We start from the raw sequence: 115343 nt of genomic DNA, 5'->3' as shown, positions 1-115343 counted from the left end.
CTGCTGCGACAGACTGGTGGGTAGGGAGCTGCGCGAGCGACTGACCTCTTCGCGTGTTGCGCCATCGAACAAGCGCTCGCCGGTGAAGACCTCGTAGAGAACGAGGCCGAGCGAGTAGATGTCGCTCTTGACCGAAACGCCCTGGCCGGAAAGCTGCTCGGGTGACATGTACGCCGGTGTTCCCGCCTGAATCTCCCGCCCACTGAACTCCGCGACGAACCCAGCCAAGCCGAAATCGGTGATGCGGACGCGTCCCTGCTTGTCGATCATTACGTTATGCGGCTTGAGATCGCGGTGCAGGATTCCCTTGTCATGCGCCGCGGCGAGTCCGGCGCAGAGTTGTCGGGCGATCTGAATGGCTCGTTCGGGAGAGGGCCGGCCAACGCGACGCAGAAGGATCGCAAGGTCCTCCCCATCAACGTACTCCATGCTCAGAAAAGTCTGCCCGTCGGCCTCGGCGATGTCGTAAATTCGGCAGACGTTGGGGTGCGACACTTCGCGTGCGACGCGGACTTCATGATGGAATCGCTCCAGCCGTCGACGATCCCTGGATAGCGCCTCGGGCAGAAACTTCAACGCGACCGGCTGGCGCAATTTGAGATCGTCGGCTCGATATACTTCGCCCATGCCGCCCTTGCCGAGAAGACCGACAATGCGATAGCGTTCGGCCAGGATGGTGCCGGGTGTGAATCGGGCATCGTCAATGGACACGCTGGAGGAGTCGAATTGGTCGATCGGGACCTGGGGCGATTGAACAGTTTCCGTCACACTGGGACCGGAATGTTCCACGGATTCGGGGCGCACAGAACCGCCGCAGGAGGAGCAATAGCGCGCTCCTTCCTCGACGTTCTTTCCGCAATGGTGACACTCCGGCATCGCCGGGCATCCTAGCGAACGGCCCGAGATGTGACCAGCCGTTCGTATACGACCGCGTCCCTGCCGGTACAATGGGCGCATCGCATGAAGCAACGGATGCGGCCGTTCAGGTCGGATCCAGCGGGGCGAGTGGCGGAATGGCAGACGCTGGGGATTTAAAATCCCCTGCCGCGAAAGCGGCGTGCGGGTTCGAGTCCCGCCTCGCCTATCTCCTTGGGGACCGCTTGCAGGCAGGGATGATCGGCGTCGGGAAGCGCGGCCTTGGACAATCCGTGCGCGGTTTGGGAATCAATGACGGGATGGGCATCTTCCGGCCTGTAACGGATGAGTAGGAATCTTCGCGCATGAAAACGCCCGGCGGCGATTCACGCTCACCGGGCCTTTTACCACCCCCAAGGGGACTCGAACCCCTGTCTTCAGGATGAGAACCTGATATCCTGGGCCACTAGACGATGGGGGCCTCTTACCCTGTGTTGAATCCGCACGGCACGTGCCGTCTGTCAACGCTGCCGCTATTATTACCGTCAGGGATGCGGTTTCGTCAACACGCGCAATCGGCCAGCCGTGGCAAGCATTGAGTCGCTGGGGGATCGAGGGCAACACCCCGGTCCGCTGGTGGGCAGTCGAAGCAACCATGTTCCAGCATCTCGAAAACTCGTCAGCCGGTCGATTTCCGGACCATTTCGAACTGGTCAGCCAGTACGCCCCCCGAGGCGACCAGCCCCGGGCGATCCAGCGCCTGACAGAGGCGTTCCAAGGCGGCGCAAAGCGGCAATGTCTCCTCGGTGTTACGGGGTCGGGCAAGACCTTCACCATGGCGAACCTGATCGCGGTGCTGAATCGGCCCACGCTGGTCATCTCCCACAACAAGACCCTCGCCGCGCAGCTCTATGAGGAATTCCGGGAGCTCTTTCCGAGAAACGCCGTCGAGTACTTCGTCAGCTATTACGATTACTACCAGCCCGAGGCTTACATTCCCCAGCGCGACATCTACATCGAGAAGGATGCCTCGCGCAATGATGATCTCGACCGCCTGCGATTGAGTACGACCAGCTCTCTGGCTGCACGGCGGGACGCGGTCGTCGTGGCCAGTGTGTCGTGCATTTTCGGCCTGGGCTCACCTGAGGACTACAAGGCCAGCGTCATCGTCCTGGCGCTCGGTGAGACGATTGACCGGGACGATCTTCTCCGCCGCTTTGTCGATCTCCAGTACGAGCGCAACGACCTCGACTTCAAGCGAGGGACCTTCCGCGTTCGGGGAGACGTGGTCGAGGTTCACCCCGCTTACGAGCAGATGGCTTATCGAATCGAGCTCTTCGGCGATGAAATCGAGAAACTGGAGATGCTCAACCCGCTGACGGGCGAGTCCCTCGGCCGGCTCGACAAAGTCTTCCTTTACCCCGCCGTGCACTACGTTCTACCGGCCGAGCGGATCGAGCAGGCGTGTCAGACCATTCTTGAAGAACTCGACCAGCGGGTGAAGGAATTCCGCCGTCTCGGAAAACTGCTCGAGGCCCAGCGCCTGCTCGCCCGCACCAAGTACGACGTCGAGCTGCTCCGCGAGGTCGGCTTCTGCTCCGGCATCGAGAACTACTCGCGACATCTCAACGGCACGGCGCCCGGAGCCAAGCCGTACACGCTTGTCGACTATTTTCCTGAGGACTACTTGCTGATCGTCGACGAGTCGCACGTGACCATTCCGCAGATCGGCGCCATGTATAACGGCGACCGGGCACGGAAGCAGACCCTCGTCGACCACGGGTTCCGCCTGCCGAGTTGCCTGGACAACCGCCCCATGCGCTTCGAGGAGTTCGAGGGCATGTGGAATCAGGTCCTATTCGTCAGTGCCACGCCCGGCCCGTATGAGCTGAAGACCTGCGCCGGGGAGGTGGTCGAGCAGGTGATTCGGCCCACGGGCCTGGTCGATCCGCCAATCGAGGTCGCGCCCGCGCGGGGTCAGGTACCCGATCTGCTCCAGCGCATCGGCCAGCGCGTGGCCGTCAACGAGCGCGTCCTCGTCACTACGCTCACCAAGCGGCTCGCGGAGGACCTCTCCGGCTACGTCACCAATGAGGGCTTCCGCTGCAAATACCTCCACGCCGACATCGACACGCTCGAGCGAGTATCCATCCTCAAGGAGCTGCGCGAAGGGAAATTCGACGTCCTTGTCGGCGTGAATCTCCTGCGTGAAGGGCTGGACCTACCCGAAGTCTCCCTTGTGGCCATTCTCGACGCGGACAAGGAGGGCTTCCTCCGCAGCGAGACGTCGCTCATCCAGATGATCGGGCGGACGGCGCGCAACGTGAACGCCCAGGTTGTACTCTATGCCGACACGGTCACCGGCTCGATGCAGCGGGCCATCGACGAAACCAATCGCCGCCGCGCTATCCAGCTCGATTACAACGAGAAGCACGGGATAACGCCGGAGACCATCGCCAAGGCCATTCGCAGCAGCCTGGAGACCTTGGTCCGCGCCCATAAAGTTGCGGCCGACGCCATCCGCGCTTCCGAAGACGAAATGGATCGCACCGAACTGGTTGCGATGCTGGAGCGAGAAATGCTCGAAGCGGCCGAGTCCCTGGAGTTCGAGCGCGCCGCCCGCCTCCGCGACCGCATCAAGGATCTCAAGGGACTGCCGGACTTGGTGGTATCCGGCGCCGCGAAGTCCTCCAAGCGAAAACCCCCCAAATCCGGCAAGCGGTCCGAGGCGTAATTGGCCGCGGACTTCGCGCTCTTCGAGTAGGATGACTACGCGTTGATCGCCCTCGGAAATTAACGGGAATATTTTCGGCATGCCGCGCATTAATCTTGCAGAATCCGCGTACATCGGCGCGCCGGTGCCGAGTGCGGGCTTCGCATTTTGCTCAATTGAAACGAAAGCCCGACGCGGTCTCCAGTAACTGAATAAGCGATTCCATTGACTGGCGCGTGCCGGCCGTGTGGGCGGTGCGCGCATGTTCACCGTCCCGAAAAAGGAGAATGACGATGAGGAAGATGACCAGGCTGGGGATACTGGGCGTGGTGGCTCTTGCGGCCGTCGCCTTTATGGGATCCACCGCAACCATGGGCTGGGACGAGGGCGGCGGTTTCTTCCCGCTTCCGCCGCAGCCGGACGGCGCCTGCGTGTTCGCAGATAATTCGTGCCAGGTGATCCCGGGAACATTCTGCCGGCTGGCGGGCGGGGAGTTCCTTGGCCCCGGCACCACCTGCCCCTGATTCACCGCTTTCATGTTCTGCGATGCCCGTCCGCCTGCGCCTGTCGTTTCCGGGATTCAAGTCAAACCGGCAGCCGCGGGCGGCGGGCTTCTGTCTATGACTCCCGTGTCCGATCCACCTGGGAAAACGCTGCCAAACGCGGGCCATTCTCGTCCAGCCAGCGCATCTTCCGACGCACCATCTGCAGCACGCGATATCCCGTCCAGCGACCCACCGATCCTGTCTGCTGAATGGGTGCCACGCACTCGGCAAGTAACGCCTCGGCCATCAGCGCAGGGATCACGCGCCGTTCCTCGTCTGTGATCGGCAGAAGCGACTCGTATCCCCGCAGGAAGGCATGGTAGCGCGGCTCATCAACTTCCGCCGGCCAGTCAACCGGATCATGCCCCGAGAGTATGGAAAACTGCAGCACTCCGTTGGCCACGTCGATGATCCGCTGCGAATGGCGCACGGAATCGTAGTCGATCACGGCAACCACACGCGACTTGCGAAACAGGAGGTTTCCCGGATGCCAGTCACCGTGAATAATCTGTGCGGAATAGTCTCGCAGCCCGACTGAATTGGCGGCTTCCGCGGCTTCGTTGTAGAGATTGAGCAGCTCCTCCAGCAGACGTACGAGGTCGGATTGTTCCCCCGTGAAACTGTCGTGCGCGCTGAGCGTCGACTCGATGCCCACAAGGCTCGTACGCACACCGGGGGCGTCGTGATAGTCGCCGGTAGGGGGCGTGACGCGCGGTGGAACCACGAAGTCGGACAGCGCCGCGTGGAATCGGCCCAGCACGGCACCGGCATCGGTCGCCTCCGCTTCCGTTTCCTGGTAGGGATGCCCCGGTACGTATTCGAACAACTCATGAACTTGTTCACGGAACTGGACGGCCGTGCTGCCGTCCCGCGTGGAAACCAGTCGAGCCACGGGAAATCCTGCGCCATCCAGGTGGATTTGCACGCGATGCGAGAATCGCACGCGATCGGTGCGCGCCTTGGAGGCCGCGCGACGTTTCAGCAGGAATTTCCCCCGTTCCGCGACGATGCCCAGCTTGGGGCTGCGGCGCGATCCGCGCTGGAATTCGGTCAGCGATTCGATCACACCGAGATCGTAATGGCTGAGGACCACAGCCAGTTCCTCGGCGTCGAAGGTCGCTCGTCCGCTTCCCGACAAAGCTCGTGCTCCTGCTGCGATTTCTGGACACGACGCTGACCGAGGTTACGATCTTATCGGCTTGGTTCTGCCGGTCAAAGGCGGTGGTGCCGGATGATCCTCAAGAAGGGGGGTAGATGTTATGGACCGCAAGCAAGCCTGGGACATCCTCAACGAGTATACGGAAAACCCGGCGCTGATCCGCCACGCCCTCTGTGTGGAGGCGGCCATGCGTCATTACGCTCGGAAACTCGGCGAAGATGAAGAATCGTGGGCGATCGCCGGCCTGCTCCACGACTTCGACTACGAACGCTGGCCGGACCCCGCCGATCACACCCGCGAGGGCAGCCGCATTCTCCGCGAGGCAGGCTGCGATGAGGAGATCATCACCGCAATCTGCTCCCACGTTCCCTGGAATACCGAGGCCTACCCTCGCGATCGCAACATCCGCAAGGCCCTGTTCGCCGTGGACGAACTTTGCGGATTCATTTACGCCGCCGCCTTGGTTCGGCCGGAGCGCCTGAGGGGAATGTCCGCGTCGAGCATCACCAAAAAGATGAAGCAGAAGGCCTTCGCTGCCGCCGTCTCCCGCGAAGACATCACCGCCGGCGCAGAGCTGTTGGGAATCCCCTTGGCTGAGCACATCGAAAACTGCATCGCGGCGATTCAGACCATTGAGGATGAGCTGGAACTGACCCCGCCGTCGGCGTGACCCGATTTCGGCACGTTATCGTTGGGATTACTGCGGGTGTGAGTTCGTGGGGCGAGGGCAGGGTCTGGGGCCTCCGCAGAGAGCCTCTACCGCGATCGGTATTTCGCTGTGGTCGCGGCGGGCAATTCGCGAAGTGGAGTCGGTTCCTGTGGTGTGCCTTCTTCTCCCAGCGATAACTGCCACATCCCCACGTTTATCCACCTGCCCAGCTTGAAGCCCACTCGTTCAAACGCGCCGACAAACCGGAATCCCAGGCTTTCATGCAGTGCAACGCTCGCGTCATTGGGTAACGCGATTCCAGCCACGACGCGCTGAAATCCCTGGGTGTGAAGCAAGTCGAACAGGGATGCATAGATCCGCCGCCCGATGCCTTGGCGGTGGCAGTCCGGCCGCACATACAAAGCGCTTTCCGCGCACCAGCGATACGCCGGACGCGATCGAAACGTCGTCGCGTAGGCGTAGGCGATGATCTCGCCGTTTCGCTCGGCGACCAGCCAGGGATACGTTCGCATAACCTCGCCGATGCGGCGACAGAATTCCTGCACCGCGGGCGGTTCAAGTTCGAACGACGTGTGCGTGTTGATGACGATCGGCGCGTAGATGCCGAGCATGTCCTCGGCGTCGTCGCCGGTGGCCAGGCGGATGCGCATCTCGCGGGGGATCACGTGGCCAGCGCCGGACGCGGGGCCGCCCTCGTTGCCGGGATGTATGCGGCGATGTCGGCCTCCTTCTCCTCGCCGAAGCGAACCAGGCGAGCGCTGTTGAAGATCACCACGGCCGTTGCGAAGGTGTGCGCCACCGCCGCAAGAATCGGCGTCAGCAGGCCCCAGACGGCAAAGACCATCGTCACGATGATGAACAGCACGCCGAAGATGATGTTCTGATACACCGCCGCGGTGGCCGCTCGCGAGAGGCGAATCAGGAAGGGCAGACGGCTGAGGTCGTTGTTCATGAGCGCAACCGACGCGGAGTTGATGGCTACGTCGCTGCCCGCCGCCCCCATGGCGATTCCCAGGTCGCTTGCCGCCAGCATGGGCGCGTCATTGACGCCGTCGCCCACGACGGCCACCCGGTGCCCGCGTCGACGAAGTTCGTCGACCAGCTTCAACTTCTCTTCGGGCAGCACTTCCGCCTGGACCTCCGTGCAGCCCATTTCCGCACCCACGCGCTTGGCTACCGACCACTTGTCTCCGGTAACCATCGAGACATTGTGCACGCGCAACTGGCGGAGCTCGTCGATCGCCGCCCTGGCCTCGGAGCGCGTCCGATCCTCCAGCCCCACCCAGCCGAGTGCTTGGCCGTTACGGGCAACGTAAAGCAGGCTGACACCTTCCGGCTCGGCATACTCCGCCTCGCTGGTCCAGTTCATGTCCACGCCCTGGGCTTCCAGCCAGTTACGCCGGCCGACCACGACCGTGTCCCCGTTCAGCAACGCCGAAACGCCTCGGCCCGCGGTCTCGTTGAAGGACTCCGGCGACGTCAGGTTGACCCGGGCGCGCTTTGCGACCTGCAACAGCGCCACCGCCGTGGGATGCTTGCTCATCTGCTCCGCAGACGCCGCCGCCTGAAGCAGATCGGCGCCGTCCACGCTCGGCGCCGGGCGAAGCTGAGTGACCGAGAGTTCGCCCGTGGTCAGGGTGCCCGTCTTGTCAAAGATGACGGCCGTGAGCGATCGGGCATATTCCAGATGGACCACGTTCTTGATCAGAATGCCCAACCGGGCAGCGCAGCTGAGCGCCGCCACCATGGCCGTCGGCGTTGCCAGCACCAGGGCGCATGGGCAGGCGATGATCAGCATGGTGATGGCCTTGTTTACGCCAACCGTCTTGTCCTCGGAGAAAAACAGCACGACGCCGGCGATCATCAGAATCGTCGGCGTGTACCATGCCGCGTACTTGTCGATCAGCCGCATGATGGGAATGCGGGTGTGCTCGGCGCCCAGAATCAGGTCCTGCACGCGCCCCAGGGTCGTGTCCTTGCCGGCGCGGGTCACGCGGATGTCCAGTGCCCCGGTAACGTTGCTCGTTCCACTGAACACCTCGTCGCCGACACCCTTGTCTGCCGGAAGGGACTCGCCGGTGATGTTGGCTTGATTGACCGCCGATTCTCCCTGCACCACCTGCCCGTCGGCCGGAATGTTGTCGCCTGGCCGGACGCGGATGATGTCGCCGGTCGATAGTTTGCTCGCTGCTACAACTTCCTCCGATCCATCCTCCTTGATCCGATGAGCCCGGTCGGGCGTGAGCCGCAGTAGCGATTCAATTGCCGCGCGCGCCCCAAGAGCGGTGCGCGTTTCGATCAGGTTTGAAATCACCATGAAGAAGGCGATGATTCCCGCCTCCTGGTATTCCCCGAGCGCGATCGCCGCCACGACGGCCAGCGCGACCAGTTCCTCCATGTGCGTGTGGCCTTCCATCAGGCCCTTGATGGCGTGCCAGATCAGCGGCGCGCCCAATAGCAGGGCGCCGAGAAGGGCCAGAATTTCAGCGTAAGTCGTCGACGGAGCTCCGTCTGGACCGATCTGGAGGTCGCTCTGAAAAAGCAGGCGGGCTACCGAAGGGAACTCGATAACGAACGAGCTGGCAACCAGCATCCCGCCCAGGAGGGTGGCAATAAGCAGCGTACTGGCTTTGATCGTTTCCGACTCGATATCGTGGAGATGAGCGTGTCCCATGAAGGAATCCCTGATGGCAGGGGGCGAACCCCGCGTCGACGCAACCCTGAATCGTGACGGTGGCAAGCCGCCCCCGCCGGAGCGGCTCCCGCGCATGGAGGGCCCGCTCGTCCACTGAGACTTGGATCATACGTCTTCGGGAGGGCCTTGGTTCGATTCAGCGGGGCAGTTCCCGGTTCGGCCCGAAGTTGTTGCCGTAGATGATGTACACGTCGCCGGCATTCCGGCGCCGCCCGGTATCCGCGTCCGTGGCGTCGGGACCCTGGGGGAAGTTCAGATCGATGAAGTCGGCCTGGGGGTTGCCGATGCCGATATCGCCGAACCCGTCGTTGTTGATGTCTCCCAGTGCCCGGACGCTCCGCGGGGCGGCCTCATTGGGACGTCCCTTCAGGTAGGGGCTGATGAAGACGATTCCGGGCAGCTCCGGCGTCCCGACCTGCGAGAGATTCCAGACCTTGTTCTCCAGGTGTGGGCCGCCGAAGATCAAGTACGCCACGCCGGTCCGCGCCCGGGAGGCGTTCGGATCGAGGTTGTCGCCTGTCACGACCCCCGGCGCCGAAATGAGAATGTCGCCGAAGCTGTCCTGGTTGAAATCCCCGGCCGAGCTGATGTCGTACCCCGCCAGATGACCGGCGGCTGCCCCGTAGAAGATGACGCCCGGCAGGTCTGTCGTTGCCAGTTGTGAAAGACGCCGGTCGCCGTCGATATAGACCCCGCCGAACACGATGCCGATGAATCCGTTGTCCACCATGTTCGCACAGCAATCGGATCCACCGCCCACCACGCACTGGAATACGGTCTGGTCGTCCTCGTCGATGTCGCCGTCGTTGTCATAGTCGAAGATCTTGCAGGCGTCATCGCAGAAGACTTCATCGCCGACGGTACTGCGGCACGTGTTGAAACCGGACTGGCTGAGCGAGGCTCCCGGTTCGGGATCGGGGTCGTTGAGCCCGCAGCGCTGACCATTGAACTCCTGGCAGCGACTGCACCGGCCTTCACACGCGGTGCGGCGGATACCGCCGTAATCGGCGAACGGGGAGGAAAACACGACGTCGTTGATGCGATCACCGTTGACATCGAGCGCCGACACCTGCCGCCACCCGATACCGTCTCCCGCCTTTTCGCCGCGAATACGCAGCATGGGCGGCCGGAAGATCGGGTCGTCCGCATTCTTGAGGTCGAAATCGCCGATAACGGTCCGCCCGTAGATCACGTAGACGGCGCCACTGTCGGGAAGGGACTGCGAGCGGTCGTTGCCCGGCGCACCGCAGAGGATGTCGTCGATCCCGTCCTGGTTGAAGTCGCCCGCGGAGCTCGCGCCTCCGAGATAATCGTTGGGGCTTTCGGCAAATACCTCGAACGTATCTGTAGGGGAGAAATAACTGCGCGGCTCCCGAGGATCGGTGCAGCTTCCGAACGGTTCGATATGCTGCTGGTCGAGGATGGGAAGTTCCGAGTTGCCACCGTCATTGCTGGGGATTTCTCGCCAGAAGTTGTCGTTGTAGTTGGCTCCCGGAAGAACAGCGATGCTGCCCCGAAACTGTGTTGAAACCAACTGTGTAGCCGTATTCCCGAAGTCGGCACGGACGGTCTGTTGGTACATCTCGTTGCCGGGGGCCGAAATGATGATCTCGCTCAAGCCGTCGTTGTTCACGTCTCCCATGGACGCAACCGTCGATCCGAACAGATCATTACGCGGCCCCTGGTTGAGAAGCCGGGCATCGATGTAGTCGAACCCACCGGCAACAACCCTTGCACCAGCGATGCGATTCTCTTGCGATGAGTCGTTGCCGAGTACGTCGGCATTGGAGTTGTCGCAGCGGGCGAATATCAAGCCCGCCTCGGGATAGATACTCGTGTCACTGACCCGTATCCCAGATTCCGCTCCTACGAGCTCCAGCGCAACCGAAGTTTGCTCAAGACGGGTGGCTGGTACCGCTGCGATCGGGTTGTTGTCACGATTCGAGCTGTTGAAGATAACGGCCATGCCGCCGGCGAAAGCCTCCACGTCGGGGTGATCCGGAGCAACGTCATTCTCATCGGAATCAGACCGGTTGTTCACCAGATTGTCGGGGTAGCAGTCGTCACCGCCGAGCCCCGTCCGGCGGTTGTAGTTGATGGTGAGAAGGGGACGATCGTCCGTGATGGAAAACTCGCCTGAGCGAACGGAAGATGCCAGCGTACTCTCGTCGGCCGCGGGAACAATGATGAACCGCAATTCGTTGTCGTACTGGTCAAGCAGGCCGTCGATCAATAACTGTACGAGATCGGAAACATCCACCTCGACGATGTCCGGCTGCGTGGCGTCGATGGAGCCGAGCCCTCCCGAACCGGCCGTACCCTGGATGTAGTCCGCGGTTGGGTCGCCTTGCTCTCCGCCCACCGGATCACCTCCCGCGTTGGAGAAGTCCGCGTAGGTGGTGGTCTCCGAAAAGTCGGTTACGAGTTGGTGTACGTTCCCGGTCGGACCCTGCCGAAAAACACGAACCTGAAGGCTTGCCTGTATGCTGTTCGTGTCGATGTTGGAGGCGCTGTCCGGCAACTCGGCGAGAACATCCGTGAATTTCAAAAGCGTCCATTGCCTTTCACCTCCCGTGACGTCCTGCCAACTGAGCTCGCTGGATTGCCCGAAGGCGGTGTTGGGGGCGGCCGAGGAAATCGTCGTATCCAGCGTGCCGCGGTAGTTGAAGTTGGTTACGGGGGTGTCTTCCCCAACGGTGTATTCGGCTTGGCCTTCCCGCAGGGTCAGGACAACGGGAACATTCTGGTCTCCAGCGGCAATGTCCGTGTCGTCCGGGTCGTAGTCCATCGCATCGATCGCGCAGTGCACGTGAGACAATCCGAAGATGATCTCGGGGCGGCCGTCGCCGGACATGTCGGGGAGGAAGTTCACATCGACGATGCCATTTGTAAACGCGTCACTTCGAGCGCAGGAAGCCCCCAAACGCGAGGAATTCCGAACGGGCGGGGCCTCAAATATTACGCCGGGAATAACCTGGGACACCGAGTTGACGTTGATCGTTCCACCGAACCGCACGCCATCCTGTCCGTAGATGCCGTATGCCTCTCCGATCGGCCCGAAATTCCGTGGGTTGCCGAACTGTGCGACCAGCACGAAATCGTCGACGCCGTCCGCGTCGAAGTCGCTGATGGTCGACATCGTCGAGCCCAGACTCGCCCCGGGGTTGAACCCGTAAACCTTAACACCCGCGACCGTCCGCCCGATGTCGAACAGGTCGACCGGCTGCACCTGGTTCTGTACGAATCCACCGGCCGCCAGTTCCACGACGTTGATCTGTCCCACCGCGTAGCTGTGTACGCGCGGGTTGACCAGGTCATCCAGCGTGGCCCGGATGTAGTACGGGAGCCCCCCCGGACGGGGCGGGATGGTGGTCAGGTCAACCGTGATGTCAAACGTCAATTGCTCGAACGCATCTTCGTTGATCTGCTGCGGCGTGCGCAGCAGGATGATCTGCGATGGGTCAGGATTTGCCGGGTCGTCATTGTTGGGATTCTGGTCGAGATCGAGCATCAGATACAGCGTGATCGTGCTGTCCGGATCGTATGGTCGGGTATCGGCGGGCGGCAGCGGCGTCGGCTGCAAAGCGATTCGGAGCGTATCGTCCTGTGCCACGCTCTGGTTGAACGACGGCTCGGTGATGGTAACCACCGGCGGAACGGTCTGTTGGCCTTGTCCGGGCGCTACGACGCGAACAACGACGCGCTGCGTGACGCCGCCGGAAGTCGTCTGGGCATACACGTTGACCGGCGGGTTCACGTCGTCATCAATCGTGCCCAGCAGGTTGTACGCGCCGATGGGGACCAGCGTGGTCCCCACGGTAAACTGATCCGGGCCGATGGTATCGTTCTCGGAAATATTGGTGACCAGGACGATCGCCTGGTTCGTCACCGTGTTGACCAGCGAGAAGCTGATCTGGGCGTTGTTGTCCGGATCGCTGTCCGTCCAGCGGATCAGGAAGTTGCGGCCCTGGTCGGCGGTGATGTTCTCCACGGGCTCGACGAACGTGAGTTCGGGCGGTTGATTTCCCGTCTGGCCGGGCCCCTGGATAATGAACGGCGTGGGGGCGGTCGTGCAGGAGGGCGACCAGGCGACCAGCATCCCCGTTATCACCAGCGCCAGCGCACAACACGCCGGCGTGCCGAATCTCTTCGCAACCATCATCTTCACTAACTCCCGTGTCTGGGCTGGAGATTCCCACCGAGGTATCGCGTGCGGCGGACAGGCCTGAAAAGAGGGCCCAACCGGATCTCTCGCCGACTGCCCGGCAAGGCCGTTGGGGGACCCCACCGCTCGGGCGCGGTCCACGCCAGGCGGAAGCTGCTCGGGCCGTGGGAAACTCGGGCCCGGCGACCCCCGCACGCCCCGGAGCAGGTCACCGGGGCCGGCTCGGCCGGTCCTTTCGCGCCGTCGCGCTCGCGCGTGGACCTTCGAGCCTCGACGTCCGCAATCCGCCGACCCATGCTACGGGGTGATTTGATGTCCCGTCAAGCGAACCGGGCCCTTCTTGTCGCGCCGGGACTGACCGCCGGGCGTCGCGGAATTGCATGGGGAGCGATGTGCCGACTGTTAAGAAAGCGTCCTCCCACCCACGGCGTCACTGCGGGCGGGAGGACGCGAACCATCCTGGCAGGGGGGAGCGGTTCTACCGAATGACAAACTCCTGCGGCATCATCATGACGACGCCCTCGTCCTGGATCAGGGCGATCTGCTGGAGTGCTCGCAGGAACGACCGCCATCGTGCCGGCTCCAGGCGCGAAAGCCCTCGGATTGCGCTCTCCAGGCTCGAGCCGCGCATCGCGGCGCCCAGCCGACCCAGCCCCATTTGACTCAGATCGGGCTCTTCGGTCGAGCCAAGGAGAAGTTCCATGATGCCCGGCGGCTCGGGGATCACGCGGGTCTCATAGTCACTGATACCCGCCTCTCCCGCCGCGAAGCTGATCGCTTCTTCGAGCCCACCCATGCGATCGATGAGCCCCAGTTCGAGGGCCTGCTTTCCGGTGAAGACGCGCCCGCCGGCAATCTCGTCGATCGGCTTCTTCAGCTTCTCCCCTCGGGCCTCGACGACGTGTCCCTTGAACGTCTTGTAGACGGTCTCCATGTAGTCGATGAACCGCGCCCGCTCCTTCTCCGAGAACTTCTCGGCCGTACTCATCATGTCGGCCATGTCCCCGCGCTGCTCGTTGTCCCAGGTGACGCCGATCTTCCTCCAAGCTTCGGTCGTGACCAGCTTCCCACCGACCACGCCGATCGATGCCGTGATCGTGGTCGGGTCGGCAAAAATCGTCCTGGCCGCGCAGGTCACATAGTAGCCGCCGCTGCCCGCCACGTTGCCCATGGAGACGATCAGTGGCTTCCGCGCGGCGACGCGCGTCGCGGCATCGAGGATGATTTCGCTTGCCAGGGCCGATCCGCCCGGCGAGTCGACGCGCAGCACCACCGCCTTGACCGACGAGTCCTCCCGGGCTTCATCGAGCGCCTTGCGGATCGTCGTGCTGAACGCGCCGGCCGACTGTCCAAACGGCGTCAGCTCCTGCTCGCCGGTCATGATGGCGCCTTCGACGTAGACGATGGCGACGCTCGGGCCGGTGTGCGACTTTTTCGTCGGGTTCATGATCTCCATGAAGAAATCGATCATGCCGGGGAGACTGTCCGGCATCTTGAGCTCGTCGGAGTCCGGTCCGCCAAAGGCCACGATTTCCGTGTCGCTGCCGTGCCGCCGCTCGACATACTTGGCAAAGTCCTGGCGATGCTCCACGGCGTCGATCAGTCCTGCTTCAAGCGCCTCCTCGGCCGTGTATGGCGCGCCGTTGATCAACTCGCGCACCTTATCCGGCGACATGCTTCGCCCCTCGGCGATCATGTTGATGATGCCCTCATACAGGCTGTCGAGAAGCCAGTCGCGCATATCCGAAGCCTCAGGTGACGCCGTCGTTCGCGTGAACATCTCCGCGGCCGACTTGTACGCTCCCATGTGCTCGAAGTCGGGAAAGATGCCCAGCATGTCCAGCGTTCCGCGCAGATAGGGTGCTTCCGCCCGAAGGCCCATGAGCCACAGGTCGCCGGTGGGAACCAGGCTCACCCGGGAGGCTCCGGTAGCCAGAGTGTAGCTCAGCGTGTCCATCGCGTCCGCGTTGACATAAACAGGCTTATCCACGGCCCGGAACTTCCGCATGGCGTCGTGCAATTCGGCGATCTGCCCCGCACCAAGTTGCGCGCCCTGAAGCTCAATCACCGCAGCGACGACGTTGGGATTGATCCGTGCTTCCTTCAGCCCGGCTACGACCGCCTTGAGCGACATCGGGGGTTTCTCGCCAAACAACGGCGGAAGCGCAGAGGGGGTCTCCACCATGTCTCCCTCCAGGCGGAACAGGGCGATCTCCTTGCTCGGCGCCTGACGCTGCGTGAATTTTCGAAGCGCCTCGAACTGTGCCGACGCCTGCCCGCCGAGTATCAGCAGGCACAGCGTCCCCAGGGTCCAGGATCGAATGTACGTGTTCATGATCGTCCTCTCAGGATGGCTCGGGTAATGCCGCAGCGACAAGCCGTGGCTCACCCCGCTCGTGATCAGTGTCGACGCGACGTCCATGATGTGTCGGCGGCGCGCTGCCGCAACTGCTGTTCGAAGATTTCAACGTACCAACTTCGTATCGGATTGGGAACGGTCCTCAACGTGCCTCGCACAAGTCCGTACAGCACGAGACAACCCTCTTGTCCCCTCTTGCGATGCCGGCGATCTGTCGATTTTCGTTTGACGCTCCAGAGTGCGGGCGCTACCATCCGACCGCACTCTTTCAACCGTATTTCGGGGTCTATTCCGTGAACGTTTCCATGAATCAGTCTCGTACCGTTGGGGAGCTACGCGCCTCGGGTTGGACCTACCGGCCCATCAAGGACGAACTGCGCGACAACCTCATTGCCCGCCTGCGTCACGGCGAACCGATCTTCCCGGGCATCGTGGGCTTCGATGACACCGTCATACCACAGGTCGCCAACGCACTGCTTGCCCGACACGATATTCTTTTCCTCGGGCTTCGCGGACAGGCGAAGACACGCATGATCCGCATGCTTCCGCTGCTCCTCGATGAGTGGACGCCCGTCCTCGCCGGGAGCGATCTTCCGGACAATCCGCTCGATCCTGTGTTCGCTCCCGGCCGGCGGATTATTGCGGAGGCTGGCGACGCCGCCTCCATTCGCTGGGTTTATCGCAACGATCGGTACCACGAGAAACTGGCCACCCCGGACGTGACCGTCGCCGACCTGATCGGCGAGATCGACCTCGTCAAGCACGCCGAAGGACGGCACCTGACCGACGAGGGCGTTATTCATTACGGGCTGGTTCCGCGCACGAACCGCGGTATTTTTGCCATAAACGAACTTCCCGACCTCGCGCCGCGTATCCAGGTGAGCCTGTTTAATGCGCTGGAGGAGCGGGATATTCAGATTCGCGGATTTCCGATTCGCTTGTCACTGGATATCTTCATGGCATTTTCCGCCAATCCGGAGGACTACACCAACCGGGGCCGGATTGTTACGCCGCTCAAGGATCGCATCGGCTCGGTAGTCCGCACGCACTATCCGGTGCGTGTCTCCGAGGCCGTGCAAATCACCCGGCAGAATGCCTGGCTGGAACGCGACGGCGACGGGCGCCAGATCATCGTGCCGCCGTTCATGCACGAAATCATCGAGGAAATCGCCCGCATCGCCCGGAAGAGCCCGCACGTCAACCAGCAGTCAGGTGTGAGCGTACGGGCCTCTATTTGCAACGCCGAGCTACTCGTCTCCAATGCCGAGCGCCGCTGTATCCGATTCGGGGAGACGAGCGTCGTTCCGCGCATCAGCGACCTGCACCATCTCGTGGCTGGTTGCCGTGGGAAGCTCGAGCTCATGCTGGCGGAAGACGAGCGTGCCGAAGACAAGCTTATTACCTCCATTATCGGCGAGGCCGTGAAGGAGGTCTTTGATAACCACGGGGAACTGGATCAATTGGAAGGCGTCGTCGACGCGTTCTCCGACCGATCGGTATCCTTCGAGATCGGTGACGAGATTTCCACTTCCCAACTCATCGAGGTGATAGACTCCCTGCCTGCACTGAAAAAGTCATCCGTGAAACTCTGCCTGTCGCTCGAACTTCCCTTCGAGGAACCGCAGATGCTCGCCGCCGCCGCGGAATTCATCCTTGAGTCCCTCTATGTTAACAACCGCCTGAGCAAATACGCCTACCAGGGAAAGACGGTCTTCAAGCGGTAGCTCGAGGAGGAGGGCGGTTTAGGGGCATCAAGCAACTGGCACACCTTGGGTCGTTCAGAGGGCGTGTTCATATCCGGTACGGAATCTTCAGCTGCCAGAACCCCATCGTTCCAAAACGGCCACGACACGCAAGGCGACGATTCGCACTTCATCGAACTCCGCTTCGTGTCCGCGGACGTTGAGTGACTGCTTCAGTGCCGCGTTGAATGAACCTGCATCACTCAGCCCCTCGGCCGGCACCTCCACCGTCGTTCTCACAGGGGCTGCCTCCGAGTTCGGTTCACTCGGCACCATGCCACCCGTCGCCTGACACAGTAAATGCCGCTCAATAACTGCGTCGTCCTGTTCGTAGCCGAGGACCTGCACCGCATGGGCGGCGCGATCGAATGGGGCAAGGAACGCACGCCGCAGCATCTCGAGTGGGTCCTGCCGGGGATCGAAGGACACCTCGACCGTTTCGTCAAAAACCACGCGACGGCTGATTAAGGTTCTTCGCATGCCTCAGCCGATCCCTCTTCTCTATTGCCTATTGCCTATTGCCTATTGCCTATTGCCTATTGCCTATTGCCTATTGCCTATTGCCTCTCCTCAAGCTCTCGTCTGCCTCAGAAATCCGATGCTGGAGTGGAAGAACTTCTCCGCGGAAGGGGCGGATTCCTGCTCCTGTTCGCTTTCGAGGTCCTGGAGGTTGGCGACGCAAAGCTCACAGCCCACGACATCCAGGTGAAACTGCGTGTAAGACTTCCAGGGTTCCTCAAGGACGCCGAGCAGATAGGAACCGAGTGTGCTCCGCTTCAGGCATGTCAGTCGATGCTCACGCCAAACCTTGGCTACGGTGACATCCATGGCCGCTTCATCCAGCGCCGCCTCGGCTTCCGCTTCGACGTCATCCAGGAATCGTTGCAGCTTCTGGATCGCCCGGAACTTGACACCGGCAACCGCCTTCTGATCCATCTCCAGCAGCTCGGCAACTTCGAGATTCCGCCAGCCGCCGAAGAAGATCAACTCGATTACTTGAAGATCGGTGAACGCCTGCCGATCGCGTAACTCGTGGATCAGGCGGCGGAGGAGGTCGGCGAGGAGTCGCTGGGAGCGGTCCGTGGCTTCGGCCTGCACGGCCGCGCCGCTGGGAGTCTCACCGGTAGGGGGGAGTACGGCATCCCAAAAACCGGACGCCTGCTCCGGCTCGTTGAACACCGTCGCTTTGCGCTGCCGCAGCGAGTCATATAGCTTGTATCGAAGAATGGTGAATAGGTAGGTTTCGAGCGAACGGCTGGGGTCGTAATGAGCAAGCGACTGGAGAAACCCGACGAAGGTCTCTTGGACCAGATCGTCGGCATCAGCAAGGCTCCTGGTGCGCGCCCGGGCGAACGCGAGGAGGCGCCCCTGAAAGCGCTCGATGAGCTGCCGCCAGGCGCTCTGGTCGCCGGCCTGAATCTCTTGCACCAGGAACTCGTCGGCACTTCCGGTACTCATGGGAGCGACTTGCCATCGTGCGGGTCGAGCTGCGTTCCGCGCGGCGCGAATTCAGCCGCCGCGTGAATCCATTCCATGCTGCATCTTACGGGGTCCGGCCCCGCCCGCCAGCGGCATCAGGAGAAATAGGCCTTGAGCACGTACTGGTGCATCATCCGCTGCGTATTGAAGAAGGAGCCGTTTAGCGCGATACAGTGCCGCATGACACGGATGAACCGGTCGCGGTTCTGGTAGAACTGGGGAATGATGACGTACTCCAGCTTGTCGTAGAGCATGGAGGAATCCTTGCTGTAGTCAGAGCGATCGTCGAGGTCGCTGCCGTTCTGGCCGATGGACCAGCCCGTCGTGCCCTCAATCCACCCCTCGACCCACCAGCCGTCCAGAACGCTCAGAGAAGGTACGCCGTTGAGCGCCGCCTTCATGCCGCTTGTGCCGGATGCTTCCAGCGGCGGCTCGGGGTTGTTGAGCCAGAGGTCCACCCCCGCGACCATAAGTTTGCAGAGCTTGATGTCGTAGTCGGCAAGATAGACGGCCTTGACCTGGTCGCGCATCTGACCCATGGAACGGAAGACGCGACGGATCATGTCTTTGCCGCCGCTGTCGGCCGGGTGGGCCTTTCCCGCGAAGATGATCTGGAACGGACCTGCCGATTCATGGATGCGGCGAAGCCGGCTGGCGTCATGGAAGAACAGGTCGACGCGCTTGTAGGTCGCCGCGCGGCGGGCAAAACCGATGGTGAAGACGTCCGGATCCATGCCCACGTCACTGACCATGTTGACGTGCTGAAGCAGCATGCGCTTGGCACGCATGTGTGCTTCCCAGACTTCGTGATTGGGGATCATCAGGGCGTTGCGCAAGCTGTAGCTGTCTTCGCGCCAGGCCGCAATATGGGAGTCAAACAACTCCTGAAACGGTGGCGAAGCCCAGGTTCGGGCATGCACGCCGTTGGTAATGGAGTCAATCTGGCTGGATTGGAACATTTCGCGCGAGACCTCACCATGCCGCTTGGCCACGCCGTTGACGTAGTGCGAAAGGTGCAGGGCGAGGTAGGTCATGTTGAGCTTGCCGTCCAGGCAACCCAAGCTCTTCAGAAGTTCGGTATTGGTCGGTTCGAGGACGCGATTCACGACATCGGCCGGGAACTGGTCGTGACCTGCGGGAACGGGCGTGTGCGTGGTGAACACGCAATGGCGCCGCACCGCCTCGACGTCGTCGTCAGTGAACTTGCCGTCGGGCCCCTTGGATACGCGCTCCTGGAGCAGCTCGCAGGCAAGGAGCGACGCGTGCCCCTCGTTCATGTGAAAGCGGTCAATGTTGGTATAGCCCAAGGCCCGGAGCATACGGACCCCGCCCACGCCCAGGATGACCTCCTGGCACAAGCGGTAGCGTTGATCGCCCCCGTAGAGGTGGAAGGTCAAGCCGCGGTGCGCGTCGCTGTTTTCGGGAAAATCGGTGTCGAGAAAGAGCACGGGAATGCGAAAACCGCCGTGCCCGATCACGTTCCGAACCCACGCGCCGACTGTGACGTCCGCCCCTTCGAGCTGGACTTTGACCTTGGCCGGGGTCCTTTCCAGGAAGTCCTCCACGACCCAGTTGATAGGCTCTTCCGTCTGGTTGCCTTCTGCGTCGATCTTCTGTCGACAGTAACCTTTGCTGTGAACTAAGGTTACGGCGACCATGGGTACACTCAGGTCGGCGGCAGCCCGAATGGTGTCGCCTGCCAGCACCCCCAAGCCACCGCTGTAGGTGGGCATTTCCGCGGAAATACCGACTTCCATGGAAAAATACGCTATCCGCCGCTTTTCGGTCATTTCATTCTGCCTCGGGACGACGTTTTCGCATTTATCGGGTTTCTAAGGGCTGCAATCGAGCGCACCATTCATCTGTCCGAATACGGAACAGCCTGGCTCGATGATTCGGGCCATACGCTACGTTGCTCCAAATCCCGGCGGGCGGGCGTCATGGTGGGCCCTCGTTTTCAAAGAAGCCGAGGGGCGCGCGCTCGATCCTCTCCCGACGAACGATTTGGAAGTATGGTCAAGGGGAATCCCGGGGGCAAGTACTTGGGGCGAAGTGCCGCTTCCTGGGTGATGCCGGGACGCGGGTCCACCTGAGGTCCCGTTTCAGGCGCTCCTTGAGCAATTCGCGCTCGTCGGGCACACTTCGATGCGGATTTGTCGTACCCAGGCGCTGCGAGGCCAGTGTCCTTTTCGTCTTCCTCCACGGTGCTTATGCCTTCTGCCGCCACACAATTGAACACGGTGAGTTCCAGAGCAGGCGTCCATGTCCGGCCCGGGCGCCCGTATCCGTTGGGCGCAACCCTCTGCCCCGACGGGGTCCAATTTGCCCTGTTTTCTTTTCACGCCACTGCGGTCGAGCTTTGTTTGTTCGAGGATGCCGCGGGCGGGGGATTCCGCGAAACGGGGCGAGTTCGCCTTTTCGGCCCACAGGCGGGAGTTTGGCATGCGTTCGTGGAAGGCATCAAAGCCGGGCAGCGCTACGGCTACCGGGTGCATGGTCCTTACGACCCCCTCAACGGCCATCGATTCAACCCTTCCAAGCTGTTGGTCGATCCCTACGCCAAATCGCTGGCCGGCGGGTTTTCGTGGGACGACGCAGTCTATGGATACCAGCCGGGCGCCGAAGACGCAGATCTGCTTCCGGGCAGCAGCGACAGTGCCGGTTTCGTTCCGCGCAGCGTGGTTGTGGACGACCATTTCGACTGGTCGGGTGACGCCGCGCCGGGCGTGCCCTGGGACCGGACAGTGATCTATGAGTGCCACGTCAAGGGTCTGACGGCGCTTCACCCCGGCGTTCCACCGGAGCTACGCGGTACGTACCTGGCGTTGGGCAGTCCGGTGATCGTTGAGCACCTTCAGCGGCTCGGAGTGACGGCCGTGGAATTGCTCCCTGTTCACTATACCATCGACGAGCGGGCGCTGGTGGAACGGGGACTGGTGAATTACTGGGGGTACAACCCCATCGCATTCTCCGCGCCGGCCTCGCGGTATGCCGCTGAAGGAATGGGCGATCCGGTCCTTCAGTTCAAGGGGATGGTCAAGGCCCTGCATCGAGCCGGGATCGAGGTGATCCTCGACGTGGTTTTCAATCACACGGCCGAGTCCAATCAGCTTGGTCCGACGCTGTCGCTGCGGGGGATCGACAACGCGGTCTATTACCATCACGAACCGCTCCAGCCGCGATTCTGCGCGGACTTCACCGGATGTGGAAACAGTCTGAACGTGCGCCACCCGCGGGTGCTCCAACTGGTCATGGACAGCCTGCGGTACTGGGTGGAACAGATGCACGTGGACGGGTTCCGGTTTGATCTGGCAACCGTGCTGGCACGAGGTCCGGCCGGGTTCGAACCGGACGGCTCGTTCCTGGCGGCGGCGGCGCAGGATCCGGTGCTGGCGCGGGTCAAGCTGATCGCCGAGGCCTGGGACGTGGGGGTCGAAGGCTACCAGGTCGGACGCTTTCCGCCGGGCTGGTCGGAGTGGAACGACCGCTATCGCGACGCGGTGCGTCGATTCTGGCGCGGCGATGGGGGGATGCTTGCGGAATTCGGGAAGCGGTTGTGCGCCAGCAGCGATCTGTTCGGTTCAGATCGAGGCGCGTGCACCAGCATCAATTTCATTACCGCACACGACGGCTTCACGCTGGATGACGTGGTGAGCTACGAGCGGAAGCACAACGAGGCCAACGGTGAGGAAAATCGCGACGGGAACAACGATAACCATTCATCCAACTGGGGCGTTGAAGGTCCCACAGAGGATGCGGACGTTGTCCGCGTGCGCGAGCAGATCAAGCGGGCCATGCTGGCGACGCTGGCGTTTTCGCGCGGGGTCCCGATGCTCACCGCCGGTGACGAGTTGGGCCGATCGCAGAACGGGAACAACAACGCGTACTGTCAGGACAACGAGATCTCCTGGGTACACTGGACGCCGGGCGCCCGCGGCCAGGCGTTGCTGGATTTTTCACGAGGCTTGCTTGCGTTGCGTCAGGAGTTTCCAGCCTTACGATCCTGTCATTTTTATGAAGGAAAACCGGTCGCCGGGAATGAACGCAACGATGTCACCTGGCTCCGCACTGACGGTACGGAAATGAATCACGATGACTGGCATGACGAGAAGCGCGGGTTGATCGGAATGCTCATTCATACGATGATCGGAGAGGACAAGATTGATGCGGCGGATGGCGCGGTATCCGGCGCGGGCCGACAGACGATCGTTGTGTACTACAATGCCGAATCCAGCGGGCATGATGTGGCGCTTCCCGATGTGGGGAGAGAGGGACGCTGGAACCTGAGGCTGAACACCGCCGAACGCCATCCGATAAAGCGTGAAAGGGTGGGCGCCCGATTTCAATTGCCGGCGCAGGCTGTGGTTTTGCTTGAGTTCGAGGACGACAAATGAGCACGGTGAAAAGAAAATCAACGCGTTCTGCAACGGCGGTCGCGGAAGCTCCCTCGATGTTGGCGGTTGATCCTGGAGAGTGGAGCAGGCTGCAAGCGTTTGAACATGCCGAGCCACACGCCATTCTGGGAGCGCATCCGTACAGCGCAGCCGGGGAGCACGGCGTGTTGGTGCGGGCGTTCCATCCCGATGCCGTGGCGGCGGAGATCATCGTCGATGGTCGCAAGCCGGAACGTATGGAGGTGATCGAGAAAGGGGGCTTCTTCGGCTTCGTCCTGCCGGGTCAGGCGCTCCCGTTCGACTACCACATTCGCTTCGAGTTTGCCGGCGGATCGACGTGGACGATACGTGATCCATACTGCTTCCCGCCGACGCTCGGCGACATGGATCTGCACCTCTTCAACGAGGGCCGTCACCGCCGGGTTTGGGAGAAGCTCGGGGGCCACGTGCGGACGGTCAACGGAGTTCAGGGTGTCAGCTTTGCCGTGTGGGCGCCGAACGCCCGGCGCGTGTCGGTGCTCGGAGATTTCTGCAAATGGGACGGGCGAGTCTATTCGATGCGCCGGATGGGCAGCTCGGGGGTGTTCGAGTTGTTCATTCCCGATCTTGCGCCCGGCGTCTGCTACAAGTACGAGATCAAAACCCAGGACGGTCATCTGCGCGTGAAGTCCGATCCGTATGCGAACTACATGGAGGGTTTTCCGAATCACGCGGCGATCGTTCACGAATCGTCCCATGCCTGGGCGGATCGCGATTGGATGGAGCGGCGTCGCGAGCGAGACTGGCGACGGGAACCGTTCTCAGTGTACGAAGTTCACCTGGGCTCGTGGGCGAAGGTGCCGGAAGAGGGGCATCGGTCGCTGACCTATCGCGAGATCGCGCCGCGGCTGTGCGAGCACGTCAAGCGCTTCGGATTCACGCACATCGAGCTGATGCCCGTGGCCGAGCATCCGCTGGGGGCGTCCTGGGGATATCAGGTAACGGGATACTTCGCTCCGACGCATCGCTACGGTACGCCGGATGATTTTCGCTACTTCGTCGACGTGTGCCACCAGAATGGCATTGGTGTGATTCTGGACTGGGTTCCGGCACATTTCCCCAGGGACGACTTCGCCCTTCGGCGGTTCGACGGGACGGCGCTGTATGAGCACGAAGATGCGCGCAAAGGTGAGCATCCCGACTGGGGCACGCTGATCTTCAATTACGGGCGGAACGAAGTCCGGGCCTTCCTGATCTCCAACGCGCTGTATTGGCTCGGGGAATTCCACGTGGACGGGCTCCGCGTGGATGCCGTGGCGTCCATGCTGTATTTGGACTACAGCCGGCGTGACGGAGAATGGCTGCCGAACCAGTACGGCGGCAAGGAAAACATCGAGGCCATCGATTTCCTCCGCGAAGTAAACGAAATCATCCGCGTGGAGCACCCCGGCTGCGTGACCATTGCGGAGGAATCCACGTCGTGGTCGGGCGTGACGCGCCCGATCTCGGAGTACGGCGGCTTGGGCTTCACCTTCAAGTGGAACATGGGGTGGATGCACGACAGCCTGCTGTACTTCTCCAAGGAGCCGATCCACCGCCGCTACCACCACAACGACTTCACCTTCGCCATGCTCTACGAGTTCACCGAGCGCTTCATCAACGCGTTGTCGCATGATGAGGTCGTGCACGGGAAGCGGGCGCTGCTCGACAAAATGCCCGGCGACGAGTGGCAGAAGTTCGCCAATCTGCGGAGCCTGCTGGCGTACCAGTTCACGCGGCCCGGCAAGCAGATGCTCTTCATGGGCACGGAGCTGGGCGTGTGGAACGAGTGGTTCCACGAAGTGAGCCTCGACTGGCACATGGCCGCGGACCCCATCCGCCAGGGCCTGGCCCGATTCATGGAAGACTTGGGGAGGGCGTACCACCAGAATCCAGTGCTGTGGCGGACCGATCCCGATCCGCACGCCTTCTACTGGATTGACTGCAACGACTGCGACAACTCGGTGTTTTCGTACGCTCGCCAGGAGGGGGAGGATCGGATCATCACCGTGCTCAATCTTACGCCCGTGCCGCGGAACGACTATCGCATCGGGGCGCCCGTTGGTGGACAGTACGAGTACCTGCTGTGCAGCGACCATCCGGCCTACGGCGGAAGCGGCTACCCGGTCGTGGACCATCCGTTTGCGGACGGCGTTCCGTGGCACGGTTTCCCGCAGTCACTGCGCCTGCATCTTCCGCCGCTGGCCGCGCTGATTCTCCGACCGGTACGATGAGCATGGAGGGACGTCCGAACCTTATCGCGCTCGCCGACCGCGCCGGTATTCTGCGCGGGTACCACGATATCGAGGGGAAGTACTGTCCGCTGCAGGAAGAAGCCGCCGTGGCGCTGCTCGCCGGGATGGGTCTGGATGGCTCGGGCGAGGACGTGGCCGGCGAAACGCTGAAGCAGCTTGAGCGCCAACGGCAGGCGTCGCTTCTCGATCCGGTTCGCGTCGTGCGTGTGGGGCAGCCCGCAGGAGAGGTGCTCCGCTGGGCGATTCCTTGGGAACATCCGGAGCTCATCGGGCGCGACACCTTCGGTTGGCGTCTGACGCTTCACGGGGAACGCGGCGGGGTGGCCACCACGGTTGAGGGGCGGGTCCGGCGTAGCGATGGTGACAGCGATTTGGCACCTTCATGGCCCGTGCTTCCGGAGCCGGGCTATCATACGCTGCAGCTCGAGCTTGACGCAGGAGGGAAGTTGCTCCGCGCGGAGCAATTGCTCATCGTCGCGCCGCGGCGCTGTTTCCGTCCGGAAGACGCGTGGGGGCAGTCGCGGTCGTACGGGCTGCTGGTCAATTTCTATTCCCTGCGGGACGAGCGCGACTGGGGGATTGGGGATCTGAGCACACTTCGTGCCGTCGGCGAGGCGGTGGCCTGTCACGGCGCCGCTTTCATCGGAACCAATCCGCTGCATGCCTTAAGCAACCTCGGTCACGACTACTGCCCCTACAGTCCGATGAGCCGCCTGTTTCAAAACGACATCTATCTGGATATTGAGTGCGTGCCGGAGTTTGGGGAGACGCCGGAGGCGCGAGCGATGGCGGCGTCTCCCGATGGACGCGAGCGCATCGCCGAACTTCGCGGGAAGGCATACATCGACTATGAGGGCGTGGCGAGCTTCAAGCGCGGCGTCATGCGCCGATTGTTTGAGACATTCAGACGTGACCATCTTGGGAAGCGAACGTCGCGCGGCAGCGCATTCGAACGGTTCCGCCGCGAAGGAGGGCGTCCGCTGCAAGACTTTGCGACCTTTCAGGCGCTTGCTGAATGGCTTGAGGAATCGGGGAAGGCCACGTTCGGTTTCAACTGTCGGAATTGGCCGGCAGCCTATCGCGACCCGCGGTCAAAGGAGGTCGTCCGGTTTCACCGCGAACATGCCGATGCGGTCGACTTCTGGGCGTTTGTGCAATTCGAGATCGAACGGCAACTGAAGGAGGTCTCAGCGGCGCTGCATCGATCTGGTATGCGCATAGGCCTGTACCACGATCTGGCCGTGGGGTCTTCCGGTGGCGGGGCTGACGCCTGGATGTTTCCGGGGCTCTTTGCCCAGGAGATGGAATTAGGAGCCCCGCCTGACCCCTATAGTGCCGCGGGCCAGACCTGGGGATTCCCGCCACTCGTGCCGCATCGGCTCCGTGCGGAGCGGCACGCTTACTGGATCAGCCTGATTCGCGCCTGTCTTCGACATGCGGGAATGCTGCGGATTGACCACGCCATCGGGCTGTATCGGCAATATTGGGTGCCGCGGGGTCGTCCCGGGACAGAGGGGGGCTTCGTTCGGTACCCCACGGAGGAACTGCTCGGCATCCTGGCACTGGAAAGTCAGCGCAGCCGGACCATTATCGTGGGCGAGGACCTGGGCCTGGTGCCGCCGGAAGTGCCTGCGGCCCTGGCCGAATGGGGCGCGTTCTCCATGCGGCTGGTGCATTTCGAGCGCGAGCACGACGGCAGCTACCGTCCTCCGCAGCAATACCCGACCAACGCCCTCGTCTGCGTATCCACGCACGATCATCCGCCGTTGGCGGCGATATGGAGCGGCAGCGATCTCGACCTGCGCCGGCGCATCGGGTCGATTGGCGACGACGAGGAATTGAACCGGCAGCGCGCAGAGCGCGCCCGATCCCGGGAAGCCCTCGTGCGACTACTGATCGCTCAGGGCCTGCTTACGGAAAACGAACAACCCAGCTTCGAGGCGGTGCGCCGGGCGATTCATGAACTGCTGGTTCGCTCGCCCTCACCGTTGTTGGGGATTTCACTGGACGACCTGGCCGGGGAGGAGGAGCCGGTCAACCTTCCCGGCGTTCCGCCGGAGAAGTTTGCTAGCTGGTCGCGGCGCATGTCGCAAACCGTCGAGAAACTGCTGAAAGACGACGCGATTGCATCGATTCTGGACAACGTTGCGAGCGCGATCGCTGTCGGCGGGAATGATGCCGAGAATTGAGCCTGAGTCATGCGCGCAGCAAACGCTGTGCTCATCCCCCCATCAGTGATTCCCCGCTATCACCGACTCCTTGGGCGTTTCTCTACCGCGCAAATGCCTTCTGGCTCAGCTCCCGTTCCGCCTGGAGCCAGTCGGCCATGGGGTCGCCGGGTGCACCGCCCCGGCCTAGGAAAATCTCGTACGCACGGCGGCTGATTTCCTCGAACGTTGGCTGCGGTCGAGCGATGGTGCTGCGCGGTTTCGACTTGCCGATCGCCGTGGCGGCCTTGCTCGTCAGTTCTTTGGATGGCGGCGTGGTCCCCACGGTCGTGGTCTCAGCCTCACGATTGGATGCGGCGCTCTTTCCGGATCTTGCGGCCGATTTGCCCCCGCGCGAGGATGTCATTTCCCCCGCCGAAGCTGTCGGGTTCGTCTGGTCCGGCGATTCGGCCTTCTTCGTCGTTCGGCTTGTTCGGGTGGATGTCTTTCTCGCCGCCTTGCCGGGCTTCTTCTGGTCATCATCCTGTATCACAATCCTGTCCTCCATGCGAAATCGAGTTGCCTGCGCAGCAACCCCCTCAAGGGATCACCATGGGACAATCAACGTTGCCTTGTCTGATCGATCAAGCCTCCCCGGGGCGAATGCGCGCCCGAGCTGGCGATCACGATGCCGATATGGATTGATACACCCGCTCGGTCGCAGCGGCAACGGTGTGCCAGGAAAATCGCGTTTCGGCCTCGCGCCGACCGTTGCGCCCCATTCGACGTGCGCTCTCCGGGCTCGAGAGCACGGTATCCAGACCAGTGCCAATGTCGTGCGCGTCATCGGCTACGGTCAGGCCGTTGCGCTCGTGGCGGACGAACTCGCCGGGGCCTCCGTTTCGTGTGGCCACCACCGGGCGGCGCGCGCTCCAGGCTTCGAGTATGACGATTCCGAAAGGCTCATTGCGACTGGGAACGCAGACCGTGTCCGCAGTCTTGAAAAGCTGCACAAGGCTTCGCCCACTTTGGTGGCCGAGAAACCGCGTTGATCCATCGATGTGAAGCTGGTGAGATCGCGATTCCAGGCTGTGGCGCATATCACCGTCGCCGGCGAAGACGAACTTGGTCTGCGGGTGTCTCTGGAGCACCTCGGGCAGCGCTTCCATGAGAATGTCCGGTCCCTTCTGGCGGGTCAACCGGCCGGCAAAGAGCACCATGGGATCGCTTCGCCCGACGGCATAACGATGGCGGATGGCGCCGTTGTTGATTCGTCCATCGAAACGCGTCACGTCCACGCCGTTGTAGATCACGTCGATCTTGTCAGGGGGCGTGCTGTACAGCCACTGGACCTCCCGGCGGAGGGCTCCCGATACGCAGACCATCCGGTTGGCGACGTAGGTTCCTTCCCACTCGATGTCGCGAATGGCCCGGGAGGGGCCTTCCCAGAGTTGGTTGCCGCATCGCCCGTATTCGGTGGAGTGGATGGTCAGCACCACGGGGCGCCCGTGCCGGTTCTTGAGATGCACCAATGCCCGCACGCTGAGCCAGTCGTGGCCGTGAATCACGTCGAATGGCTTGCCGAGGAAGCTCTCTGTCTCAATGACGTGCCAGGCGAAGCTCTCGCACATCCTCTGGTTTTCGTGCAGAAAGTCGTCATGCAAATCGAATGGGCAGCGGTGGATGTGTACGCCTCCGATGCAGTCGTACAGTCCCTGCCCCGGCCCCATTCGTGTGTAAACGTGTACTTCGTGCCCCCGACGGCTGAGTGCTTCAGCCAGTTCACTGACGTGTTCGGCAAGTCCGCCGACGGCGATGGCGTGTTTGGCTTCCCAGGAGAGCAGTGCGATGCGCATGGTGACCTTTCGTTAGCGGAGCGGGGCGGTCAGCGATCAAGCGCGTTGGGCGTCGCATGCTTTGAGCTGGATCCGCGAGTGCGTGCATTCCCCCACTCCCTATTTCGGCACAAAGTAGGCCCCGGGCGCGTCGAATCCGCTTAACCCAGGAATACACTGGGATCAACGTCCGCGCCGGGCGAATCCGGAAAGCGTCCAAAGAGGCGGTCCCGCAGGGCGGGGGCCAGCTCTTCAGGCGTTTTCGCCCCAAGAAGTTCAATAACTATAACGTCCGTCTCCCGCCGGGGTTCCTCCGAGCCGAGGAAGTCCCCCAGGGACCGAGCCAGGACCTCGGCCTGCTCGCGGGGTGGGAGACCGGAGGTTTCAGCCACCCAGCGGCGGAAACGGCTCGCTCCCACCGTAGGACCGCGGTGCGATCCGGTCTGTGTCGCAGCGGCCGTACCCACGACCAGCCGTCGGACCTTGTTTGCACAGAGCGTTCTGGCCGAAACGACCAGGTTCGTCGTCACGCCCAGTGCCGGTCCCTCGGGCTCCATTGCCTTGATCGAGCCGTCTTCCATTCGCAAAAACAGCGCGATCGAACCCAGACTCACCACGGTCATCGTCTCGTCGTAATGGTCCAGAACGCCCGCAAAGAGGGAACACGTTACCGAGCCCCGCCCGAGATCGGCATTCAACTGTCTGAGCAAGTCGTCCACGGCACGGACGATGGTCAACGGGCTCCGCGCCTCCGGCGCAAGGCCGCGAATCGCGCCGCAGAGGGCGGCCTTGGCCATTGCGCCGAATGCGCCGCCACCCTCGATTGTACCGACGCAAATGACCAGCTGTTCGTCGACACCGCGCACGGTTACGTGGAAGTCACCGCTGCGCGTTTCCTGTCCCACTCGTGCCGACGCGACAGACGCCCCCGGCCAACCTTGGCAACCGGATGTCGAAAAGGCCGCCTGGATATCGCGAAGGACACCGTATTCGAATGAGTCGAACGGACGTGCGGACGAGGTTTGGCGAGTACCAGCCATGCGATCCTCCTTGCAATGGCAGGCACGATGGAATTTCGGGCCTGCGCGGCCGGTCAACATGCCCGGCGCCGCTGCCATTCCGTCCAATTGGAGGGCTTTGCAAAAAGCCGTGCCGGCAGCGCTGCGCTCAAGGCATCTACAAAAACTATACCACAGGAATTATCGGACGCCAGCCACAACGACTTCGGTGACACCGGCGTGACTGACCGGGGAATTGGAACGCAATTCACAGATTGCGCGGAGCGGACAGCCTTTTGTCTCCGGGATTGGTTTCGCGGATGAACGAGCTGTCATGACAGAGCGAAGCGAAGCAGGGCCTGTTGAAAACACAATCCTCTGGATCTGCATTCCATGGCGGTCAGACTCGGCGGTTTCAGTACTGCTAATTGTCACGTTTCGTCGGGCCGTCCGCGCGGGACGAGAGCCTGCGGTGCGTTCGAGATGACCGTCTTCGGCTTGAGCCTGGACCCACCGGTGGTGGGAGGAATGGAATTGCCTGGCCGCGGGGCGGAGGATGGCCCCAAAAGAAAAAGACCCGCTCGCGATGCGTATCGCGGCGGGTCAAAGCACTGCTGAACGAGGCCGACGGGATTCGAACCCGCAACCACCGGATCGACAGTCCGGTACTCTAACCAATTGAGCTACGGCCCCAGACGGGGTTCCCGGACCTGAGACGGCCGCAAGCCGACTCAACGGTGGTCAGGGACGGGAATTCTTATCGTGGAGGACCCCCGCCGTCAAGGACCGCGAAGGAAGCAGGCGAGCCGTGAAGCTTCGCTGCATCGACCGGTTCCGGTCAGGTCCTATCCGCTGAACGCGTCGGGGTTGAGCTGGTCCTTCTTGTCCTCGATCTTGGCGTTGTCATCCGCGCCGGGCATGGGCTCCTTCTGGGCGTCGATGACCGGCCATTCCGGAGCGTACTTCTTGTTGATTTCGATGTAGTCATGCCACTTTTCGGGGAGGTCCTCTTCCGCAAAAATGGCCGTTGTGGGGCATTCCGGCGGGCACAGCCCGCAATCGATGCAGACCTCCGGGTCGATCGCCAGGAAATTCACGCCTTCGTGGAAGCAATCCACCGGGCAGACCGCTACGCAATCCGTGTACTTACAGTTGATGCAGGGTTCCGCGACAATATGAGCCATGCTGACGCTCTCCGTTTACATCCTTCGTTTCACTGTCGCTGGTAGCGTTGGTGGAACGCGTCATTTTGTCAACATGAAAAACCGAAAATCGCTGCGCCGCCGACCTGTCCGTGGCTCGCCCGTTCCCTTGCAACCGACTGGCCGCCCGGTAACGTGCCCCACATGACCGAAAGCGGCGGGCTTGCTCGATCGGCCCGGATCATCGCGCTCCTGACCATGGCCTCGCGGGTCTTCGGGCTCGTGCGCGAGTCCCTGTTCAGCTTCCTCTTCGGCACCTCCGATCTGATTTCCGCCTTTCGCATCGCGTGGATGCTGCCGAATCTCGCCCGGCGGCTCTTTGGGGAAGGGGCGCTCTCCGCCGCAACCATTCCCGTTCTGTCTGAAACCGTCCACCGGGACGGGGTGGAGGAATCCCGCCGGTTCGTCGGTTCCATTCTGGTCGGTCTGGCCCTTGCTTTGGCTGTGATCGTACTTCTGGCGGAGCTGGTGATCCTGGTCGCCCTCAATGTCGTGGACGATCCGGCGCTGCGGCTCAGTCAGATCCTCCTGCCGTACACGGTGCTTATCTGCCTGGTGGCGATCGCGGGTGGTGTGCTCAACGTCTACGGTCATTTTACGGTGCCCGCGGCCGTCCCGCTGGTCATGAACCTGGCGATCATCGTGGGAACGCTGGGGGGCGCCTTGCTTTACCCTCCGGACAGCTTGGCGTTGATGAACACAATCTGCGTGTTTGCCCTGCTGTCCGGCATCGCGCAATTCGGCCTGGTGTGGTGGATGCTGGCGCGCCTGAGGCGGAGGCCGATCCCGGCGCTTCCGTGGCATGATCCGCGGATCCGGCGGGTGCTGCTCCTGATGGGACCGATGGTGCTCGGCCTCGCGGCCGTGCCCATTAATACGCTCGTCGATTATGCCATCGCCTACGGTTTCATTGTCGAGGAGGGCAATCGTCCCGGGCCAGCCGTTCTCGGATACGCTCAGTACTTGTACCAGCTCCCGCTCGGTGTGTTTGGCATCGCCATCGCTACCGCGGCGTTCCCGGCGTTGTCTGCTCGCGCCGCCGCCGGCGACCTCACCGGCGTGGCGGGTTCATTGAATCGAGGATTACGCCTGGGTGTCTTCGTTTCGCTGCCCGCAACAGTCGGTCTCGTGCTCCTGAGCAGACCGCTGGTCGCGGCGATTTATCAGCACGGGGAATTTGACGCGACCCAGAGCGCCCGGGTCGCCCCGGTGCTCGCGCTTTACAGTTTGGCGCTGGCCGCAAATTTCGCCCAGCACGTCGTAGTCCGAACGTACTACGCCCTGAAGCGGACGGCCGATCCGGCGCGCATCGCGCTGGTCATGGTCGGATTGAATTTCGTCTTGAATCTCGCCTTGGTCTTTCCTCTGAAGGAGCGCGGACTGGCCCTGTCCAGCGCGCTATGTGCCTGGATTCAGGTCATATGGCTGGCGTTGTCGTTGGGGCGCTTTCTGCCTGCGTGGTCGATGGTCGATCTGCTGGGTCCCGCGGTTCGCGCCCTGATTGCGACCGCGGTCATGGGGCTGGTTGTCGGTCAACTTTCGCGCCTTCCGCTCCCGGAGGGCATGTTCAATCCGAAGGGCGCTGTGAGTCTGCTTGCCTATGTTCTGGCGGGTGTAGTGGCCTACCTTGCCGTCTCATGGTGGCTGGGGGCGGAGGAGTTGCGCATGCTGTTTCGCACGCGGGGATCGAGAGGTGGGGGTGACTCGGACCAGTGACACCGTAAGTGACAGGTGACTCGAAGCGGTCCGTTACGACGGCGGCTCCTTCTCTTGTTATTCGGCCACGAAAAAACGCGACGACGTGCCGCCCGGTCCAACGCGCAATCGCACGTGTTGGAGACACCGGGGGCATTGGCCTTCGTAGGCCGTGCCATCGCGATTGCGGTAGATGCGCGTGTACACCGAGCAGCAGTCGAATCGCACGCCGATCCACGGGCGGGGGCCTGCGGCGACCGGTGAACGTTCTCCCTCGGATTGTGCATCCGCCTTGTCTGCGCTCATGCCGGAATCATCGGCCCATCCGTCCGGGACTTCCTCCGGCTGTTCTTCTGCGGGCAGGCTGCGCAGTTCCAGGTAATAGGGCGGTTCGTCGCTCATAAGGATGTGCTATCGGCCGGGTCCTGAGCTGGGGTCCAATTCGCGCCTGACAGCCTGCAAGAGGGAGTCATGATGCGATGCGGCGTGCGCGCAAATTCGGTCAATCTCTTCTGTAATCCGCGCCGCCTGATCTCGATCCGCCAGATCCTGCAGGTTGATTGCAACGCTGAAACGGGCGGCACGAACCGCGGCCTCCGCCAGCGTTGCGGCCACGCCGAGGTCACTCACGATCATTCGACTCGCAAGCGGGCGCAACGCCTCGAGTGCCACCAGCGACCGCTCGGCGACGGCGGCTATTTCCATCGGCACGGAGATGGCATCCATCACGGCCCGTTGAAACTGCAACTCCGACCGGGCGGAATCTTGGCGCGCCTTGCGGACCCTCGTCAGGTTCTCATAGGCCTGGCCGTCGCGATCGATCAGGGTGCGCAGGATCTGGTCCGCACCGAGCAAGCGGTCGGCCAATTCGTCCAATTGCCCACGTGCCGATGTTTCTGTGTCCTTTCGTACGGAGTACGCAACCACCATACGCGCCAGCGCGCAGGCCAGCGCTCCGCAAGCGGCCGCTACCGCTCCGCCGCCGGGCGCCGGAGTTCTTGCGGCCACGGAGTCGAGAAACTCCCCGAGGCTGATGGAGAGACTGCTGTCATTTGCTGTGTTCACGGGGAATTTCTCCGACTTCTTCTCTTCCGACCGAGGAGACAACTGGGCATCCTAGTTCCGCCGCCCGGCCGGCACCACTCGTCAGCGGTCATGCACTCTTCTCGGCGCCGCCCACAAGCCATTCCAACAGATCGGCCATGGTGACGATGCCCAGCAATCGACCGCCCCTGTCCGTCACAATGGCCAGTTCACGCCGAGCCTGCTGGAGCGTGGTCATGGATTCGGCCAGCGTGGCATGCGGGCGAACCGTGGCCACGGGAATGACCTTATCGCCAACGGACTTCCAGTCGTGCCCGCGGAGGAGCCGGTCGACGGAAATCTGTCCGATGATGTGTCGTCGGCCGGTGTCGTGCACGGGGAGTTTGCTGAATCCGTGACGTCGCACGAGGCGGATCAGTTCGCGTCGATCGGCCCGCGCCGAAATGGATATGACGCGATTCTGCGGCACCATGACGGTGTGTACGGGCGTTTCCGACAGCTCGACGACGCGCTTGACCAATCCCGAGTGCTCGGCACCGGATTCGTCGCTCACTACCGCGTCGGAGATCAGCGCTGCGATGCGCCGCTTGGGCTTGGCGCGAGCGACGAGAATGGGATTTGATCCGCCAACGAGTCGGCTCACCACCGTGGAAAACACTCGAAACAGAGAGACCAGCCCGGTCCAGCGGCATGCGGCGCAAAATCCCGCGAGCAGCCAGCCCACGCGGAGCATCAGTCCGTCGGCGTAGACGTGGAAGATGTTCTTGGGAACGACCTCGCCAAGAACGAAGACAATGGGCGTGAGGACGGCGATCGTGTACACCTCGGACTGCCACTTGGTCAGCCCGATGCAGTCCGTGAAGAGAATCGCGACGGCGGACGTGAGCAGATAATTCGCAATGTTGTTGCCAATCAGGATGGACGCGATGGAACCGGGCTCGTCGGCCAAAAGCCGCTCGGTTACTCTCGCCAGCCGGTTGCCCTGTCGCGCGGCAACGTGCAGGCGGACGCGACTGACGCTGTAGAGCCCGGTCTCCGAACCGGAAAAAAAAGCGGAGAGGGAAAGCCCCAGAACGATCCCGACGATGACGACGACCCAGGTTGTCATCGGCCTCCCCCCTTCGAATTGCCATCGCTAAGACGAAGCAGCAGGCGCTCGATCCGGCGACGTCGCATCTTCTCCACGGTAAGGCTCAGATTTCCCAGCCGGACGCAGTCTCCTTCGCGCGGCATCCGCCCCAGTTCGGCAAGGACCAAACCGGCAACGGTATCGAACTGCTCCTCGAGTCCCACCGCAAACCGGCTGGCCCACAGTCGGGCGCTGAGATTGCCGGGGATACGGTACGTTTCCGCATCCACCTGCTCGAACTCCGGCACCGACGGCTCGGCACCCTCATCCGGAATCTCGCCGACGATCCACTCGGAGATGTCGCCCAGAGAGCAGAGCCCGGAGGTGCCCCCGTATTCGTCGACAACTACGGCGAAGTCGGCTTTCAGCTCGCGAAAATAGCGCACGACTTGCAGCAGCGTGGCCTGTTCGGGAACGAACGGCAGCGGACGGATGATCTGGCGGAGCGGCATGCGCTCATCAAGAAAGAGATCGCGCACGAAGAGTACACCGCGGATGTCATCGAGGTCCCGGCCGTACACCGGAAGCCGCCGCCGCGAGCCTGCACGCGCCTGTTCGAGCAACTGCCGCCGCGTGCTGCCGATGTACGCCGCCTTGATATCCACGCGCGGCGTCATCACTTCTCGCACCTTGATTCCGCCGGCGGCCACGGCGGCCTGGAGGAGGTCGTGCTCCCGAGTGTCGATCACCCCCTCGTGGGCGGACTGCTCGACGAGCATACGCAGCTCTTCGCTGGTCACGGGGCCAGCGTGCAGCGATGTCGGACCGAGCAGTCGGACCAGCGGCGCGACCACCCAGACACGGAGCACCCACACCGGAGGTGCAAGCGCGGTTCGCAGCGTGCCAATGAACACCGCGGCGATCGGGGCATAGAGTCTCGGATTGGAGATGGCCAGCGTCTTGGGGACGATCTCTCCGAACGCAATAAGGGAAATGAGCACCGCGGCGCTGAGCGCCAGCGAGACAATCGGGGAATCGCCATGTTGATGCTGGATGGCGATGTACGACAGGGCGAAGATGGCCACGTTGACCAGATTGTTGGCCAGGAGAACGGTCATGAGCAGGCGCTGCGGCTGTTCCATCAGGTGTGCGGCCAGGCGCCGCGCGGTGGACGCGGAACGGGCAAAGGCATGCCGCGACTCTCGGTTTAGTCCGAAGAGCGCCGTCTCCGACCCCGAGACCGCGGCGGAGCAGACCAGGAGCAGAACTAGCCAGAACCAGATCATAGGTGCGTTGGCCCGCGGGACGCCGTTCGCCGCGCCGTCGGTGACGTACCTTCCGGGGCGGATCGACGGACATACTTAGGACGAGCTGTCGGACCGGTCAACGCGCGCCAGCGACTCCTCGATCCGTGCCTGCATCGCCTTGTCATCGTCTTCGCGGGCAAGATCCATGGCCCTGGCGAGTGATTCCCGTGCCTCGAGGAATCGCGCCTGGCGCCGAAGGGCCTCACCAAGGTGGAAGTGAATGACCGCCTGACCGGCGTCAAAATGCAAGGCCCGGCGAAGCGTGACGATGGCTGAGTCGAACTGCCCCAGTTGCACCCGCGCCCATCCCAGTGTGTCGAGCGTATCCGCGGTGGGGTTGATGCGCACGGCCTGTTCCGCATAGTCAACGGCACGCTGATGCTCGCCCATGCGGTCCGAGAGGACGTAGGCCAAATTGTTGAGCACAATCCAATTGTCCGGCTGGTACTGAAGCGCTTCTTCGTACGCCTTGACGGCATCGGTCCAGCGGTCAGCGGACTGGTACAGGTCACCCCGTTCAGCCAGCAGATGGCCACGCCGGCGGTCGTCGGTGGTCTCGGCGAGAAGGCGTTCGAGCCGCTCGTCGGCTTCCTCATAGCGGCCCGCAAGATGCAGGAGCCGGCTCAGCAGGTGGTCATTGGCGCGGTCCAGATCCGCGGAGGGTGGGACCGAACTGAATTTCTCGGCGGCCCTGGCGGCATCGCCGAATGCCAGCATGCTGTCACCGGTGACAACGCGAACGCTGTCCATGGATTCGCCCACCGCGCGATCCATGGCCATGCGAAGGGCACGCACGGCGTCCTCGTTCCGTCCGGCCCCGGCAAGCAGCCTTCCCCATCGTGACAGAACTTCCGCAGAAGCGCCGTCCCGTTTGGCAAAGGCGGCGAGCCACTCTGCACCCTCGGCATTTCGTCTTGAACTCAGGTAAACGTCCGCCGCCTGGACGAGGCTTGCCGGCGCGTAATTGTTTCGCTCTGCGGCCGTGCGCGCGTCGGAAATCGCCCGGTCGATCTGGCCTCGCCGGAGGGCGACGGCGCTGCGAAGAAAGTACCAACTTCCTGAAGCAGCGGTCCCAGCGCGGTTGATCTCCGCGGTCACGAGTCGTTCCGCATCCGCCACGCGGCCCACCTGTAAGTAGGCACGGATCAAGGCTTCGGTAACCTTCGGGTGATCGCCAGGCTCGCTCGCCGTTGATTCCAGTTCTCCCAGCCATTCGGTTTCCCGTCCCGTCTGGCGGTAGAGGTCCGCAAGGCGGAGTCGCGGTGCGAGCCCGAAGGCCGTGGGATCAATGAGCTTCAGCGCCTCGAGATCATCAATCGCCGCCGGCGCCCGCCCGCGCATCTCGTAGAGGCTGGCACGAAGATAGTGGGCGTAGGGATCGCGCGGCCTGGCTTCGATGAAACTCGAAATGGCCGTCAGCGCCTCGCCGGCGCGGCCCTGACGGGATGCCACCTCAGCCAGCCAGAGCATCCCGCGCGGATCATCCGGATAGGACTGCCGATATTGATCGACGTACTCCTGCGCCTTTTCCAGGTTCTCACCGCCGGATAGCACGCATCCGATCCGCACCGCAAGCACGTCTTTCAACCCCGGATTGGCTTCCGCGCGCCCAATTTCCACCGCCCGATCCAGCCATTTGAGAGCTTCGGCGGGGCGATCCAGAGCGCGCATATACAGATCACCCAGACTGCGGCAGACCTCGAATGTTCGCTTCGTCTCCGCCGCTGCCAGAAGGACCGATTCGGCTTGGGTGGCATCACCCTCGCCAAGGTGGTGCGCAGCGACAAGCACCATGGCGTTGGCCCGTTCGGACGGGTCGGTTTGCCGGTCGACGAACGCCCGGGATACTTCGAGGGCGCGGTCGGGCCGATTCACGCGGCGGTAGAATTTTGCCGCGGCGATCACGACGTTGCGATCTTCCGGTCGCAATGACAAAAGGCGATCGTAGTACTTCGCCGCCTCATCGATCTGCCCCGCGGACTCGTGCAGCGAAGCGAGCCGCGCGATATTGGCGATGTCGTCGGGCTTATCGGCCAGGCGCGCTTCGCGCTGGGCGATGGCAGCCTTGGGGTTCTTGTCCTCCTGTTGGAGGAGCAGCTCCTCGCGCACCCAGGGATCGCCGGGCATCAGGCGGGCGCACATCTCGAGATGCCTGCGGAATGCCTCGTCGTCGCCGGCGCTCTTGGCCAGCGCGGCCAGCGCTTTGTGGGCAATGGCGGCCTGCGGATTCACCGACACGGCCTGTTCGAAATAATCGCGTGCCCGATCGGTCTGGCCGGTCCGCTGGTAGCAGATCCCCAGGTTCGTGAGGGCGTCCACATCGGTTTTCTGCGACCGCAGGGCTTCCGTGAATGCCACGATAGCGCGATCATTCTCGCTGCGCAGCATGTAATAGAGCCCCAGGAGTGTCTGTCCCTCGGCGCCGTCCGCGTTGGTCTCTTTCGCGACCTTGATGGCCTCCTTGGCCGCCTCGTCGTTGCCGATCTCCTGAGCCAGGCGCACCTCCGAAAACAAGAGCGCCCGCAGGTGGGCCGTCGTAGCCAATTGTGCCGAAGGCGTGTCCTTGGCGAGCAGGTGTTCACGAGCCGTGCGCAGCGCCTCCAGCGCCTTCTGCTTTTCGCCGGCTCGAGCGTACACGTCGCCCAGGCCCCATGCCCGCAGAAACGCGTCGGGCTCTTCTTGAAGAAGTGCCACGAACGCATCCCGGCGCTGCTCGTCCGTCAGGTCCTGCCGCACGGCGACGGCCAGACGCTGCAAGGTTCGATCGTCCGGGGCGGCTTCCAGCGCCTTCTTCACGAGAGCGGATGCTTCATTACCGCGATTGCGGGCGAGCAACTCGGACGCCGCGACGGAGAGCAACTGAACGTTCGTCGGGTAGGTTTGCGTACCTTCCAGAAGCGTTTCGATGGCTTCGTCCGGTTTCCCCTGGAGCGCGAGATCCTTGGCCTTGAGCAACACGGCCTGAGGCCCCTCGCCCGAGACCTCCATCGCCTGTGCCACACGCCCCTGGCGCTCCAACAGCGCCGCCTGGAGGGAACGCGCTTCCGTGTTTTGCGGATCGGCCAGCAGCACCTCGGAGAGTACGGAGGTCAATTCCGGGTTGTCGATGTCGTTGCTCTCGATCAGGCTGCGCGCGTACAGGAGCATCGTTCCCGATTCGCCCTGTGCCCGGGCCATGGGCATGACGTCTTCGAGAACGTCTCTCGCTGCGCCGGGTTCACGAAGGCGAAGGTGAAGCCGGGCCAGAATAATCTTGTTTTCCCAGTCCATCTGACCGGCCGCGGTGTAGCGCTGGTCGGCTTCGCGGAGGTCCGCCAGTGCCGCCCGGTCATTTCCTTCCGTCAGGAGAATTCGCCCACGTTGGCTGATCGCCCGGGGGTGGTTGGGGAACTCACCGCTCGCCCGATCGACATAGTCACGGGCGCGAGCGAGCCACGCCTGGCGATCCTCCGGACGATTGTCCGTGATGGCATCGATGGCCAGATCGACGCTGGCTTGCGATGCCAGGATCAGCAGGCTGAATGTGGCCACCCGGTTTCGGGCGCCCTCGAGCCCCTGTCGATCCAGACCTAGTGACAAGCGCGCGTCACAGGTCTTGACCACGTCGGCCGGACGCTGCGATGCACGATACAACTGGGCGAGTTGCACATAAGCGCCGTACTGCTCCGGGGCGACCGCGATCGCCTCCTGCAGTGCCTTTTCCGCTTGGGGAAACAGCTCTTCCGCCGAGCCCAGTCCCGTGTTGCCGCGGCGCGATCGCGACCACTGGCGAACGAGAAATCGACCCTGCCCGGTGAGGATCTCGGCGCGGAGCTCCCTGTCAATTCCCGCTTCTTCGAGCGCCCGGCGGAAGGCCGCGACCGCTTCCTGGCGGCGGGCGCGTGCCCGGTCCTGCGTTTCCTCATCGCCGGGCGGTGTGGCCAAGGCCTGGGCATAAGCGAGCTCGGCTCGGGCAGCGTCCTCGCCTTCGCCGGCCCGTTCAATCCGCTTTTTGAGCAACGCAAGACCTTCGTCTCGTTGACCGGCGTCGATCATGGCCTCCGCCAGATCGGACGCGTACTCGACGTTTTTCGGCGCGAGCTCCACGGCGCCCGTCAACGCAGCCAATCCGAGCTCGGTATTCCGCGGGTCGTCTCCCGCCAGCTTGACCAGCGCCTTTCCGCGGGCATTCTCGGCAAACGCCCGGTCGGCGTCGGTCAGACGTTCTCCCAGGTCGAGCAAGGCCGCTGCGCTGCGGGCGACCTCCCGCCAGTCGCCCAGGTTCTCGTAAAGATCAGCAAGCCCCAGACGCAGATCCAGCAGTTTGCGATGTGCCTCGACAAGCTCCGGTCGTTCGACCAGTGCTTCCTGCCAGGCCCCGACGGCTTCCGCCACGCTTCCCTCGTTCAGTCGCATCTCGCCCAGCGGCAGCAGGTACACCGCGTCGCCGCTCACCTTCCGGGCCCGGAGGTACCAGTCGCCCGCCTGGCGCCACTGCCCGTGGTCCGCCGCTTCGTCGGCCAGCGCCACGAAATGCGCCGGATCACGCCGGCTGAGTTCGCGAATGATGATCAGACCCGTGACCATCAATGCGCCGAAGACGATCAGCGTCAGAACCAGAACAGCCCACTTGTTGATACGCTTCGTGCTCATGACGACTTCATCCATGCAGTTCGGGCTGCTGGACCCTACCCTGCTTGTTTCTTTTCCTCGACGGCGGTGGGTTTTTCCGACTCGTTCCAGATCGGCCAGTGGTCGCGCTCGAGAACGCCCAGGACCCGCTCCAGGAGCTTGCCGCCGTTGAGCAGATGCTGCTCGCGCGTCGCCGCCGGAAAACTGAACTCCACCTTGCTGAAGTACGCGTGTTCGATCAGCGGGTTGTTGACCCGCCGGCGCACGCCCTCTCGAGTGGCCACATATTCGCCGTTGCAACGGAACGTGTACACGACGGAAACCTGCTCTCCGCCGTGAACGGCCGTTTTGACGAACGTGAGGATCCGAACGGGAACCACCGATTCTCCCGCCAGCCCATCGGGAAGGACGATTTCCTTGTTCTCGTGGGCTTGCGCAGGCTGGTAGCCGAAGCCCAGGTAACAGGCGTCCGGCGTGTGCGGTACCAGATCGCTTCCGCCCGTGTAATAGGTCACGAAGAGCGTCACAACGCGAAGTGGGCTGGCCGGGTCGACACTGGTGTCCTCCAGTACCCAGTAGATGTACTCGTCCGTGCCCAACTCCTCGATCATGGTCGGCTCGAGGCGTTCCCGCCGGACCACGCGGTACGGAAAGAGCGCGGTTTCGTCCAGCGAAGCCAGCGGCGCACGAAGCGGAATGGGCTTTTTCACCAGCGAGACGCGCAGATAGCTCGTTACCGGTCCGGCGAGGATCGCCCCGACTCCCAGCATGACAACGGCCGTCACGAACGGCCAGGTAATCAGGCGAACGCGCGGTTCAGGATCGGTGGAGGATTGACTCAAATCCATGGAACGAAAGAGGTTGGATCTCTTTGAGGCCCCGGAATCTGCCAAACAAGTATAGGACGCGCCGCGGGCCGGTCAAAAGGGAAACGCGCGCCCGGCGTCGGGGAACACCCTCCCGAGCCGGTCTGCCCACTCGTTCATCGACATCGCCCTCAAGCCCGTCGAGTCGGGGCAGGCCCTGTCTTGGGAGAACGCTCCGGGCGTCATCTGGACTCTGCCGGTCGGCCGGGCCTCCTCTACCTGCCATCGGCAGAATTTGCCGATCTCTATCGAGCCTGGTCGGCCTCGGACCGATATACAAGATTGAGCAATCGCTGAGTCGGGCGATCGCCGGGCGCCTGATTTCGGAACGTGACGATCCCGGCATTGCCGAAACGTTCAATGTCCAATTCAGCAACAGGTCCGACCGTCCAGGCATCGAGCAAGCCCCGGTGCGTCATATTCGGTGCCGGCGGCCACGGACGCGTTGTGCTCGACATCCTCGCCAACATGGGGACGTTCGAAGTCGTCGGCTTCGTGGATTCCAATCCGCGCCTGGAGGGGCGGCGCATCGACGGGTTGCCCGTTCTCGGCCGACCCGATCAGCTTGACCATCTCCGCGAGAACCACGGCCTCGAGTGCGCCATCGTTGCCATCGGCGACAACGGCGCTCGCCGCGAACTGGCCGATCGTGCCGAGAGCCTGGGGCTCACGCTGATCAACGCCATTCATCCGTCAGCCAACCTCGCCCGCAACGTCAGCCTGGGACGTAACATCGTTGTCGCAGCCGGCGCACTGGTCTGCGCGCACTGCCAGATCGGCGACTCCGCCATTCTCAACACGGGCTGCATCGTCGATCACGAATCGCTCATTGGCACGGCCACGCACATCTGCCCCGGAGCTCGACTTGCCGGCCGCGTAACCGTGGAGTCCGGCGCATTCGTAGGAATCGGGGCGACGGTGATTCAGAGCGTCCGGGTGGGCTATGAGGCGATCATCGGCGCCGGCGCGGTCGTTGTGGAGGATGTCGCGCCGATGTCCACGGTGGTCGGGGTGCCGGCCCGTCCGATTCGGATGGCCCAGTCTTCCAGGGAAGCCCATCGCTGGCTCCTGCCGGAGCTTGCCCGCGCCCAGCAGATTGCCCAGATTTCACATCCTGCGGCCGCCGACGCGCTGTCGTTCCCCGATTAGCCGGCGCATTACCCTTTCTCCGGGTATTGATGGGTTCTGAAGTGGCGGTCAATGGACCGCTGGTGGGGTGACTGAGGGAATCGCAACTCCTTCGGCTGTCCGCCGGTCGCGCCGATGTACCGAAAGGCGTGTCATAGTCTCCGGAACAGCATACGCCTCAGTAGTTACGCCAACTCCCCCAATGGGCGCTGGAACCGGCGCCGCATCGAAGAGAAGGACTATATTTCGCATTGACCTTGTGGTATGCCAATTGTTAGGATGCCTTCCGATTCAAACTGCTAAGAATTCGGAGGCCTCAACATGTCTGCTGCGCCAACCGACCGAATGGATACCTCGTGCGCATGTGGTGCCCGATTCCGCGTGCCCACGAGTGCCGTGGGGAAGAAAGCCAAGTGCCCCAAGTGCGGCGTCGTTTTCACTATTCAGGCCGGTGAAATGGCCCAGGCTCCATCGCTGAATGCCAACGTCAAGCTGCCCCCCAAGCCGAAGCCCGCGGCCCCCGCCTCCGTGGAAGCGTCGAGCGGAAGCGACGCCGATTCGCTGCTCGACGATCTTGCCCAGATGGAGAGGCAGGCTCCGGCCGTCGGCGGTTCTACTCCCGCTGCGCTGTGCGTGAAGTGCGGCCAGGCACTCGCCCCCGGTGCCAAGGCCTGCATGAACTGCGGGTATAACAGCGCAACCGGCAAGACGGTCCGCGCCGCTTCCGCACGACAGGTCAAGGTGGCCAAGGCGATGTCTGAGCGAGGGCGATTTGCCCTTGGGGTGACATTGTCCGGCGTTGCCGCGCTGGTCTCGGCGTTAATCTGGTTCACTATCGCCAAGGCAACTTTGTCGGAGTTCGGACTGCTGGCCTGGGCGGTCGGTCTGGCATGCGGCTTGGGGATGCTGAAGGGTTGGGGCAAGGAGAGTCCCATCGGCGGTCTCATTGCGGCGGCGATGTCAACGGGAGGCATCGTTCTGGCGAAGGCACTGATCTTCGGTTTGATCGTTTACGCGTCACTGACCGGAAACACCGATGACATCAAGATTCAGCGCCTCGTGGTCGCCGACCGACTGACGCAGCAGCGACTGGAAGAAGAGGGCGTATACGATGACGAAGAATGGGACAAACGCTACGACGAACTTTATCCGCAGATGGAGATCAGGGCGCAGGCGATGTCTGACGGCAAGGTCCGCGAAATGATCCAGGAGCTCCGAGACGAGAACGCCGGAGGGAAAGCGCTGGAGGGTGAGACTGGAGCGAAGCGATCGAGACTGGCATCCTTCCAGGCACAAAAATCAGCGACCTTGGCGTTGGCCATGCCGTTGGACCGAAGTTGGGCGGAAACCTATAAGAAGCAGGTCCTGGAGTTGGGGAGTCTTGCTGAAGCCGAGCTCGACACCAGAATCAGGGAGATGGAAGCCTGGGAGGCAAGTGGCAAATGGAATGACGAGGAGTACATACGCGCGGCATGTATCACAGAACTCGCTAGCAAGGAACTGAGGGAAGACACCGATCGGTTCGATTTCTCGGCGCCCGTGGAGCAGCGTAGCAAGATCTGGGCCGAGTGGGTCGAGAAAGGTACGGCCGAGTGTCAGGAAAAGTCGCACGAAGAGCGAGTAGCGTTCCTGCGAGAAATCGAGCGCAAGGATGAGCGCGACGGAAAGATCGGACATCTGGCTTTGCATCGCGCAGGGCAGCGTGCCAACCAGGCCGGTCTTCCCCCCGAATCGGACACGCGCGACGAATACTACGAGGAAGAAGAATCGAAACTGGCCGACGTGGACGACGCGACGCTCGACCGCGAGATTGCCGCGTTGGATGCCTGGGAGAAGGAGCATCGTTGGAACGACGAGCAGTATGTTCACTCGCTGGTCGCGTATCACTTCGCCCGAGTGGAGTCGTCGGAGCGGCTTGAGCCGCGCTGGGAAGACGACGATGACGAGAACGACGAACTGACGGATGAAGAGTGGGCTGAGGTCTACCAAGCAGGGGTGCGCCGCGCCGATTCGTTGGGCCCGGAAGAGCGCCTGACACTCGCTCACAAGATCGATAGCGGTGAAATCTGGCGAGAGCAGATGGAACAGGAATCCGGTGGCCAAGTTACCGCCGCCGCCGTCGGATTGTTCAGCGCGTTCTTCCAGTCGATGTTCCAGCCGATCGACCTGCTCTTTTTCGGTTTGGCTATCTTCACGGCCTACAAGATCGGGGCCAAGGGCACCGCCGAGGATAACTGACCGACAAGGCGCTACTCGACCGGACCGTCCCCCGGGCATCCAAACCGTCCCATCAGCGGGACGGCGCTTACCGCAATCTCGCCATCGCGAATCGTCGTGTAGTCGCTCGGGCCGCGCTCCTCGCGAAGCCAGTATGAGGCGCCATACGTGAATTCCAGCAGACTTCCCTCTTTGTGCTCGCGGCGATTGAACTTCATGGGCATGGCGTGTCCCGCAACGGGAACACGGCGGACGCGCTCCTGCCACGTCTCGGGAATCGGGCTCGGCATGTTGATGTTCCAGAATCCCGCGGCCGGCAACTGTTCTTCCAGCAGCCCCGGAAGCAGCTCCTTGGTAACCTCCCGGGCGCGGTGCCAGTCGATGTCCACGTCCTCCCGTACCGCCTGCGAGACGGCGATCGCCGGAATGCGGAGGATGGCCGCTTCGCGAGCACCGGCCACGGTTCCCGAGTAGTAAACGTCCACGCCCGCGTTGGCTCCGCGATTGACCCCCGATAGCACCAGGTCGATCTCCTCGCCGATCAACTCGGCAAACGCCAGCCGCACGCAGTCGGCCGGCGTACCGTCCACCGCGTACATCTCCCCGTAATGATCGTGCCGCAGGCGTTCCACGGCGATCGGCCGGCGCAGGGTGATCGTGTGGCTGCATGCGGAACGCTCGGATCGCGGCGCCACCACACGCACCTCACCAAGGCGGCGCGCGGCCTCGTACGCGGCGTGCAGACCGGGGGCTTCATATCCGTCGTCGTTGGTCAATACGATGAGCAAGGCAACGTCCTCAAAAGTGTCCTGTATTGGTTTTCGCGATGGCTCCCAGAGCGGCAGCCTAACTTGGCGAAACGCATCTGTCGCAGACGTCCCGTAACTGAGATTCTCTCGATCCTGATCCGACGGGTCCGATCGGATCCGATCCCAGAGGCCCTCGCACACCGATGTCCGATAGCGGTCTCGGAGAATCCTCGGCGAAGTTTGCCTGCCTCGCGAGAAACATCGTACGTTCAAAAGTGTGTTAATACCCCATACTGCCCAGATTCCACAAGCGCGAGGATTTCCCGCCTCGGCGGCATTGCCTCGCGCCATGAGCGAGTGTGGCGGAATCCAACGGAATTCGAACGAGTGTCGGCGAACGTCACCTCCTTATGCCGACATCAACCCGTTCCGCCGGCCGGCGGTGGAACGGCACACGCCGGACTTTCCGGTCTTTCCGGCGAACGGCATGGTCGGCGTGCCCGCAATAGTCGGGACGCCAATGGGGGGCTGCCGAGATGATCGATAACACCGCCCAGCTTGATCGCGTGGACATTGAACTGCCCGCCTCCGCTCCATCGGTCCGACTGACCGCTGGCGTGGGCTCGGCCGGGCAAAAAACCTGGAACCTGCGACGACCGGTTACGGTCATCGGTTCGAAGCGCCCGGCGCACATCGTCCTTCACGATCAGGACGTCAGCAACGCGCACTGTGTCATCGTCAATACCGGGCGGGAAGTGCTCCTCAAAGATCTCTGGACCTCCAGCGGGACGTTGTGCAACAAGCAACCGGCTAACCTCACCCTGCTCAAGGACGGCGACATTCTCACCGTGGGTGGCACCAGCATCCAGATCGCCATCCGCGTGCCCGAGAACGAGTCCGATGACTCCGGTTGCGGCCTTACCTACTCCGAACCGACGAAATTCGCAAAGCCTCTCGTTGTCCGATTGGACCACACCGACACGAAGTGGGAGGTTGATGACGCCGTCGTACTGGTTGGCCGGCACGAACGGTCCACCATTCGAATTGACCACGACGAAGTCGTGCGGCGGCATCTGATCATCTTCCGTTTTTTGGACGGTCCGGCCGTTTTCGAATTGGGCAGCAAGTCGGGAATGACGCTCAATGGAGGCACGTGCAGCATCGCGGCACTTCGACCCGGAGACCGCGTGGGCATCGGGCCGTGCACGCTGAGCTTCGAAATGGTCGGCGTGCCCAGTTGGGATGACGCTGCGAGGGAGAGCGCCGCAGGCGAAGCGGCGGAGTCCAGAACGGTTCCGGTAAGTGCCGCGCCTTCGATACCCTCCATCCCGTCGATTCCGCTGCCGCCTTCGAGAAATGACGTGGTCAGGTTGACGGAAGAGGCGGAGACGGCTGCCGGCGACGCTCAGCCGACCCTCGAGTACATCGAGGGCGAGCTCCTCAAGTTGCAGAAGAACATCTCCAACTCGTGGGAGCGGCTCAACCAGTGGCAGGAGCAGCTTCGCGAGGATGCCACGCGGATCAGCAAGCAAAGCGCCGGCTTGGAAGTCCGAGAGGCGGAGCTCGAAGCCAAGGACGCCGCCCTGCGGGGACAGCTTCACGATCTGACCCGCTACCACGAGCAGATTACGGAGCGGGAGCGGGAACTCGCCAAGAAACTCGCCGAGATTCAGTCCGAAAGGGACAAGGCCCTCCAGCAGCAGACCGACCTCGTTCGCCGTGAAGGCGACGTCGCGCGCCGTAATGACGAGCTGCAGCGCCGCGAGCACGTGTTGGCGCAACGCTGGGCCCGACTGCTTGCGGCCACCTGTCCGCACTGCGGCCGGCCCATTCGCCCCGACGGCGGCGACAACCAGAACGGCAACCGTCAAACCCTTTAGCTGAGTCGGTTCACACGGGCCATCCACCCACGCTTGCCGCGGTCATCGTGTCGGCAGGGCGTTCAGCGTCGCCGTCGCGCCGGCGAGCAGTACGATGTCCTGCGATTCGAAAGGCCGCTCCACGTCCGGCAGGTACCAGCGGTCGTTTCCCACGGACGATCTCCGGAAACCGACCACATGGACCTCCCGTTTGCGGCGAAGGTCCATCTCGGTGAGCTTCTTGCCGACCCAGTTCGGGGGAACGGGCCGCTCGACCACCGAGAAATCGTCGCTCACCGGGAAATAATCCAGCATTCCACGTCCCAGCAGGAGACCGGCCAGACGTTCCGCCGCTTCCCGCTCCGGGAAGATCACCTTCGTGGCCCCGACCATCTGGAGAATCTCGGCATGGGCCGGGCTCAGCGCCTGCACGACGATGTTGGGCACCTTCAGCTTCTGGAGACGGTTGGTGACGAGAATGCTCGGCTCCCAGTGCTCGCCGAGGTCGATGATCGCGCAGTGGAGTCCCTTGGGAAACAGCTCCGTGATCACGCCGGGATTCAGTGCGTCTGCCTTGACGACATTGGACGACAGCTCGCTTGCCCACTGCACCTTCTTGTCGTCATGGTCGATGACAACGACGTCACACTTGCGTTTCAGGAGGCTCTCCAGGATGCACTTCCCGAATTGCCCCAAGCCGATAATGGCGTAGTTCTGCATGTCGATTATCCGATGGCCAGTTCCTCTTCCGGGAATTCGTACAACGGCGGTTTCTTCGGCCGAATGACGGCAAGGGCGACAGCCAGTGGCCCGAGCCTGCCAACCAGCATGCAGACGATGATCAGCAGTTTTCCGGAAACCGACAACCCTGCCGTGATTCCCGTGCTGAGGCCTACCGTACCGAAGGCGGAGACCGCCTCGAACGCCAGAAGCATGAATCGGTCGCCGCGGATGTCGCCGACCGGCCGCTGTTCCTCGGAGATCAGCAGGCCTGCCACGACCAGGGTCAGGAAAATAAGGCTGAGAATCAGGATAAGGAAAGATCGGCGGACAACCGCGACCGGTATCGTGCGGCGGAACAGCGCCACGGTCTCCGTTCCACGGAGTCGCGCACGTACCGAGGCAAGCACCACCGCCATCGTCGTGACCTTGATTCCACCGGCGCAACCGCCGGACGCGCCTCCGATGAGCATCAGGAACATCGTGAAAAACAAGGTCGGCTCGCGCATGAGCCCGAAATCCAGCGTATTGAACCCCGCGGTTCGCGTCGTTACCGATTGAAACCACGACGCCAGCAGCCCTGTGCCCCGGCTCGTGCCGTACATCACGCCGTTCCACTCAAATCCCATGAAAAGCAGGATTCCCAGTGCCCACAGTGCGACGTTCGCCGAAAGCACCGTCCGGGCGTGAAGCGGCAGCCGGTTTCTGCGTCGACGTATCAGCATCGCCGCCCAGACGAGTAACTGGTAGATCGCGATGAACCCCAGGCCGCCGAGAATAATCAGAGAGGTGATGGTGAAGTTGACGCCGACATCGCTCTGGAATCGTTCGAGGCTGTCCGGAAAGAGGGAAAAGCCCGCATTGCAGAACGCGGAAACGCTGTGGAATATCGCATTCCACCACGTCGACGACGCTCCCAGATGCCACTTGAGGAATATCGTGCCGACCGCCTCAATCAGCACCGTCGAGAACAGCACCCAGAACAGGAGGCGAAGGGGGTTCACGCGCACCGCCGCAAGCGTGTCCTTTGCCGCAAGAACGTGCGACATCGTTGCGCGCCCTGCGGCGAGCAGCAGGAACGTGGAGAGCGTCGTGATGCCCAGTCCGCCCATTTGTATAAGTACGAGCACGACGGTCTGCCCGAACGTCGAGAGCTGCTCGCTGATGGTCACCGTGGTCAGGCCGGTCACGCACAGCGCCGAGGTCGAGGTGAACAGCGCATCGATCCAGGCCAGCGGTTCGCCCGCCGCCGCGCCCGGAAAGCGCAGGAGTATCGCCCCCACGAGCACGACCCCGATCCACGCCAGTGCGACGCGAACCGGGCCGGTGAGCCGTCGAGCGGGGCGCTCGCCCGTTGCCGAGGAGTTCGTTGCCAAGAGGATCTCCCTAGGACTTCACGCAATCTTGGATGGCCTGAGCAATGCGGTCAATGCGCGGCGCAGGGAGCGCTCCTGGCGCGGGAGCATGCGTTTCTATCCGGCCAAGCAAGGCCGTGTGGACGTGGCAAGCGCGATACCGAGCAATCGCCGGCGTGGGATCAACTGCCGTTGGATTAGTGGTTTCGATCATCAGGAGTTTCCGCACCCGAGTGCCGCGCTCGGGCAGCGCGGCCTGCCAGGGCCATGCCGCCGGCCAGGATGAGCGTCGACAGCATCCCGACGCCACACCGGGGAATTGTCGGAACCGCCGCGGGACCGTTTGCCTCATACGCCCCGAGATCACTCGCGCTGCCCGCTTGTTCTCGGTCACGGCCCGATTGATGTTTGACATACTGGCGCTCGACCCGGTGGTCGGGAAGCGCCCCGGGCGAGAGCGGTGCGGCGCCGTCGATGCAATCGGAATCTGCTGCCAGCGTGAAATCCTGTCCCGCGAAATCCGCAAACCCGGGCTCGTTCGTTTCAATGGACGTTCCGTCGTCGTGGATCATGCCCCCGAGTCCGCCGAAACTGTCCACCCATCCGGGCTTGAGCCAGTTGTGGCTGAGATCGAGCACGCCGTCGCTGTCGAGCGCTGCCAGTCCGCTCCCCGCCGTCGTCACGAAGAAGATGTTGTTGCGGGCGTCGCAGTGGTTGTCATTAGTCGAAAGGCGAAACAACGTCGTGCTGTCCGTCCGAAGCGAAACGACCGTGTTGTGATAGAAATACAGCGTGCCGTTTCGATAGGCGCTCGTGGTTCCGCTGTCGCCGCCGTAGTGGACAATCTGCTTGTTTCCTTCTCCGGCCGGCTCGATCAGGATGTTTCCATAAACGAACGTGCTCGTGTAGCCCGGGTCCGATCGGATCAGTGCGCTGTCCTCTCCGTCAACCAGGTCCAGTTGACGGTTGCCACCCTCAATCCAATTATACCGAATGACCAGACCGGCCGAACGGTCCTTGAGGTTGTTGCCGCCCGCGCCGTCCTGCAACGAGCCGAATCGATTGTACTGGAAGACCATGCCGATCCCGGCAACGTACACGTTGTGCTCATAAATGCTGCCGACGTTGCCGTTGCCGTGGATGTAATTGCCGTCGATCAGGATGTCCGACGCCGCTTCCTCATCGCTCGAGGAAACGAACAGCCCATTCCCGCTGTCACGCAGAATGCAATTGCGAATTGTGATGTGCTCACCGCGCTCAACGTGAATCGCGGCCGCATTCGCCGCGTAGTTTTGGACGCCGCCGGCGTCATCGGTGAAGGCGTTCGGTGGGCGGGCCCCTCGAATGTCGAGGTTCTCAATGACCACGTATTGGGGAAGCGTGTTGGATGGGATCGACGAGCCGCCGACTTTGATCACGGAGCGGGGTTCGTTCCAGTAGTCGAGCGCCAGTCGGGTCGTGGCGTTCTCGCCGTCAATGATGGGCAGCGCGCCGTTGGGCCCGGCGACCCCGCTGACGACAATGGGCTCGTTCGCCGTACCGGCGCGCCCGATGACCCACTTCTCGCGATAGGGCGAGGACCGCCAGTGAATCAACACCACATCACCAGCGGACACCGATTCCCAGGGAACCGCGCCGATCGTCGCATAGGGCATGCCGTCGCCCACTTCGAACGTTGTTCCAGACGCTTCTGTCGCAACCAGAGAAATCGCGATGGAGGCCGCGATAATGACAATCGTAACCACTCGCCCCATGCGTCGGCCCCAGTGATGGTTCTGTAACGCCGCCCCTAGCGCATCACCAGTCCCGTGATCGTCGCCTCGAAGACCACCCGGCCTTCCTTGATGCCCTGGGTGCGGGAAACGAACTTCCGGGGACGCTTCTCCATGGCCTCCGCCAGGACATAAAGACGATCTCCCGGGAATGCCGCCTCCCGGAACTTGCACTGATCGATCCCCCCGAAAGCCATGAATGTGCTGTCCGGCTGCGTCCACTGCGAGGCGAACGCGGCCGTTTGCGCGGCGATTTCCAGCATCAGCACGCCGGGCATGAGCGGCCGTCCGGGAACGTGCCCCTTTGCCCACCACGGGTCGTCGCCGCAATCGTGAAACGCGACCACACGCCGGCCTTCCGGGTCAATGTAGCAGGCCCCGTCGAGGAGCATGAATTCATAACGGTGGGGCAGGCGGGCGTAGATCTGCTCTCGCGTAATCTGGACGCTGTTCAGGTCCACGTCGTCCAGCTCGAAGAGCAGGGGAGGGGGCATGACGATTAACACTCCTCATCGCGTCGGACGCAATACCGAGACTGTCGGCCGTCCCTGTCCAGGCTACGGCGGGAATGCTGCCCGCGCCGCAGCGCAAACCGCCAGACCCGCGCGCCGGGCGCACGCGCCCGGTCACGCTCCGGCCTGCGGTGATCCTGTCGCCGCTCGCGGGGAGGGTCAGACGTTTGATTCGGAGCGCACTTCGAGGATTTTCTTGCGCACTTCCTGGGCGGCCTGCTTGATGTCCTGCATCGACTTGCGGACGCGGGTGCCGGCCGCTTTGTTGCCACCGGTCGCCTTGCGCACGTCTTCTGCCGCCGCCTCGACCAGTTCCCGTAGACGTTCGTATTCTTCCATGCCAACGCCTCTCCAAAGAAAGGTATGCCCGTTCATTCGGGGATCGGTCCCGCCCTGTTCGGACCGGGAGTCTATCACCGCACCAAGTCTCCGGCAAAGTAGATTAGTCGGCTGAAACGGCCCTGACGCATCAAAGAATGCGGTTTTCCGAGTCGATTGTCGCGTTGGGCTTATCCAACCGCGCCATTCTACCCAGTATCTTGCGGATCCACTGTTCATCCTCCCCCGGCCGGATTAAAGCATGTTTGATTTTTTTTGCGTTTCAGGTGATAGGCCCAATCCTTCTTGCGCGGCAAATGTTTGGAGCGGGGAAAGCGTCCGCGCCGATACAGCCACCATGCGCAGGAAGTGCGCTGGAAGGTGCGGGACGCGCCTTCGGTTCGAGCGGCGCTGCCGGCGGTTTGCGCGCGGAGGTTCGTGCATGTGGCGGCTGAATTCAGCATTTCTCGGTCAATCTGCCCGATTCGCGGCTCTTTTGGGCCTCTTGGTCGGAGGGTCGGCGTTCGGCGATTCCCAAGCCCTTCGCTCGAGACAATTCGACCTGGAGTACGTCTCGAATGAGGATGCACTGCCGCTTACCGGCGTGCGAATCTGGTACACCGTCGATGATGGCGCCACCTGGAGCTTCCTGGTGGCCGACGAGGACCGGCAGTCTCCAGCCTCGGTCGAAGCTCCACGAGAGGGGCGTATCGGTCTTTACGTTGTACTCTCCAACGCGGCCGGCGATTCCGCGCCACAACCCGAGGCTGGAACCGCGCCGCAGCAGCGCATTCTGGTTGATGCGACGCCTCCGGTTGTGCAGCTTCATCCCTTGCAGGAGGCCGAATCGCTTGGCCGCCGCGTCATTCGCATTCGCTGGACCGCCATCGACGCTTTTTTCCCCCCGCGCCCGATCGAGTTGCACTTTCGCTCCCAGGGAACCCAGGACTGGTCGGTGCTGACGCCTGACCCGCTGGCGAATACCGGGCAGTACGACTGGCTGGTTCCCGACGGTTTTGAAGGTCCTCTGGAGATTCGCGTTGCGGCCACGGATCTTGGCGGGAATCGTATCGTCAGCGAGATGAAGCGGATGGAGGTTCCGCGGGTACGTGCAACGGATATCGCTTGGCTGACGCGGGGATCCGGGGTGCCCGACCCCATAACCGAAAAACGCCCTGCGGAAATCCCCGCCGCGGCGCGGGAGCGAGCGGCCCGGCTCTTCGCGGAGGGGCTGGTCGACCGCGATCGTGGCGACTATCGTCAGGGCGTCGCCAAGCTTCGCCGTGCGGTGGAGCTCGATCCGTTCAATACCGAGGCCTTCGCCGAGCTTGGTAACCTGCTGTTCCAGATCGGCGAGGAGGAACGGGCCCTTTCGGCGTTTGACATTGCCCTGATGCAGGACCCGAAATCGCGTTCGGCGTTGCAGGGTTCGGCCCGCGTACTGGGAAAGCAGGGCAATTACCAAAGCGCAGCGCAGCGACTACGCGCCGTTCTGCGCAACGACCCCCGCGATGCCGAGGTCTGGTTGAATCTCGGGGACGTGGCCATCTACCAGGGCGATGAGGTTCTGGCGCGGGATTGCTACGATCGGGCGGCCCGAATCAATCCCCAGGCTCGGGAGACCGTCGAGCAGGCGCGGCGGCGCCTGGCGCTGATGGACAATGCGGCCGGAACGCCGCGGCAGGGCGAATCGACGGGCGATTCCGGGCCCGGTATCGCAGCCACACCCTGACGGTCGAATGATCGCGGGGATCGCGTCGCGAAAGTGGCACATCGCCGCAACTCGGCGCGGCGGCTTGGCAGAAACTATGGTAAAGGACGGCGAAGTTCATCCCGTGTACGCCATCGTCGGCGCGGAGCGTTTTCTCGTGAGGGAGGCGCTGACGGCGCTTCTTGAACGCCTGGATTCCGCCTCGGACGGCTCCGGAGCGACGGTATTCGATGGTGCCGAAGCCGGCCTTGCCGAAGTTCTGGACGAAGTCCGGACGATGTCGCTGTTGGGCGGTCGCCGCGTGGCCGTGGTGGATGATGCTGACCCGTTCATCAGCATGCACCGTGCGGCGCTGGAGCGTTACTGTCAGAATCCCTGCGACAGCGGCGTGCTGGTCTTCCTTTGCCGCACGCTTCCGCGTACGACGCGCCTGCACAAGGCGATCGCGGAAAACGGGAAATTGATCCCCTGCGAGACGCCCAAGGGGCGCGGCGTAGTCGACTGGATTGCGCGGCGGGCGTCGGCGATCCACGGCAAGCGGATGGCGTCAGCGGCGGCGGCCGCCCTGAGGGAGTATGCCGGGGACGAGCTCGGATTGCTTGACACCGAGTTGAGCAAGCTGGCGACGTTTGTGGGTGACCGCGCCGAAATCACAGCCGAGGACATCCGCTCTCTGACAGGCCGTCACCGCGAAGAGCGCGTGTTCGCCGTGACAGATGCCATGGCCTCGGGCGACGTGGAGGCGGCGCTGTGGCACTGGGAGCAGGTTCTTGCGACCGACCGGGCCGCTCCGGTTCGTGCGGTGGCGGGCCTGGCCTGGAGCGTTCGACGCCTGCTGGACGCGCGGCGCCAATGGGATTCCGGTACATCGATCGAGTCGCTCGCCCGGGGGCTCTTTACGCCGCCGGATGTGCTCGCCCGGCGGTTCAAGAGAATCTCCACGCGCGATCTGGAGGATCAACAGCGCGACCTCCTGGAGGTGGACGAATTGGTTAAGACCGGTGCGGCGACGGTGGAGACGGCGGTGGAGCGGTTCATTGTTCGGCACAGCCGACCGGTCGCGGCCGTCTCATCAGCGTAAAGCGCTGGTGGCATCGTCGATGGTGTGTTCGCTCAGGCGGGAAGAAGGGAGTCTTCCGTGACGGAAGCCAGATTGTCCTTATTGCGGCCGAAGCAGGCGATGTTGTGCGGAGTGGCGCTGCTTCTCGTTGCCTCGCATTGCAACACCGGCGGCTCACGCTCCTGGACGCTCGGCGGCGAAGAAAAAGCTACGTCGGCCGATGCGCCGGCGGGCCGGATCAATTTGCCCGACGAACAGGCAAGAGCCGAGCCGGCGGATCAGACGCTGTCGGCCGTTGCAGAATTCCTCGCACGTACGAAGGAACTCGCCGAGGAACCGCAACCAGCGATGAAGTCGCCGGTCAGCGCATCATCCGAAAGCGACCTCGCGGTCACGTCTGCAAAACGGACCGAACCAGCAATAGAAACAGAGCGAACCGGGCATCCGGCTGGTTCCGACCGCGTTGACCCCGACGTTCTCGAGGATCCTCCAAGGACAGCGAGCGCTTTGCCGCACGCTGATGCCGATCTTACCGCCCGTGCCAATGTGCAGATGGTTCTGGAAGATCAGGGACGCGCTGCTCGACATCTCGTTCCGCCGCGACTCCTTTCGCTGCACGTGCGTCAACCGGATGTTGAGCCGGCCGCGGCGCCGGGTAAATCCCCGTCTGAGGCGGAGTCCAATCGCAGGGTCGCCGTCGAATCGTCGTGCCGTGCGCCGACGCTGGACGGCTTGGCGGAATCAATGGAGCGCGAGCCGGAAAGCGAGCGCGGCGCCCGGGATGAATGGGCCTTGCGGCTCGTGCAACTGGCTGCCGATCGCCCGATTGAAATGGGCGCGGTGGGTGCTGAATTCTCGCCCGTGGAACAAGCTGTTCTGCGAGGTTACCTGCGCCTTGGGCAATCGATCGGCGGACTTCTGGCCAGAACATCTGATTCGGGTGACGAGGCGCTGGATCGTGTGGAGGAATTGCGACTGACGTTGGCCGACCGCGCCGCGCCGAGAATCAGCGGCGTTGTTCTTTGTCGAAAAGTGTTGACCTACGGCGTCTACGAGGAAATGGCCGAGTCGGAATTCGTTACCTATCAACCCGTACAGACCATCGTGTACATCGAGGTGCGAAACCTGCACTCGGAACGGACCGAAGACGGGCAGTACCGCTCGGTGGTATGGACCCGGCTGGAGTTGTTGAGCGCGGATGGGAAGTCGCTCTGGGAACGCGAGGAGCCTGAAATCGTCGATCTTTGCCGTGGCAAGCGAACGGACTTCTTCATCGCCCAACGCGTGACATTTCCGGCTAACCTTCCGGAGGGAGAGCATGTCCTCAAGGTGTCGGTGGAGGATCGACTCTCGGGCTATGTCCAGGAAGTGGTCCGCCCTGTCCGGTTTCTTTCCGCGCCTTCGGTGGCTCAAAGCCGCAGGTAACTCCCGTGTTAAAGCGCGCGGAGATGAAGCGCCCGGGTAGTTTTTGGTCCTAAGTGATTGTATTATAGGAGCTTGCTTGGCTCCGGCTCGAAATCGCTCATGGACGAGCGCCTTGAATGCCGACTATGTTCGCAGCGTGGAAATGCGGGGATTGCGCCCGGAATCGGCGTTTCCGAACGCAATTTCCGCGATTTCGTTCTTGGCGCCGAAGAAGCGGCGTATACACTACGGTCGGAAACAGGGAACAAAGCGGGCGGCGCGGCCCGCGGCGGAATCTGTTCCGTATCTCGTCAACCTACAAGCAGTTGTGTCGCGTAAACGGAGAATGCGCAATGAAGCGTGGTGTGGCTTTGGTTCTAGCGCTGGCGTGGTGTGGGATCGCGGTCGCTCAGGAGTCGGAAAAGACGACGATGACGTCTGAGACGAAGACGATGACGTCGGAATGCCCGGACCTCCTGTCGAACCTCTGGTTGTTTGAGGATGCGACGCCGGTTCCCACCGGCCAATTGGATCTGCGGTTGGGCTATCAGTGGGTTACCTCGGGTTTCCCGGCCAATCTGGGCGACTCGGATGACGATCACATCGTCACGCCCGCCCTTTACTGGGGCTTCTATGAGAATATGGAGCTCTCGGTTCAGGTTCCGGTGTGGCTCGGTGACGGTGGCGATGCCGGCGGTCTCCGGGACGGTAACTACGACACGAACGTCGGCGTCCTCTGGCGGCTGATGAATCAGGAAGGCTACTGGCCGGCCCTCGCATTGAGCGGTACAGCCCGTATTCCCACTGGCGACGGCTCGAGCGGCGTCGATGGCGAGCTTCGCCTCGTCCTCACGAACGAGTATGACAGCGGCATTCGCTCGCACTTCAACGCGTGGGCGAAGACGGTTAACGGTGACAATGACGAGAGCATCAATTCCCGTCGCTGGAACAACAACAATTGGACCAACTGGTGGAACTGGAACGGCTATCGTTATGATGGCTTCCGTGACTTCCAGTACGGCGGCATCATCGGTCTCGATGGGCCTCTGGGCGACGACGGCTCGCTTCGCTGGGTTGCCGACTACTCCTGGGACAGCGGCAAGCTGAACGGTTCGGCCGGCAGCAACCTGCTTGAGCTCGGCTGGGAGTGGGCAATGGCCGAGATGCACAAGCTGGGCATGTCGGTTCAGATCGGCCTGGACGACGAGGATTCCACGCCGAACTTCGGCGCCGGTCTCGTCTATTCATTCTCGATCGGATCGTAAGTGAACTCGGGCGCCGTGCCATGCGGCGCCGCCGGAACATAACGCAAGGGCTCGGCGGCCGGAGTTCGGTGCGCCGGGCCCTTGTCGCTTTTGCGGGTTTCCCGGTGGGAGCGGCCGGAGCTTATCCGTCGGAGCCGTGGCGCAGGAGCCATTTCTCTTCCGCCTCCGGCGGGCGAATATAGAGGGGAATGAGATCTCTGCGGCCGACCACGTCACCGCGCTGGAAGCGCTCGTAGGCGAGTCGATAGAGCGTCTCGGCGCGGGCGGGCCAGAGTTCCTCCGGGAGAACGCGCACATTCGATTCGTCGACCGGATCGCGGTGATAGGCAATGCCCTCGCCGAGAACGGCAGCATCGGCCGGGAGCGATTCGAGAAATTCGCGAGGATTCCACTCGCGCGGTTCCGTGTCTGTGACGTACGATGACTCGGTGCGGCGGAACGTCGCCGCGTAGACATGGCCCCGCTTTGCGTCGAGCATCACCCCGGCATGGAGCGGCGGGGTCGGTGCGAGGCCCGCGTTCTGGGCGATGACCTCGAGCGTGGGGACGGCGACCAGTCGGCTGCCCAGGGCCAGAGAAAACGCCCGTGCCGCCGTCACGCCGATCCGCAGGCCCGTAAAGCTGCCGGGCCCGACGGAGACGGCGACACCCGCCAACTGGCTGGGACGCACGTCGAAACTCCGGGCGAGATCGTCGATCGTCGGCAGGAACTCGACGGCGTGGCGGCGGGCGCCGCTGAATACGCGCGATTCGAGAACTTCGCCGCCGCGACCGAGACACACGCTCCCGTAAGCGCTGGACGTTTCGATGGCGAGTATGAAGTCGGCCTCTTTCGGCTGCGAACCCATGGCGATCGGATCATAGCGGTTCGGGGCGGTTGGAGGAATGCTGGGATTGACGGGCCCCTTTGGGCCTCCTACATTCGTCGGGCTCGGAGGAATTCTCGGCTCGAGTGAAGGCCCGATACGCAGGCGGCGTCTGTTTCCACGTAATGTTCGCGGTCATTTCCGACATTCACGGCAATCTCGAAGCGCTCGAGGTCGCCTTGGCTGATATTGAGCGCCGCGGGATCAAGCAGATTTTCTGTCTTGGGGACGTAGTGGGGTACGGTGCAAGTCCGCGGGAATGCCTCGATCTCGCCATCGATCGCTGCGAGGTCGTGCTCTGCGGTAACCACGACCAGGCGGTTTTTTACGAACCGCTGAACTTTCACGTGGGCGCGGAGCGGGCGGCCTACTGGACCCGGCAGACGCTGGAGGAAGAGCCCGATCGAGCCAAGCGTAATCGACGGTGGGCGGCCCTGGGGCGCCTCCCCATGATGCACGAGACCAAGGGGCTGCTGTTGGTGCATGCATCGCCGCGCCGCCCCATTAACGAATACCTGTTTGCCGACGATTGTTACACCAATCCCAGCAAGATTCTCGACAGCTTTAAGAAGCTGGGACCGAACCATATGGCGTGCATGGTCGGCCACACGCACGTCCCCGGCGTGTTCCTTGACGATCCCTGTTTCGATTCGCCCGGCGACCTGACCTACACCAACATCTATTCCATTACGTCGGACGAAAAGGCCATCATCAATGTTGGGAGCATCGGTCAGCCACGAGACCGGGACCCGCGGCTTTGTTACATCGTGGTGTACGAGAAGGGGGAAGCCCCGGAAGATTACGATCCTCCGGACGTGGATGACGACGAGTATTGCTCGACGGTCGAGTTCGTGCGCCTGGAATATGACATCGAGAAATCCGCGCGGAAGATCTACGATACGCCGGATCTTGATGATTACCTCGGGTCGCGCCTGTTCGAAGGAAAATAGCGGTCATGCCCCAGCCGAATCCTCGGCTGGGATGCTGACCGGGTTGAACGTTCCCGCATGCTGCGGCTGCCTGACCTTCGGCCGGATTCATGGAAAAAAACGACACGCTACGCAATCTGCTGATCGCTGCGGCGGTCTTCTTCGGAATCATGTCCCTGGGACGCGTCCTGCTGGGACCGCCGGCCACGCCCGTTCCGAATGAGAACGCCGCGACACTCATTCCGCGGGAATCCGGAACGGCCGCGACGCAACCGGTGCAGGAAACGGGGCAATTGCCGCCTCCGCCGCCCGGCAGCGCTCCGCCGCCGCAGGCTTCGCCTTATTCGGCGGTCGAGGCGGAAGAAGCGTTGACCGTTCCGCTGGGCGCGGGTGTGGTTGAATCGGCGGAATTCAATCCCGGCGACGAGCCCTACCGCATGCGCCTCGAGCTGAGCAATATCGGGGCCTCTATTGCCGACGCGTTTCTGACGGACCATGCCGAGGCCCTCCCCGGGCACGGACGCTATCAGCTTCTCTCTCCCGTGGAGCACGAAGACGGGCGGACCTGGCGGTCACTGGCCGTGGAGCGGCTGAACATCGACGGTGTCGATGTCGATCTGGGAAACAAGCGCTGGCATGCCCAGCCCCCGCAACCGTTCAGCGAGCAGATGCCCGACGGCGAGACTCTCGAGGGCGAAAAGGCGGAATTCTGGATCGACATCGTGTCGGAGAGTGGACCGGTCGCCCGGGTCCGCCGCGAATTCCGGCTTCCCCGACAAACGCGAAAGAGCCTTCGCCGCGATCTCTACGTCAACGCCACGGTGGAGAATCTCTCCGGTAAGCCCCACGACTTTCAGATCGTGGAAATCGGCGGCGTCGGCGTGCGCAAGACCGACCCGCGGCGCGATGACCGCTTTGTGGACGTTGGCATCGAGATGGGCGACGGGACGATCTCCGGCAAACGCGTGCAGGACGCGAGCGTGGTTCGCCAGGAAAGCCGCCAGCTTCCCCTCTATTCGCCCGATCCGGCCGTGAACACCCGGCTTTCCTGGGTGGCCAGCGACAACCAGTACTTCACGCTGACGGTAGCGCCCGTGACGCCCGGTACCTCGAAACCTTCGGACCGGATCGCGGCTTCCTCGGCGATCGACCTCGACGGCGACAAGGAGACGACGGACGACGTCACCTTCCGACTCGCGGTTGCCCCTCAGCGCGTGGAACCCGGCAGCACGTTTACGTTCGCGTCAGAGGTCTACATCGGCGGCAAGCAGCCGCGCGGCTTCCGCGACGTGCCCCGCTACAACGCCCGCGATTATTACTTCCAGATCTCACAGGGCTTCGGCTGGTGTACGTTCAACTGGCTCGTGGAACTGATGATCTGGTTGCTGGATGGCCTGCACTTCGCCGTGCGCGACTATGGTCTGGCGATCATCATTCTCGTGCTGATCGTGCGGACGCTGCTCCACCCCATCACCAAGAAGGGCCAGGTGAACATGGTCCGCATGCAGCATCGCATGCAGGAACTGGCCCCCAAGATGGAGGAGATCAAGAAAAAGTACGCCAACGACAAGGCCCGCATGCAGCAGGAGATGATGAAGCTGAACATCAACCCGGCCGGGCAGATGCTCACCTGCCTGCCGATGTTCCTGCAGATGCCCATCTGGATCGCGCTCTACCTCAGCCTGAGCAACAACATCGCCATGCGGCACGAGCCGCTGCACTTCACCTGGATCCATGATCTGACCGCGCCGGACGCCCTGATTCGTTTCAGCAGCCCGATTCACCTGCCCATTTTCGGGGCCATCGACGCGTTCAACCTGCTGCCGTTCCTGCTGGGCATCGCCATGTACACCAACCAGAAGCTCATGCCCCAGGCCAAGCCCTCGCCGAACATGACGGAGCAGCAGCGCGCCCAACAGGACATGATGAAGAAGATGGGGCCGATGATGAGCATCATGATGTGCCTCGTCCTTTACAAGGCGCCGAGCGGGCTCAACCTCTACATCATGGCCAGTTCCATCTTCGGAACCATCGAGCAGCACCTGATCCGCAAGCACATCCGGGAGCAGGAGGAGGCGGGCACGCTCCACGGCCCGAAGAAAAACGAGGACAAATCAAACAGCAAGCCGAAGAAGCTCAAGTTCCGTTGGTTGCAGCGGCTTCAGGACATGGCCGACGAGGCCCGCAAAGAGCAACTCCGCCGCGCGGGGAAGCGGCCGAAATAGCGGTGGGTACGTAACGACGCGGTCTTGCGTCGGATCCGCCCGTCGGCGTCTCTGTCATGCTTGAGTCCCATATTCTTGACTTGCTTTTTCCGATCCGCGTGAAGGACCGGCTCACGCCTGAAGAATACGCTGTCGTCGCTCCGACGGGGCGACGGATGGAGAAACGGTACACGATCGCGTTTCTTGTCCTTTGGTTTCACATCGGCGTTATCTTAGCACTGGTCCCGTTGGCGGTTGACATGGGCGTTCGCCGACCTGTTGAGCCGGTTTACGACGAAATCTCTTCAGCCGCATTGCTCTACGTTTGCGGGGGGTTCTTTGGAGGTATGGCACTCGCTCATATTGTCGCCATCCGGCTCGTGCGCCGGATGGCTGGAATGAAGTTCGACCTGTATATTCGTTACTGGAGCGAACAATCTGCTTTTGGCACTCGCTACTCTATTCGACGTGCAATGCCCCCCTTACTGATTTTCGCTGGGCTTATCGGCTTGGCGGCCCTGCTGGGCGGCGCGCATATGAGGCAATTCATCGACAGCCGAGGCATCAGCTATTCAGACAGCTTGTTCACTTTCAGGTGTCACCCCTTCAGTGAAGTTCGACGAGTCGAAATCCATGATGTCGCGCCCATAGCAAATCATGCATTCGATTTGGACTACGCCAGGTTGACGATGCGGTTGGCCGGTGGAACGGAAATTCAACTAGGCGCAGGTTCGTCGGTTGCGACCGTTCAGGAGCTCCGCCGTATTGGTGAGTACGTAGCGCGGCAATCGCGACTCCCCTTATTGGGAGGCGTGTCGGCGCCGTAGCGATTCCCTTCTGTGTAAACTCTTTGCCGCCTCGCCTCGCTCCGGAGCATCTGCAAGCAACGCTTGTTTCCTAATCCGTGCTCACTTCTGCCGCCTTACTGGAGGTCATCGGCGCGGCCGAACTCGGAGGCGGCGCCTCGAAATTCCGCGTCCACCACGCCGCGAACTGATGGTTGGCCTCTTCCAGAAGCGAATAGACCGGCTGCCCGGGCGAGACGACTTGTTGTCGCGGCCAGCGACCGAGCGTCGCGGAAACCACCTGCAGCTCATTTCGACGAACGATCGTGATGCGGATCTTCGTTCCCGGAGGGAACTTGCGAATGCACTCCCCGAAGGCCTGGGGATCGGTCAGCACCGGCAGCGGCTCGTCGTTGAAGGCGATGATCAGGTCGTCCAGCTGCAGATTGGCCACCTCGGCTGCGGTCCCGGATACCACTTCTGAGACCCGGGCGGCGTAGCGCGTCGGCCCGCCGGGGCGATCCTGAAACGGAACCGCGGCATGGCGTATCCCCAGAAAACCGTACCGGTCCCAGAAGGCATTCTCGATATAGGCTTCGAAGACCAGTTGCTCGATTCGCTGCCTGACTTCGAGATCGCCGGCGGTGCGGTATTCCTCGACGAGGAGAGGCAGGGCTTCCCGCCACAGACGCCTGAGGCTGTTCGACGCCTGTTCACGTCGATCGAAAGAGGGCGAGGCGAGTTGCTCGATCAGATTCTCCAGCGCCTGCCGCCGCCGCGGATCGGTCACCGGCCGCAGCTCGGGGTCGAGCGACGCAGGTGGCGCGTCGTCGGTTCGCAAGTTCGCACCGGCGGGATCCTGCGCCCTGGCCTCGGGAATTACGCCTTCGGCGGGCAGGCACGCGGCAAGCGCCAACCACGCCAGGGTCTGGACAGCGACGCTTTTCGAAGGCCGACGGAGCATCACTCGTCCGCCCCCAATGCCGAAGGCCTGGTGTCCGCGAAGTATTTCTGCCACCACGGGCCGAAGCGTTGCCGGGCGCCGCTGTAGGCTTCGTTCAAGCCTTGGATGCGCAGACCGCTGGCTTGATTGAGTTGCTCAACGGGCGGACGTCCGAGCACGACGCTCAATTCCAGCGTCTCATTTTCCCGCAACACGGTGAGCTTCACCGGCGTTCCCGGACCTCGGCGGCGAATCGCCGACGCGAACAGGCTGAAACCGTTGACCGGTCCGCCTTCGAGATACTCACCGTCCATGGCGATAATGACATCTCCGGCGATGAGTCCGCCACGCTCTGCGGGCGTATCCGGCATTACCTGCGTCGGCGGGAGCCCGATCTTGCCGCGCGGGATGCGCGCGTCATGTTCGTGCGTGCGGATGTTCGTCTGAATCGGGCCCTGTATCCCGAGGTAGCCCCAGTCGTTGAGCGGCACCATGTAGTTGATGAATGCCTCGAAGACGACAATCTCGATGCGCTGCTGCACCTCCAGGTCGTCGGTGTCCCGATAGGTTTCGCGCAGCAGCGGGAATGTGACTGCACCCATACCAATGAGCTGGTCCGTCGATTGCACCCGCGCCTGGTAGGAAGGCGACGCCAGCCCGCGGATCGATTCCCGGATACGTGCCTGAACCGCTGCCGGGACCTCCCGGCTGAAGACCTCGTCGCCCGGTTCGGACATCTGCAGCGCACGCGCCGCGGGATCACTGAGATCGTTCGGATCGACGACCTGCAACTGCGCACGGACCGCCCCGGCCGGTCCCAGACCCGCGATCACCGGTACAATCCAAAGTGCAGCACGACGCAATTTCATCACTCGCAATAGACCCCGCTATCGACGTGACCGGCTGCCCAAACGCCACCTGCATCATAGCAGAGAGCGCAGCGTTCGGCACACCGTGTCGATGTCGCTTTCGGTCAGTTCGTGGTGGAACGGCAGGGCGATCGTTCGCGCCGCAACGTGCTCGCAGACCGGGAAATCGCCCCACGTGCAGCCGAAGCGCTCGCCGTAGAACGGCTGGAGATGGATCGGGGCGAAGTAGTTGCTGCACCCGATCCCCCGGTCGCGTAGGCCGACGAGGATGCGGTCGCGGTCCTCGGCCGTGTACTTGTCCGCCAGGCGAACGACGAAAACGAACCAGCTCATGCCCACGTCGGGATGGATGCGCTGGAGCACGAGGCGCGGCTCGTCGCCGAGACGCTTACGATACATCTCCACGATGCTGCGGCGACCGGCGATGATCTCATCCACGCGCTCGAGCTGCGCCAGTCCCAGGGCACAGTTGATATCGCTGAGTCGATAGTTGTAACCCATTCTCGGGTGCGACAGCCAACCGCCGTGCGTATCGCGCCCCTGGTTACGCAGCGAGCGGCACATGGCCGCGAGATCGTCGTCGTCGGTGACGATCATTCCGCCCTCGCCGGTGGTGATCTGCTTGTTCGGATAGAAGCCGAACACGCCGGCATCGCCCAGCGAACCGGCCCTGCGTTCCCGCCAGGTGCTCCCCAGCGCTTCGCAGGAATCTTCAATCACCTTCAGATTGTGCCGCCGGGCGAGCGCCATGATCGCGTCCATGTCCGCCGGCTGGCCGAAAACGTCCACGGGAATCAACGCCTTCGTCTTCGACGTGATCGCCGACGCCACCTTCACCGGGTCGATGTTCCACGTGTGCGGATCAATATCGGCGAACACCGGTGTGCCGCCCACCATGAGAATGCAGTTGGCCGAGGCCACGAACGAGAACGGTGTGGTGATCACTTCGTCGCCGGGACCGATGCCCATCGACGCCACCAGCAGGTGAAGCCCCGTCGTCCCGCTGGAACAGGCAACGCCGTGTCGCGTTCCGCAGTAAGCGGCGAAGCGCTCCTCGAAGGCCCCCAGCACCGGCCCCAGGCTCAGGTTCGGCGAACGCAAGACCTCGACCACGGCATGGATTTCCGCCTCCGTGATATACGGTCTGGCCAGGGCGATGGTCGGCTGATTCATATCCGTTCCCGTCATGGAAAAAAGGGGAGTCCAAAACGGCCTGCACGGCTGGATAGTCTATCGGCAGGGATCGTCGCACGGGTCGCCGCGGGATCGACCCGCCTTCCCAGCGATAGCAAGGCCCCGGAACCCGACTGCACGTGTGTCCGTTGCCGGACGGCCCGGCTCGGCATTATAGTGACGTTTGACCGTTTCCGATAACTGTTCGAAGAACGGGCGTCCGGGGCACGATGCGCTCCCGGCGATCATACTCCCACGCGAGTCGAAATCCCCATGGCAGACCACACGCGGGCCAAATCTTCACGGACCGGAAAACAAGCGAAATCGGCCGGGCATGAGTCCCACAACGGCGCCGTTCGCCGCAAGTCGGCGGACAGACCCAAGCGGCCGCTGATGTCCGAGTCCGATTGGATCGACGCCATCAAGTCCCGCACCGCCCGCGTCGGCATCATCGGCATGGGCTACGTCGGCCTGCCGCTGATGCGCACCTTCTGCAACGCCGGATTCGCCTGCACCGGCTTCGACGCCGACCCCGCCAAGGTCGAAAAACTCAACGCCGGCCGCAGCTATATCAAGCACATTCCCTCCGCGCTCATCAAGCAGGTCCGCAAGGAGGACCGCTTCCACGCCACCGACGATCCCCGCCAGCTCCGCGACTGCGACGCCATCCTCATCTGCGTCCCCACACCCCTGACCAAGATGCGCGACCCCGACATGAGCTACGTGGAGAACACTGCCCACATCCTCGCCGACAACCTCCAGCGCGGCCAGCTCATCGTTCTGGAAAGCACCACCTATCCCGGCACCACCCGGGAACTCGTCCAGCCTATTCTCGAACAGAGCGGCCTCCGCGCCGAGCGCGACTTCTTCCTGGCCTACTCGCCTGAGCGCGAGGACCCCGGCCGCAAGGACTTCACCACCGAGACCATCCCCAAGGTCGTCGGCGGCGTCGGTCCGCACAGTGCCCGCATCGGGGAGAAGCTCTACGGCGCGGCCGTGCGCAACGTCGTCCCCGTGAGCAGTTGCGACATCGCCGAGGCAGCCAAGATTCTGGAGAACGTCTACCGCTGCGTGAACATCGCCATGATGAACGAGCTCAAGATGCTCTTCGAGCGCATGGGCATCGACGTGTGGGAGGTCATCCGCGCCGCGTCCACCAAGCCCTTCGGCTTCCAGGCGTTCTACCCCGGGCCGGGTCTCGGCGGACACTGCATCCCCATCGACCCGTTCTACCTGACGTGGAAGGCCCGGCAGTACGACATGAGCACCCGCTTCATCGAGCTCGCCGGCGAGATCAACACCTCCATGCCCGAGTACGTCATCCACAAGGTGGCCGAGGCCCTCAACGAGCACCGCAAGGCCATCAAGGGCTCGAAGATCCTCGTGCTCGGCCTGGCCTACAAGAAAGACGTCGACGACATCCGCGAGTCACCGTCCATCGAGCTGATCGAGCTGCTCCGCGAGCGCGGGGCGAAGGTCGACTACAACGATCCCTACGTGCCCCGCACCCCCAAGCAGCGCGAGCACAACCTGGGCATGGTCAGCCGCAAGCTCTCCCCGCGCATGCTCGGCTCGTACGATTGCGTGCTCATCGCCACGGACCACACGGCCTACGACTACCCCGCCATCGTCCGCAGCGCCAAGCTCGTCGTGGACACGCGCAACGCCTGCGCCGGCCTCACCGGCGCGGGCAAAAAGGTCGTCAAAGCGTAGGGCGGTAGGGCGCATCTCGATGCACCAATGGACGGGTGGCATGGCCAAGCCCGTCCGGCGAAGCCGGGACAGGGCGCCGCCATGCGCTTACCTCGAGCCGCGCGGAACGAATCTTGACGCACCAACGTGCGCCTCCTCGCCCGCAGGGCGCACGTTCGTTGCCAGTGACTTTAGTCACTGGTGTGTTTGCCCAATAGCACTCGTCCCGCCCGGAGGGCGGGCGAAGCGGCGAGGGTACCTGAGACCGTCATTCCGGCGAACGCCGGAATCCAGGGCATGGACGGGTACGACACATCTCGATGCACCAATTGACGAGGACAACCCGCCCGCTGATATTCAGGCCAGCAACATTCTGAAAGGCCCGTTACATGAAAACGCTGCATGACTCGTTGAAAACTGCGGGCACCGCTTTCTTGGCACTTGTTGCCCTCTTTGGTGCCGGGTGTTTTGTTGCCACCTATCCCGAAACCGTCGATGCATCAGATTTCGAGGAGTTCGAGTATCGAGGTGACTATCCGTTGTGTGTCGACATTCCATCGACCTCGGACCAAGGATTCGGCGGCACTTTCGTGTGTGAGGCAACCATTATTCGAGCGTCCACGGGCGAATATCTCGTGCAGTTGACAATTCCCACATACGATCCACCCGCGCTGACCGGGCTGCCACAGCGCATGATGACTTCGGAGGAAGCGGAACACTTTCTTGTCCTGTCTCGCGAGCTGCATATCAGCCGGCATCCCTGGCCGTACTGCAACATTCCCGTCCAGATTGCACCGAAATACGAGGTGTTCCTCCGCTGGGACGAACTTGAACTGGTGTTTATAAATTGCGATCGCGCGCGTCTGGACGAGGGGCAAGTGGATGCGATCGAGAGGTTTCTGAACACCCTTTTACCCGATGAAGATGCTGCATCCCCTTGAAACGGGAACGTACCGGATGTTTTCCGCCTGCGCCGCATCCTTCTGGCTGATTCCGCCGAGACCCATGACACGCCCGCACTTTCGCCACGAGTCGTGCCCCGCGGATATTCAATCGTGCATAAATTCACGTGACGCCGGCGCCTCGGAGGATCGCGATTGATGGGCATCAGCCTGCTAGTGTTATCTGTTCTCCTGCAAATGGTCCGGCTCTGCGCTGCCAGCGCCGTACGGAATGCCATCGCACGCAACGCCCCGGTGACGTGGCTCGCCTCAACGATAAACAGCGCTCCGCTCACGCCGATCGCGATCGCCGTGTGCTTGCTGGGGCTGGGCTTCGTGTACAAACATCGCGACTACCGACGTTGGCTCGGCCTGACACTTGCGGCGATCCAATTTCTCCTCGCCTTGGTTCACACATGAATCCGGCCGACGCGCGCCTCACCCCGCGCCTCGCGGTCATGTTGACCTTCTTGGAATTCACGCCCCCAGCGCCCTTCTTCGATACAATCCCCGCCACCTTGCACCAACAACGAATAGAAGCATAAAAGCATATTGGACGTTTACACTGACATTTTCAATCGAACGCTCAACTAAATCGAGCGCCCGTTAACGGGGCGCTCACTTTATCCGCCGCGCCGAGCGCGCGCCCCTGCGCGTTATTACCTATGGAGAGGCTCATCGTCCGGAGCCCGAATCCGCCGGTCCCCAGGCACCCCGTCAGATGGACATGGTACGATGGTAACGATCTGGTTCGTCAACGACCTTCAACGCCAGCCACAGCCGCACAAGCTCCGGAAACGTGCCCACGCGCCGCTGGATTCAAGCCTTCCGGGCCACGCACAACAACCGTTGCAGCGTTTCCAACTGGTACTCCAGTTCGTACACAAAAGGCTGGAGAACCGTCAATCCACTCTCGCCCGCGAACGCCTCGGCCTCGGCCGTTTCATCCGCCGAGATCCCCGCCGTCTTGAACACGACCACATGCCCCCGCTCGCAGAGAAACCGTCCTGCCTGCTCGAAACACTCGCGCAGCGATCCGACCGCCTTCAAAGTGACCAGGTCGAACCGCCGCCGCGTTTTCCAGTGTGCCGAATGCGCATGCTCGACGTGAAGATTCGTCAGCTTCGCCTCGCGGGCGAAGTCGATAAGGAACGACACTTTCTTCCCGGTCGCCTCGAGCGCCACCACGCTCCAATCCGGCCCCGCAATCGCCAGGGGAATCGCCGGAAAACCGGCGCCCGTGCCGATGTCCAGCAGATTTCGCGCGCCGACGCCGGCCTGCTCGACCCAATGCAGCACACTCAGCGAATCCGCGTAGTGCTTCACGGCCGCCTCCGCGGGATCGGTAATGCGCGTGAGATTTACACGCTGGTTGTATTCCACCATCGCCGCGTAGTGCGCCGCCAGCAGGTCGAACTGCGCGGGCGTCAGCGACAGATTCCACTTCGCCAGTGCTTCGCGGAGCGCATTATGAAACTCGGCTTGAACGTCGCTCATCGCGAAGATCATACGCGTTGGGATGCTCGGTGCGAAGACGAATCAGGTATGCGCCTCGGCGAAAGTCGCAGGTTGCACCGGCTGAACACCGGCGTTGCCCGGCCCGTTCGGGTCCGACGCGACACCTCGCGATCGGAGAATCTCCTCGTACCACTCAAGGTACGCGTTAACCTGTCGATCCCGCGGAAAGCGCCGCGCTGCGTCCTCGGCCGCATTCACCGCGAGTGCCCGGCGGAGTGGTTCATCTTCGAGCAGCTTGGCAAGCGCTTCGCACATGGCTTCCGAGTCGCCGGAGGGCACGAGCACGCCCGTCGCCCGGGATGGTCCGCACATGCCCGCTTGACCTGTCCCCGGCAGGATCAGGGCCCGCACCTGCTCGGGAATTCCGCCCACGTTGGTGGCCACGACCGGCGTGCCGCAGGCCAGGGATTCCAATACTACGTTGGGAAACGTGTCCGCCCGGGCGGGGTGCACGTACACGTCCGCCGCCTGGTAGAACCGGGCGACGTCAGCAGGGTTCCGGCGAAACGGCTCGAAACGCAGCTCGACGCGGCCAAACTGCTCCGCCGGGCTCTCGTCGCCGAGGGCCACGCAACACACCGGGCGGCGAAGGTTCCGCTCGCCCAGCAGGATGAGCGCGTCGCGGAGCATGGCGAAATCCTTCCAAGGGTTACGCCGGATGCCGCTCGCCGCGGTGACGAGGACGGCCGCGTCCTGCGGCAGTTCAAGCGCCGCGCGGGCATGCTCGCGGTCGCCCGGCCGGAAAACCGAAAGATCCACGCCATAGGGAATCACGCGCGATTCGACGATCGCCGGCGTGAGAATGGACTCCGCGAGGCGGTCGCGCAGCCAGTGACACGGTGTCGAAACGTAAAGGTGGCAGTCCGACAGAATATCGCGTTTCCGCTGCCAGTTCGCCGCGGTCTCGTCAAAGCACACGGACGGGTACAGCTCGGGATACGGGCAGTTTCCGCAGCCGGTCTTCCATCGCTCGCAGTCCAGCGAATGAGCACAGTGGCCGCTGAGCAACCAGGCGTCGTGCAGCGTGAGCATCACCGGCACGCGCTCGCACAGCGAGGGCAGCGCCCGAAGATCGAAGTAGCCTCCGTGAAGGTTGTGCAGATGGAGCACGTCCGGCGCTTCCGGAAACAGCTCGAGCAGGTGGCGCGCGCCGGGATAGTGGAAGTCCTCGAATCCCCGGGCGCGGTCCTTCCTGCCCTTCGGCTCGGCGAAGGCATGCGTCCAGCGACACAAGCGCCGCGCCCAGGCAGTGCGTTCGTAATGCGGCTGGAGGCGGCGGTGCATCCGCCACCAGAATCGCGACCAGCGGCGTCGCGAAAGTTCGTGCGGAATCTCGAAGATGTCCGGATCACTCGTGCGGCGATAGCCCACCACGAGGTTCGATTGGTGACCCCGCTCGCGATAGGCCGTGAACAGGTCGAAAGCGACCTTTTCCGCGCCGCCGAGTACGTCGCGCGTGCTGACCTGGACGATGTGCAGGGGAGAATCAGGCACCGGCGGCCACCTCCGCCAGGCGACGCATCAGCGTGTCGCCGTCCCAGTCGCGGACCAGAACACGCGGAAGCTGAAATCGGTCGCCGTAGTGCGATGTCGGTGCCACATCGTCGTCTTGCCCTTTCTTCCTCCTCGTCTTCATCTCTTCCCCTTCGTCGCTTCTTCTTCCCCCTTCGTGGCTCCGTGGCTTCGTGGCTTCGTGGCTCCTTCCTGTTGCCTTCTTCGGAACGAAATTACTGCACGCCAGTTCGTAACCCGCCTCTTGAACGAGATGCACCGTGTCGGGCGAATAATCGCGGCGTGTGCCGAAGGGATAGGAGAAAATCGTCACGGATCGTCCGAGGATGTCCTCCAGGCGGCGCTTGCTTGCGTGGATTTCAAACGCCTGCTCTTCAAGCGATTGCGCTGCGAGCAGGGGGTGCGTGACGGTATGCGAACCGATTTCGATAAGCCCACCGGAAGCGATGCCAAGCAATTCGTCCGGCGACATCGGCCGGCGAGTCGGGTCCTGGATTTCCGGCGATTCACTCGCGCACCTCGGTTTGCCGAATGCGCCCAAGTCGTCGAGCGCAGTGCGTCGCGTCGCGTCTGCCATCGGCCGCAGGCGGTCGAAGAGCGTTCGATAGAGCCGATGCCGGGGTGTGGGGTCATCCGCGGCGGTTACATCCCATGTGCGGTATCGCGTCCATTGTCCTTGCGTGTACGTCGCGGCGGAACCGGCGTCGACGAGGATCGAGTCGCCTCCCAAACGCAATTCGAATGGAGCGGGCCATTGCGACGGCGTCAGAACGAGGCGCTCCAGTTCGTCCCACCAGAATTCGTATCCGTTGTCGGTGTGGCCGCTGGCGACGAAGACGGTTGCCGGGGCCTCGGCCGCTTCCAGCAGGGGCTTGGCGTGATGCAGATTGTCTGCGTAGCCGTCGTCAAAGGTGATGGCTACGCGCGGCCGGGTGCATCGCGCCACGCACAGCGAGCCAAGGGGGACAATGTCGAACACCTCGCGCAGTGCGGACAGTTGCTCGGCAAAGTTTTGCGGAGAAACCGCCAGAAGCTGCGGGTCAGACGGGGTGTCGGCCACACGATGGTACAGAAGGATCAGGTCGATCGGCGATGCGAACACGTCCCGTCGCGGTCCGGCCAAGGCTGGCGTTCGAGAAGGACTCATGACGGCGTCTCACTCTTCGATGCCCGCGCGCAGACAATCAACTCGTAGTCCGGGTCATTGAAGCCCAGAGCATCGTGCGGGAGGTCTTCGACGACGAGCCCTTGCAGAAACGCCGTCGCGAGCAGCACGTTGCCGAATGCCTGCACCTCGACCTGCTGCGGCGCGAACGCCTCCTCCAGAAGCCGCCGCAGCGCCAGCGACGTGAAGCGCCAGTAGTCGCCCCAGCGCTGCATGTCGTAGCGACTGATCTGGCTGATGCCGGGGACGCTGACGAGCAACGTGCCGCCGGGTGCCAGGATGCGCTCGATCGTTTGCATCGCGGCGCGGGAGTCGTAGATGTGCTGAAGGGTCTGGGTGAGAATGATGCAGTCGAAAGCACCGGTCGCGAGTCCGTCGCCGCGGGTGAGGTCCGCAACGATGGTCGATTGGCGGGTGCCGGTCAGATGCAGCACGTCAGACTGCGTAACCCGATCGCCTCCGAATTGGCGGGTGTAGGTGTTCTCGGCGACTTCCAGCACGCGGCCTCGGATGTCTTCAGCGTGTGCGTTCAAGAAACGCTCGACGTAATAGCGGTCGATGCACTGCCCGCGATCGAGCCCGAACACCCGGCTGATCGGCTCGGTTTGCCCCAGCGACCCGAAGTACACGGCCGAGACGGATGGAGGCCCGTTGATGGCCGCGTCCGTGGAGCGCTGCCTGTCGAGCTTGTCGGGTGTTGCTTGGGGCACGGCGTCAGTCCCTCCGGCGGGCGTGAACGAGCAGGTAGTAACGCGTGTTCGGCCCCAGGCGGAAGGGGGGCTCGCACGCCGGGTTGGTCTCGCGGTCGAAGTCGTGAACGAGGTAATCGAAGCCCTGCTGATCGAGCAAAGCGAGAAGGCGGTGCAACGTCCGCGGCAGGCCCGGAAGATGGTGATACTCGACGGCAAGTGCCCGCACGTTGCGAAGCGCCGGACCGCAATCCTCCAGCACGTCCGTTTCGGCTCCCTCGATATTCATCTTCAGAAAGTCGACCGGTTCCCCGAGGTAGTCGCGCAGGCTTACGCAATTCACCGTGGTCGACCGGTGGCCGGGGGCGCTGGCGTCCACGGCATACGGGGACAGGGCGCTGGCGTACCGGGCATCGGCGAGGAAGTCGGCGGCTCCAGGGGAGGACGAAAGCGCCGCCCTGACAACTTCGACATCGGTGATTCGGTTGGCTTCGAGATTCTCGTGCAAGTATGGGAGAACCTCCGGGTCGGGCTCGAAGGCGGTGATTCGGGCCTGCGGGTAGACCATCTTGAAGTAGAGGACGGTCATGCCGATGTTCGACCCGCAATCGAGGATTCGCGGCGCGGGCCGGTCGGTCGCAAAGTGGTATACCCGGCGGACGAAGACGTCCTTGTGAAGCATGTAGAAATTCGGGCCGTCGTTGATGCGAACGCGGAAGGGGCCGCAATTCTCCAGATCGCCGGCTTGGGCGAGGTGGAGAAGATGCTCGCGGGCATCGGAAGAAAGTGCGGGTGTTGCATCGGCAGGGGACATGCCCAGATTATCGGCAACCGATTGTTCTCCTCAGTACGCGGACCTTGGGAACTCGTTGCACGGCCTGTGGTTGGAACGATTATGGCGTTTGTCCGAAACCGGAGCAGCGTCCGATAAGAACCGCTACGCGCAGCGCTGCTTCTCGGACGGGTGGTAACAAGGATAGGATGCGGAGCGTTATCCTTTTTCACAGAGGGACGGTGCTCACCGTTCCGACGGAACGCTGTGAGTTTCTGAGGGCTTCGTCCAGAATCCGGGCAAGCTCCTGCGTGCGGGATGAGTAAGTGTGCTCGCGCAACGTGCGTTGCTGACCGGCCTTGGCGATTCCGCGGCGGGCGGTGTCGTTTGCCAGAAGGTGTGATATCTTCCGCGCGGCCTCCTCCGGATCATCGTACGCCACGATTTCTCGTCCTATTTCAAATAGGTCTCCCAGGTTATCACGCGATTCGGTGAGGAGGCACGTGCCGACGCCTGTGGCTTCATAGAGGCGCATGTTGTTTGCGAAGCGGTGGGAAACATCTCCCCGAACGTCGATCTCCGCGTGCAGATTGATCGTAATCCGGGATGCTTCAAGGACTTCGTACATGCGCCAACCCCACGCCTGGCCACGGTAGTGAGCGTGAATCGGGGAGGATGGGGACACGGTTTCGATGCCGTAGGCAAATATGTCCACGGGGCGGATTCGAAGCAGGGCGTCGAGGAATGGAATGCGGTTGCGATGCGACGGAGCGAAGCCGCCCACAAAGGTAATGTCATACTTCTTTTCTGCGCCTCCGGTTGATCTTCGGCTCGCCAGGCCTGACAGAACGCGCTCGTCGAAGCCGAGCCGAAAGGGAACGGCGGGGGTGCCGTGCGTGCGGAAGTAATTCACGACAGGCGGCCAAGAGGAGAGCATCAGGTCGTAGGCGGCAAACGTGCGATTGGCCGGCAGGGGGGAGGCGATCTGCCCGGTCAGCAGGCGAACCCGGCCGCGCATGTCGTTCAGAAAGGCGTCACCGAGCGGCGACCACTCGAAAACGTAGAGGACATCCGGGCGGAAATGCTCGACCTGCGCGGCGATGATCTGCCGACGGCGGTCATGGATGTTGCCTTCCAGCGCCAATCCATGCTCGGTCGCCCAGCGCGCCTGGACTTCGTCGGCGTTGCAGATGACCTCGCAGGCGTCGCATCCTGCCTTCCGCAGGCCATGTGAATAGGCGTTGCCAATACCAAAAGCGGTATCGAAGAGACGCTGAAGCTGAGGCTCGAAGGGAAGCCGGGCGAGCTGGGGCTCCGCGCGGTAAAGCTCCGTGAGAAACTCCGGATACCAGGTCTGAACGAGCAGGATGCGCATACGCGGCCGTCCGGAGCATGTTCCTGGGAGGTCGGTCGTCCACCTGGTCTATCGGCGATCAGACGGCCACTTCGTTACGGCGGCGCAAGTCGCCGTCGAGTTTGCCGCGCTCCTGGAGGGCGTGGAGGCGGGGGGCGCGGCGGAAGCGGTCGCTGCGCCAATCCGCGAAGGTCAGGCCGGCGCCAATCATTGCGGCGCGCAGTTGCCGGATTCCCTGGGGCAGGGTCCAGCGGAATTTGAGGGTGGGACAGGCTTCCAGCAGTCGCGAGCCGTCGACGCGGTAGGACCGGCTGTCGAAAGACTGCCGTGCGGATCCGCGCACGCAATCGGGCACCCACTCGACAATCGCGTCGGCGATTTCCATGACGCGGTGGTTGGCACCTTGCGGGGCGACGTTGAAGACCCGGCCTCGGACGTCGTGAACATCGGCGAGCAGGGCGGCGGCGAACGCCCGGGCGACGTCCTCGACATGGACCAGGGGGCGCCAGGCCGTGCCGGACGACTTGAGGTTCACACGACCCGAGGTGACGGCCGCACCGGTCAACTCGTTGACGACGGTGTCCATGCGCAGGCGGGGGGACATTCCGTAGACGGTGGCGAGCCGAAGGGCGACAGGGCAGAAATCGCCCCCGGCCAGCATCAGCAGATCGTTTTCACAGGCGAGCTTCGATGCCGCGTAGGCGCTTCGAGGATTGGGCGGCGCGTCCTCGCTCAACAGATCCAATCCGCCCCGCCCGTACACGCTGCACGAGGATGCGAAGAGAAAGCGGGATACGCCGGCGCGGCGGCATTCCAGAGCGAAGCGGACGGCGGCGGCGTGGTTGATCGTGGTGGTGAGGTGCGCGTCGATTTCGCCGGAAGTATCGTCGGACAGCGCTGCGAGATGGACGACCGCGTCAAAAGATAGGAGATCGGCGAAGGTAACGTCCCGGAAGTCACAGACGAATTCCGGCACATCGACGCTCACGCGTCCCAGATCTGCGCCGCGGTACAGATCGGCGTCCAATCCGACGACTTCAAAGTGCGCGCTGCGCAGGTAACCCGCGAGAACGGAGCCAACATAACCGCGGTGTCCTGTAATCAGTACGCGCATGAAGCTGGTTCGCCGAATTCACAGCCGTCGTCCCAGAAAGGTGTCACATTGATGACACTATACGATGAGAGACGGTCCTTTGTTATCGGCAGTCGATAGGAAGGGGCTTCACCGGAAGCGGGCGGGAAGGGGCAGTGGGTCGGCTTGCCCGTGAATGAACTCACTCGCAACCTGCGTGTGTCTTGCGGGCGAGGAAAGGTGTGAAACAAGTTCGTTGAAACGATGAGGCGTATTCGCCGGCGATTGAAGTTACTGGTCGCTGGCAACGGTCGGACGTTTATCGGGCACCGTGGACATGAGCGAGAGCGGGCCCAGGGCAACGTCACATGACCGCTGGTTATCGTGGCGCCCTTCTGTGAATTGTGCGTGGACGGGATCTTATTGGGCGTGCGAATTTATCCGGGCGCGCTGCCGTCGTCATCAAGTCGGGAATGGGATGATAAGTCTTGGGGCGGCCTAACGCCGTCGCCGCCCGGATTCGATAAGCATACGGAGAATCAATTTCACCCGGTGCGAAGAGACGTCCGTGAACGTGAGTGCGCGCGGATTATGGGATGAGTTCAAGGCCTTCTGGACGGCGGAGGAGATTCCGCGCTGGTTCGGACTAACCCTTGTATTGGTGTATCTCGCGGGGCTTGGGGCGATCGTACACGTGGGCATGCGCGAGCTTCGGCGGCATGCGCAGGATCGCGTGGACGAGCTGGTCCTGGCGGCCGTGGACCGGACGGTCGAGGAGCTGCGTGCTTCCGGGCAGAAGCTCGACGCGCGTGACGATATTGCGCGGCACTGGAACCTGGCGTTGTTCGAGCTGGCGGGCGCCATGCACGGGGCCACGGCACGCGTGCTGGATGCGCGGCACAAGGTGATCGCGTCTACCGATCCGCTTGAAATCGGGATGACGATTCCCGATCCGGTCCTATCGACAGACCCTCTTTCGTCCGGTCAGGCCGGCCGGATTCATCGGGAACGAGATTCCGTTACCGCGTGGCGGGCGCTGGAGGGCGTTCGGTGGGAAGCGAAGACGAAGGCCGGGTCCGACGGGGAAGGATCGGTGGGCACGGCCACGGGGGTCGGCGCCACACCGCTGGTGCTGATGGTGCGGTACCCGGCGATCGGATCCAACGGCGGGAGTCTCGCGGGACAGGCGGAAGCGGCGGCGATCGTCCTGCTGGCGTTCGGTGTATTGCTGGTGGCGTATCGTTGCGTTCGCGGGCAGCTTCGCGGTCCGGTGAAGATCGCGGAACGGCTGCGTCTGCACGGCAACCGGTTGCGGTCTGACACCGAGCAGGTGGTCGGCGAACTTGCGATGCTGCGCTTGAGTGAGGCGGAGGATACGGCAACGGGTGCCTGGAACGCGCTGGTCGATCTGGCGCAGAACCTCGCCAATGCGGTGGCGCGAAACGAGGCGAACGCGGAACTGAAGAATGCGCTGGAGCGGTCCGGCGGCGGGGCGCTGGCGGAGGCTCTCCACGCGCTGCCGGACGGGATCATGTTCCTTCGCGCGGAGGAGCAGGTGGACTATGCGAACGCGTCGGCCGCGCGACTGATGGGATGGCGGGGGGAAGACATCCGCAACATGACGCTCTCCAAGGCTCCGCGACTCAGCAAGGTCGGAGAGCGGATCGCGGAGATCGTGCGGTCCGCCCAGCAGGCGGACGGCACATGCGTGGCCATGACGGAGACGGTGGAGTCGGGTGAGGGGACCGGCGCGGACCAGAGTTCATACCGCGTGTGGGTGATACCGGTGCATCGGCCGCACGCGCTGGGCGAGTGCCTGGTCGTGATCCGCGATGTAAGCCAACAGCTACGTGCGGAGAAGGCGCGGGAGGAGTTTGTCACGCAAGTTACGCATGAACTGCGTACGCCGCTGACGAACATCCGGGCGTATGCGGAGACCCTTTCGAGCGGCATGTTCGAGGATCCCTCGGTGATCACGGAATGCTACAACGTCATCACCAAGGAGACGCGGCGCCTTTCCCGACTGATCGAGGACATTCTCAGCGTCTCGCAACTGGAGGTAGGGGGCATCGACCTCCAGGTGGACACCGTGGATCTCAGACAGGTTCTGAGCGAGGGGGTTCGTGACGTTCGCGGGCTGGCGGACGAGAAGAACATCGACATCCAGCTCGTGCTGCCGTCGAAGCTCGAACCGATCCGCGGGGATCGCGACAAGCTGGCGGTCGTGGTGAACAACCTTCTGGGCAACGCCATCAAGTATACGCCCTCCGGGGGCGACGTGCTGCTGGGATGCCAGGTGTCGTCGTCGGAAGTGATCATCACGGTCAAGGACAACGGTTTCGGGATCGATCCGGAAGATCACGCGCGGGTATTCGAGAAGTTCCAGCGGGGTCGCGACCCCGAGGTGCAGGCGGAGTCGGGAACGGGCATCGGCCTGTACACCTCGCGGGAAATCGTGCGGCGGCACGGCGGGAATATCGAGCTGATCAGCCGCAAGGGAGAGGGAAGCACGTTCCTGGTGAAGCTGCCCAATCGGGAAAGCCGGGCGACCACGCTGTCGCTGGCGTCGGCGGAGACCTAGACACATGGCTCGAGTACTGATCGTTGAGGATGAACCGCACATCGCGCGCGTCATGGCGTTGTGGCTGTCACGTCACGGCCACACCGTGCTGGAGACGACCAACGGAAAGAAGGCGCTGGAGGTTCTCGCCGGGGAGAGCGTGGACATCATCGTCACGGACATGAACATGCCGGAGATGGACGGCGTGACGCTCGTGGAGAAGGCGCGATCGGACCTGGGGCTCAAGACGCCCATCCTGCTGCTGACGGCGCGATGCGACCATGCGGCGGTACAGGCGCAACTGGATCCCTTCGGGGTCCGGCTCTACACGAAGCCGTTCGTGCCCTCGCGGCTGGTCGCGGATATCGAGGAGCAAATCGGAGCGCTCAGTGCCTGAAGAAGCTGTTCAGACCAGCGGTGCATCGGGATCGACGCCGCCTGCCGTGTCGAACGCGGGTGATCCGCGCGCCTGTCTGCAAGTGCTGCTGTCCGGGGGAGGGGCGCAGGATGGCGGTGCCACGAAGGCCGCACTCGAAGGATTGTCGGATTCGGTGGAGCGTGTGCTTCGAGAGCACGCCGGCATGACCGAAGAGCTGCTGAGCATCTACGAGCAACTCGGCATGGTCTTCGACGTTTGCGGCCGGTTGCCGTCGGCCGGCCAGGAATCGGCGGTACTGAATCTGTTTCTGGAGAGCTTGCGACAGAGCTTTCGGGGGCGCGAGGTCCTGGCGTATTTCGACCAGAGGAACGGTCGATGGAGCGTGGCCGGGCGAAGCGCGGACGAGGATGCGCCGGCGGAACTCGCGGCGATTCTGGAACGGCTGCCGGGAACGCGCGGCGCCCGTGTGGAGTCGGTCGTTCTGTCGAACAACGGCGAGGCCGTTTCCGTTGAGCTCATGGTCGGGCCGGTCTACGCGGGAGACAACTTTGTCTGCGCGATCGTGCTGATCCGTGGTGCGGGGGCGCCGGAATTCCAAGCCAGCGACATGAACCTGCTCGACGCGATGGCCACGTTCTGCGGCGACCTGATCAGTAATCGTCGCCTGGTGCGTGAGTTGCGGCAGTTGTCGGTGGCCGTGGTGCGGTCGCTGGTGAATGCGGTTGACCAGAAGGATCCGTACACGTCGGGTCACTCGATTCGGGTGGCGTACTTCGCGACGGTGCTTGGCGAGCGGCTGGGGCTGCCGGACTCGGAAGTGCAGATGCTGCAATGGGCGGGGCTGCTGCACGACGTGGGCAAGATCGGGATTCGCGACGACGTGCTCAAGAAACCGGGCAAGCTGACCAAGGAAGAATTCGACCACATGAAGGAGCACCCGGTGCGCAGCTTCCAGGTGGTTGAGGGCGTGCCGCAACTCCAGCGGGCGTTGCCCGGTGTGCTGCACCATCATGAGCGCTTCGGCGGCGGCGGATATCCCGGCGGGCTGCGCGGCGAGGAAATTCCACTGCAGGCGAGGATCATCCAGGTGGCGGACATCTTCGACGCGTTGACGTCCGATCGAGCCTACCGCGCCGCGTATGACTGGAAGGGAGCGCTCGAGATCCTGAAGCGTGAAGCGGGGACGACCGTCGATCCGCACATCCAGCAGACCTTTGACACGATGATGCATCTTCGACTGGACGGGGACGAGAACCGCTGGGCGGAGCTGATTGCCGAAGCGGAGCGTTTCACGCTTTCCAGCTCGCTGGATGGGTTTGTCGGGGAGGGTTTGTGACGTGAGCCTTGCACTCTTTCTTCCCTGGTTTCCCATCCTCCTGGCCGTGGGGCTCGGCGGTCGCCTGCTGGGGCGGTCCAAGGGGTACGCGCTCGGTCTGATGTGCGCGTTGTTCTGGATAGCACTGGTTCATCTGTCCACGGGCGGCGCCGCGTGGCAGCAGGCGGGGGCGCTGGTGACGCTGCTGTCGGGATCGGTGGCGATTATCACCATGGGCGGATGGGCGGGTGAATCCGGAGCGGCGACGGATCAGCGGCGACGAGAGCCGGCGGAAGAGACCGGGGGGCGAGCCGAAGCATCGGCCACGCCGCTCCGCGGAGCCAGCGCGCTGCCGGATGATCTTCATCGGCTGACGGAGATGATCGAGCGCTTCGACGAGTGGCTTGCGGAGAACGAGCAGACGGAGGATCTCTGGCCGGCGTTCGATGCGTACGTTCGGGGAGCGCTGCGCTTGTGCTGTGGGGCGACACGAGTTCGTCCTTATCGGGTCACGGGTGACGGCGCGTGGCTCGAGCCGCTGCGCATCGAACACGCGGCTATGGATCGCCGGCGCGTTTCGGCGGATGAGGGATTGCTGGGCGAGGTGCTTGCGGCGCGGGTGGCGTACGTCGGTGGAGCGGGTCGCCAGGCGGAGCGCGCGGCGGACGAGGGCGGGACCAAGTCGGAGGCCAAACCGGCCTGGTGTTTTCCGGTGCTGGACGGCGGGCAGGCGCTGGGCGTTGTCTGGGTCGGACAGGTGGAACTATCTCCTCTCCGGCAGCGGGCCATGCTGAGTCTGGCCGAGCGATGGATCGCGCAGTGCTGGCGGAACCTGGTGGATACGGCCCGTCGACGGTTGGCCGCCATGACCGACCCAACGTCGGCGGTGCACACGCGCGATTCATTTCTGGAGCTTGCCGGGGGGGACGTCGCCGGGGCTTATGCGCTGGGTGAACCGGTGGCGCTGGCGGTGGTGGCACTGGAAGGTCTGCGCGAGCTGAACGACAACGGCCGGTGGGAGGTGGCCGACGAGATCGTCCGTGACGTCGGGGCGATATTGCGGAGCCGGGTCCGGGCGGACGATCGCGTGGGGCGCTTCGACGGATCCCGGTTTCTGGTTCTGCTGCGGCGCGTCGATGCGGAACTGTCGCAGTTGATCGTGCGGCAGCTTTTGGAGCGGCTGGCGCGCCTCTGCGAGGGGGAAGCGCAGCGTGACGCGAAGGTAGGGGTACGACTGGGGGTTGCGGTCAGCGGCAGCGAGATGCCGGAACTGCGCGTCCTGCTGGCCCGGGCGCTGGATCATTGCCGGAAGGCGCGTCTCGAGAAGACCTCAATGTCCGGTGACTACGTGCGTGCGGCGCCGCAAGTCGAGGAGGCGGCGACATGAAAATCGAGAGCCAGCGTGTCGGAACCGTGGACCTGCTGACGCCGATTGGAGCCCTGGTGGATGAGGATGCGGAGCAGTTTCGCCGCAACCTCCTCGATCGGCTGCAATCGCCCAATCCACGTCTGGTGGTGTCGCTGGCCGAGGTGCCTTACCTGGACAGCGTGGCACTGGAGGGGTTGCTGGACGCCGCGGACGCGCTCAGCGAGCGGGCGTCGGTCCTGCGACTGGCGGAGGTTCCGCCGAATTGCCGGGAGGTGCTGGAGCTGACGGGCATGGCGGGACGTTTCCGCTTCTTCAAGTCGGGCAACGACGCGGTAAAGAGCTACTTGTAACGATCTGGGATTCGGGTCGCTCGACCCGAGGTGCGTATCCATGTCCGGGACGATGATCGAAAGCGCCGTTCGCCTGGGAGAACAGCTCGTCCGTGACGGGCTGATCTCCGAGGATCAGCTTGCGGAGGCGCTTTCGCGGCAACAGCGCAGCGGTCAGCGGATCGGCAGTGTACTCGTCGAGGCGGGGGCCATTTCCTCGACGGCGCTGGTGCAGGCGCTTTCGAAGCGGCTGGGCGTCAAGGGTAGTGTGCTGCGCCACGGCCTGATCGACCCGAAGATCGCGAAGATCATCCCGAAGGAAGAAGCGGAGCGGCTGCGCGTTCTGCCCCTGTTCAGGGTCCGGGACGAGCTGACGGTGGGGATGGTCGAGCCGCAGTCGCTGCCGGTGCAGGACCGCCTGCGGGCGATGACGGGATGCACCATACGTCCGGTCCTGGTGCTGGAAGAGAACCTCCACGAGTACCAGCGGAAATACCTCTCGGCGGACGTGAGTGTCGACACCTTCCTGGCCTCGATGGAAGAGAGCGACATCCACATCTCCGAGACGGAGGCGATCGACGAAGGTCCGGTGACCGACCTCGACAAAATGGTCGAGGGCAGTCCGATCGTCAACCTGGTGAACCTGGCCATGCTGACGGCGCTGCGTGCCGGCGCGAGCGACATCCACATTGAGCCAGATCGCGACGCGACGCACATCCGGTACCGCATCGACGGCCAACTGCGGGAGATGCTGAAGCCGCCGAAGGGTATGCACGCGGCGATCGTGTCGCGCGTGAAGGTGATCGGGCGGATGGATATCGCGGAGAAGCGCCTGCCGCAGGAGGGGCGCGTACACATCGTGGCCGATGGTCGCGAGATCGACCTGCGCGTGTCGAGCATGCCCACGATCCTGGGGGAGAAGATCGTGCTGCGCATCCTCGACAAGAGTCAACTGAGCTTCGAGCTGGAGTCGCTGGGACTGCGCGGCGTGGACCGCGAGGCGGTCGAAGCCATGATCCGGTGCCCGTACGGACTGATGCTGGTTACGGGGCCCACGGGGAGCGGAAAGACCACGACGCTCTATTCGGCTCTCGATCTGCTGCGCAGCGAGGCGACGAACATCGTGACCATCGAAGACCCAGTGGAATACCAGCTCCCGCTGATCAACCAGATCCAGGTCAACACGGGCGTGGGACTTTCGTTCGTGCGGGCGCTCCGCTCGGTGCTGCGTCAGGACCCGGACGTGATCATGGTGGGCGAGATTCGGGACGAGGACACGGCCCGCGTCGGCATTCAGGCGGCGCTGACGGGGCACCTCGTTCTTTCCACACTGCACACCAATGACTGCCCCGGGAGCATCATGCGTTTGCGCGACATGGGGATCGAATCGTACCTGATCTCGTCGTCGCTGCTCGGCGTCGTTGCCCAGCGGCTGGCCCGCAAGATCTGCCCCAGTTGTCGCACGTCGTACTACCCTCTGCCCAAGCTGCTGGAGAGCGTCGGATGGGGGCATCGGACAAACGAGCTGTTCCATCACGGGGAAGGGTGCCGGGAGTGCAACAACACCGGATTCCGCGGGCGCGTGGGCATCTACGAAGTGATGTTGATGGATGCGGAGATGAAGCGTCTGGTTCAGGAGGAAGCCAGCGAAGGGGGGATGCGTTCGTACCTTGCGGAGTCCGGCTGGCGGACCCTCCGGCAAAAGGCGCTGGACGTGGTGGAGTGCGGGGAATCGACGCTCGAAGAAGTGCTGCGGGTGACAAGATCGGACTCGGTGCCGGTGGGTGATCCGACCGGGGTGGGGGCGGCGCACTAATCATGCCTTCTGTACAGCAGACCATCTCCCAGGGTTCCACGCGCAGTGCGGGCCAGGGACTGATGCGCGGTCCGGCAGCGGATGCTCCGCTGCGGGGGAACATCCGCACCGTCGGTATTGACGACGTACATCACGCACGCGGCGCCGAGGCCATCGCAAGAGAGGGGGGAAAGGAACTACGACTGCCGCTCGGGGTATTGGTGCTGGCCACGCGGCAGATTGCCATGATGCTCCGGGCCGGGGCCGGTATCGTTCCGGCGCTGCAGGCCATTCGTCGCCAGTTTCGCAACCCGCGTCACCGGGCGCTGCTTCAGCATCTGATCGTGGACATGGAGGAGGGCACGCCGCTGGCCGAGGCCTTGCGGCGCTATCCCTCGACGTTTGATTCGGTGTATTGCGCCATCGTCGCGGCCGGTGAGGCCAGCGGCTCGCTGCCGGCGATGTTTGAACGGCTTGCCGCGATCGTGAGCAAGCGGCGGGCGATGCGCAAGAAGGTGATCGGAGCGTTCACCTACCCGGTACTGCTGACGGTGATGTGCATCAAGATCCTGCTGGTCATGCTGCTTTTCGTCGTTCCGCGATTTGCAGACATGTTCGTGCAGCTCGGCGTGGAGACGCCGGGGACGACGAAAGCACTCCTGGCCGTGGGATCCTGCGTACGGGGCTACTGGCCGGTGTTGGTCGGAGCGCTGGCAGCCCTGATCGGGGCGATCGTCTGGGTGCTGCGCGCTCCGAAAGGGAAGCTCTGGCTGGCGAATATGCAGACGGAGGTCCCGGTGATCGGACGGCTTCGCCGTCTTCTCATTCAGGCCCAGGTGCTGCGGACGATGGGCACGCTAATCGAGAGCAAGGTTAGCCTGCTCGAGGTGATCGAGCTGGTGCGGGATTCGACCACCAATCGTCGGTTCCAGCGGATGTTCAACGCGATCGACGATGCGGTGACGGGGGGCGGACGCATGAGCACGGCGTTCGAGAAGTCGCGGCTGATCGAGCCGTACATCTGCCAGGCCGTGTCCACCGGCGAAGACACGGGCAATATCGGGGGGGCGCTGACCTACTGCGCCGATTCGCTGGACGAGTCCAACACCGAGCTGATCGCGGTGGTGACGAAACTGGTGGAGCCTCTGATTCTGGTGGGGATGGGTCTGGTCGTCGGATTCGTCGCGGTTTCATTGTTCCTGCCGCTGTTCGATCTGACGTCGGCCATTCATTGATCGGTTGAGAATGGAGCGCGTGAAGTAGACATGGTGCGAATGGGGCGAAGACGGAATGGACTGACGTGTGTCGGTGCCGACACGGGAGCGACGGGTCTGCGCGCCGTGCAGTTGCGCCGAGCGGACGGTGCGGTCGAGGTTGTGCATTCGGCTCGATGGGAGGGAAGGAGAGGCGACGAAACACACGCTCCAAGCGGCGAGGAGGTTTCCGGATGCCTGGGTCACGGAGGCTTCCGGGGACGACGCGTGACGGCCGTGCTGCATCCTCCCGACGTGGACTTCTTCGCGCTGGAACTTCCCCGGACGGACGAGAGCGACGTGGAAGCGGCGGTGCGGCACGAAGTCGAGCGATTGGCGGGGCCGAAGCGTGCGGAACTGGAGACGCGGTACTGGGAACTGCCGACAACCCGGGCGTCGATTCCGAACGCGGTGGGGGCGGCCGTATCGCGTGACAAGGTGATGGAACTGGTCACGGCCTTTGAGAGCGCGGGTTGGCTCTGCATGGGCGTCGACGCGTCCGCCACGGCGCTGGCACGGTTCGGATCACTGCTGCGCGAGTGGCGGGCGGACGAGGTGTGGGGCATGCTCGATCTGGGACAGCGCCAGGCAAGAGCGGTGATTTGTCTGGGGCACGTTCCGGTGCTGGTTCGCTCGGTCGGTTCGGGCGGCGGCGAGTGGACTGACCGCATTGCCCAGTCACTGCAGGTGAGCCCGCGCGCCGCGGAGATTCATAAGCGCGAATACGGAATCCGGGGGGGCGGCACACCGACGGCGGCAGGTGAAACCACGGGGAACGAAGGTCCGGGCGGCACGGCCACCGCGGAACTCTCGGGCATCCTTTTGGGAATCCTGCGAAGCGAGCTTCGGGAACTGGCCGGAGAGATCAAGCGTTCTTTCGAGTACGTGCTGAGCTGTTACCCGGGTTCCTCGCCGACGGAACTCATTCTCGTCGGCGGCGGCGCCGCGATGCCGGGCGTTCCGCAGCATCTGGCGTCCGCGCTGGGCATTCCCGTGCAGCGCGCGTCATCGTGCCTGGAGGAGTCGGGCTGCCAATTGCGGTATTCGTCAGGGAAGCGGAGCGGGCTCGAAGAAATGGCCGCGGCAATCGGCGCTGCCCTGGAAGGATGATTCGGCGATGACGAGCGTCAACTTCATTCCCGACGACGTCGTGCTTCGCCAGCTTCGGCGCGTTCATCTGCGGCGGCTGGCGGTGATGGGAGGAATCGCCGTCGCGCTGGTCCTGGCCGCAGCGGCGTTTGACACGTGGGACAAGGCCCGGATCGGAGCGCTGAAGAGTCAGGTGGTTGAGGCGGAGTCCCTCGTCGGTGCATTGCGCGTCGAGGTACAGAAGCTGGCGGGACAGGCGGGTGATCTGCAACTGCGCATTGATCGCGCCGACGCCCTTCGTTCCAAGCGGGAGTGGTCGGGCGTATTGGCACTGCTGAGCCAGACGATGCCATCGGGATGCTGGCTGACATCGGTGGCTACCGTGCCGCCGCGTCCCGGCCGGAATCAGAACGCGGCGGTGTCGGCGCCGGCGGCGGACGAGAAGCAGGGTGCGGTGCGAACGTCGATCACGATCGACGCCCCGCGGAAGCTGACGCTGGGAGGCTATGCGGCCGAGGTGGCGGAGCCCAGTGTGTTTGTTTCGCGGTTGAAAGAGAGCGGCGCATTCCGGGATGTGAGCCTTGTGGGCACGCACCGGGAGACGCTGGCCGAAGGACCGTTCTTCCGATTCGAGGTGGTGTGCGAGTGGTAGGCGGCAGACATCGGAGTTGGATCGGATTGCTGATGATCGACGCCGTCGGCGTCATCATTCTGGCGGCCTGCGCCGGCATTGCGCTGTGGCTCACGGTCTTCCGGTTTGAAGCCCGCGCGGTGGACGGTCGACAGCTTCGCGAAGCGCTGCGCACGGCACGTTGGGACCTGTCCACTCTGGAACAGGCCAAGGCACGTCAGTCGGCGCTGGTCAAACAGCGGCACGAAGAGCTGTCGAAACGCGGTCACCCTCCGGAGTCCGCTCCGGTGGAAGGATATGTGCAGGCGCTCTCGGGATGGGCGGCGCGGCGTGACCTGTCGGCACTGGGGCAGACACCCCTGCCGTCGCGGTCCTATCCCGGATTGAATGAGCAGTTGTTAACGTACGATGTTTCGGGATCGCTTCCCGGCATCGCCCAGTTTCTCCGCGATGTGGAGCGGGCGGATTTCTGGGCGGACATCAGCCACTTGGCCATTGAGCAGGCGACGGATGCGGCGTTGCAGGGGCAGTGCGTGGCCAATCTGACGTTCAGCCTGTTCGCGGCGCCTGCGGCGGACGCGGTCCAAGCGGCGGGAGGTGGAACATGACACCCCGCCGCAAGCGCTGGTTCATGATCATGATGGGCATCAGCGTGACGGCCATGTTCGTGGACCGCTTCCTGGTCGGCTACCAAATGGCCGGACCGCAGGGAGCCTCGGCAGGTACGGTGACCGAGCATGCAGGCCAGGTGGGGGGGATTTCGGTGAGAACCGGGGATTCGGTAGCGCTCATACCCGAGGTTCCGTTTCCGAAGAACCTGCCGGAGTCGACGAGTCGCCTGATGTCCCGTGACCTGTTCCGGCGACCCGGGCGAACGACAAGCGCATCCTCGATCGGGTCTGCCCCGGCGAAACCGGATCGAACGTCCAATTCGCAGACCTCCCGGAGCGTGGCCGAGGAATTTCCAGAACGTCATCGACTCGAGGCCGTGATGCTCGACGGCGAGAGGGCGATCGCCATTGTTGACGGGCAGTGGCTTCGGGAGGGGAGCTTATGGGACGGTTGCAGACTGCATCAAATCGGGGAAACAAAAGTCCATTTCCAGTGCAATGATGGTGACACTATTCTGCAACTTGAAACCACGTTACCGCTGAGCGGGACTAAACCGGTAACGCAGCAGCGACGATAGTATGCTGGAGGTATGGAGTTTTCCGGGAATTGGGAAATACCGGCGCCGAGAAACGGGTATCAACTACGGGGGCTTGGAATGAGTATCAGCCAAAGTAAGCGATTTGCGGCATTCAGCCTGGTGGAACTGGTCATCGTCGTTGTCATCATCGGGGTGATCGCGGCCATCGCCGTGCCGCGCATCAGCCGTGGTGCGAAGGGCGCCGGCGATGCGTCGATGCGCATGAGCCTGCAAGGCATTCGTAACGCGATTGATATGTACTCCGCGGAACACGGTGGCAAGTTTCCGGACGGCAGCCAAGGGTCCGGAACGCAGGCGGATATCGAGGCGCAGCTCACCAACAAGACCGAGTTTGACGGTGCCACGACCGTCGATGACTCCGGCGACGAACTGGGGCCTTACCTGCGAACCGGCTTTCCAACAATTCCCGTCGGCGCCAAGAAGGGTGAAAACACCGTGAAGATCATCACCTCGGGGGCGATCGCGGGAACCGACATTGACGACTCCACTGCCTGGGTTTACAGCACGGTCACCGGGGAATTCAAGGCCAATTCCACGGGCACCGACGCCAGCGGAACGGTGTATTCAACCTACTAGACGCGGCACACGACGTCCTGTTCTGACGGCGCACTAATCCGGTTCTCGACTGTTTCGGAAAAAAGACGGACCTCGCGTTGCCCGGCGGGTGACGCGAGGTCCGTTTATCTTGTCGCATGATATCGTACGCTTTGCGCGTTATGCGCCAATCTCCGAGGCGGATGCAGGGACCGTGCACGTTGTATCGGACCATGCCGTTGATGTGCGGCGGGCGCCGTCGAGGGGGCGCGTTCAGTCTCGTCGAGCTGGTGATCGTGGTCACGATCATCGGGATCATTGCATCCATTGCCGTACCGCGTCTATCGTCCGTTGCGGCGGGATCCAAGGCCAACGCTCTCCAGGCTTCCGTCGCCAGTGTGCGCAAGGCCATCGACATCTACTATGCCGAACACGGGCGTTACCCGGGGTACGATCCGAGCAGCAGTCTGCCTGACGGCGCCAAGTTCGTGGATCAACTCCTCAAATACACGGACGAGGAGGGCAATCCCAGCGAATCCTACGGCGGCGAGTTCATTTATGGGCCGTATCTGCGTCCGCCGTTTCCGAAAAACCCGACGAACAATCTATCAACGGTGCATGTCAAGGCGACACCGTCAGCGGCCGACCCGGCGAACGGCTCCGCCGGCTGGGTTGCGGTCCTATCGCACGGATACTTTGGTGTGCTGGCCTCCGATGCCGACCTCGGCAGTGTCGGCGTCGTGGACGCCGTCCGTATCGATTTGGTGCGGTTGACAAGGTCAGATTGAGAGATCGGTTATCAACATGCGACAAGCGAAGAATTCAGTCCACGATCACGCTCACCGCCGGCTGACGGCGTTCTCGCTCCTGGAAGTCGTGGTGGTGATGGCGGTCATTGCGACGATTTCGGCCATTGCCGTACCCCGTTATGTCAGCTTCATCTCGCGCGAGAAGGTCGAGGGGGCGGCCCGGCGGATCGCCGCGGACCTCAACTGGGCGCGGCAACTGGCTCGCGCCAAGGGGACGAATTTCTCCGTGGTGTTCAATTCATCCCGCCAGCAGTATTACCTGTACGACGTGGCAGCCGACAAGGTCGTCGCGCATCCGGATCACACCTTGCTGCCGTACAAGATCGACCTGGCGCAGGACCTGGACAACGTCTCGCTGGTAACGGCGGCGTTTGGCGGTGACGAGACGGTCGTATTCGATGCCTACGGCGCGGCCGACACGGCCGGTTCGATCGTCATCCAACAGGGGAAGTGGCGGCAGGGCATCACGGTCAAGCAGGCGGGCGGCAGCGTTTCCATCGGCGGCGTATACACGTTCGAGCCTGTGCCGGTCGATCCGGAGCCTATTACACCTCCGACGAAGGACCCCATCATCGTGTTGCCGCCGGACATCACCTAGGGATGGGCTTTGCTGCGACCACCTCATTGACGAGTCTTTGCACGCGCGTATAACACACCCGGCGCGAGTCGGGTTGTGGACAGCGTGTGCGCGCTGCGAGGGTCATGACTGCGTTTGGTTGAAGTGCGTGCTTCCCCAAACGGCGAAGTTTGCACCTGCTTCGATTGATCCGTCCACATCCAACACCTGCCGCGGGAGATCACCAATGAACGGCCAGACTACCCCTCCCCCTTATGATCCGCCGTCTGACTACCAGGGTGCGTTTGATGGTCCTCTCCCCGAGCGACCGCGAAGCGGAATCGCGATCGCGGCGTTCGTGTGCTCCGTGCTCGGTTGTCTGGGCGTCACGGCCGTTGCGGGAATCGTCCTGGGCGTTGTGGGCATCGTGCAGACCGCCGGCGGCAAGCGGCGCGGGCTGGGTTGGGCGGTCGCGGCGTTGCCCATCTCGTGTTTGACGGGAATCATGTTCATCGTCATCGCGATCAGCAGCATCTACGGATTGGGAATATTCAAGGCCCGCCAGGTGGCGATCGACGTGCTCAAGTCCGATGCACCCGAGGCGGCGCGCATGATTCGTGAAGTCGCATCCGCGGATCTGAGCGCGGTAGCTGACGAGCGGCGCGTTGGTGCATGGCTTACCCAGATCCAGGGCGTACACGGCACGTTCGTGGGATTCGCGCGGGACAAGGCGGAATTCCCCGTTTCGGAGGACGGCCGCGTCCAGACGATCACCTACACGGGCAAGTTCGTAAACGGCAATGCCCCCGTGAGCGTTACGACGTCGCCGTCCCTGTCGCTCGAGCACTCGTACCGTCTCGAAGACCTGTCCGTAGACGGGCTGTCCTTGAAGAAGTTCGATGCCGGCGCCGCACCGCCGCCGCAGCCGGCGGACGGCGATAAGGAGACCACGCCGTCGGAGAACGCGGGAAGTCCGCCCGCGTGACCACCGTCAGCCCGTCCAGGCCGTCGGATCACGTGCTATCACCCATCCCGGGCGATCCGACCCGTCCCGGTCAGCGTATTGCCGCGATCGACGTCCTGCGGGGCGTTGTCATTCTCGGCATCCTGCCGATGAACATCCAACTCTTCGCCACGGTAGAGGCGGCTTTCCTGAACCCCCATGCCGGCCCGTGGACCGACGCCGCCAACGTTGCGCTTTGGAGCTTGATGCACGTTCTTGTCGGCCACAAGGACCTCAGCATCTTCGCCATGCTGTTTGGTGCCGGGATCATCATGATCGACGCCCGCAGCCGCGGGCGCGGTGGGACCAGACTTCATTATCGGCGGATGCTGGTGCTGCTGGCGATGGGGATGCTGCACGCGTACCTGCTCTGGCCCGGCGATATCCTGGTCACGTACGCGCTCGCGGGAATGGCGGTGTATCCCCTGCGCGTGCTTCGGCCGGTCTGGCAATTGACCCTTGGACTGGCGGCATACGCCGTGCCGATGGTCATCTGCCTGGTATTCGGGCTGATCCTTCCCGGGGCGCCGGCGGGACTTCGCGAACCGATATTCGCCATGTTCGCACCATCGGCGGAGCAGATCGCGGCGCACCACGCGACGTACGCGGCGGGATGGTGGTCCCAGTTCCCCGACCGCGCGGCGTCATCCCTTTCGATTCAACTCGTCATTATTCCCCTGGCCCTGTTCTGGGTCGCGGGGGGCATGATGCTCGTGGGGATGGCGCTGTATCGCTGGGGGGTGTTCTTCGCGACGCTTCGTCCGCGGATCTACCTGCTCATGATTGCCCTGGGATTGACGATTGGACTGCCCGTTGTCCTGTGGGGACTTTATCGCAATTTCCAGGCCGATTGGGCCCCGGCCTACTCGATGTTCCTGGGGCGACTTCCCAGTGAAACGGTTCAACCGCTGATGGCCGGGGCTTGGATTGCGTTCTGGATGCTGATATGCCGGGCAGGGGCGCTGCCGTGGCTCACCCGGCCGCTGAGTGCCGTGGGGCGCATGGCGTTGAGCAATTATCTTGCCCAGACGCTGCTGTGTTCGTTCTTGTTCTATGGGAACGGATTGGGGCTCATCGGACAGATCGACCGCTTCGGCCAGCTGGGGCTTGCCGTGGGCTTCTGGATCGTCGAGCTGGCGGTTTCCTCGATCTGGCTCAAGCGGTTTCAATACGGTCCGGCTGAATGGGTCTGGCGGGCATTGACCTATGTCCGCCCGCCGGCCATGCGCGCACGGTCCACCGATTCGACACGCGTGTCGGGGGATTCGAGTTCATTCCTTCAGCCCCCGGCTGATTCAGGTTCTCGTCGCGAAGCACTTTCTTTTGTATCGGCGCTGGGCCGCGTTGCCGCGTTCGCGGGGTTGCTGATTCCACTACTGGGAATCGCATTGATGGCCAAGTTCGCGGCGCAGGTCGCCGGCGAGTCGGCTCCTGAGGATCTGGCGCTCTATGTCGTCGCGGGGGCATCGGCGATTCTGGTGGCATGGGTCTGCCGACGGATTTTCGAACAGGAACAGCAACCGGCCACACGTGAAGGGCGACGGGTTGCCGGAGCCGGGGGGCTGGCATGGGGCGCGCTTCTGGGACTTTGTCTGCCGCTGATCTGGATGGGGGCGGTGTTCCTGCTTGGCTGGACGGCAATCAATACCACTGCGGTACAGCATCCTCTTCTCGTTGCGATTGGCGGCGCGTTTGCGTGCCTCGCACTGGCGACTTTTGAAGAGGTCGCCTTCCGCGGCTACGCCTATCAAACACTCTGTCAATGGAATCGATTCGGGGCGATTGCCTTATGCGGCATCGGATTCGTCGGCATTCATCTGCCCAATCCCGGGGGTATGGGCGCGGCCGCGATGGTCAACATGTTCCTGTTCCACTTGCTTTTGGTGGGCCTGCTGGCGAGGGCGGGTACCCTCTGGCCGCTCGTCGGGTTGCACGCCGCGTGGAATTTCGCCATCGGAACACTGCTGGGCCTGAGCGTGAGCGGCGATGCGACGGATCGTTCCCTGCTCGACGCGAGGGTCTCCGCCAACGCGTGGACGGGGAGCGCCTTCGGTCCCGAAGGGGGCTGGCTGATCACACTCGTCCTGGTCGGCGCATGTCTGTGCGTGTACCGCCTGCCGAATCAAGGGCAGGGCGCCGGGTCGTCAAACGGATACGCCGGGGACTGAAAGGCGAGGACGATACGAAGGATATCGTTGCCGTTGACCAGTTCGTTGGGGACGGCGCCGTCGATATCCACCCATACCAGCGGGGGCGCGGTGGGACGGTTCTCGAAGCGATTCACCGCCGCGAGCACGTCAATTCCATTGACGATTCCGTTGGGACCCGTCCAGGCCGAACCGTCGTACGATCCCACGACATCGCCCCATCGGAACGCGGTGTTGATCGTCGATTCGGCCCCGTATCCGTTGGGATCACCTGGGTCGAAGGTCTCGGCCAGCGGCGTGACGACGTAGGCGGAATTCGCGCGAATGTCGGCGTCGCCCACATGGATCATGGGCTCGTTCCATTCTCGATAGACCGGGGCGCACGTCAGACGCGAGACGGCGAAAGCGTCGGGCGCGTCGACCCACTTCTCCCACCCGGGGAACGCCGGATTGGTCATGCGGAATGCCTGCATCGTTCCGGCGGAGGCTCCAACCGCGCCGGGGGAGAAGGAGATGTAGCGGTTCTTTACAATCGCGTCGGGCGCTACGGGCTGAGGTTGCTGACAGGCATCGGGGAATGCATCGCCGTTGCTGTCGGATTGCGTTCCCGCACCCAACTCGCAGGCGTCCGTTGTACCGTTTCCGTCGCAGTCGGAGAGCGTCTGGCAATCGTCGGGGATTCGATCGGGACGGGCTCCGGCACCGGTGTCGGACAGGAAGGCCTCAAGGTCGGCGAAGTCCTGATCGACGAATTCCGGGAAGATTCCGCCCGGGTGCGTTGTCGGAGGCGTGAGCTTCGTCCAGATCTGATTCCGCTTCTTTCCGCGGATGTTCGGACCAAAGCCGCCCGTGCCATTCTGCCCGTGGCAGAAGACGCAAGATGATCCGAAGAGGGTAGCCCCGGCCGAGGCGTCGCCGATCGGCCCGCCGTCACAGTCCGTGCTGAGTCCTCCGGCGACGTCACACACGTCGTTGACGCCGTTGTTGTTGCAATCGGCGAATTCGCACTCGTCGGGAATGTTGTTGCCGTTGCAGTCGGGCAGTCCCTCGCAGTCGTCGCGGGCACCGTTGCTATTACAGTCGGTGCAGGACGTATCGGTGCAGGGTGCCAGCGGTCCCGGCAGGCAGACCCCACCACCGCATGTGTCACTCACCGTGCAGGCGTCGCCGTCATCGCAGGGCGCGGTGTTGTTGACGAACTCGCAGAGGTCCCCGACACAGTTATCATCGGTGCAGGGATTGCCGTCGTCGCAGACGCCCGTCTGGCTGCAGTCTATCGCGCAGGCCACTTCAATCTCGAAGGCGTCGATGGCGGCTTCAAGTACCGTGGCCGCGCCGCCGTCCGTCGCCGAGAAGCGAACCTGGACGTTCTCGGCGGCCGGAATCGCCGCGGTGAGATCAATGAGTTCCGTCTGCCAGACGTTGCTGTCGGCCGTATAGGTTGCAACGGGTACCCAGGTGGCGCCGCCGTCACCGGTGACTTCGACAATGAGGCTGTCTCCGCCGGCGGTGTCGGTCGTGCCGATCCAGTACGCGTAACGAAGCGTCGCGTTTCCGCCCGCGAGCGGATATTCCGGGCTCAGCAGCCGCGTCGTGCCGCCGTCCACATCGGAATCGCCGTCGGTGTTTCCGGTCAGGTAGCAAGCACCGTTGCCGTCGTAATCCGTCGGCGGGTCCTCGCGATCGCCGCCGCCGACCGGGATGCCCCAATCCCAGAATCCTGTGGTTGCGCCTTCGTTCACGACGGTCCAGCCTGGGTCGGTGTCGAAGTGGTCGTTGGCCGGCATCGGGTCACAATAGTCCGGGTCGCAGGCGTTTCCGACGCCGTCCATGTCGTCGTCGGCCTGTGAGGCGTTGGGCGTCGTTGGGCAGTTGTCGCATGGGGATGGGACACCGTCCCCGTCCGGATCGACGCTGTCATCGAAACCCGGGCACAGATCGCAGCCGTCGGGAACGCCGTCGCCGTCGCTGTCCACCGCGTCATCAAAACCCGGACATTGATCACATGAATCCGGCACGCCGTCGCCGTCGCTATCCGATTCACATTCGTCGGGGATGAAGTTGGCGTTGCAATCGGAGCTCTGCCCGCAGCCGGTAACCTGACAGGCGCCGCTCTGGGCGGTGCAATCCACGTCGCAGATGTCTTCGATGCTGTTGCTGTTGCAATCGAGAGGGCCGACGTCCGGGCCGACGATGTTGATGACGACGGAGGTCGGCGTGCCCGGTTTGAAGGGCGTGATGATTGCTGTCGTCGTGGTCGGCGGGAGATTGGACTCAAATCGGAAATTGTACATCGTTCCCCAGCGAAGCGCGTTGGCGTTGGGATTCGAAGCGTAGGCTTCCGTTTCCCAGGCGATAAACGCCGGGTCGACCGTAATCGTCCAATCGGCGTTCGAGTAGGGTTCACCGCTGTGCGATTCCACATCGTGGAATCCGGCGTTGCGAACCAGACCCCCTCCTCCGAGCGGGATCGAAAAGCCGCCGACCGCCCGGTCGGAATTGAGATTGAACAGGGCGTATTCATAGGACCAGTAGCCGTCCCCGACGCTGCTGGCCCGTGCCGCGATCTTCAGCAAACCGTCGCCCGCGATGAGAACGTCCTGCGCGGCCACCGAGTGATCCAGGGCCGGCCAGGCCAGGATAGCCGGTCGTTCCCGTACCGTGCTGTCCGCCAAATTCAGGCTGTACGAGCCTCCGCCTCCGGAGATGGTCACGCGGCGGTGTGAGGCGTTGTTGTCGCCGTTGCCTGCCGTCGCGTCGTCCGGGGTCACATACTGACCCTCGACGAAGTACATCGCCCCGGCATTGAGCGTGGGGTCGATGTCGTCGTTATGGACCTGAAGGCGCCGACCAATGACCGGCGGGGCGGCCGGTGCGGAAAACGGGTAGGGGTAGAACCCGGTGGATGGGTTCACCTCGGATCGCGGTCCCAGGTTGTTCTGCGTTCCGTTCAGACTCGCCGAGTAAGGATCGGAGCAACCCACTCCGAGGTGTTGTCCTGAAGGATCGCCTGCGCATCCGCCCGGGCCCGTGCAGAGATTGTCGGAGAGTGCGAAGAATCCGTGCTTGAGCCAGCTCTGTCCGATCTGCTCAAACCGGCCGTCCTTGAAGCGGTACATGTTTTGTGCGATGACGGGATGTTGATTCGTGTTGGAGAACCAGTTGAGCGGCTCGCTCCCCAGATTGCATGAAACGGTTCCAACGGAGAACGCGGAAATCCCTCCGGAGGTTCCGTAGCTCATCGTCTGGTAAAGATCACCCACGATGACGTCCGGGCCGGAACCGGCCAGGGGGGAACGAGGGGCATTCTCGCCGGAAACATCGCACGTGGCTCTCGCCTCTCCATTAAGCTCGAAGTCGATCTTTACTCTTCCGATTTCGCGTCCGCAGACACCGTTCTCGCAAAGACGCAGGCCGGCCTGGATGGTGACCGCATCCGGCCAATGGGCGAAATCGTGGAGAACGGGCAGGAGCTCGAAGCGTACGTCGTCATCACCCGCAATAGTGCTGGCGAGGCTCCAGCCCTTGTCGGTTTCATATCGGAGCAGAAAATTGCCCAGCGTCCGCCGCTCACTGCCGTCGCTGATCAGCAGTGCTCCCTTGCTGCGGACCGAGGCGTCCAGGAACGTGACGGGCCTCGCATTTTCCATCTCGAAGTGTGCCTCGCCGATGGCCAGACCGAACGTGTAGCTCGTCGGCGTTGCGTCCGGGTCCTCGACCGTTCCTGCCGAAGACATCACCTCCCAGCCGATCTGTCTCAACGCATCGGGCGAGAGTTCGATGCGCACTGTTCCGCTGAGGGACTGCGTAACGGGCGTGGCGGCTTCTTCTCGGGACTCCGCCTCGCCCGGTTGGCCCGCTCGGGCCGGATCAGGCAACACGAACGCAAGGCACAACGCGCTTACAAGCACCAGCGTTTCCGCCCGGAACTTGGGGGTCGACAAAGAGTTGGGCATGGCACACGACTCGAGAAAAAAGGAATTCTGCGGGCGCGACTATCGCGCTTCGCGCACGGGCGCCCATCGCCGGTCGTCCGGTCCGATAGTCTGGCCAAATGTAAAAGACGGGTCCCGTCCCGACAGCGATACGATACCGCTTCAGCTTATCCAGTTCAACGACATTGATGGCTTGCCTCAATTCCAGGCACACGGGTTACGGGTCCGAAGAGAAATTGGGCGCAGGCGACGCTGTCACCCCTCGGTAACGCCGGAATGCGTTTTCGTTGACCCAATAGTGCCGATCCGCAAAGATTCGGCGCTGCGGTTCGGTTTGGGAACCGGAATTGTAGAGGCCTTCCTGGCGGTTGCTTTTGCGGAAGCGTGGGGGTCTTGATGACCAGAATCCGAACGACGCTAATCGAGGTGATCGTGCTTCTCGCGATCGGGGCGGGTTTGGCTTTCGCGGGAAACGCGGTGCGGTCAAGCAAGTCCCTTCAGCTTTCCCGGAACTACTTCGATCGCGGCACTGAGCGGGTCAATGAGATGCTCCGCCAGCGCATGCAGGACCGGGCAGGCACGGTGTCGGCGGCCGCGGGTACCCCCTCCGAGAGCGAGACGGGGGAGCACCCCGGGCCATCGGCTGAATTCGCTTTCGCCGACCTTGCCCAGCCAGACGCCAAGCCGAAAACCACCGATTCCGATGACGGTTCCGGGCCAGCTGGTTCCGAGCCGAGTGTCGCGGCGCGTCCGGCTCCCGTGGAAGCGGCGGCGCCAGCACCCGCCACTGCATCGAAGAAGATCGAGCATCCCTATCAGGAGATCGACTTCGAGGGCGTGGTTGAAGCAATCTCCGATCCGAAATATGCACAGGGACTGTACGTGCTCGTCGATGCGCGAGCCATGGATGAGTACGAGCAAGGCCACATTCCCGGGGCGATCCAGGCAGACCATTACGAGCTCGAAAATTACATTGGTATCCTCAGTCAGCGCGCCCTTCCGGCCGACAAGGTCATCGTTTACTGCAACGGCGGAGACTGCGAGGACAGCGCTTACATGTGTCGGGATCTGCTCGAGCTCGGCATGGAATATGACAGGCTCTACCTTTACGCCGGTGGCTGGCACGAATGGGAGGCGCGGGCGGATAGCAGCCTGATCGCAACAGGGAGTGGGGGTTAAGCACGTGGGCGCGTCAGTTTCGATGATCCGCCGGATTGACCGAACAGGTGTGCCGCTGCTGGCCGCAAGGCTCGTGGTCGGTGGCCTCTTCATCTGGATGGGCTACAAGAAGATTCTGGACCCCATCGAGTTTCTCAAGCTCATTCGCATGTACGGCATGGTTCCCGAAGAGCCTGCCTTCTACCTGAACAGTATTGCCGTTGTTCTGCCCTGGTTGGAAGTGGTCGCCGGGGCGGCGCTGCTTCTTGGTGTATTCGTTCGCGGAGCAGGTGCGGTTATTGCGGGGATGCTCGCAGTGTTCACGCCGGTCATATTCGTCCGCGCCATGCAGATGGTCTCGGCCGAAGGCACTCCGTTCATGCAAGTCGCATTTGACTGCGGCTGCGGTTCGGGCGAAGTGATCATCTGGAAGAAGCTGCTCAGCAATACGGGCCTTCTCTTGCTGTCGCTGGTGCCGATTTTCTCCAATTCGCGGTTGCTCTGCCTTTCGGCTCTGTTCTCCCGGCGCGGCCTGCCCGAACATAATGCCGAGGCAGACCGATTGGGTCATCGTCGGGAACGCAACGCCGAGTCGCGGAGCAATCGCGTCACCGCTTCCTGAATCACGAACCCGCCCCTAAGGCCTGCCATATCAGCGTTCGAAGATTGAACGCCACGTGAATCGTGACGGGAACGATGAGCGCGCCGGTGGTCTCGTAGGCCGTTCCCAGGATCAGCCCGAGAAAGAACAGCGCGGGCAGGGCGTGTACCTGATCGAAATGCACGGCGGCGAAGACCGCAGAAGCGGTGATTACCGCGAAGCGGCGGGAGCGCGTGACATTGAGCGCGGCTGTCTGGAGAATCCCCCGGAAGAATACCTCCTCGGCAATCGGAGCGACGACGGCGGCGCCCACCCAGAGCAGCATGACCGCGCCGGTGGGCAGCGTGCCTCGTGATAGAGCCGTAAGCGTAGGATGCATGGTGGGTTCGTAGCCGGGCACAAGACGGATGAGGGCCTCCAGTGTCAGCATCAGGACAAGGGGACACAATCCGAGGGCAAACAGCGTGGCCAGGGCGGTGATTCGCGCGGGAGCGCGTGGTGCGTGGCGGGCTCCCAGCCAGAAGGTCCTCTGGGTTACTTTTGCGCGAAAGGAGACGAGGAGAAGGCACACGATGGCGGCAAGCGCCTGGGTGGCCGTGCCGGCTGCAAGCTGGGCAAGCCGCGGATCAGTGTCGCTTTCAAACCGGGTGCTCAAATAGTTGAAGCCGGCGCCGGCCAGTACGTAGGCGGAGAATCCCAGGGCGACGACGATCTCGTCGATGGAACGTGGGCGGGGAGGGAGCACCGGCCGATCGCGAACTGGTCGCAAGACCTTCCGCAAGGCCATGAGCGATAAGAGCACGACCGCCAACCCGGACAGTGCAAGGTCGATCGCGTCGAGCCGGTCAAGTTGCGGAGGTACGCTTTCCGGCAGCGCCGGACTCATTTCCGCGAAAGCGAGAAACATGGGCGTACTCTAACCGGGGGCCGGCGAGATGACATCCCATGATGCCGCAGCGAATGGCTAGGCGGGTTCGATGGTGACGGTAAGGCTGAGGGAAGCGAATTGCTCTGCAAAGAGCTCGGCCCGCTCCTGGTGGGTGACCGTGATCAGGGCTACACCTTTTTCGTGAGCCTCTAGTGCCTTGACCGTGGCGTCTTCAAAAGTCGAACCAACAAGTCGCATGATCGCGCTGATTACGTGATCGAACGAGTTCACTTCGTCGTTGTGCAGGAGCACTTTGTAGGGCGGAAGCTTCTTGGGCTTGCGCTCGGGCGGTGCCGCACGCTTGGCCGGGGCCAGCGCCGTACCGGATTCACTCACCGCATTGGGGTCGATTGGCTGCTGTTCAGGCTTGTCGCTCATGGTCCTGCACCGGGTTTCCGCTGAGACTATTTTAGACATCGGTTCAGTTCGCGCCAAGCATGAACCGGCGATTCCAACGTCATCTCGCAGCCTTTCGGTGACTCGGTGCGGGGCGCCGCGGGTCAGCGGCAAAGACGCTTAAGCGATCGGATGAACTTATCGAGGGGCGCGCGTGAACGGAACCGATCCGAGAGTCGATAGTGGGACGCCGGTCAGATACGGAACAAATTCGACGCGAACGCCGACCTCATCGGTACGCGGCGGGGAGCCATCGGGATCAAGCCGACATACAACTTTGAAGTGGTTCGTTCCGAAGCGTCCGTACCAGGACTCGCGCAGTTCCTGCTCGGATGCGATGGTGCGAACGCAAAGCGAGCGTGGATTGCCTGCGTTCTCCAGGTCCAGGATCTGGACGGTCAATCGGCCGGGGGCCTTCACGGTGTCGCCTTCCTTGTCGAAAAGACGCACGTAGACGTTTACTCCGTCGTCGCCGGGCTTGCCGTCCAGATCGGTACCCCCGGAAAGGGAGGCGATCTCAATCCGCACCGGCGAGAACAACGTGATCGGGCGATCCGGAGGAAAGTTCTGCAGATTCTCGACCTGAGTGCTGAGCGATTGCTTCGCCTCGCGGCACGTCTTCAGTTGCCGTTCGAGGGCGGCATTCTCCAGTTGAAGCTCGTCTTTTTCGCGCATGAGCTGCGCGCGGATGCGATTCGAGGCGCACCCGGACCCGATGGAAGCGATCGCCACACCGGCGATGAGCATACATACGAATTGGCGCATGGGGAGCTTCATGCGCGTGCGTATACCGCAGACGACCGCGGCAGGCAATGGGGACGCACTTGTGCGCCCCATCGGCCCGATCCTCCGGGGGCTGCCGCGCATGAGTTTCATCCGTGCCGCACGGTGGCCGGCGCGCAAATGGCCAAGTCCTGAACCAAGACCCTTTCGAGTCCGAGGCCGCGAGTCAGATTGCGACGGTGTTACGCCAGCTTCTTGTATCCCTCTGCAAACACGGCCTGGGCCGCGGCGACACCCGCGCCTTGCTTGAAGGAGAAATTCTGCTCCGCGAGGCACATTTCGAATGCGGAGATGGCGCCGAGCGTGTCGAACGCGTCCACCCAGCCCATGTGGGAGAAGCGGAAGATCTTGCCCTGCATATCGCCCTGACCGCCCGCGATCTGGAATCCGTACTTGGCACGGATGGTCTTGCGGAGCTTGGCCTCGTCGAGTCCTGCGGGGACGGCGATGGCTGTGACCGAATCCACCGGGTCGGCGGCAAAGAGCTTCAGGCCCAGCGCCTCCGTCGCGGCGCGCATGCCCTTGGCGAGCATGGCCGTCTCCGCCCAGATATGCTCGAGTCCGACTTCCTTGACCTTTTTGAGAATGAACATGAGCCCACGAACAAGGGCGACGTTCGGCGTAAAGGGAGCATCCCAGGTTTCCAGGGATTTCCGGTAGGCCTTGAGGTCATTGTAAAGCGTGGGCATCTTGCCGGAGTCGATCCGTTTCCAGGCCTTGTCGTTGACGGCTGCCAGAGCCAGTCCCGGCGGGAGCATCAGTGCCTTCTGTGAACCGGTTACGTACACGTCTACGCCCCATTCGTCCATTTTCACGGGGATCGTGCCGACTGCGGTAATGCCATCGACAATGAGTAGCGCTCCGCGATCGCGGGTGATCTTGGCAATGCCTTCGACGTCGGTCAGCGCCGTGGCCGAGGTCTCGCTGTGAACCACGATGACCGTGTCGATCTTGGGGTCGGCGTCCATTGCCTTCTTGACATGTTCGGGCTTGCCGCCGTGGCCGTACTCGAGGTCGACGGTCGTGTGCTCGATGCCGAAGGTCGCGCACACCTTGGCCCAGCGCTCCGCGAACTTGCCGTTGCGGATGACCAGCGCCTTGTGACCCGGCGGGCAGCAACCCACGATCGCCGCCTCGGCCGCCGAGGTCCCACTGCCCGTAAAGGTCAGGCAGGTCGCCTTGGTCTGGAACAGGTACTGCATGTAGCCGTGCAGCTCCTTGTGCAGGTCGCGGTAGTAGGCCGTGCGATGGTGCTCCATCGGGCGGGCCATCTCCAGCATGACATCTTCGGGAACCATCGTGGGACCGGGCGTGAACAGGCGAATCTTCTTCATGGGAGTCCTCTCGAAAGGGGAACGGGATCGAAGTCGAGGGCGGCAAGTCCGCTGCCGCCGGCCGCGCCGAGGTCGCACGTACCCGTGCGGCGAATCCGTGCAACGGATAGATTACAGGCAAAATACGGACCAGACGAGCCAAGGGGATCAGGGGTGCTTCAAACGGGCTCGGAGGACGCCTGTCGATCCCCGGAGGGACAGGATGACGAAATATTGTCCCACCCGGCACCGAATGACAAACTGTTCCAGGATGCGTTCCGCGAGTCGCGGGAAGGAGTTTCGAGATGATCCAGGTTGCCATCATGGGCGGGCACGGGGGCGTGCTCCGGCCGGATAAACGGATTTTCATCACGTTCATGGGTGGCGCGGAGCTGGTCATGCCCACGGTGGCCCGGCAGATTCTGGCGGCAAGATCGCGAAACCGTGAGGACGCCAAACCCGTTACCCAGTTCTTCCTGACCATTATGGGAGGGACGGAGATCAAGCTCCCTACTCTCGCGGCTGAATTTCTGGACCTCCGCGAACTCGTCCGCAGCGGTGACCTCAGCCTGGCCGAATGGGACCGGGCCATGTCGGGCATCGCCCAGACCCAGTCCAACATCGCGTCGTTCACGCTGATGGGCGGTTTCGAGGACCACGCGCTTCCCGAAGAGAGTGAGGAAATCGATGCCCTTGCCATCCAGCGCCACCTCGGCAACATTTCCGACAGCGCCGGTCGTGTCCTGCAACTGGGCATCGGTCAGGGGGAGTCGGAGCGGCGGGCGACGATCCGCCGGGCCGTGGCCGTGGAGGTGTAGGAAGCGGCAACGGGCAACAGGAATGGGGACTGCCCCGCATTGTCTGCGGCTGCCGAGGATTGGCTGCCCGGTGAATATCTTCAATCCGTCACCGGCGGGCACGCCGTTTGCCCGCACCTATCAGGCGATTTAGAATCCGCCTCGAGTGATTCCCGACCCGCGTCAGGCCGGTGCGGACGTGCTCCGACCCGCGCTACGGCCTCAGGAGCCGCCTGTTGCCTCTTCCGTTCAAGCCCTTTGAGCACATGACCGAGCAGGACTACGCCGCGATCGGCTTCCGTTGCGGTCTGGAGGTGCATCGGCAGATCCTCACGCAGACCAAGCTCTTCTGCCGCTGCCCGGCCGGCCGCTACAGCAGCGAGTATGACGCGGAAGTTCTGCGGCACATGCGGCCGACGCTCTCCGAACTTGGCGAGTACGACGGCACCGCCCTGATGGAGAAGAAGACGCGCAAGAACATCTACTATCGCCTGCACCGCGATACCGTCTGCACCTACGAATTCGACGACACGCCCCCATTCTTCCTGAACGATGAGGCGTTGAGCATCGCCCTGGAAATCGCGTTGCTGTTACGGCTGAACATGGTGGACGAATTGCACATTGCCCGGAAGCAGTATCTGGACGGGTCGATTCCCACCGGATTCCAGCGGACCACCATCGTGGGCGTGGACGGCTGGATGCCCTACAAGGATCGCCGCGTCCGGATCCGGCAATTGGGACTGGAGGAAGACTCCTGCCGGGAGGTGTCCGATGTCGGACACGATCGCGTATACCTGACGGACCGCCTGGGGATGCCGCTGATCGAGGTGGTCACCGAGCCGGACATGGTCAACCCGCAGGAGGTGTACGAGGTCGGCCAGATCATCCGTCGCCTCTGCCGGAGCACTGGCAAGGTTCGCACGGGGTACGGTGCCGTGCGACAGGACGTCAACGTCAGCGTGACCGGCGGCACGCGGATCGAAATCAAAGGCGTGCCGCAACTGTGGCGGATTCCCCGGCTGGTCTACAACGAGGCCCGGCGGCAGTGTTCGCTTTTGCATATTCGGGACCAGTTGGCACAGCGAGGCGTCACGCCGGAAAACCTGTCTACCGACCATGCCGACGTGACGCGCATCGTGGCCAAGACAAGTTACGTTCCGATTCAGTCGGCTGTTTCCGCGGGAGAGCGAGTCCGTTGCGTCGCGCTGCGGCGGTTTGCCGGATTGCTCAACGAACCGACGCAGGAACACACGACGTTTGCCAAGGAGTTTTCGGACCGTGTCCGCGTTATTGCCTGCCTGACGCGGCTGCCCAACATCGCCCACTCCGACACGGCATCGGAAACGTTGCTGGTGCGGGATTGGCAGCGTCTGTTCAAGGCGCTGGATGCGGACCCCGGCGATGCCCTGATGCTCGTGTGGGGCCCGGAGCGGGACACGATCACCGCCTGCGAGGAGATCATGATCCGTGCCCGCGAAGCGACGCAGGGCATTCCGCCGGACACGCGCCAGGCGCTCAAGGACGGCACCAACGGCTTCGAGCGTGTGCTGCCCGGCGCAGAGCGGATGTATCCGGATACGGACTTGCCGCCGTTGAAGGTTGATGAAAAGCAGCTCGAGAGCATTCGCGGCCACATGCCCGAATTCGTCTGGGATCGTGAGGCAAGGTATCGCCAGCTGGGGCTGACGGACGCGTTGATCGACGCGCTGATCATGTCGGACTACGCGGAGGTGTTTGATCGGGCCGTGGGCGAGCATCATGTTCCGCCGGTGTTCGCGGCGGTTGTTCTTACGCAGCGGCTCAAAGCGCTACGCCGATCGGGTCTCGATGTGCGCTTGCTGTCTGAAAAGGATTTGCTCGACGTGCTGGCGATGGTGGCCCAGGCACGACTTGCCCCGGAAGGTGTTTTCTCCGTTCTGCGGCAGGTAGTCGAAGCGCGTTCCGGCGAGAAGGGCGCGTACGAGAATGGTGCCGCTGTCAACGACATCGTGGCGAACCTTGGTTCGGCGCCGTCCGAAGCGGAGGTGGCGTCCGGCGTTCGGGATGCGATCGCCCAGAGCGTCGGCCGATCGTTCCCAAGCGAGGAGCACCGGCGGCGGTTCGTCATGGGGCAGCTCATGCGTTCGTGGCGAGGGCTCGTCGGCGGGCGGGAGTTATCTCGGAAAGTGCAACCTGTTTTGATGGAGACGGGTGTCCGTATTGCCGCGGCGGGTGGATCGCGGGCGGCCGCGACAAAGACCAAGGCATGAGCAAGAGCAGCAACAACGGCTATCGCGGCGTGGGGCAGGCGGTGCTCGAGCGCTTCCGCGTCGGCGTGTGGAGCGACGTGGAGGTCGAGACGGCGCGGGGGCGGTTTCGTGGGCTGATCCTGCCGCGATCGGAAACCTCCGACGAACGGCACATCGTGCTGAAGCTGGACAGCGGGTACAACGTGGGCATTGCGGCCGACTCCGTGTCGAGCATGATCGAGCACGGCCGGCGGGAAGCGCACTACAAGATTCCCGAGAAGCAGTTTCCGTTTCACCCTTCCAAGCCGAATGTCACGCTGTTCGGGACCGGTGGGACGATTGCCAGCCGACTGGACTATCGTACCGGTGCGGTCATTCCGGCGTTTTCTCCCGGCGAACTCTACGGCTCCGTTCCGGAATTGGCCGACTTCTGCAACCTTACCACCGAGAAGCTCTTCGGGGTGTTCAGCGAGAACATGGGGCCGGAGCAGTACATCCGCCTTGCGGAGCGTATCGGTGAAGCCATTCGCGACGGGGTGGACGGCGTTGTCATCGGTCACGGTACGGACACCATGCATCACACCGCGGCGGTGCTGAGCTTCATGGTGCAGAATTCACCCGTACCCATCGTCATGGTGGGTTCGCAGCGGAGTTCGGATCGACCGTCTTCGGATGCGGCGCTGAACCTGATGAATGCGGTGAAGGCGGCGGCGGAGAGCGACATCGCCGAAGTGATGGTGTGCATGTTCGGCCCGACTTCGGACGAGTATTGCCTGCTCCATCGCGGGACGCGGGTGCGCAAGATGCATTCCAGCTATCGATCGACGTTCCGCACGATCGGCGATATTCCGCTGGCGAAAATCGACGCCAGGGAGATCGTCACCTTCAAGAAGGACTATAAGCGCCGGCGCAAGGATCGGGAGGTGACGATCAACACCGCGTTCGAAGAGCGCGTGACGATCCTCTACTACTATCCCAACATGAGACCCGACATCGTCGACGCGATCGTCGAGAAGGGTTATCGGGGGATTGTCATTGCCGGAACCGGGCTCGGGCATGTTAACCGGCCGTTGTACCCGGCGCTCAAGCGCGCTGTTGATGCAGGCGTGCACATTTACATGACCGTGCAGACGCTCTGGGGCTACGTGCAGATGTACGTCTATGAGACGGGGCGCGAGATCATGGAACTGGGCGTCGTGCCGGCCGCGAACATGCTGCCCGAGGTCGCCTATATGAAGCTATGCTGGGCGCTGGGTCAGAGCGACGATCGCGAAAAGATCCGTCGGATCATGCTCACGCCCATTAACCACGAGACGACCCTCCGCGAGCCGTACAACGGCTACCTGATCTACCAGGGAGCAATCCCGGAAGTGGAGCGGTTCATTCGCTCGATCCGCCGTTAGTGTTCTATCGAGAAGCGTCGAAAAGGCGTTCCGGGAGGGAAAACTGCCAGGCGCGCTCCGGAGCACGTACCCCGGAGCTGCGGACTTGGAACGCCTGGCAGACGGTCGGGTCAGCGAAGTGAAACCGGGCTGCGGTGCCCGGTGACTCACCCGATCAGGTCATCGGTACTTCCGGAAGAGCGGTTCATAGGTCGTTTCCCCGAATCTCTGTCCGGACTGAATTTTCCTGCTTCGGCACGCGACGGGCGCCCCCGGGTTCCCTTTCAACCTCCTTCGACATAGGCTGACGGCCATGCCCCGCAAACGTCGTGTCGTGCGCCCCCAAAGTCCCCCGGATCGAGCAACGCGCAGCCGGTGTCAATTGGAGCGAAAATGGTTCCGGCGCATGTCGCGTGAACCGCGCCTGGCGACCCTGGTTACGGCGCGCAGTGCGGTGGTCGAGCCTTACCACCGATGGATTCCCTATCGCCAAGGGTTTTCCCCTGAGCTGGTGCGGACCTTCATTCGGGAGGAGGGGGACGGCACCAGGGCGGGCGGAGGCGGAACGAGCGAATTCTCACCCTTGCTCGACCCTTTCAGCGGGTCAGGGACCTTCGTCGTGGAGTGTGCCCGAAGGGGAATCGTCGCAACCGGCGTCGAGCCGCTGCGTACGCTGGTGTTTCTGAACGAAGTCATGTCTCAAGGTCCGTTTCCGCCGCTTCCAGCCTTGCCGGATTCGCCGGATTGGCGCGATTACGCCATCCAGTTGCGGGAACCCCTGCATCACGCCGCGTTGATGTTGGCCGTTGCCCGGCAGTACACCGGAAAGGGCAAGCTGAATCGCGGCGCGGAACCCATCGGCAAACTACTCCACTCTGTTGCGGAGATGATGCGCGAGGACCTGACCATGCCGCTACGGCGGGCGTTTGCGGTTCATCGCGGCGATGCGCGTCGGCTGGACATGTTCGAAGAGGAGTCGATGGCCGGCGTCCTGACGTCGCCGCCGTATGTTTCGCGTTACGATTATGTGGGTCTGACCGGCCCTTACGAGCAAGTGTATTCGTTCTGGTACGGGCCGGACGAGTCCAATGGATCGGATTCCCAGATCGAGGCAGTCCGTCCGTCGCCGTTTGCGGTATCGCGGTCGGATTACGCCGGCCCGTCGGGAGCGGATTCTAATGATAACAATCAGGCTTCCCGGTGCGAGGGATGGGGCGAGCCAGGGGCGGCCGCCGCGGAGGAAGTTTGCGAGGAACTTCTTGGACAGGGAAAGAGGCGCGAGGCGCGGCTGGTTGGGAAATATTTGAACGACCTTGCCCGTGTGTTCGATGAGCTGTTGCGTGTCCTTCGGGTGGGAGCACCTTGCTGGATCGTTGTCGGTGGCGCCCGGATTTCGGACGCCTACTTTCCGGCCGACCTTCACGTCGCCGAACTGGCGGAGGTTCGCGGTTTGGACGTGGACGGGATTTTCGTCGCGCGGGATCTGGTTCCCACGCGCCACCGGTTCGGCGATCTCGGTCTGCTGGCCCCACGAGAATCCGTTATCGCACTCCGCAAGGTTCAAGCACGACCGCAGTGAGCACTCCAGTTTTGTCCTGCGGCGCGGTGGCGGAAGAAGGGGGAACATAGTGCCCTACAGGTCAATCGCGGCTGATCCGATAATGATCAATATGATTCCGCATCCTGCCGATCCTCCCTGGCGAAAGGGGACCGCACCGGACATCCCGGCCGCAAAGCCCTTGCGCCGGCCCACGCCACGTAGCGCGGGGTCTCAGCGGGGTTGGGATGCCCAGGAAGGGGGCCGCGAGGACGGTATGGATGGTGACCATCCCCTGCGGGATTCGTCCACGTGCCTCGTGGTCATGTACCACTACGTGCATGAAGCGGAGACGCCACGTCGCGAACCGCTTCCCGGTCCGACCGCGGCGGAGTTTCGCGGGCAGATCGAGCAGCTTTGCCGGGAGATGGAGCCGGTATCCTGGCCGATCTTCTATTCCTGGCTCGAAGGGCGCGCGGCCGTTCCCCGACGCAGCTTCCTGCTGACTTTTGACGACGGGCTGGCGGATCATGCACGGACGGTTCAGCCGATCCTGGACGACATGGGGCTGAAGGGGACCTTTCTCGTCCCGGCGCTTCCGCTGGTCGAGGGGCGGATGCTCTCAGCCCACGCCATTCACCTACTGCTGTCAACGCTCGGGGATGCAACGCTTTCGCGGGAACTTGGCGAAGTGCTGCAAGAGCTCGGATCCGGGGAAGACTGGCTGGGTCGAGTTGACAATGCCGAGGCCACCCGAATCTATCACTATGAGACCCGGGAGCGCGCCCGCCTTAAGCACCTGCTTACGATGCAGTTGCCCGTCGACCTGCGCGATCGCGCTGTCGAAAAGCTCTTCGAGCGGCATATCGGGTCATCGCGGCGATGGGCGCGGCGGTGGTATCTGAGCTGGGATGACATACGCGAAATGATGTTACGCGGGCATACCATCGGTGGGCACGGCTACCGTCATGAGCCGTATGTCCGTCTGAGTCCAGATGACTGCCGACGCGACATCTATCGCACGGCGGACATACTCCGCGAAGCTCTTGGTCCGGAGCCGCGTCCGTTTTCGTATCCCTACGGGAGCGTGAACGAAATCGCGGAGACTGCCTGCCAGGCTGCCGGATTTGTTCAGGCGTTTACGACGATTCCTCAGCTTGCCCGCCGCGGTCTTTCAACCGCTTCCCTGCCGCGCGTGGATACCATTGCCGTTGATTCATTTCTCAAATCCCATTCCTGCGAGGTCGGGCTGGGATGACCGCGTCGCTCGAGCAACCGCCGCCCGCCATCGCAACTTCAGCACTGAGGCGCCGTAAACGGCTGGAGCGCTTTCTGGCCGCTTATTGGCTTCGCCCGGAAAATGCCTTCTGGATGGCGATGCGGAGCGAGATGTTGTCTCGCGTGGAATGGTCCTGCCCAGCGCTCGATCTCTGCTGCGGCGATGGCGTGTTCAGTTTCCTGCACCTTGGCGGGCTGCTGGATCCGGCTTGGGACGTATTCCAGTCCGTGGGCGGGCTGGACCGTGTTCGCACCGAGCATCACGACATTTTCGACCACATTGATGACGAATTTCGCCCTCTGGTTCAGAAGCTACCGGCAACGAAGTTCGAAATCGGATGCGACGCGAAGTCGGCGCTACTGCGCCGAGCGAAGCCGCTGGGCATCTACGAGCGTCTCGTCGAACACGATGCCAATGAAGCCCTTCCATTCGAAGACGCCTCCGTACGATTCGTCTATTGCAACGCGGCCTATTGGGTGCGACGCATCGACGCCCTGCTGAATGAGGTGCGTCGAATTTCGGTACCTGGGGGGCGAATTGTACTCCAGGTGAAACTGGACAGTCTCCGCGGGTATACGCTCGAATCGCACCACGCTCGGCTGGGCGAGGAATTCCTGGATATCATCGGCCGGGGACGGACAGACTGCTGGCCCACGCTCGCCGATCGCGACACCTGGGAAGCACGCTTCCGCCGTGCGGGACTCGTCATCGAGCGGGCCGTGCCTTTCATATCCCGCACACAGGCGCACATCTGGGACGTCGGGCTTCGGCCCATCGCGCCGTTGCTTATCCGCATGGCCAATGGTTTGAATCCGGACACTCGCGCTGCCATTAAGCGCGACTGGGTCGACCTGCTGGTCGAGTTGCTTCTTCCGTTCTGCGAACCATGCTTCGATTTGTTCAGCGGGGCATCGGAGCCGGCCGAGATCCAGTACGAATTGGTTCGACCTACCTGATTCAGACAGAGGCAGCTAACCGGAACGGCCAGATCAAGGGTGCGATCAGAACGGTGATCGCCCACATCAGCAGATTGAGCGGAATGCCCACGCGGAAGTAATCCCCAAAGCGATAGCCGCCCGGGCCGTACACCATGAGATTGGTCTGATACCCGATCGGTGTCGAGAAGCTTGCCGATGCCGCCATCATGATGGAAATTGCGAAGGGTGTGAAGCTCACGCCGAGCCTCTCGGACGTGGCCAGTGCAATGGGGAAGATGAGGACGGCCGCGCCGTTGTTGGTGATGAGCTCGGTAAAGAGCATGGTTACGCCGTAGATGACGGCCAGCGTCAGCCAGGGGTTGTCCCCGGCAACGGACGCCAATTCGGTGGCAACCACGCCCGCAAGTCCAGAGGTTTCGATCGCCCTACCCATGCCGAACGCCGCGGCGATGACCAGGAGCACCTGCCAATCCACGCTTGCCCGAGCGGCCGAGGCCGTGCAGCAACGCGTGATGATCATGAGTCCCGCGGCGAGCATGGCCGCCGGGAGAATATTGATCCACTGCAGGGCGACGGCGGTGACCATTACGCTGAGGATTCCCAGAGCGACGAACATTCGATCGTGGCGGGGCGGGTTCGAATCCTCCACGCGGCTGACCAGGTAGAAATCACGCGAGTCGCGCTGCTGTTCAGTGAAGCTGGGCAGTGTTTCGAGAAGGAGCGTGTCGCCGGGGCGGAGGATAATGTCGCCGACCTTTTTTCGAATGCGCTCGCCGTTCCGGGCGACCGCGATGACCACGGCGTTATAGACCTTCCGGAACTGTCCGTCGCGAATAGTCTGCCCGACCAGCCGGCAACTGTTGGATACGACCGCTTCGATCAGGCATCGCTTGTCGCGGGGAGTGTCCAGCTTGAATACCTGATTTGTCGCCGGTTGAAGGCCGCGGATTCGCTGGAGTTCCACCACGGAGCTCACCACGCCGACGAAGACCAGCCGGTCGCCCCCGCGCAAACGCTCCTGGGGCGAAACAGCTACAAGCAGGTTCCCGTCCCGTTCGATTTCGGCCAGGTACATGCCCGTGAGGTGGCGGAGTCCGGCTTGTTCGATGGTTCGGCCGTCCACCGGGCTGTTGGGCTCGACGATCATCTCCACGGTGTACTCGCGCGGATCCTGAAGCCGGCTCATGGCGGGAAGGCGCTCCGGCAGGAGCCACCGGCCGAAAATCATGAGGTACGTCAGCCCCGCGAGAGCACAAGGAAAGCCGACCCACGCGATGTCGAACATCGCCAGACCGGGCAGTGCGTGGCCCTTCATCAAGCCGTTTACGACTAAGTTGGTGCTCGTGCCGATGAGCGTGCACGTGCCGCCGAAGATGGCCGCGTAACTGAGCGGGATCATCAGCTTGGAGACAGAGAGGTGATACTTCTTGGCCCAGTCGGTCACGGCGGGAATCAGCATCGCCACGACGGGCGTATTGTTCAGGAACGCGCTCATGGCGACAACGGGGGGCAGCAGTCGGCGTTGCGCGTCGATGACGGATTTGGGTCTCCCCAGCACCGAGGAGACGATCCAGGCGATTCCGCCCGTGTGCTTGAGCCCCGTGACGATGACGTACATCACGCCGACGGTCACCATGCCTTCGTTGGAGAGTCCCGCCAGGGCCTCCGAGGGGGAAAGAGCGCCCGCCGCCAGCAACACCGTCAGCCCCCCCATGAACACGACATCCGGCGGAATGCGCGTGAGGATCAGTGTGCCGAGCACGACACCAATTGTGGCGACGGTCAACCAGGCATCCCAGCCCACGGCATCGACTCCCGTTCGACCAGCGTCATCGACATCAAGGCCACGCGCCTTTCGGCGGAGAGATTGGCTTGCCCATAGCGCATGCCGGCCATTTCGCGAAGTGGGATCAGGTATCGTATTTCAGAATGGAATGGACGGGGTAGCCCTCGAGCCGGTGCCGCCCTCCAAGATAGGACAACTCGATCAGGAACGCGCAACCCACGATTTCCGCGCCCAATCGCTCGACCAGGCGACAGCAGGCCGCCATCGTTCCACCGGTTGCAAGAAGGTCGTCCACCATGAGAACGCGATCGCCGGGATGCACGGCATCCTGGTGTATTTCGACGCTGTCCGTGCCGTATTCCAGTTCGTAGCTTTCCGAGTGTATGGCGGCAGGCAGCCGCCCCGGCTTGCGGATGGGGACGAACCCGGCGGACAGCGATCGTGCCACCGCTGTGCCGAAAATGAATCCACGCGACTCGGCGCCGGCGACCGCATCCACCTTCAGATCGCGGAACGGCTCGGTCAGGTGCTCGACGGCGAGGGACAGCCCGGCTTGGCTTCGAAGAAGGGGAGTAATGTCCTTAAAGACGATGCCCGGCTTGGGAAAGTCGGTTACGTCGCGGATCAACTCCCGCAGTTTCGTGACGTGAATTTCAGCAACGTCGTTCATGGTCCACTCGCCGGACGAATGCTCCCGGATCCGTTGGGAAACGATCTCGCCGCTGTGCCGCTGAAAGAAACCGTACAGGCCCGCGTTGAAAGGCCGATGAATCCTAACGGCTTGTGCCGGCAACGCCAGCCGTGCCCGCCATCAGAGCCGCCGCCGCGTCGATCTCCACCGCCGAACCTGTCCGAACCGGGTGAACAGCGCATCGAACGCGGGAGACGGGTTACCACCGAGTCTATCGGGCAGTCCGGGCGGTGCTATGGAGTTGGCACGCTCGAATCGATTTGCTATAGTTCCGACCGCTGCCGGGAGCGTCGGCGCGGCGATTGCCCGGTCGTGTACGTAAGCATAGTGTTGGCATATAGTTAGGTTAATCCTGGTGTTGCTCGGGGCGGATGGTGTGTTCACCGAACCGCGTCCGGCGCGTCGGATGTCCAGTCGGAAAAGTGCGGAAGGAGATATCGTGACTCGCTCAATTCGTCTTATGGCCGGCGTCGGCCTGTTTGCCGTTGCGGCGTGTGTCGTCAGCAGCCTTTTCATGGAGCCTGCCCTCGCGCAAGCACCCTCGGTCGGCCAGCCTGCCGCCGAATTGTCTACGCCGCCGTCCAGTGAGGGTGAGGTGGTATCCGTCGCCACCAGTTCGCACATTCCCCTGGTCTGGTGGTTGGCGCCCATTTGCGGAATCATCGCGCTCTGGTCGGCACGCGGCTACTACAACGAAGTCAAGAATTCCAGCGAGGGCGACCCGGACATGATCCGCATCGCGGGTTACGTTCGCGAAGGCGCGATGGCCTACCTGTTCCGGCAGTATCGCGTGGTGGCGGTCGTGTTCGTCTTCCTCATCGGAATCCTATCCTGGATGGCGTACAGTCTGCACGTCCAGCACGGGCTCGTTCCCTGGGCGTTCCTCACCGGCGGGTTCTTCAGTGGCCTTTGTGGCTATATCGGCATGCGCACGGCAACGATTGCCGCACACCGAACTACGGCCGGCGCCCGTGAAAGTCTGAACCAGGGACTCCGCGTTGCCTTCCGCGCGGGTGCGGTCATGGGGCTTGTCGTCGTCGGATTCGCCCTGATCGATATTACGGTTTGGTTCGGCGTGCTCCGCATCTTCACCGAGATGTCCTTGCACGAAATCACGGTGGTCATGCTCACGTTCGGCATGGGGGCCAGTACACAGGCACTCTTTGCCCGTGTGGGTGGCGGAATCTACACCAAGGCGGCCGACGTCGGTGCCGACCTCGTCGGCAAAGTTGAAGCAGGCATTCCTGAGGACGATCCGCGTAACCCGGCGGCGATTGCCGACAACGTGGGCGACAACGTCGGTGACGTGGCCGGCATGGGTGCCGACCTCTACGAGTCGTACGCCGGTTCGATTCTGGCGACCGCCGCGCTGGGCGTTGCCGCCGCCTACGGTCTGGCCAACGCGACGCAGGACGAAGACGCGCTCCGCTTCCTGGTCGTGCCCATGGTCGTGGCCGGAGCCGGCATCATTGCCAGCATCTGGGCGGGTATCAACCTGGTGAGGACCGAGGAAGGCGCCACCATGGCTCAGCTCATGTCGGCACTGAACAAGGGACTCCTCAGTTCGAGCGTTGTCATCCTGATCCTCACCTACGTCATCTGCTATTTTCTACTTGGGTCGATTGAGCATGTGAACTGGTTCGGCGTCGCGTCAGCCGTGACGGTGGGGCTGGCGGCGGGTTGGCTCATCGGAAAATCGACGGAGTTCTTTACCAGCTATGACTTTCTTCCCACGAGGCGCATCGCTGAACAGGCTCAGACTGGCCCGGCGACCGTCATTATCGCCGGCGTGGCCGAGGGCATGCGCAGCACTTGGGCCTCGCTCTTCATCATCATAGTGGCCATTATGGCCTCGTTCATCTTCGCTGGCGGCAAGCATGAATTCATGCTCGGCCTGTACGGCGTCGGTCTGGCGGCCGTGGGTATGCTCTCCACGCTCGGGTTCACGCTTGCGACCGATGCCTACGGTCCGATCGCGGACAACGCGGGCGGTAACGCGGAAATGACCGGGCAAGCACCGGAAGTTCGCGAGCGTACCGATGCCCTGGACTCGCTGGGCAACACGACGGCGGCGACGGGCAAGGGGTTCGCCATCGGGTCGGCCGCGCTGACTGCTCTGGCCCTACTTGCAGCCTACGTCGAGGAGGTTCGTATCGGCGTCGTCCGCGAGTCCATGGCCTACGTTCAAGTGGTGGATGACAAGGCCGACGAGGTTGATAACGCCGCATTGGGCACG

89 protein-coding genes and 3 tRNA genes (2 of these 92 cut by a window edge) are annotated in these 115343 nt (G+C 62.9%); 47 read left to right on the top strand and 45 right to left on the bottom strand.

The genetic code is table 11. The features are described 5' to 3' along the window. A protein-coding gene (locus J5J06_04825) for a protein kinase (GenBank protein ID MCO6436392.1) crosses the window boundary here: on the bottom strand, positions 1–876 show its 5' end (the start). 1851 nt of this gene lie to the left of the window's left edge; only the first 876 of its 2727 coding nucleotides appear in the window; its start codon is at positions 874–876; its stop codon lies off the left edge, out of view. 123 nt (positions 877–999) lie between these two features. On the opposite strand from J5J06_04825, the gene J5J06_04820 reads away from it, so the two are divergent. After that, a tRNA-Leu gene (locus J5J06_04820) sits at positions 1000–1084 on the top strand. A gap of 179 nt (positions 1085–1263) precedes the next feature. Here J5J06_04820 and J5J06_04815 read toward each other — a convergent pair. Further along, positions 1264–1336, bottom strand: a tRNA-Glu gene (locus J5J06_04815). A 174-nt stretch (positions 1337–1510) separates the two neighbouring features. Here J5J06_04815 and uvrB point away from each other — a divergent pair. Continuing rightward, a complete protein-coding gene (gene uvrB, locus J5J06_04810) occupies positions 1511–3589 on the top strand; it encodes an excinuclease ABC subunit UvrB (protein ID MCO6436391.1) in 2079 nt (692 codons plus the stop codon). A 272-nt stretch (positions 3590–3861) separates the two neighbouring features. Beyond that, on the top strand, positions 3862–4092 hold the full coding sequence (locus J5J06_04805; protein ID MCO6436390.1) for a hypothetical protein: 231 nt from the start codon (positions 3862–3864) through the stop codon (positions 4090–4092). A gap of 94 nt (positions 4093–4186) precedes the next feature. Here J5J06_04805 and J5J06_04800 read toward each other — a convergent pair whose 3' ends face one another. Next, a complete protein-coding gene (locus tag J5J06_04800) occupies positions 4187–5251 on the bottom strand; it encodes a phosphotransferase (protein ID MCO6436389.1) in 1065 nt (354 codons plus the stop codon). Positions 5252–5372: 121 nt separating this feature from the next. Here J5J06_04800 and J5J06_04795 point away from each other — a divergent pair, with 121 nt between their 5' ends. After that, complete coding sequence (locus tag J5J06_04795) at positions 5373–5942, top strand: HDIG domain-containing protein (protein ID MCO6436388.1); 570 nt, start codon at positions 5373–5375, stop codon at positions 5940–5942. An 86-nt stretch (positions 5943–6028) separates the two neighbouring features. Here the strand turns inward: J5J06_04795 and J5J06_04790 are convergent, their stop codons facing one another. From J5J06_04790 to sppA, 4 genes are all read right to left on the bottom strand, one after another. After that, on the bottom strand, positions 6029–6592 hold the full coding sequence (locus J5J06_04790) for an N-acetyltransferase (protein ID MCO6436387.1): 564 nt from the start codon (positions 6590–6592) through the stop codon (positions 6029–6031). An 11-nt stretch (positions 6593–6603) separates the two neighbouring features. Further along, on the bottom strand, positions 6604–8616 hold the full coding sequence (gene cadA / locus J5J06_04785) for a cadmium-translocating P-type ATPase (protein ID MCO6436386.1): 2013 nt from the start codon (positions 8614–8616) through the stop codon (positions 6604–6606). Positions 8617–8773: 157 nt separating this feature from the next. Then, the gene (locus tag J5J06_04780) at positions 8774–12799 is read right to left on the bottom strand and encodes an FG-GAP repeat protein (protein MCO6436385.1); all 4026 of its coding nucleotides are present in this window, start codon (positions 12797–12799) and stop codon (positions 8774–8776) included. Between the two features lie 481 nt (positions 12800–13280). Next, the gene (sppA, locus tag J5J06_04775) at positions 13281–15137 is read right to left on the bottom strand and encodes a signal peptide peptidase SppA (protein ID MCO6436384.1); all 1857 of its coding nucleotides are present in this window, start codon (positions 15135–15137) and stop codon (positions 13281–13283) included. 329 nt (positions 15138–15466) lie between these two features. Between sppA and J5J06_04770 the strand changes: the two genes are divergently transcribed. Further along, entirely contained in the window at positions 15467–16885 is a 1419-nt protein-coding gene (locus J5J06_04770) for a magnesium chelatase (GenBank protein MCO6436383.1), read from the top strand. An 87-nt stretch (positions 16886–16972) separates the two neighbouring features. Here J5J06_04770 and J5J06_04765 read toward each other — a convergent pair whose 3' ends face one another. From J5J06_04765 to glgP, 3 genes are all read right to left on the bottom strand, one after another. Beyond that, positions 16973–17383: a hypothetical protein gene (locus tag J5J06_04765; GenBank protein ID MCO6436382.1), complete on the bottom strand. Its 411-nt coding sequence runs from the start codon at positions 17381–17383 to the stop codon at positions 16973–16975. A 90-nt stretch (positions 17384–17473) separates the two neighbouring features. Then, positions 17474–18361, bottom strand: a complete 888-nt coding sequence (locus J5J06_04760) for a sigma-70 family RNA polymerase sigma factor (GenBank protein ID MCO6436381.1) — start codon at positions 18359–18361, stop codon at positions 17474–17476. Between the two features lie 116 nt (positions 18362–18477). Beyond that, positions 18478–20172, bottom strand: a complete 1695-nt coding sequence (gene glgP / locus J5J06_04755) for an alpha-glucan family phosphorylase (GenBank protein MCO6436380.1) — start codon at positions 20170–20172, stop codon at positions 18478–18480. Between the two features lie 450 nt (positions 20173–20622). Here glgP and glgX point away from each other — a divergent pair, with 450 nt between their 5' ends. From glgX to malQ, 3 genes are read left to right on the top strand one after another with little or no spacing between them, the layout of a single operon-like run. Then, positions 20623–22776, top strand: coding sequence for a glycogen debranching protein GlgX (glgX, locus tag J5J06_04750; GenBank protein ID MCO6436379.1), 2154 nt, complete (start codon positions 20623–20625; stop codon positions 22774–22776). Between the two features lie 56 nt (positions 22777–22832). Continuing rightward, positions 22833–25028: a 1,4-alpha-glucan branching protein GlgB gene (gene glgB, locus J5J06_04745; protein MCO6436378.1), complete on the top strand. Its 2196-nt coding sequence runs from the start codon at positions 22833–22835 to the stop codon at positions 25026–25028. Positions 25029–25030: 2 nt separating this feature from the next. Further along, positions 25031–27238, top strand: coding sequence for a 4-alpha-glucanotransferase (malQ, locus tag J5J06_04740; protein MCO6436377.1), 2208 nt, complete (start codon positions 25031–25033; stop codon positions 27236–27238). Positions 27239–27320: 82 nt separating this feature from the next. Here the strand turns inward: malQ and J5J06_04735 are convergent, their stop codons facing one another. The 5 genes from J5J06_04735 to J5J06_04715 form a co-directional block, all read right to left on the bottom strand. Then, the gene (locus J5J06_04735) at positions 27321–27623 is read right to left on the bottom strand and encodes a DUF2934 domain-containing protein (protein ID MCO6436376.1); all 303 of its coding nucleotides are present in this window, start codon (positions 27621–27623) and stop codon (positions 27321–27323) included. Between the two features lie 256 nt (positions 27624–27879). Next, positions 27880–29052 (bottom strand): glycosyltransferase family 4 protein, encoded by a 1173-nt coding sequence (locus J5J06_04730; protein ID MCO6436375.1) that lies wholly within the window; start codon positions 29050–29052, stop codon positions 27880–27882. 140 nt (positions 29053–29192) lie between these two features. Continuing rightward, on the bottom strand, positions 29193–30071 hold the full coding sequence (locus J5J06_04725) for a SpoIIE family protein phosphatase (GenBank protein MCO6436374.1): 879 nt from the start codon (positions 30069–30071) through the stop codon (positions 29193–29195). Between the two features lie 577 nt (positions 30072–30648). After that, positions 30649–30722 (bottom strand) — tRNA-Asp (locus J5J06_04720). Between the two features lie 152 nt (positions 30723–30874). Next, complete coding sequence (locus tag J5J06_04715; GenBank protein ID MCO6436373.1) at positions 30875–31213, bottom strand: ferredoxin family protein; 339 nt, start codon at positions 31211–31213, stop codon at positions 30875–30877. Positions 31214–31375: 162 nt separating this feature from the next. Here J5J06_04715 and murJ point away from each other — a divergent pair, with 162 nt between their 5' ends. Further along, positions 31376–32947 (top strand): murein biosynthesis integral membrane protein MurJ, encoded by a 1572-nt coding sequence (gene murJ / locus J5J06_04710; protein MCO6436372.1) that lies wholly within the window; start codon positions 31376–31378, stop codon positions 32945–32947. A 57-nt stretch (positions 32948–33004) separates the two neighbouring features. Here the strand turns inward: murJ and J5J06_04705 are convergent, their stop codons facing one another. The 6 genes from J5J06_04705 to J5J06_04680 all read right to left on the bottom strand — a co-directional run bounded on the left by J5J06_04705 (position 33005) and on the right by J5J06_04680 (position 41799). After that, positions 33005–33328, bottom strand: coding sequence for a hypothetical protein (locus tag J5J06_04705; GenBank protein ID MCO6436371.1), 324 nt, complete (start codon positions 33326–33328; stop codon positions 33005–33007). Between the two features lie 9 nt (positions 33329–33337). Then, positions 33338–33991, bottom strand: coding sequence for a cyclodeaminase/cyclohydrolase family protein (locus tag J5J06_04700; protein MCO6436370.1), 654 nt, complete (start codon positions 33989–33991; stop codon positions 33338–33340). A gap of 88 nt (positions 33992–34079) precedes the next feature. Continuing rightward, the gene (locus tag J5J06_04695; protein MCO6436369.1) at positions 34080–35078 is read right to left on the bottom strand and encodes a DUF21 domain-containing protein; all 999 of its coding nucleotides are present in this window, start codon (positions 35076–35078) and stop codon (positions 34080–34082) included. Further along, positions 35075–36325, bottom strand: a complete 1251-nt coding sequence (locus J5J06_04690) for an HlyC/CorC family transporter (GenBank protein MCO6436368.1) — start codon at positions 36323–36325, stop codon at positions 35075–35077. Before J5J06_04690 ends, J5J06_04695 begins: the two co-directional genes overlap by 4 nt. 75 nt (positions 36326–36400) lie before the next feature. Next, the gene (locus tag J5J06_04685; protein ID MCO6436367.1) at positions 36401–40978 is read right to left on the bottom strand and encodes a tetratricopeptide repeat protein; all 4578 of its coding nucleotides are present in this window, start codon (positions 40976–40978) and stop codon (positions 36401–36403) included. A gap of 35 nt (positions 40979–41013) precedes the next feature. Next, positions 41014–41799 carry a hypothetical protein gene (locus tag J5J06_04680; GenBank protein MCO6436366.1) on the bottom strand — a complete coding sequence of 262 codons (786 nt, stop codon included), beginning with the start codon at positions 41797–41799 and terminating at the stop codon, positions 41014–41016. A gap of 384 nt (positions 41800–42183) precedes the next feature. On the opposite strand from J5J06_04680, the gene J5J06_04675 reads away from it, so the two are divergent. Continuing rightward, on the top strand, positions 42184–42972 hold the full coding sequence (locus J5J06_04675; GenBank protein ID MCO6436365.1) for an acetyltransferase: 789 nt from the start codon (positions 42184–42186) through the stop codon (positions 42970–42972). 300 nt (positions 42973–43272) lie between these two features. Continuing rightward, positions 43273–45189, top strand: coding sequence for a hypothetical protein (locus tag J5J06_04670; protein ID MCO6436364.1), 1917 nt, complete (start codon positions 43273–43275; stop codon positions 45187–45189). 11 nt (positions 45190–45200) lie between these two features. On the opposite strand, the gene surE is transcribed toward J5J06_04670, so the two are convergent. Next, positions 45201–45956, bottom strand: coding sequence for a 5'/3'-nucleotidase SurE (gene surE / locus J5J06_04665; protein ID MCO6436363.1), 756 nt, complete (start codon positions 45954–45956; stop codon positions 45201–45203). Positions 45957–46453: 497 nt separating this feature from the next. On the opposite strand from surE, the gene J5J06_04660 reads away from it, so the two are divergent. Beyond that, the gene (locus tag J5J06_04660) at positions 46454–47797 is read left to right on the top strand and encodes an FHA domain-containing protein (GenBank protein MCO6436362.1); all 1344 of its coding nucleotides are present in this window, start codon (positions 46454–46456) and stop codon (positions 47795–47797) included. Between the two features lie 42 nt (positions 47798–47839). Here J5J06_04660 and J5J06_04655 read toward each other — a convergent pair whose 3' ends face one another. From J5J06_04655 to J5J06_04635, 5 genes are all read right to left on the bottom strand, one after another. Beyond that, a complete protein-coding gene (locus J5J06_04655; GenBank protein MCO6436361.1) occupies positions 47840–48496 on the bottom strand; it encodes a TrkA family potassium uptake protein in 657 nt (218 codons plus the stop codon). A 5-nt stretch (positions 48497–48501) separates the two neighbouring features. Continuing rightward, a complete protein-coding gene (locus J5J06_04650) occupies positions 48502–49872 on the bottom strand; it encodes a hypothetical protein (GenBank protein MCO6436360.1) in 1371 nt (456 codons plus the stop codon). 176 nt (positions 49873–50048) lie between these two features. Then, on the bottom strand, positions 50049–51605 hold the full coding sequence (locus tag J5J06_04645) for a polysaccharide-degrading enzyme (GenBank protein ID MCO6436359.1): 1557 nt from the start codon (positions 51603–51605) through the stop codon (positions 50049–50051). A gap of 35 nt (positions 51606–51640) precedes the next feature. Next, complete coding sequence (locus J5J06_04640) at positions 51641–52117, bottom strand: beta-hydroxyacyl-ACP dehydratase (GenBank protein ID MCO6436358.1); 477 nt, start codon at positions 52115–52117, stop codon at positions 51641–51643. Positions 52118–52294: 177 nt separating this feature from the next. Further along, on the bottom strand, positions 52295–52474 hold the full coding sequence (locus J5J06_04635; GenBank protein ID MCO6436357.1) for a histone H1: 180 nt from the start codon (positions 52472–52474) through the stop codon (positions 52295–52297). A 421-nt stretch (positions 52475–52895) separates the two neighbouring features. Between J5J06_04635 and J5J06_04630 the strand changes: the two genes are divergently transcribed. From J5J06_04630 to J5J06_04615, 4 genes are all read left to right on the top strand, one after another. Beyond that, positions 52896–54185 (top strand): tetratricopeptide repeat protein, encoded by a 1290-nt coding sequence (locus J5J06_04630; protein ID MCO6436356.1) that lies wholly within the window; start codon positions 52896–52898, stop codon positions 54183–54185. Between the two features lie 64 nt (positions 54186–54249). Further along, complete coding sequence (gene holA, locus J5J06_04625; GenBank protein MCO6436355.1) at positions 54250–55245, top strand: DNA polymerase III subunit delta; 996 nt, start codon at positions 54250–54252, stop codon at positions 55243–55245. A gap of 57 nt (positions 55246–55302) precedes the next feature. After that, on the top strand, positions 55303–56649 hold the full coding sequence (locus tag J5J06_04620) for a hypothetical protein (protein MCO6436354.1): 1347 nt from the start codon (positions 55303–55305) through the stop codon (positions 56647–56649). A gap of 332 nt (positions 56650–56981) precedes the next feature. Continuing rightward, entirely contained in the window at positions 56982–57893 is a 912-nt protein-coding gene (locus J5J06_04615) for a hypothetical protein (protein MCO6436353.1), read from the top strand. Positions 57894–58014: 121 nt separating this feature from the next. Here the strand turns inward: J5J06_04615 and tsaB are convergent, their stop codons facing one another. Next, on the bottom strand, positions 58015–58740 hold the full coding sequence (gene tsaB / locus J5J06_04610) for a tRNA (adenosine(37)-N6)-threonylcarbamoyltransferase complex dimerization subunit type 1 TsaB (GenBank protein MCO6436352.1): 726 nt from the start codon (positions 58738–58740) through the stop codon (positions 58015–58017). A gap of 143 nt (positions 58741–58883) precedes the next feature. On the opposite strand from tsaB, the gene J5J06_04605 reads away from it, so the two are divergent. From J5J06_04605 to J5J06_04595, 3 genes are all read left to right on the top strand, one after another. Beyond that, positions 58884–59708, top strand: coding sequence for a metallophosphoesterase (locus J5J06_04605; GenBank protein MCO6436351.1), 825 nt, complete (start codon positions 58884–58886; stop codon positions 59706–59708). A gap of 89 nt (positions 59709–59797) precedes the next feature. After that, positions 59798–61912 (top strand): membrane protein insertase YidC, encoded by a 2115-nt coding sequence (yidC, locus tag J5J06_04600; GenBank protein ID MCO6436350.1) that lies wholly within the window; start codon positions 59798–59800, stop codon positions 61910–61912. Positions 61913–61968: 56 nt separating this feature from the next. Further along, complete coding sequence (locus J5J06_04595; protein MCO6436349.1) at positions 61969–62718, top strand: hypothetical protein; 750 nt, start codon at positions 61969–61971, stop codon at positions 62716–62718. Between the two features lie 70 nt (positions 62719–62788). Here the strand turns inward: J5J06_04595 and J5J06_04590 are convergent, their stop codons facing one another. The 3 genes from J5J06_04590 to J5J06_04580 all read right to left on the bottom strand — a co-directional run bounded on the left by J5J06_04590 (position 62789) and on the right by J5J06_04580 (position 65661). Beyond that, positions 62789–63640, bottom strand: coding sequence for a PDZ domain-containing protein (locus J5J06_04590; GenBank protein ID MCO6436348.1), 852 nt, complete (start codon positions 63638–63640; stop codon positions 62789–62791). Then, complete coding sequence (locus J5J06_04585; protein ID MCO6436347.1) at positions 63640–64452, bottom strand: PDZ domain-containing protein; 813 nt, start codon at positions 64450–64452, stop codon at positions 63640–63642. Before J5J06_04585 ends, J5J06_04590 begins: the two co-directional genes overlap by 1 nt. A gap of 90 nt (positions 64453–64542) precedes the next feature. Continuing rightward, positions 64543–65661, bottom strand: coding sequence for a DegT/DnrJ/EryC1/StrS family aminotransferase (locus J5J06_04580; protein ID MCO6436346.1), 1119 nt, complete (start codon positions 65659–65661; stop codon positions 64543–64545). Positions 65662–66054: 393 nt separating this feature from the next. Here J5J06_04580 and J5J06_04575 point away from each other — a divergent pair, with 393 nt between their 5' ends. The 3 genes from J5J06_04575 to J5J06_04565 all read left to right on the top strand — a co-directional run bounded on the left by J5J06_04575 (position 66055) and on the right by J5J06_04565 (position 68714). Further along, positions 66055–67374 carry a nucleotide sugar dehydrogenase gene (locus tag J5J06_04575; GenBank protein ID MCO6436345.1) on the top strand — a complete coding sequence of 440 codons (1320 nt, stop codon included), beginning with the start codon at positions 66055–66057 and terminating at the stop codon, positions 67372–67374. A gap of 368 nt (positions 67375–67742) precedes the next feature. Then, positions 67743–68294, top strand: a complete 552-nt coding sequence (locus J5J06_04570) for a hypothetical protein (GenBank protein ID MCO6436344.1) — start codon at positions 67743–67745, stop codon at positions 68292–68294. Between the two features lie 159 nt (positions 68295–68453). Further along, positions 68454–68714: a hypothetical protein gene (locus tag J5J06_04565; protein MCO6436343.1), complete on the top strand. Its 261-nt coding sequence runs from the start codon at positions 68454–68456 to the stop codon at positions 68712–68714. A gap of 399 nt (positions 68715–69113) precedes the next feature. On the opposite strand, the gene rsmG is transcribed toward J5J06_04565, so the two are convergent. The 7 genes from rsmG to J5J06_04530 form a co-directional block, all read right to left on the bottom strand. Further along, positions 69114–69791 (bottom strand): 16S rRNA (guanine(527)-N(7))-methyltransferase RsmG, encoded by a 678-nt coding sequence (rsmG, locus tag J5J06_04560; GenBank protein ID MCO6436342.1) that lies wholly within the window; start codon positions 69789–69791, stop codon positions 69114–69116. Between the two features lie 42 nt (positions 69792–69833). Next, complete coding sequence (locus tag J5J06_04555; GenBank protein ID MCO6436341.1) at positions 69834–71306, bottom strand: glycosyltransferase; 1473 nt, start codon at positions 71304–71306, stop codon at positions 69834–69836. Next, complete coding sequence (locus J5J06_04550; protein MCO6436340.1) at positions 71299–72471, bottom strand: polysaccharide deacetylase family protein; 1173 nt, start codon at positions 72469–72471, stop codon at positions 71299–71301. The genes J5J06_04555 and J5J06_04550 overlap by 8 nt, the downstream gene beginning before the upstream one ends. Next, positions 72468–73049: a methyltransferase domain-containing protein gene (locus tag J5J06_04545; GenBank protein MCO6436339.1), complete on the bottom strand. Its 582-nt coding sequence runs from the start codon at positions 73047–73049 to the stop codon at positions 72468–72470. Before J5J06_04545 ends, J5J06_04550 begins: the two co-directional genes overlap by 4 nt. A gap of 154 nt (positions 73050–73203) precedes the next feature. After that, complete coding sequence (locus J5J06_04540) at positions 73204–73992, bottom strand: FkbM family methyltransferase (GenBank protein MCO6436338.1); 789 nt, start codon at positions 73990–73992, stop codon at positions 73204–73206. A gap of 187 nt (positions 73993–74179) precedes the next feature. After that, a complete protein-coding gene (locus tag J5J06_04535) occupies positions 74180–75325 on the bottom strand; it encodes a glycosyltransferase (protein ID MCO6436337.1) in 1146 nt (381 codons plus the stop codon). A 58-nt stretch (positions 75326–75383) separates the two neighbouring features. After that, positions 75384–76418: an SDR family oxidoreductase gene (locus tag J5J06_04530; GenBank protein ID MCO6436336.1), complete on the bottom strand. Its 1035-nt coding sequence runs from the start codon at positions 76416–76418 to the stop codon at positions 75384–75386. A 526-nt stretch (positions 76419–76944) separates the two neighbouring features. Between J5J06_04530 and J5J06_04525 the strand changes: the two genes are divergently transcribed. The 16 genes from J5J06_04525 (at position 76945) to J5J06_04450 (ending at position 93376) form a co-directional block, all read left to right on the top strand. Next, positions 76945–78957: a PAS domain-containing protein gene (locus tag J5J06_04525; GenBank protein ID MCO6436335.1), complete on the top strand. Its 2013-nt coding sequence runs from the start codon at positions 76945–76947 to the stop codon at positions 78955–78957. Positions 78958–78961: 4 nt separating this feature from the next. Then, on the top strand, positions 78962–79333 hold the full coding sequence (locus tag J5J06_04520) for a response regulator (protein ID MCO6436334.1): 372 nt from the start codon (positions 78962–78964) through the stop codon (positions 79331–79333). Continuing rightward, on the top strand, positions 79326–80651 hold the full coding sequence (locus tag J5J06_04515) for an HD domain-containing protein (GenBank protein ID MCO6436333.1): 1326 nt from the start codon (positions 79326–79328) through the stop codon (positions 80649–80651). The genes J5J06_04520 and J5J06_04515 overlap by 8 nt, the downstream gene beginning before the upstream one ends. A 1-nt stretch (position 80652) precedes the next feature. Continuing rightward, positions 80653–82017, top strand: coding sequence for a diguanylate cyclase (locus J5J06_04510; GenBank protein ID MCO6436332.1), 1365 nt, complete (start codon positions 80653–80655; stop codon positions 82015–82017). Then, on the top strand, positions 82014–82349 hold the full coding sequence (locus J5J06_04505) for an STAS domain-containing protein (GenBank protein MCO6436331.1): 336 nt from the start codon (positions 82014–82016) through the stop codon (positions 82347–82349). The genes J5J06_04510 and J5J06_04505 overlap by 4 nt, the downstream gene beginning before the upstream one ends. 40 nt (positions 82350–82389) lie before the next feature. Then, complete coding sequence (gene tadA / locus J5J06_04500) at positions 82390–84144, top strand: Flp pilus assembly complex ATPase component TadA (GenBank protein ID MCO6436330.1); 1755 nt, start codon at positions 82390–82392, stop codon at positions 84142–84144. A gap of 2 nt (positions 84145–84146) precedes the next feature. After that, complete coding sequence (locus tag J5J06_04495) at positions 84147–85358, top strand: type II secretion system F family protein (protein MCO6436329.1); 1212 nt, start codon at positions 84147–84149, stop codon at positions 85356–85358. Between the two features lie 39 nt (positions 85359–85397). Next, positions 85398–86486, top strand: coding sequence for a hypothetical protein (locus J5J06_04490; GenBank protein ID MCO6436328.1), 1089 nt, complete (start codon positions 85398–85400; stop codon positions 86484–86486). Positions 86487–86493: 7 nt separating this feature from the next. Next, positions 86494–87117 (top strand): PilN domain-containing protein, encoded by a 624-nt coding sequence (locus J5J06_04485; GenBank protein ID MCO6436327.1) that lies wholly within the window; start codon positions 86494–86496, stop codon positions 87115–87117. A 32-nt stretch (positions 87118–87149) separates the two neighbouring features. Beyond that, on the top strand, positions 87150–87704 hold the full coding sequence (locus tag J5J06_04480; protein ID MCO6436326.1) for a hypothetical protein: 555 nt from the start codon (positions 87150–87152) through the stop codon (positions 87702–87704). Beyond that, on the top strand, positions 87701–88285 hold the full coding sequence (locus tag J5J06_04475; GenBank protein MCO6436325.1) for a hypothetical protein: 585 nt from the start codon (positions 87701–87703) through the stop codon (positions 88283–88285). The genes J5J06_04480 and J5J06_04475 overlap by 4 nt, the downstream gene beginning before the upstream one ends. Before the next feature lie 78 nt (positions 88286–88363). After that, positions 88364–88882 carry a prepilin-type N-terminal cleavage/methylation domain-containing protein gene (locus tag J5J06_04470; protein MCO6436324.1) on the top strand — a complete coding sequence of 173 codons (519 nt, stop codon included), beginning with the start codon at positions 88364–88366 and terminating at the stop codon, positions 88880–88882. A 179-nt stretch (positions 88883–89061) separates the two neighbouring features. Continuing rightward, positions 89062–89628: a prepilin-type N-terminal cleavage/methylation domain-containing protein gene (locus tag J5J06_04465; protein ID MCO6436323.1), complete on the top strand. Its 567-nt coding sequence runs from the start codon at positions 89062–89064 to the stop codon at positions 89626–89628. Positions 89629–89644: 16 nt separating this feature from the next. Then, complete coding sequence (locus J5J06_04460) at positions 89645–90247, top strand: GspH/FimT family pseudopilin (GenBank protein ID MCO6436322.1); 603 nt, start codon at positions 89645–89647, stop codon at positions 90245–90247. Between the two features lie 205 nt (positions 90248–90452). Then, positions 90453–91190 (top strand): DUF4190 domain-containing protein, encoded by a 738-nt coding sequence (locus J5J06_04455; protein MCO6436321.1) that lies wholly within the window; start codon positions 90453–90455, stop codon positions 91188–91190. Continuing rightward, the gene (locus J5J06_04450) at positions 91187–93376 is read left to right on the top strand and encodes a DUF418 domain-containing protein (GenBank protein ID MCO6436320.1); all 2190 of its coding nucleotides are present in this window, start codon (positions 91187–91189) and stop codon (positions 93374–93376) included. Before J5J06_04455 ends, J5J06_04450 begins: the two co-directional genes overlap by 4 nt. On the opposite strand, the gene J5J06_04445 is transcribed toward J5J06_04450, so the two are convergent. Beyond that, positions 93331–97311, bottom strand: coding sequence for a hypothetical protein (locus tag J5J06_04445; protein ID MCO6436319.1), 3981 nt, complete (start codon positions 97309–97311; stop codon positions 93331–93333). The two genes, J5J06_04450 and J5J06_04445, sit on opposite strands and share 46 nt — an antisense overlap. Positions 97312–97686: 375 nt before the next feature. Here J5J06_04445 and J5J06_04440 point away from each other — a divergent pair, with 375 nt between their 5' ends. Both J5J06_04440 and J5J06_04435 read left to right on the top strand, forming a co-directional pair. Next, the gene (locus J5J06_04440; protein MCO6436318.1) at positions 97687–98469 is read left to right on the top strand and encodes a rhodanese-like domain-containing protein; all 783 of its coding nucleotides are present in this window, start codon (positions 97687–97689) and stop codon (positions 98467–98469) included. Between the two features lie 4 nt (positions 98470–98473). Further along, positions 98474–99070: a DoxX family protein gene (locus J5J06_04435; GenBank protein ID MCO6436317.1), complete on the top strand. Its 597-nt coding sequence runs from the start codon at positions 98474–98476 to the stop codon at positions 99068–99070. A gap of 1 nt (position 99071) precedes the next feature. Here the strand turns inward: J5J06_04435 and J5J06_04430 are convergent, their stop codons facing one another. The 4 genes from J5J06_04430 to J5J06_04415 form a co-directional block, all read right to left on the bottom strand. After that, positions 99072–99836, bottom strand: coding sequence for a CPBP family intramembrane metalloprotease (locus tag J5J06_04430; GenBank protein MCO6436316.1), 765 nt, complete (start codon positions 99834–99836; stop codon positions 99072–99074). A 177-nt stretch (positions 99837–100013) separates the two neighbouring features. Next, complete coding sequence (locus tag J5J06_04425) at positions 100014–100355, bottom strand: ATP-dependent Clp protease adaptor ClpS (GenBank protein MCO6436315.1); 342 nt, start codon at positions 100353–100355, stop codon at positions 100014–100016. A gap of 156 nt (positions 100356–100511) precedes the next feature. After that, positions 100512–101138 carry a hypothetical protein gene (locus J5J06_04420; GenBank protein MCO6436314.1) on the bottom strand — a complete coding sequence of 209 codons (627 nt, stop codon included), beginning with the start codon at positions 101136–101138 and terminating at the stop codon, positions 100512–100514. Positions 101139–101338: 200 nt separating this feature from the next. Further along, positions 101339–102490, bottom strand: coding sequence for an alanine--glyoxylate aminotransferase family protein (locus tag J5J06_04415; protein MCO6436313.1), 1152 nt, complete (start codon positions 102488–102490; stop codon positions 101339–101341). 284 nt (positions 102491–102774) lie between these two features. Between J5J06_04415 and J5J06_04410 the strand changes: the two genes are divergently transcribed. The 6 genes from J5J06_04410 (at position 102775) to J5J06_04385 (ending at position 110648) form a co-directional block, all read left to right on the top strand. Then, on the top strand, positions 102775–103287 hold the full coding sequence (locus tag J5J06_04410; GenBank protein ID MCO6436312.1) for a hypothetical protein: 513 nt from the start codon (positions 102775–102777) through the stop codon (positions 103285–103287). Positions 103288–103502: 215 nt separating this feature from the next. Next, the gene (gene gatE / locus J5J06_04405) at positions 103503–105515 is read left to right on the top strand and encodes a Glu-tRNA(Gln) amidotransferase subunit GatE (GenBank protein ID MCO6436311.1); all 2013 of its coding nucleotides are present in this window, start codon (positions 103503–103505) and stop codon (positions 105513–105515) included. Further along, complete coding sequence (gene gatD, locus J5J06_04400) at positions 105512–106897, top strand: Glu-tRNA(Gln) amidotransferase subunit GatD (GenBank protein ID MCO6436310.1); 1386 nt, start codon at positions 105512–105514, stop codon at positions 106895–106897. The genes gatE and gatD overlap by 4 nt, the downstream gene beginning before the upstream one ends. Positions 106898–107282: 385 nt before the next feature. Continuing rightward, positions 107283–108455 carry a hypothetical protein gene (locus tag J5J06_04395; GenBank protein MCO6436309.1) on the top strand — a complete coding sequence of 391 codons (1173 nt, stop codon included), beginning with the start codon at positions 107283–107285 and terminating at the stop codon, positions 108453–108455. An 82-nt stretch (positions 108456–108537) separates the two neighbouring features. After that, positions 108538–109671 (top strand): polysaccharide deacetylase family protein, encoded by a 1134-nt coding sequence (locus J5J06_04390; GenBank protein MCO6436308.1) that lies wholly within the window; start codon positions 108538–108540, stop codon positions 109669–109671. Next, the gene (locus J5J06_04385; protein ID MCO6436307.1) at positions 109668–110648 is read left to right on the top strand and encodes a methyltransferase domain-containing protein; all 981 of its coding nucleotides are present in this window, start codon (positions 109668–109670) and stop codon (positions 110646–110648) included. The genes J5J06_04390 and J5J06_04385 overlap by 4 nt, the downstream gene beginning before the upstream one ends. Position 110649: 1 nt before the next feature. Here the strand turns inward: J5J06_04385 and J5J06_04380 are convergent, their stop codons facing one another. Both J5J06_04380 and J5J06_04375 read right to left on the bottom strand, forming a co-directional pair. After that, a complete protein-coding gene (locus J5J06_04380; protein MCO6436306.1) occupies positions 110650–112434 on the bottom strand; it encodes an SLC13 family permease in 1785 nt (594 codons plus the stop codon). Between the two features lie 106 nt (positions 112435–112540). Beyond that, the gene (locus tag J5J06_04375; GenBank protein MCO6436305.1) at positions 112541–113086 is read right to left on the bottom strand and encodes an adenine phosphoribosyltransferase; all 546 of its coding nucleotides are present in this window, start codon (positions 113084–113086) and stop codon (positions 112541–112543) included. Between the two features lie 535 nt (positions 113087–113621). Here J5J06_04375 and J5J06_04370 point away from each other — a divergent pair. Beyond that, positions 113622–115343 carry the 5' portion of a sodium-translocating pyrophosphatase gene (locus J5J06_04370; protein MCO6436304.1) on the top strand. Its footprint extends 963 nt past the window's final position, so 1722 of the gene's 2685 nt are visible here — the first part of the coding sequence; it begins with the start codon at positions 113622–113624; the stop codon falls past the right edge of the window.

The sequence above is a fragment of the Phycisphaerae bacterium genome (assembly GCA_024102815.1).
GTDB lineage: Bacteria > Planctomycetota > Phycisphaerae > UBA1845 > UBA1845 > JAGFJJ01.
This window is presented reverse-complemented; position numbering and strand designations above follow the sequence as displayed.

Excerpts from the sequence above, each read along its gene's own strand:
- cadA (MCO6436386.1), bottom strand. The coding sequence starts at position 8,616 with ATGGGACACGCTCATCTCCACGATATCGAGTCGGAAACGATCAAAGCC.
- glgP (MCO6436380.1), bottom strand. The coding sequence starts at position 20,172 with ATGACCGAAAAGCGGCGGATAGCGTATTTTTCCATGGAAGTCGGTATT.
- J5J06_04690 (MCO6436368.1), bottom strand. The coding sequence starts at position 36,325 with ATGATCTGGTTCTGGCTAGTTCTGCTCCTGGTCTGCTCCGCCGCGGTC.
- J5J06_04790 (MCO6436387.1), bottom strand. The coding sequence starts at position 6,592 with ATGCGCATCCGCCTGGCCACCGGCGACGACGCCGAGGACATGCTCGGC.
- J5J06_04765 (MCO6436382.1), bottom strand. The coding sequence starts at position 17,383 with ATGCGAAGAACCTTAATCAGCCGTCGCGTGGTTTTTGACGAAACGGTC.
- J5J06_04715 (MCO6436373.1), bottom strand. The coding sequence starts at position 31,213 with ATGGCTCATATTGTCGCGGAACCCTGCATCAACTGTAAGTACACGGAT.
- J5J06_04595 (MCO6436349.1), top strand. The coding sequence starts at position 61,969 with ATGCTTGAGTCCCATATTCTTGACTTGCTTTTTCCGATCCGCGTGAAG.
- J5J06_04520 (MCO6436334.1), top strand. The coding sequence starts at position 78,962 with ATGGCTCGAGTACTGATCGTTGAGGATGAACCGCACATCGCGCGCGTC.
- tadA (MCO6436330.1), top strand. The coding sequence starts at position 82,390 with ATGTCCGGGACGATGATCGAAAGCGCCGTTCGCCTGGGAGAACAGCTC.
- J5J06_04535 (MCO6436337.1), bottom strand. The coding sequence starts at position 75,325 with ATGCGCATCCTGCTCGTTCAGACCTGGTATCCGGAGTTTCTCACGGAG.
- J5J06_04730 (MCO6436375.1), bottom strand. The coding sequence starts at position 29,052 with ATGCGCATCGCACTGCTCTCCTGGGAAGCCAAACACGCCATCGCCGTC.
- J5J06_04645 (MCO6436359.1), bottom strand. The coding sequence starts at position 51,605 with ATGGGGCGAGTGGTTACGATTGTCATTATCGCGGCCTCCATCGCGATT.
- J5J06_04725 (MCO6436374.1), bottom strand. The coding sequence starts at position 30,071 with ATGGCTGGTACTCGCCAAACCTCGTCCGCACGTCCGTTCGACTCATTC.
- J5J06_04580 (MCO6436346.1), bottom strand. The coding sequence starts at position 65,661 with ATGAATCAGCCGACCATCGCCCTGGCCAGACCGTATATCACGGAGGCG.
- J5J06_04605 (MCO6436351.1), top strand. The coding sequence starts at position 58,884 with ATGTTCGCGGTCATTTCCGACATTCACGGCAATCTCGAAGCGCTCGAG.
- J5J06_04410 (MCO6436312.1), top strand. The coding sequence starts at position 102,775 with ATGATCCAGGTTGCCATCATGGGCGGGCACGGGGGCGTGCTCCGGCCG.
- J5J06_04565 (MCO6436343.1), top strand. The coding sequence starts at position 68,454 with ATGGGCATCAGCCTGCTAGTGTTATCTGTTCTCCTGCAAATGGTCCGG.
- J5J06_04425 (MCO6436315.1), bottom strand. The coding sequence starts at position 100,355 with ATGAGCGACAAGCCTGAACAGCAGCCAATCGACCCCAATGCGGTGAGT.
- J5J06_04505 (MCO6436331.1), top strand. The coding sequence starts at position 82,014 with ATGAAAATCGAGAGCCAGCGTGTCGGAACCGTGGACCTGCTGACGCCG.
- sppA (MCO6436384.1), bottom strand. The coding sequence starts at position 15,137 with ATGAACACGTACATTCGATCCTGGACCCTGGGGACGCTGTGCCTGCTG.
- J5J06_04440 (MCO6436318.1), top strand. The coding sequence starts at position 97,687 with ATGACCAGAATCCGAACGACGCTAATCGAGGTGATCGTGCTTCTCGCG.
- J5J06_04670 (MCO6436364.1), top strand. The coding sequence starts at position 43,273 with ATGTCTGCTGCGCCAACCGACCGAATGGATACCTCGTGCGCATGTGGT.
- J5J06_04490 (MCO6436328.1), top strand. The coding sequence starts at position 85,398 with ATGGGGCGAAGACGGAATGGACTGACGTGTGTCGGTGCCGACACGGGA.
- J5J06_04695 (MCO6436369.1), bottom strand. The coding sequence starts at position 35,078 with ATGACAACCTGGGTCGTCGTCATCGTCGGGATCGTTCTGGGGCTTTCC.
- J5J06_04660 (MCO6436362.1), top strand. The coding sequence starts at position 46,454 with ATGATCGATAACACCGCCCAGCTTGATCGCGTGGACATTGAACTGCCC.
- J5J06_04570 (MCO6436344.1), top strand. The coding sequence starts at position 67,743 with ATGAAAACGCTGCATGACTCGTTGAAAACTGCGGGCACCGCTTTCTTG.
- yidC (MCO6436350.1), top strand. The coding sequence starts at position 59,798 with ATGGAAAAAAACGACACGCTACGCAATCTGCTGATCGCTGCGGCGGTC.
- J5J06_04460 (MCO6436322.1), top strand. The coding sequence starts at position 89,645 with ATGCGACAAGCGAAGAATTCAGTCCACGATCACGCTCACCGCCGGCTG.
- rsmG (MCO6436342.1), bottom strand. The coding sequence starts at position 69,791 with ATGAGCGACGTTCAAGCCGAGTTTCATAATGCGCTCCGCGAAGCACTG.
- murJ (MCO6436372.1), top strand. The coding sequence starts at position 31,376 with ATGACCGAAAGCGGCGGGCTTGCTCGATCGGCCCGGATCATCGCGCTC.
- J5J06_04385 (MCO6436307.1), top strand. The coding sequence starts at position 109,668 with ATGACCGCGTCGCTCGAGCAACCGCCGCCCGCCATCGCAACTTCAGCA.
- J5J06_04770 (MCO6436383.1), top strand. The coding sequence starts at position 15,467 with ATGAATCAGTCTCGTACCGTTGGGGAGCTACGCGCCTCGGGTTGGACC.
- J5J06_04615 (MCO6436353.1), top strand. The coding sequence starts at position 56,982 with ATGAAGCGTGGTGTGGCTTTGGTTCTAGCGCTGGCGTGGTGTGGGATC.
- J5J06_04530 (MCO6436336.1), bottom strand. The coding sequence starts at position 76,418 with ATGCGCGTACTGATTACAGGACACCGCGGTTATGTTGGCTCCGTTCTC.
- J5J06_04395 (MCO6436309.1), top strand. The coding sequence starts at position 107,283 with ATGTCGCGTGAACCGCGCCTGGCGACCCTGGTTACGGCGCGCAGTGCG.
- malQ (MCO6436377.1), top strand. The coding sequence starts at position 25,031 with ATGGAGGGACGTCCGAACCTTATCGCGCTCGCCGACCGCGCCGGTATT.
- J5J06_04590 (MCO6436348.1), bottom strand. The coding sequence starts at position 63,640 with ATGCTCCGTCGGCCTTCGAAAAGCGTCGCTGTCCAGACCCTGGCGTGG.
- J5J06_04705 (MCO6436371.1), bottom strand. The coding sequence starts at position 33,328 with ATGAGCGACGAACCGCCCTATTACCTGGAACTGCGCAGCCTGCCCGCA.
- J5J06_04445 (MCO6436319.1), bottom strand. The coding sequence starts at position 97,311 with ATGCCCAACTCTTTGTCGACCCCCAAGTTCCGGGCGGAAACGCTGGTG.
- J5J06_04475 (MCO6436325.1), top strand. The coding sequence starts at position 87,701 with ATGACACCCCGCCGCAAGCGCTGGTTCATGATCATGATGGGCATCAGC.
- J5J06_04685 (MCO6436367.1), bottom strand. The coding sequence starts at position 40,978 with ATGAGCACGAAGCGTATCAACAAGTGGGCTGTTCTGGTTCTGACGCTG.
- J5J06_04760 (MCO6436381.1), bottom strand. The coding sequence starts at position 18,361 with ATGAGTACCGGAAGTGCCGACGAGTTCCTGGTGCAAGAGATTCAGGCC.
- J5J06_04630 (MCO6436356.1), top strand. The coding sequence starts at position 52,896 with ATGTGGCGGCTGAATTCAGCATTTCTCGGTCAATCTGCCCGATTCGCG.
- glgB (MCO6436378.1), top strand. The coding sequence starts at position 22,833 with ATGTTGGCGGTTGATCCTGGAGAGTGGAGCAGGCTGCAAGCGTTTGAA.
- J5J06_04470 (MCO6436324.1), top strand. The coding sequence starts at position 88,364 with ATGAGTATCAGCCAAAGTAAGCGATTTGCGGCATTCAGCCTGGTGGAA.
- J5J06_04575 (MCO6436345.1), top strand. The coding sequence starts at position 66,055 with ATGTCCGAGTCCGATTGGATCGACGCCATCAAGTCCCGCACCGCCCGC.
- J5J06_04430 (MCO6436316.1), bottom strand. The coding sequence starts at position 99,836 with ATGGCCTTGCGGAAGGTCTTGCGACCAGTTCGCGATCGGCCGGTGCTC.
- J5J06_04375 (MCO6436305.1), bottom strand. The coding sequence starts at position 113,086 with ATGAACGACGTTGCTGAAATTCACGTCACGAAACTGCGGGAGTTGATC.
- J5J06_04795 (MCO6436388.1), top strand. The coding sequence starts at position 5,373 with ATGGACCGCAAGCAAGCCTGGGACATCCTCAACGAGTATACGGAAAAC.
- J5J06_04550 (MCO6436340.1), bottom strand. The coding sequence starts at position 72,471 with ATGAGTCCTTCTCGAACGCCAGCCTTGGCCGGACCGCGACGGGACGTG.
- J5J06_04675 (MCO6436365.1), top strand. The coding sequence starts at position 42,184 with ATGTCCAATTCAGCAACAGGTCCGACCGTCCAGGCATCGAGCAAGCCC.
- J5J06_04635 (MCO6436357.1), bottom strand. The coding sequence starts at position 52,474 with ATGGAAGAATACGAACGTCTACGGGAACTGGTCGAGGCGGCGGCAGAA.
- J5J06_04455 (MCO6436321.1), top strand. The coding sequence starts at position 90,453 with ATGAACGGCCAGACTACCCCTCCCCCTTATGATCCGCCGTCTGACTAC.
- J5J06_04640 (MCO6436358.1), bottom strand. The coding sequence starts at position 52,117 with ATGCCCCCTCCCCTGCTCTTCGAGCTGGACGACGTGGACCTGAACAGC.
- J5J06_04655 (MCO6436361.1), bottom strand. The coding sequence starts at position 48,496 with ATGCAGAACTACGCCATTATCGGCTTGGGGCAATTCGGGAAGTGCATC.
- tsaB (MCO6436352.1), bottom strand. The coding sequence starts at position 58,740 with ATGGGTTCGCAGCCGAAAGAGGCCGACTTCATACTCGCCATCGAAACG.
- J5J06_04495 (MCO6436329.1), top strand. The coding sequence starts at position 84,147 with ATGCCTTCTGTACAGCAGACCATCTCCCAGGGTTCCACGCGCAGTGCG.
- J5J06_04415 (MCO6436313.1), bottom strand. The coding sequence starts at position 102,490 with ATGAAGAAGATTCGCCTGTTCACGCCCGGTCCCACGATGGTTCCCGAA.
- J5J06_04480 (MCO6436326.1), top strand. The coding sequence starts at position 87,150 with ATGATCGACGCCGTCGGCGTCATCATTCTGGCGGCCTGCGCCGGCATT.
- gatD (MCO6436310.1), top strand. The coding sequence starts at position 105,512 with ATGAGCAAGAGCAGCAACAACGGCTATCGCGGCGTGGGGCAGGCGGTG.
- uvrB (MCO6436391.1), top strand. The coding sequence starts at position 1,511 with ATGTTCCAGCATCTCGAAAACTCGTCAGCCGGTCGATTTCCGGACCAT.
- J5J06_04780 (MCO6436385.1), bottom strand. The coding sequence starts at position 12,799 with ATGATGGTTGCGAAGAGATTCGGCACGCCGGCGTGTTGTGCGCTGGCG.
- J5J06_04485 (MCO6436327.1), top strand. The coding sequence starts at position 86,494 with ATGACGAGCGTCAACTTCATTCCCGACGACGTCGTGCTTCGCCAGCTT.
- J5J06_04390 (MCO6436308.1), top strand. The coding sequence starts at position 108,538 with ATGATCAATATGATTCCGCATCCTGCCGATCCTCCCTGGCGAAAGGGG.
- J5J06_04735 (MCO6436376.1), bottom strand. The coding sequence starts at position 27,623 with ATGACATCCTCGCGCGGGGGCAAATCGGCCGCAAGATCCGGAAAGAGC.
- J5J06_04805 (MCO6436390.1), top strand. The coding sequence starts at position 3,862 with ATGAGGAAGATGACCAGGCTGGGGATACTGGGCGTGGTGGCTCTTGCG.
- J5J06_04420 (MCO6436314.1), bottom strand. The coding sequence starts at position 101,138 with ATGCGCCAATTCGTATGTATGCTCATCGCCGGTGTGGCGATCGCTTCC.
- J5J06_04540 (MCO6436338.1), bottom strand. The coding sequence starts at position 73,992 with ATGTCCCCTGCCGATGCAACACCCGCACTTTCTTCCGATGCCCGCGAG.